This window comes from Vibrio sp. CDRSL-10 TSBA, assembly GCA_039696685.1.
Lineage (GTDB): Bacteria > Pseudomonadota > Gammaproteobacteria > Enterobacterales > Vibrionaceae > Vibrio.
Genome location: CP155566.1, coordinates 173,015 through 288,357 on the forward strand (window position 1 = coordinate 173,015; position 115,343 = coordinate 288,357).

General features: G+C 51.1%; 75 protein-coding genes, 20 tRNA genes, 3 rRNA genes and 24 pseudogenes (2 of these 122 running past the window's edge). 81 read left to right on the forward strand and 41 right to left on the reverse strand.

The genetic code is table 11. The features are described 5' to 3' along the window. The 7 genes in view from ABDK09_08140 to ABDK09_08170 are tightly spaced (at most 53 nt apart) and all read left to right on the forward strand, a layout consistent with a single transcriptional unit that may run on beyond the window. Positions 1 to 544, forward strand: partial view of a flippase gene (locus ABDK09_08140; GenBank protein XAW89655.1) — the 3' end only. The gene continues 779 nt to the left of window position 1, outside the view; only the last 544 of its 1,323 coding nucleotides appear in the window; the start codon falls outside the window, past its left edge; its stop codon occupies positions 542 to 544. 33 nt (positions 545 to 577) lie between these two features. Beyond that, positions 578 to 1,177, forward strand: a complete 600-nt coding sequence (locus tag ABDK09_08145; protein ID XAW89656.1) for a hypothetical protein — start codon at positions 578 to 580, stop codon at positions 1,175 to 1,177. Beyond that, a complete protein-coding gene (locus ABDK09_08150) occupies positions 1,158 to 1,649 on the forward strand; it encodes a nitroreductase family protein (protein ID XAW89657.1) in 492 nt (163 codons plus the stop codon). The genes ABDK09_08145 and ABDK09_08150 overlap by 20 nt, the downstream gene beginning before the upstream one ends. Further along, complete coding sequence (locus ABDK09_08155; protein ID XAW89658.1) at positions 1,650 to 2,807, forward strand: polysaccharide pyruvyl transferase family protein; 1,158 nt, start codon at positions 1,650 to 1,652, stop codon at positions 2,805 to 2,807. After that, positions 2,804 to 3,697 carry a glycosyltransferase gene (locus ABDK09_08160; protein XAW89659.1) on the forward strand — a complete coding sequence of 298 codons (894 nt, stop codon included), beginning with the start codon at positions 2,804 to 2,806 and terminating at the stop codon, positions 3,695 to 3,697. The genes ABDK09_08155 and ABDK09_08160 overlap by 4 nt, the downstream gene beginning before the upstream one ends. Before the next feature lie 12 nt (positions 3,698 to 3,709). Beyond that, entirely contained in the window at positions 3,710 to 4,789 is a 1,080-nt protein-coding gene (locus ABDK09_08165) for a glycosyltransferase family 4 protein (GenBank protein ID XAW89660.1), read from the forward strand. Between the two features lie 53 nt (positions 4,790 to 4,842). Next, positions 4,843 to 6,135 (forward strand): capsular biosynthesis protein, encoded by a 1,293-nt coding sequence (locus tag ABDK09_08170; GenBank protein ID XAW89661.1) that lies wholly within the window; start codon positions 4,843 to 4,845, stop codon positions 6,133 to 6,135. Positions 6,136 to 6,256: 121 nt separating this feature from the next. On the opposite strand, the gene ABDK09_08175 is transcribed toward ABDK09_08170, so the two are convergent. Beyond that, positions 6,257 to 7,489: an exopolysaccharide biosynthesis polyprenyl glycosylphosphotransferase gene (locus tag ABDK09_08175; GenBank protein XAW89662.1), complete on the reverse strand. Its 1,233-nt coding sequence runs from the start codon at positions 7,487 to 7,489 to the stop codon at positions 6,257 to 6,259. 286 nt (positions 7,490 to 7,775) lie between these two features. Here ABDK09_08175 and ABDK09_08180 point away from each other — a divergent pair. Further along, a pseudogene (locus ABDK09_08180) lies at positions 7,776 to 9,096 on the forward strand (MBL fold metallo-hydrolase). 108 nt (positions 9,097 to 9,204) lie between these two features. On the opposite strand, the gene ABDK09_08185 reads toward ABDK09_08180, so the two are convergent. The 9 genes and pseudogenes from ABDK09_08185 to ABDK09_08225 all read right to left on the reverse strand — a co-directional run bounded on the left by ABDK09_08185 (position 9,205) and on the right by ABDK09_08225 (position 16,271). Then, positions 9,205 to 9,993 (reverse strand): ETEC_3214 domain-containing protein, encoded by a 789-nt coding sequence (locus ABDK09_08185; GenBank protein XAW89663.1) that lies wholly within the window; start codon positions 9,991 to 9,993, stop codon positions 9,205 to 9,207. Between the two features lie 2 nt (positions 9,994 to 9,995). Further along, positions 9,996 to 10,166: a hypothetical protein gene (locus ABDK09_08190; GenBank protein ID XAW89664.1), complete on the reverse strand. Its 171-nt coding sequence runs from the start codon at positions 10,164 to 10,166 to the stop codon at positions 9,996 to 9,998. Positions 10,167 to 10,223: 57 nt separating this feature from the next. Continuing rightward, positions 10,224 to 11,747, reverse strand: a complete 1,524-nt coding sequence (locus ABDK09_08195; GenBank protein ID XAW89665.1) for a transglycosylase SLT domain-containing protein — start codon at positions 11,745 to 11,747, stop codon at positions 10,224 to 10,226. 157 nt (positions 11,748 to 11,904) lie between these two features. Then, a pseudogene (locus ABDK09_08200) lies at positions 11,905 to 12,502 on the reverse strand (hypothetical protein). Positions 12,503 to 12,505: 3 nt separating this feature from the next. Next, positions 12,506 to 13,516 carry a hypothetical protein gene (locus tag ABDK09_08205; protein XAW89666.1) on the reverse strand — a complete coding sequence of 337 codons (1,011 nt, stop codon included), beginning with the start codon at positions 13,514 to 13,516 and terminating at the stop codon, positions 12,506 to 12,508. Positions 13,517 to 13,633: 117 nt separating this feature from the next. Continuing rightward, positions 13,634 to 14,218, reverse strand: a complete 585-nt coding sequence (locus ABDK09_08210; GenBank protein ID XAW89667.1) for a hypothetical protein — start codon at positions 14,216 to 14,218, stop codon at positions 13,634 to 13,636. Continuing rightward, positions 14,193 to 14,609, reverse strand: coding sequence for an LPP20 family lipoprotein (locus ABDK09_08215; protein ID XAW89668.1), 417 nt, complete (start codon positions 14,607 to 14,609; stop codon positions 14,193 to 14,195). Before ABDK09_08215 ends, ABDK09_08210 begins: the two co-directional genes overlap by 26 nt. 105 nt (positions 14,610 to 14,714) lie before the next feature. Then, on the reverse strand, positions 14,715 to 15,344 hold the full coding sequence (locus ABDK09_08220) for a uracil-DNA glycosylase family protein (GenBank protein ID XAW89669.1): 630 nt from the start codon (positions 15,342 to 15,344) through the stop codon (positions 14,715 to 14,717). Continuing rightward, positions 15,344 to 16,271 (reverse strand): annotated as a pseudogene (locus tag ABDK09_08225) (D-2-hydroxyacid dehydrogenase). The gene ABDK09_08220 and the pseudogene ABDK09_08225 overlap by 1 nt, the downstream one beginning before the upstream one ends. Before the next feature lie 72 nt (positions 16,272 to 16,343). On the opposite strand from ABDK09_08225, the gene ABDK09_08230 reads away from it, so the two are divergent. Both ABDK09_08230 and ABDK09_08235 read left to right on the forward strand, forming a co-directional pair. Continuing rightward, the gene (locus ABDK09_08230; GenBank protein ID XAW89670.1) at positions 16,344 to 16,949 is read left to right on the forward strand and encodes a DUF416 family protein; all 606 of its coding nucleotides are present in this window, start codon (positions 16,344 to 16,346) and stop codon (positions 16,947 to 16,949) included. A 339-nt stretch (positions 16,950 to 17,288) separates the two neighbouring features. Then, complete coding sequence (locus ABDK09_08235) at positions 17,289 to 18,584, forward strand: mechanosensitive ion channel family protein (protein ID XAW89671.1); 1,296 nt, start codon at positions 17,289 to 17,291, stop codon at positions 18,582 to 18,584. A gap of 114 nt (positions 18,585 to 18,698) precedes the next feature. Here the strand turns inward: ABDK09_08235 and ABDK09_08240 are convergent. Beyond that, positions 18,699 to 19,779: pseudogene (locus tag ABDK09_08240) on the reverse strand (hemolysin family protein). A 328-nt stretch (positions 19,780 to 20,107) separates the two neighbouring features. Between ABDK09_08240 and hupA the strand changes: the two are divergent. Both hupA and ABDK09_08250 read left to right on the forward strand, forming a co-directional pair. After that, positions 20,108 to 20,380: a nucleoid-associated protein HU-alpha gene (gene hupA, locus ABDK09_08245; protein ID XAW89672.1), complete on the forward strand. Its 273-nt coding sequence runs from the start codon at positions 20,108 to 20,110 to the stop codon at positions 20,378 to 20,380. A gap of 42 nt (positions 20,381 to 20,422) precedes the next feature. Further along, positions 20,423 to 21,130: a DUF1481 domain-containing protein gene (locus ABDK09_08250; protein XAW90702.1), complete on the forward strand. Its 708-nt coding sequence runs from the start codon at positions 20,423 to 20,425 to the stop codon at positions 21,128 to 21,130. Positions 21,131 to 21,291: 161 nt separating this feature from the next. Here ABDK09_08250 and purD read toward each other — a convergent pair. The 3 genes and pseudogenes from purD to ABDK09_08265 form a co-directional block, all read right to left on the reverse strand. Next, a pseudogene (purD, locus tag ABDK09_08255) lies at positions 21,292 to 22,585 on the reverse strand (phosphoribosylamine--glycine ligase). A 63-nt stretch (positions 22,586 to 22,648) separates the two neighbouring features. Further along, positions 22,649 to 24,241 carry a bifunctional phosphoribosylaminoimidazolecarboxamide formyltransferase/IMP cyclohydrolase gene (purH, locus tag ABDK09_08260; protein XAW89673.1) on the reverse strand — a complete coding sequence of 531 codons (1,593 nt, stop codon included), beginning with the start codon at positions 24,239 to 24,241 and terminating at the stop codon, positions 22,649 to 22,651. A gap of 143 nt (positions 24,242 to 24,384) precedes the next feature. Beyond that, positions 24,385 to 24,477: pseudogene (locus ABDK09_08265) on the reverse strand (phosphoribosylamine--glycine ligase). 53 nt (positions 24,478 to 24,530) lie between these two features. On the opposite strand from ABDK09_08265, the gene zntR reads away from it, so the two are divergent. Next, positions 24,531 to 24,929 (forward strand): Zn(2+)-responsive transcriptional regulator, encoded by a 399-nt coding sequence (zntR, locus tag ABDK09_08270; protein ID XAW89674.1) that lies wholly within the window; start codon positions 24,531 to 24,533, stop codon positions 24,927 to 24,929. A gap of 134 nt (positions 24,930 to 25,063) precedes the next feature. Here the strand turns inward: zntR and ABDK09_08275 are convergent, their stop codons facing one another. From ABDK09_08275 to ABDK09_08285, 3 genes are all read right to left on the reverse strand, one after another. Beyond that, entirely contained in the window at positions 25,064 to 25,882 is an 819-nt protein-coding gene (locus tag ABDK09_08275; GenBank protein ID XAW89675.1) for a TonB-dependent receptor, read from the reverse strand. Next, positions 25,788 to 27,155, reverse strand: coding sequence for a TonB-dependent receptor (locus tag ABDK09_08280; GenBank protein ID XAW89676.1), 1,368 nt, complete (start codon positions 27,153 to 27,155; stop codon positions 25,788 to 25,790). The genes ABDK09_08275 and ABDK09_08280 overlap by 95 nt, the downstream gene beginning before the upstream one ends. 648 nt (positions 27,156 to 27,803) lie before the next feature. Next, positions 27,804 to 28,967, reverse strand: coding sequence for a 5-methyltetrahydropteroyltriglutamate--homocysteine S-methyltransferase (locus tag ABDK09_08285; protein XAW89677.1), 1,164 nt, complete (start codon positions 28,965 to 28,967; stop codon positions 27,804 to 27,806). Positions 28,968 to 29,245: 278 nt separating this feature from the next. Here ABDK09_08285 and ABDK09_08290 point away from each other — a divergent pair, with 278 nt between their 5' ends. Further along, positions 29,246 to 30,130 carry an AEC family transporter gene (locus tag ABDK09_08290; GenBank protein XAW89678.1) on the forward strand — a complete coding sequence of 295 codons (885 nt, stop codon included), beginning with the start codon at positions 29,246 to 29,248 and terminating at the stop codon, positions 30,128 to 30,130. A 128-nt stretch (positions 30,131 to 30,258) separates the two neighbouring features. Here the strand turns inward: ABDK09_08290 and fis are convergent, their stop codons facing one another. From fis to ABDK09_08335, 9 genes and pseudogenes are all read right to left on the reverse strand, one after another. Then, entirely contained in the window at positions 30,259 to 30,555 is a 297-nt protein-coding gene (gene fis / locus ABDK09_08295) for a DNA-binding transcriptional regulator Fis (GenBank protein ID XAW89679.1), read from the reverse strand. A gap of 23 nt (positions 30,556 to 30,578) precedes the next feature. Continuing rightward, positions 30,579 to 31,547, reverse strand: a complete 969-nt coding sequence (gene dusB, locus ABDK09_08300) for a tRNA dihydrouridine synthase DusB (protein ID XAW89680.1) — start codon at positions 31,545 to 31,547, stop codon at positions 30,579 to 30,581. A gap of 139 nt (positions 31,548 to 31,686) precedes the next feature. After that, positions 31,687 to 32,575: pseudogene (gene prmA / locus ABDK09_08305) on the reverse strand (50S ribosomal protein L11 methyltransferase). A gap of 165 nt (positions 32,576 to 32,740) precedes the next feature. Next, positions 32,741 to 34,085, reverse strand: a pseudogene (gene accC / locus ABDK09_08310) (acetyl-CoA carboxylase biotin carboxylase subunit). Between the two features lie 13 nt (positions 34,086 to 34,098). Then, positions 34,099 to 34,557, reverse strand: coding sequence for an acetyl-CoA carboxylase biotin carboxyl carrier protein (gene accB / locus ABDK09_08315; protein ID XAW89681.1), 459 nt, complete (start codon positions 34,555 to 34,557; stop codon positions 34,099 to 34,101). 61 nt (positions 34,558 to 34,618) lie between these two features. Beyond that, entirely contained in the window at positions 34,619 to 35,068 is a 450-nt protein-coding gene (gene aroQ / locus ABDK09_08320) for a type II 3-dehydroquinate dehydratase (GenBank protein ID XAW89682.1), read from the reverse strand. 307 nt (positions 35,069 to 35,375) lie between these two features. After that, positions 35,376 to 37,327: pseudogene (gene acs, locus ABDK09_08325) on the reverse strand (acetate--CoA ligase). A gap of 213 nt (positions 37,328 to 37,540) precedes the next feature. Next, a complete protein-coding gene (locus tag ABDK09_08330) occupies positions 37,541 to 38,167 on the reverse strand; it encodes a 3'-5' exonuclease (protein XAW89683.1) in 627 nt (208 codons plus the stop codon). Positions 38,168 to 38,180: 13 nt separating this feature from the next. Further along, positions 38,181 to 40,004 carry a DUF294 nucleotidyltransferase-like domain-containing protein gene (locus ABDK09_08335; GenBank protein ID XAW89684.1) on the reverse strand — a complete coding sequence of 608 codons (1,824 nt, stop codon included), beginning with the start codon at positions 40,002 to 40,004 and terminating at the stop codon, positions 38,181 to 38,183. Between the two features lie 287 nt (positions 40,005 to 40,291). Between ABDK09_08335 and ABDK09_08340 the strand changes: the two are divergent. Next, a pseudogene (locus ABDK09_08340) lies at positions 40,292 to 41,459 on the forward strand (3-phenylpropionate MFS transporter). A 150-nt stretch (positions 41,460 to 41,609) separates the two neighbouring features. After that, the gene (locus tag ABDK09_08345) at positions 41,610 to 45,044 is read left to right on the forward strand and encodes a PAS domain-containing hybrid sensor histidine kinase/response regulator (GenBank protein XAW89685.1); all 3,435 of its coding nucleotides are present in this window, start codon (positions 41,610 to 41,612) and stop codon (positions 45,042 to 45,044) included. A 91-nt stretch (positions 45,045 to 45,135) separates the two neighbouring features. On the opposite strand, the gene gppA is transcribed toward ABDK09_08345, so the two are convergent. Beyond that, the gene (gppA, locus tag ABDK09_08350; protein ID XAW89686.1) at positions 45,136 to 46,629 is read right to left on the reverse strand and encodes a guanosine-5'-triphosphate,3'-diphosphate diphosphatase; all 1,494 of its coding nucleotides are present in this window, start codon (positions 46,627 to 46,629) and stop codon (positions 45,136 to 45,138) included. 7 nt (positions 46,630 to 46,636) lie between these two features. Then, a pseudogene (gene rhlB, locus ABDK09_08355) lies at positions 46,637 to 47,954 on the reverse strand (ATP-dependent RNA helicase RhlB). Positions 47,955 to 48,065: 111 nt separating this feature from the next. Between rhlB and trxA the strand changes: the two are divergent. The 13 genes and pseudogenes from trxA to ABDK09_08420 all read left to right on the forward strand — a co-directional run bounded on the left by trxA (position 48,066) and on the right by ABDK09_08420 (position 61,301). Beyond that, positions 48,066 to 48,392: a thioredoxin TrxA gene (gene trxA / locus ABDK09_08360; GenBank protein XAW89687.1), complete on the forward strand. Its 327-nt coding sequence runs from the start codon at positions 48,066 to 48,068 to the stop codon at positions 48,390 to 48,392. Between the two features lie 196 nt (positions 48,393 to 48,588). Then, a pseudogene (gene rho, locus ABDK09_08365) lies at positions 48,589 to 49,849 on the forward strand (transcription termination factor Rho). Positions 49,850 to 49,950: 101 nt separating this feature from the next. Continuing rightward, the gene (locus ABDK09_08370) at positions 49,951 to 50,949 is read left to right on the forward strand and encodes a hypothetical protein (protein ID XAW89688.1); all 999 of its coding nucleotides are present in this window, start codon (positions 49,951 to 49,953) and stop codon (positions 50,947 to 50,949) included. 131 nt (positions 50,950 to 51,080) lie between these two features. Next, positions 51,081 to 52,935 (forward strand): annotated as a pseudogene (ubiD, locus tag ABDK09_08375) (4-hydroxy-3-polyprenylbenzoate decarboxylase). Beyond that, a complete protein-coding gene (locus ABDK09_08380; GenBank protein ID XAW89689.1) occupies positions 52,932 to 53,201 on the forward strand; it encodes a 2Fe-2S iron-sulfur cluster-binding protein in 270 nt (89 codons plus the stop codon). Before ubiD ends, ABDK09_08380 begins: the two are co-directional and overlap by 4 nt. Positions 53,202 to 53,216: 15 nt before the next feature. Next, the gene (gene fre / locus ABDK09_08385; protein ID XAW89690.1) at positions 53,217 to 53,930 is read left to right on the forward strand and encodes an NAD(P)H-flavin reductase; all 714 of its coding nucleotides are present in this window, start codon (positions 53,217 to 53,219) and stop codon (positions 53,928 to 53,930) included. Positions 53,931 to 54,438: 508 nt separating this feature from the next. Beyond that, positions 54,439 to 55,992: ribosomal RNA gene (locus ABDK09_08390) — 16S ribosomal RNA — on the forward strand. Between the two features lie 185 nt (positions 55,993 to 56,177). Beyond that, a tRNA-Glu gene (locus tag ABDK09_08395) sits at positions 56,178 to 56,253 on the forward strand. Between the two features lie 377 nt (positions 56,254 to 56,630). Beyond that, positions 56,631 to 59,520, forward strand: a 23S ribosomal RNA gene (locus ABDK09_08400). 89 nt (positions 59,521 to 59,609) lie between these two features. Then, positions 59,610 to 59,725, forward strand: a 5S ribosomal RNA gene (rrf, locus tag ABDK09_08405). The 16S, 23S and 5S rRNA genes sit together here with 2 tRNA genes alongside, the layout of an rRNA operon. A gap of 84 nt (positions 59,726 to 59,809) precedes the next feature. Beyond that, positions 59,810 to 59,886: transfer RNA gene (locus ABDK09_08410), tRNA-Asp, on the forward strand. 187 nt (positions 59,887 to 60,073) lie between these two features. Then, positions 60,074 to 60,220 (forward strand): annotated as a pseudogene (locus tag ABDK09_08415) (IS630 family transposase). A 53-nt stretch (positions 60,221 to 60,273) separates the two neighbouring features. After that, positions 60,274 to 61,301: pseudogene (locus ABDK09_08420) on the forward strand (IS630 family transposase). 190 nt (positions 61,302 to 61,491) lie between these two features. Here ABDK09_08420 and pssA read toward each other — a convergent pair. Both pssA and ABDK09_08430 read right to left on the reverse strand, forming a co-directional pair. Beyond that, a complete protein-coding gene (gene pssA / locus ABDK09_08425; GenBank protein ID XAW89691.1) occupies positions 61,492 to 62,832 on the reverse strand; it encodes a CDP-diacylglycerol--serine O-phosphatidyltransferase in 1,341 nt (446 codons plus the stop codon). An 89-nt stretch (positions 62,833 to 62,921) separates the two neighbouring features. After that, on the reverse strand, positions 62,922 to 63,356 hold the full coding sequence (locus ABDK09_08430) for a GNAT family N-acetyltransferase (GenBank protein XAW89692.1): 435 nt from the start codon (positions 63,354 to 63,356) through the stop codon (positions 62,922 to 62,924). A 65-nt stretch (positions 63,357 to 63,421) separates the two neighbouring features. Here ABDK09_08430 and murB point away from each other — a divergent pair, with 65 nt between their 5' ends. Both murB and birA read left to right on the forward strand, forming a co-directional pair. Beyond that, on the forward strand, positions 63,422 to 64,462 hold the full coding sequence (murB, locus tag ABDK09_08435; protein ID XAW89693.1) for a UDP-N-acetylmuramate dehydrogenase: 1,041 nt from the start codon (positions 63,422 to 63,424) through the stop codon (positions 64,460 to 64,462). Further along, a complete protein-coding gene (gene birA / locus ABDK09_08440) occupies positions 64,462 to 65,424 on the forward strand; it encodes a bifunctional biotin--[acetyl-CoA-carboxylase] ligase/biotin operon repressor BirA (protein ID XAW89694.1) in 963 nt (320 codons plus the stop codon). Before murB ends, birA begins: the two co-directional genes overlap by 1 nt. Before the next feature lie 134 nt (positions 65,425 to 65,558). Here the strand turns inward: birA and coaA are convergent, their stop codons facing one another. Beyond that, on the reverse strand, positions 65,559 to 66,482 hold the full coding sequence (gene coaA, locus ABDK09_08445; protein ID XAW89695.1) for a type I pantothenate kinase: 924 nt from the start codon (positions 66,480 to 66,482) through the stop codon (positions 65,559 to 65,561). 207 nt (positions 66,483 to 66,689) lie between these two features. Between coaA and ABDK09_08450 the strand changes: the two genes are divergently transcribed. The 13 genes and pseudogenes from ABDK09_08450 to rpoC all read left to right on the forward strand — a co-directional run bounded on the left by ABDK09_08450 (position 66,690) and on the right by rpoC (position 80,645). Further along, positions 66,690 to 66,765, forward strand: a tRNA-Thr gene (locus ABDK09_08450). Positions 66,766 to 66,814: 49 nt separating this feature from the next. Then, a tRNA-Tyr gene (locus ABDK09_08455) sits at positions 66,815 to 66,899 on the forward strand. Positions 66,900 to 66,934: 35 nt separating this feature from the next. Beyond that, positions 66,935 to 67,009, forward strand: a tRNA-Gly gene (locus tag ABDK09_08460). A gap of 13 nt (positions 67,010 to 67,022) precedes the next feature. Then, positions 67,023 to 67,098: transfer RNA gene (locus ABDK09_08465), tRNA-Thr, on the forward strand. Between the two features lie 105 nt (positions 67,099 to 67,203). Beyond that, entirely contained in the window at positions 67,204 to 68,388 is a 1,185-nt protein-coding gene (gene tuf / locus ABDK09_08470; protein XAW89696.1) for an elongation factor Tu, read from the forward strand. Between the two features lie 243 nt (positions 68,389 to 68,631). After that, on the forward strand, positions 68,632 to 69,012 hold the full coding sequence (secE, locus tag ABDK09_08475; protein XAW89697.1) for a preprotein translocase subunit SecE: 381 nt from the start codon (positions 68,632 to 68,634) through the stop codon (positions 69,010 to 69,012). Positions 69,013 to 69,024: 12 nt separating this feature from the next. Then, complete coding sequence (nusG, locus tag ABDK09_08480; GenBank protein ID XAW89698.1) at positions 69,025 to 69,573, forward strand: transcription termination/antitermination protein NusG; 549 nt, start codon at positions 69,025 to 69,027, stop codon at positions 69,571 to 69,573. Between the two features lie 157 nt (positions 69,574 to 69,730). Further along, positions 69,731 to 70,160: pseudogene (rplK, locus tag ABDK09_08485) on the forward strand (50S ribosomal protein L11). 4 nt (positions 70,161 to 70,164) lie between these two features. After that, a complete protein-coding gene (gene rplA / locus ABDK09_08490; GenBank protein XAW89699.1) occupies positions 70,165 to 70,866 on the forward strand; it encodes a 50S ribosomal protein L1 in 702 nt (233 codons plus the stop codon). 290 nt (positions 70,867 to 71,156) lie between these two features. Then, the gene (gene rplJ, locus ABDK09_08495; GenBank protein ID XAW89700.1) at positions 71,157 to 71,651 is read left to right on the forward strand and encodes a 50S ribosomal protein L10; all 495 of its coding nucleotides are present in this window, start codon (positions 71,157 to 71,159) and stop codon (positions 71,649 to 71,651) included. 59 nt (positions 71,652 to 71,710) lie between these two features. Further along, positions 71,711 to 72,079: a 50S ribosomal protein L7/L12 gene (gene rplL, locus ABDK09_08500; protein ID XAW89701.1), complete on the forward strand. Its 369-nt coding sequence runs from the start codon at positions 71,711 to 71,713 to the stop codon at positions 72,077 to 72,079. Positions 72,080 to 72,309: 230 nt separating this feature from the next. Further along, positions 72,310 to 76,339 (forward strand): annotated as a pseudogene (gene rpoB / locus ABDK09_08505) (DNA-directed RNA polymerase subunit beta). A 102-nt stretch (positions 76,340 to 76,441) separates the two neighbouring features. Next, positions 76,442 to 80,645, forward strand: a pseudogene (rpoC, locus tag ABDK09_08510) (DNA-directed RNA polymerase subunit beta'). Between the two features lie 233 nt (positions 80,646 to 80,878). Here the strand turns inward: rpoC and rsd are convergent. Then, positions 80,879 to 81,368: pseudogene (rsd, locus tag ABDK09_08515) on the reverse strand (sigma D regulator). 181 nt (positions 81,369 to 81,549) lie between these two features. Between rsd and nudC the strand changes: the two are divergent. The 4 genes from nudC to ABDK09_08535 all read left to right on the forward strand — a co-directional run bounded on the left by nudC (position 81,550) and on the right by ABDK09_08535 (position 85,521). Continuing rightward, a complete protein-coding gene (nudC, locus tag ABDK09_08520; GenBank protein XAW89702.1) occupies positions 81,550 to 82,335 on the forward strand; it encodes an NAD(+) diphosphatase in 786 nt (261 codons plus the stop codon). A gap of 294 nt (positions 82,336 to 82,629) precedes the next feature. Continuing rightward, complete coding sequence (gene hemE / locus ABDK09_08525) at positions 82,630 to 83,697, forward strand: uroporphyrinogen decarboxylase (protein ID XAW89703.1); 1,068 nt, start codon at positions 82,630 to 82,632, stop codon at positions 83,695 to 83,697. A 138-nt stretch (positions 83,698 to 83,835) separates the two neighbouring features. Continuing rightward, complete coding sequence (locus tag ABDK09_08530; protein XAW89704.1) at positions 83,836 to 84,471, forward strand: TetR/AcrR family transcriptional regulator; 636 nt, start codon at positions 83,836 to 83,838, stop codon at positions 84,469 to 84,471. Between the two features lie 93 nt (positions 84,472 to 84,564). Further along, complete coding sequence (locus ABDK09_08535) at positions 84,565 to 85,521, forward strand: DHH family phosphoesterase (protein XAW89705.1); 957 nt, start codon at positions 84,565 to 84,567, stop codon at positions 85,519 to 85,521. A 144-nt stretch (positions 85,522 to 85,665) separates the two neighbouring features. Here ABDK09_08535 and ABDK09_08540 read toward each other — a convergent pair whose 3' ends face one another. Further along, positions 85,666 to 86,787 (reverse strand): murein hydrolase activator EnvC, encoded by a 1,122-nt coding sequence (locus tag ABDK09_08540; GenBank protein ID XAW89706.1) that lies wholly within the window; start codon positions 86,785 to 86,787, stop codon positions 85,666 to 85,668. A 227-nt stretch (positions 86,788 to 87,014) separates the two neighbouring features. On the opposite strand from ABDK09_08540, the pseudogene ABDK09_08545 reads away from it, so the two are divergent. Beyond that, positions 87,015 to 88,395, forward strand: a pseudogene (locus ABDK09_08545) (IS4 family transposase). A gap of 52 nt (positions 88,396 to 88,447) precedes the next feature. Here ABDK09_08545 and gpmM read toward each other — a convergent pair. The 5 genes and pseudogenes from gpmM to rsgA form a co-directional block, all read right to left on the reverse strand. Next, positions 88,448 to 89,980, reverse strand: coding sequence for a 2,3-bisphosphoglycerate-independent phosphoglycerate mutase (gene gpmM, locus ABDK09_08550; protein ID XAW89707.1), 1,533 nt, complete (start codon positions 89,978 to 89,980; stop codon positions 88,448 to 88,450). Positions 89,981 to 90,198: 218 nt separating this feature from the next. Then, positions 90,199 to 91,083 (reverse strand): DMT family transporter, encoded by an 885-nt coding sequence (locus ABDK09_08555; protein ID XAW89708.1) that lies wholly within the window; start codon positions 91,081 to 91,083, stop codon positions 90,199 to 90,201. A 267-nt stretch (positions 91,084 to 91,350) separates the two neighbouring features. Beyond that, positions 91,351 to 92,767: pseudogene (locus ABDK09_08560) on the reverse strand (SLC13 family permease). A 165-nt stretch (positions 92,768 to 92,932) separates the two neighbouring features. Beyond that, on the reverse strand, positions 92,933 to 93,790 hold the full coding sequence (asd, locus tag ABDK09_08565; protein ID XAW89709.1) for an archaetidylserine decarboxylase: 858 nt from the start codon (positions 93,788 to 93,790) through the stop codon (positions 92,933 to 92,935). A 147-nt stretch (positions 93,791 to 93,937) separates the two neighbouring features. After that, complete coding sequence (gene rsgA, locus ABDK09_08570) at positions 93,938 to 94,999, reverse strand: small ribosomal subunit biogenesis GTPase RsgA (GenBank protein XAW89710.1); 1,062 nt, start codon at positions 94,997 to 94,999, stop codon at positions 93,938 to 93,940. 172 nt (positions 95,000 to 95,171) lie between these two features. On the opposite strand from rsgA, the gene orn reads away from it, so the two are divergent. The 15 genes from orn (at position 95,172) to ABDK09_08645 (ending at position 97,991) form a co-directional block, all read left to right on the forward strand. Further along, the gene (orn, locus tag ABDK09_08575) at positions 95,172 to 95,717 is read left to right on the forward strand and encodes an oligoribonuclease (protein XAW89711.1); all 546 of its coding nucleotides are present in this window, start codon (positions 95,172 to 95,174) and stop codon (positions 95,715 to 95,717) included. 223 nt (positions 95,718 to 95,940) lie between these two features. Continuing rightward, a tRNA-Gly gene (locus tag ABDK09_08580) sits at positions 95,941 to 96,016 on the forward strand. A gap of 56 nt (positions 96,017 to 96,072) precedes the next feature. After that, positions 96,073 to 96,149: transfer RNA gene (locus tag ABDK09_08585), tRNA-Met, on the forward strand. A 33-nt stretch (positions 96,150 to 96,182) separates the two neighbouring features. Next, positions 96,183 to 96,258: transfer RNA gene (locus ABDK09_08590), tRNA-Gly, on the forward strand. 59 nt (positions 96,259 to 96,317) lie between these two features. Continuing rightward, positions 96,318 to 96,394 (forward strand) — tRNA-Met (locus tag ABDK09_08595). A gap of 35 nt (positions 96,395 to 96,429) precedes the next feature. Further along, positions 96,430 to 96,505 (forward strand) — tRNA-Gly (locus ABDK09_08600). Positions 96,506 to 96,688: 183 nt separating this feature from the next. Then, positions 96,689 to 96,765, forward strand: a tRNA-Met gene (locus ABDK09_08605). A 35-nt stretch (positions 96,766 to 96,800) separates the two neighbouring features. Beyond that, positions 96,801 to 96,876: transfer RNA gene (locus tag ABDK09_08610), tRNA-Gly, on the forward strand. A gap of 33 nt (positions 96,877 to 96,909) precedes the next feature. Then, positions 96,910 to 96,985, forward strand: a tRNA-Gly gene (locus tag ABDK09_08615). Positions 96,986 to 97,168: 183 nt separating this feature from the next. Beyond that, a tRNA-Met gene (locus ABDK09_08620) sits at positions 97,169 to 97,245 on the forward strand. Positions 97,246 to 97,278: 33 nt separating this feature from the next. Beyond that, a tRNA-Gly gene (locus tag ABDK09_08625) sits at positions 97,279 to 97,354 on the forward strand. A gap of 49 nt (positions 97,355 to 97,403) precedes the next feature. After that, positions 97,404 to 97,479 (forward strand) — tRNA-Gly (locus ABDK09_08630). Between the two features lie 49 nt (positions 97,480 to 97,528). Beyond that, positions 97,529 to 97,604 (forward strand) — tRNA-Gly (locus ABDK09_08635). Between the two features lie 172 nt (positions 97,605 to 97,776). Further along, positions 97,777 to 97,867: transfer RNA gene (locus tag ABDK09_08640), tRNA-Gly, on the forward strand. A 33-nt stretch (positions 97,868 to 97,900) separates the two neighbouring features. Then, positions 97,901 to 97,991 (forward strand) — tRNA-Gly (locus tag ABDK09_08645). A 643-nt stretch (positions 97,992 to 98,634) separates the two neighbouring features. Here ABDK09_08645 and queG read toward each other — a convergent pair. After that, positions 98,635 to 99,747, reverse strand: a complete 1,113-nt coding sequence (gene queG, locus ABDK09_08650; protein XAW89712.1) for a tRNA epoxyqueuosine(34) reductase QueG — start codon at positions 99,745 to 99,747, stop codon at positions 98,635 to 98,637. A gap of 207 nt (positions 99,748 to 99,954) precedes the next feature. Between queG and tsaE the strand changes: the two genes are divergently transcribed. The 9 genes and pseudogenes from tsaE to ABDK09_08695 all read left to right on the forward strand — a co-directional run bounded on the left by tsaE (position 99,955) and on the right by ABDK09_08695 (position 109,460). Continuing rightward, entirely contained in the window at positions 99,955 to 100,419 is a 465-nt protein-coding gene (gene tsaE, locus ABDK09_08655) for a tRNA (adenosine(37)-N6)-threonylcarbamoyltransferase complex ATPase subunit type 1 TsaE (GenBank protein ID XAW89713.1), read from the forward strand. A gap of 38 nt (positions 100,420 to 100,457) precedes the next feature. After that, complete coding sequence (locus tag ABDK09_08660) at positions 100,458 to 102,131, forward strand: N-acetylmuramoyl-L-alanine amidase (protein ID XAW90703.1); 1,674 nt, start codon at positions 100,458 to 100,460, stop codon at positions 102,129 to 102,131. A gap of 12 nt (positions 102,132 to 102,143) precedes the next feature. Then, positions 102,144 to 104,208 (forward strand): annotated as a pseudogene (gene mutL / locus ABDK09_08665) (DNA mismatch repair endonuclease MutL). Continuing rightward, positions 104,205 to 105,137, forward strand: coding sequence for a tRNA (adenosine(37)-N6)-dimethylallyltransferase MiaA (miaA, locus tag ABDK09_08670; GenBank protein XAW89714.1), 933 nt, complete (start codon positions 104,205 to 104,207; stop codon positions 105,135 to 105,137). Before mutL ends, miaA begins: the two are co-directional and overlap by 4 nt. Positions 105,138 to 105,334: 197 nt before the next feature. Continuing rightward, positions 105,335 to 105,598, forward strand: coding sequence for an RNA chaperone Hfq (gene hfq, locus ABDK09_08675; protein XAW89715.1), 264 nt, complete (start codon positions 105,335 to 105,337; stop codon positions 105,596 to 105,598). Between the two features lie 42 nt (positions 105,599 to 105,640). Beyond that, positions 105,641 to 106,930, forward strand: a complete 1,290-nt coding sequence (gene hflX / locus ABDK09_08680; GenBank protein XAW89716.1) for a ribosome rescue GTPase HflX — start codon at positions 105,641 to 105,643, stop codon at positions 106,928 to 106,930. A gap of 45 nt (positions 106,931 to 106,975) precedes the next feature. Then, positions 106,976 to 108,166: an FtsH protease activity modulator HflK gene (hflK, locus tag ABDK09_08685; protein ID XAW89717.1), complete on the forward strand. Its 1,191-nt coding sequence runs from the start codon at positions 106,976 to 106,978 to the stop codon at positions 108,164 to 108,166. 2 nt (positions 108,167 to 108,168) lie between these two features. Continuing rightward, the gene (hflC, locus tag ABDK09_08690; protein ID XAW89718.1) at positions 108,169 to 109,152 is read left to right on the forward strand and encodes a protease modulator HflC; all 984 of its coding nucleotides are present in this window, start codon (positions 108,169 to 108,171) and stop codon (positions 109,150 to 109,152) included. Between the two features lie 119 nt (positions 109,153 to 109,271). Further along, on the forward strand, positions 109,272 to 109,460 hold the full coding sequence (locus ABDK09_08695; GenBank protein ID XAW89719.1) for a DUF2065 domain-containing protein: 189 nt from the start codon (positions 109,272 to 109,274) through the stop codon (positions 109,458 to 109,460). A 174-nt stretch (positions 109,461 to 109,634) separates the two neighbouring features. Here the strand turns inward: ABDK09_08695 and ABDK09_08700 are convergent, their stop codons facing one another. Together ABDK09_08700 and ABDK09_08705 are read right to left on the reverse strand one after the other, a co-directional pair. Beyond that, positions 109,635 to 109,862: a SlyX family protein gene (locus tag ABDK09_08700; protein ID XAW89720.1), complete on the reverse strand. Its 228-nt coding sequence runs from the start codon at positions 109,860 to 109,862 to the stop codon at positions 109,635 to 109,637. A 2-nt stretch (positions 109,863 to 109,864) separates the two neighbouring features. Further along, positions 109,865 to 110,843 (reverse strand): annotated as a pseudogene (locus ABDK09_08705) (hypothetical protein). A gap of 139 nt (positions 110,844 to 110,982) precedes the next feature. Between ABDK09_08705 and fkpA the strand changes: the two are divergent. The 8 genes and pseudogenes from fkpA to fusA all read left to right on the forward strand — a co-directional run. Then, entirely contained in the window at positions 110,983 to 111,780 is a 798-nt protein-coding gene (gene fkpA / locus ABDK09_08710; GenBank protein XAW89721.1) for an FKBP-type peptidyl-prolyl cis-trans isomerase, read from the forward strand. A gap of 213 nt (positions 111,781 to 111,993) precedes the next feature. Further along, a pseudogene (locus ABDK09_08715) lies at positions 111,994 to 112,675 on the forward strand (transcriptional regulator). Positions 112,676 to 112,686: 11 nt separating this feature from the next. After that, positions 112,687 to 113,124 (forward strand): sulfurtransferase complex subunit TusD, encoded by a 438-nt coding sequence (tusD, locus tag ABDK09_08720; GenBank protein ID XAW90704.1) that lies wholly within the window; start codon positions 112,687 to 112,689, stop codon positions 113,122 to 113,124. Next, complete coding sequence (tusC, locus tag ABDK09_08725; GenBank protein XAW89722.1) at positions 113,121 to 113,477, forward strand: sulfurtransferase complex subunit TusC; 357 nt, start codon at positions 113,121 to 113,123, stop codon at positions 113,475 to 113,477. Before tusD ends, tusC begins: the two co-directional genes overlap by 4 nt. Before the next feature lie 8 nt (positions 113,478 to 113,485). Further along, positions 113,486 to 113,761: a sulfurtransferase complex subunit TusB gene (gene tusB / locus ABDK09_08730; GenBank protein ID XAW89723.1), complete on the forward strand. Its 276-nt coding sequence runs from the start codon at positions 113,486 to 113,488 to the stop codon at positions 113,759 to 113,761. Between the two features lie 183 nt (positions 113,762 to 113,944). Beyond that, the gene (gene rpsL / locus ABDK09_08735; GenBank protein ID XAW89724.1) at positions 113,945 to 114,319 is read left to right on the forward strand and encodes a 30S ribosomal protein S12; all 375 of its coding nucleotides are present in this window, start codon (positions 113,945 to 113,947) and stop codon (positions 114,317 to 114,319) included. Positions 114,320 to 114,437: 118 nt separating this feature from the next. Then, positions 114,438 to 114,908, forward strand: a complete 471-nt coding sequence (rpsG, locus tag ABDK09_08740) for a 30S ribosomal protein S7 (protein XAW89725.1) — start codon at positions 114,438 to 114,440, stop codon at positions 114,906 to 114,908. 75 nt (positions 114,909 to 114,983) lie between these two features. Further along, positions 114,984 to 115,343, forward strand: partial view of an elongation factor G gene (fusA, locus tag ABDK09_08745; protein XAW89726.1) — the 5' portion only. Its footprint extends 1,737 nt past the window's final position; the window shows 360 of its 2,097 coding nt (coding positions 1-360); it begins with the start codon at positions 114,984 to 114,986; its stop codon lies beyond the right edge, outside the window.

Sequence of the window (115,343 nt, forward strand, 5' to 3'; positions counted from 1 at the left end):
AGTCTGGTATTTTTTCCCAGTGGCGTTTGTTTCTTCCTTTTTTCCTAAGTTATTAAAGAACAGAACGGACCAGACTCGTTATCAGAAGAACCTGCAATTGATTTGTGATGGATTGTTCTGGCTTGCCCTGGCTTTGGCGGTATTTATGTCGCTGAGCGCTGACTGGTTGGTTTATACCTTGTATGGTGCTGAATACGCAGCTGCTGCTCAGGTACTGGTGATTCATATTTGGGCCGGTGTGTTTATCTTTATGCGCGCCCTGCTCAGCAAATGGCTGATTGCGGAAAGCCAGCTTAAATTTTCTCTGGTGACGCATGGCCTTGCTGCACTAGTTAATATTGTACTTAATTTATGGTGGATTCCCGTTTACGGAATTGTCGGTGCGGCCTGGGCGACGTTAATTTCATACGCTTGCTCTAGCTACCTGGTACTATGGCTGCATAAAGACACGTTGATCATGGCAAAAATCATGTCGAACACATTAACTTTTCCGGTCAGAGTTTTGAGACAATTATTGTGCCGGAAAAATCACCTATCCCGTTGAATTAACTATTATTTATATCATTAGGCTTTAGTCATGGTACGTTTTTTAAAGAAAATTTTGGGGTATAAAGGCAAACAGGCAGTAAAATCCTGGATTGAAAAAGTGGATTTTTATTTAGCGTCTAAAAGCGCGTGTTCACGTTTCACTTCATCTCTTTATTACCTGTTATTGAATCCTGCCTTTCATCGAGAACACCAGAGTGTCCTTAAAGGCCGAGTGAAATACGCTCAGTCACTGGCAGTGGTTGAAGGCGGCTGTGCATTATTACGCCGGAATACCCATCGTCTGGAGAAGGGATTAATCATGCGCCCGCGGCGTGAGATTTTCGGTACGGCATTTATTGAAGAAACCGTTGAGGCTTACGTTACTGGGGTGAAAAACGGTAACTTAAACCAAGCGGAATATCTGTGGTGTACGGATGTGTTGCAGGAATACTTTATTGTGGTCGGTTCCGAGCCTGCGATTGACCGTGCCCGACGGAATTTTTCCCAGTTAGCGGAGCCTGAGTGCGCTGTGGATGAGCAAAAGTGCGTGCCCTACAAACATCAGGACATTGTGCGAAGTGAGCTGACCCTAAACCAACTGGAGGTTCTGTTCAAACAGCGTCGTTTCTGTGCGCTGGTATCAGGATAAACCAGTTAGTATCGACTTAATTAAACAGGCGGTGGATGTGGCAACTCAGGCTCCTTCGGCCTGTAATCGTCAACCATTTTCGTTCTATACCGTCACCAATAAAGACAAGGCGCTCAAAGTGGCGAACTGTGCGATGGGGACCGCTGGATTTGCGCAAAATTTACCGATGATGATTGCGGTGGTGGGCGATTTGTCGGCCTATCCTGCAGAGCGCGATCGTCATGTAATTTATGTCGATGGTGGTTTGGTGACAATGCAGTTGATGCTGGCGCTCGAGACGTTAGGATTAAGCTCATGCCCGATCAATTGGCCTGATATTGAACGTCGAGAGAGTATGCTTGATAAAGAACTCGGTTTACAAGCACATCAGCGTACTGTCATGCTCTTAGCGGTTGGTCATCCGGACCCTGACGGTGGCATCGCGTATTCACAGAAAAAAGACAGCTCAGTTTTAGTAAAGGTTATCGATTAAATGATCATTGAAATTAAAGGCGTTCAGTTTGTAAATAAAGGTGCAGAGCTGATGCTGTGCGCGATTATGCAACAGCTTCACACGCGCTACAACGATGTCGAGGTTGTCTTGGCGCCGACACGAAACTCACCGTATCTGAGCCGTGCTAAAGTGGGGGCTTACCAAAAGCTGAGCATTCGCAAAAATGTACTCGATTTAAATCGCCTGAGTTATCTGTTGCCGACCAAAGTGCGGCAATACCTGAAAAGCAAGTGGGGTATCGTCACGGAAGCGGATATTGACGTTGTGCTGGATGCGTCAGGTTTTGCGTATGGCGATCAATGGCAAGACATGGGCGTGAGACACTTACACGGTGAGTTAAAGCGCGCGGGTCAGTTTGATAAAACCTACATTTTTATGCCTCAGGCACTTGGTCCATTTTCTAACCCGAAAGATACCAAATACCTCCGGGACTCTTTAGCGGATGCTGCTTTGGTCTGTGCGCGTGAAGAGCAGAGTTATGCTCATGTTCAAGCGATTGGAGCGGAAGATGTTAATTTGAAACTCTACCCAGACTTTACCAATTTGGTCACGGGAGTCGTACCGGATTATTACCAGAATGGCGCGAAAAAAGTCGTGATTATTCCTAACAGTAATATGATTGGTAGCCGCAACCTGAATAAGTCTTGGGCGAGCTCATATGTCGATGTACTGTGTTCTGCAGTTCAAGCTATTCAGGATATGGGATTATCGCCTGTGCTGCTCAATCACGAAGGCAAAGGCGATGGCGATTTATGTCACCAGATTAACCAGCGTTTTGCGGGCAGCCTGGAATTTATTGAAGAACCGGACCCAATCAAAGTGAAAGGGATCATTGGTGCCAGTAAAGCGATTGTGTGTTCTCGTTTTCATGGTTGTGTCAGTGCGCTATCTCAGAAAGTACCTTGTGTCGGGACCAGTTGGAGTCATAAATACGAGCAGTTGTTTGCCGAGTACAGTGCTGGACAACAATTATTGGCGCCGGGCGCGGACTATGACAGGGTGAAACAGACGCTGGAGTTTGCGCTGCAGAATGTGCAGTCAGCTGACTACATTGAACGTGTTGAACGCTATAAACAGCAAAGTACGTCGATGTGGCAAGAGATTCACACGATTCTGGCGGCAAGAAAGGGCGAATGATGTCTGATCGTCAGCCGTTAGTGACTATTTATATTCCAACTCACAATCGAAGCGCGCTTTTGCAGCGCGCTTTGGCTTCCGTTTTGGCGCAAACTTATCCAGCGCTGGAAATCATCGTGGTGAACGATGGTTCTCAGGATGAGACCAATGCGGTGGTTCAGGCATTGATGAGCCAAAACGACAATCTTATTCTGTTGGAAAATGAGTCTCCACGGGGCGCGTGTTATTCGCGTAACCGGGCGATTGACATCGCGCGCGGTGAATTTATCACCGGCCTGGATGATGATGACGAGTTTAAGCCCAATCACATAGAGACTCTGCTTAAACACTTTGACCCAGATCTGCATTCTTTTGTCTCGGTCTCGACGATTGAAGATACCGGTCAAGGTCGCTTTTACCGCGATGACGGGGCGGGTGTTATCGGCCTGGACGCTATTCTGCATACCAATGTGATCGGCAACCAGGTGTTGACCCGCACGCAGTATTTGCAACAGATTGGTGGCTTTGATGTCGAGTTTCCGGCTTCACAAGATTACGATACCTGGGTGCGTCTGATTCAGCATTTTGGGCCAGGCCTCAAGTTACGTGAAGCAACTTATGTCTGGCATACCGGGCATGAAATGAACCGGATCACCAACAGTAATAGCAAGCGGATGAAAGCATTAGACATGTTTTATCATAAGCACTCGCACTTGATGAGCGAGGGGCAAAAGTCGTCGTTTAAAATCTTGCAGTACAAATCCGCTCCAGACAGCTATTCGCTGTTCAAAATGCTTAAATACATCAATCGGTATAATTATAAAAGTGCGCTTTCTTTGTATGTCAATCTGCGTCTTCCCATGATTGGTCGGTTATGGCGTCAACTAAAAATAGCCTTGAACCGTGGGTAGAAGAAACCAAGTATGAGAATTATTTACCTAATCAACGACATTACCATGCCTGGCGGCTTATCGCGGGTGACACTGAATCTGATCAATGAGTTTGGTGGATTACAGGCTGATCTGGAGGTGAAGGCGGTGTCGGCTGCGGCCAAGTTCAGCCAGGTGATGCATGATAAGATTGATTATCTTGATATGCCGCCGCTGCATGGATTAAATCCGCTACAGAAGGTGCAGTGGTACTGGCAGTTAAAGTGCCGGGTTGAAGCCTATATTGATGCTCAAGACTGCGATGTGGTGATTGCTGTCGGTACTGCGATGACGTTGTTTGCCAGTTTCTGTCGTTTTAAGCAGGCTGCGCTGTGGGGAGCTGAACATCTGGCTCACAATCATTACGGTGTGTTAAGAAAAGCGGTCAAACGTTGGCGCTACCCGAAGCTTCATCATTTGATTTGCTTGACCCAAAGCGACAAAGAGCGTTACTACGACAAGTATTTACCCTCGGTAGCGGTGATCCCTAATTACACCAATTTTGCTGACGTGACCGTGAATGCTGAGTCACGACAGGCGAAAAATATTTTGTTTGTCGGCCGCTATAATCAGATGAAAGGTGTGGATTATCTGTTGCAAGTGATTCAGCAGGTGCATCCGCGTTGTCCCGACTGGCACTTTAACCTGTTTGGGGAAGGGGAGCAAAAAGCCTGGCTGACAGCTGAGTTGGCCAAGCTTGGCCTGAGTGAAGTAGTGACTATTCATGATCCGACCTCAGACATCAGTGCCGAGTACCGTAAAGCGCAATTTTATATTCTGACTTCGCGTAATGAAGGTTTTCCAATGGTGTTGCTCGAGGCCCAGGCGCATGGGTTGCCAATCGTCAGCTTTGATTGTGAAACCGGGCCAGCGGAAATCATTTCGCACGAACAAGACGGTTTTCTTATCCCGGCATTCGATGTGGCTGCTTTTGCTGATAAAGTGGCGCAGTTGGCTAGTGACGAGGCGCTGCGGGAGCGTATGTCGCAGAGCGCGCTGAGCAATCGCCGCCGCTTTAGTAAAGAGGCCATCATTCAACTTTGGCTAGCAGAGTTTCACTCTCGGATGAACTAAAGCACAGGTTGGCAAAACTTAAAACCCAGGTTAGCAGAATTGAAAACCCAGTTATGAATATTCTTTCGCTTGATTCACCGTATTCGCCTTTTTTTTCCCTGATTGTGCAGCAGCTGCCAGAGGTGAGCTGTTTTCGGGCTATTTTTTCCAAATCAGGTTACCGTCACTACTTTGCTGGCGATGACTGCGAGTTCCTGGGCCGGATTCTGGCCCGGCATACCACTTATACGCAAGAGGATATGGCGCTCGCCAAGCAGTCGCATAATCACTATTCGGCTTATGTGGGCAAGTTTTCCGGTCGTAAACTTAACCAGGAAGAGTTAGCCAAATTGGCCAGCTTTGCCCATTATTTTCGCCTTTATTTGCAGGAGCACCAGATTGACTTCGTCATGATGCACAATGACTTGCGTTGGCATCATGCGTTGGCGCGTGACATCTGCTTGCAACTGGGGGTGCCCTTTTGTGTCAGTGAATTAGGGCTCTTCCGCCCGTATACCATGACCCTCGATTTTCACGGCGTGAATGCCAATGCCAGTATTGCATCTCTGGATGTGGATTTCGCTCAGTATGCCGACCTGCCTGAGCGGCCGTTCAATGTGCCGGAACCATTTTATGGTCACGAGAGCCTGCGTTCCAAACGGCATTTTTTGCGTTTTCTGCTGTTAAATAAATTGGGTGGGCTGTGTGGTTTAAACTCATCGATTGCTCATAATGCGTTGCGTATTCGGCCTTACTTGCAGCGCTTTTGGCAGCAAACGGTCAAACGCGGCGCTGGCGGCGCACATCAGCAAGATGGGTTACCCGGCGGTGATTATGTGTTTTTCCCGATGCAGTTGGAAAATGATACCCAGTTTTTGATCCACAGTGATTTTTCCTCCAATCAAACGCTGTTGAATGATGTTGAACACGCCTTTTATCAGTCTGACTTGGCGAGCACTCATCAGTTGGTGGTGAAGCTGCACCCGAATGATTTGGGGTCGTATCAGGCGGACAACCGCACTCGGTTTACTCAGGGTAATACCACACAACTGGTGAATCATGCGGCGGCGATTATCTCGGTTAATTCCACGGTTTGCATGGAAGCATTGGAAACCGATAAGCCTTTATTTGTGCTGGGCCGTGCATTTTTTGCCCGAGCAGACATTTGCCAGCCGGTGACGCTCGATATGCTATCAGCAGCGTTGTCACAGCCACAGCCGGTCAGCGTTGCTCATCGTAAAGGCTTTATCCACTATCTAAAATTTCAATACAGTGTGGAAGGGGCTGGGTACAGTTTTCAGCCAGAGGAGCTGCGCAGAGTGGCCCAGCGGATCACCGAGCATGTGCGTCAGTATCGCAAGGCATAAAAAACGAGCAATAAAAAAGTCAGCCTTTCGGCTGACTTTGAGTCTCGGTTAGATGTTCGATACATTGGCGCCGTGACACCTATGCGCTTTCCCTACTGCATTGATAGGCGCGATGTTTGGGCTACTTAGCCCCAAAGCCGGTCAGCATGGTTTTAACTGTTTTGATCACGATGTTCATATCCAGCCAGAATGACAGGTGCTTGATATAGAAAAGATCGTAAGACAGCTTTTTACGGGTTGAGTCGGTGTCGTCAGCGTAGCCGTGTACGGTTTGTGCCCAGCCGGTAATGCCAGGTTTGACCATATGGCGGTAACCGTAGAACGGAATTTCCTGCTCAAATTGTTTTACAAAGCTCTCTTGTTCCGGTCGCGGACCAATCAGTGCCATATCGCCTTTCAGCACGTTAAAAAACTGGGGCAGTTCATCAATTCTCACCTTGCGGATCACTTTGCCGACTTTGGTTACACGGGCTTGCTCTTGCGTAGCAAACTTGTCATCGGCATCATCACTTTTCACCGTCATACTGCGAAACTTGTAAATACGGAAGGTTTTACCACCTTGGCCAACCCGCTCTTGGATAAACATCACTGGTCCTGGACTTTCCAGTTTGATCAGAACCGCAGTGATCAGCATGATGGTCAGAGTGACTGGCAAGGTGATGATGATCAGCATCGACTCCCAGCCTCGCTTGATGTATTGATAAATCGGATTGGGGATCAAGGTACCAATCGCATTTTCCGACAAGTGGCTGGTTTGCACCGTGCCTTCAATCATTTCGCGGATACTTTCCGAATGAAATACCGGAATATTGCTTAGGCTGCAGTCGGCGATGAATTTTTCTTCTTCGGCGGACAACTCGCCATGCAAATCGACCACCAAACCATCTTGTACTTCGGCAATAGACAGCGCATTGCTGAACGGGCTGAGTTCGATGCGACCCCGGTGGGTACACAATGAAGGTACACTGAAATTATTGATCGCTTTCAGGCGTAGCTTGGTGTTGTTCTTTTTCAGTTTTACCATCAGGTACATCCATAAGGTTTGGATGAAAAAGGCATACACCAGAATTTCGCGCGAGTAATCCAGACGCAACAGCAGGATCAGTACGGTGACCGCAGCATACACCGAGGTCAGTACGGGTAGGATGTAGTACTTGCGGTCGACCAGCAAGAAATTGGTAATTTTAGGCACGATAAGCGCGGTACCAATATACGCTGCACTGACCAGCCAGAAACTGTTCACTACAGTAACGGGTAACTGGGGCCGCAAACCGGTAATAAGGTGAATTAGTAATACGGTGCCCACTACGCCAATGCCATGACTGACGATCGAGTTGTTAAAAAGCTTGTTCACAGCAGAAAATCCAAGTCGGTCTTTATGCGGATATCTTAGCATAAGGCCTTTTGGCAAGAGAATGACCTTGTGGGCTGCAAGTATCGCTTTTTGTCTGGTTTCACGCTGAATTTTTCGTGGGAGATTAGTTGGTTTTTCGGTTTAGCTTAAATTTAGGTCATGTGTCAATTTAGTAGGTTGCAGATAATCATGAAATGCTTCCAAGAGTGTTTGCCAGGACGGGTTTTATTATACCGAACCAGGCTATGCTGATGGCGTTGTTCTGACTAGGCAAAGGAAGAGTACAATGCAACTGATACATCATGGTGGAAAACACACGGTGACCGGCTCGTGCCACGAGCTGCAGGTGGATGATTTAGCGGTGCTGATCGACTGCGGCATGTTTCAGGGCCAGGATGTGCAGGAAGCCGAGGCGGAGTTTGATATCGAGCCGATACAGGCGCTGCTGCTGACCCATGCTCATATTGACCACATCGGCCGTTTGCCGTGGCTGATTGCGCTTGGTTTCAACGCGCCGATTTACTGTACGCCGGCCACGGCAGAGCTGATCCCGCTGATGCTGCAAGATGGTATGAAGCTGCAATCGGACTTGTCGGCCAAGCAGCGTGAAGTGGTGCTGGATAAGATTGACCACCTGCTTGAGCCGGTTGAGTACGAGACGCTGTTTCGGATTGAATCGCCGCAGGGGCATATGCTGCAGTGTCAGTTTGTCCCGGCCGGGCATATTCTCGGTTCAGCTTACGTGGAAATTCAGTTGCCTAATCAGGAAGTGATTATCTTCTCTGGCGATTTAGGCCCGAGTAATACGCCGCTGCTGCCGGATCCGGTCGCGCCGATGCATGCCGATTATCTGGTGCTGGAAACCACCTATGGCGGGTCGCAGCATGACGGGGTGGAAGTGCGGGCGCAAAAGCTGAACGAGATTATCAGCCGCTCGCTGGCTGATGGCGGCACGATTTTGATCCCGGCATTCAGTGTCGGGCGTACCCAGGAGCTGCTGTTTGATATTGAGCAGCTGGTGTACCAGCATCAGATCAAGGCTGACCTGCCGATTATTCTCGATTCGCCGATGGCACAGAAAGTTACCGAATCATACCGCCGCTTTAAACAGTTGTGGGGTGAAGAGGCCAAGCAGCGCCTGGATATGCACCGTCATCCGCTCGCGTTTGACCAGTGCGTACTCATAGAAGATCACCGCTCGCATCTGGCGCTGGTCAATCGCCTCGCCTCAACCGGTGAAGCATCGATTGTGGTCGCGGCTTCCGGCATGTGCGAAGGCGGGCGTATTGTCGATTATCTTAAAGCCTTGTTGCCGGATGAGCGCACTGATGTGATTTTTGCCGGTTTTCAGGCCGCGGGTTACGCTGGGCCGCGCGCTGATGCAGGGCGATAAAACCGTGACCATTGATGATGAAGAAATCATGGTGAACGCAAAAATTCATGTGATGTCCGGTTATTCGGCGCATGCCGATCAGGAAGACCTGCTCAATTTCGTCCATGGCCTGGATGATAAGCCGAAAGCGGTGCATTTGATTCACGGTGAACAAAGCGCGCGTGAAGCGTTTGCCGCGCTGCTGCGCAGTGAAGGTTATAACGTGGTGGATTAAAGCTGTCAGTCACTGGGTTCAATCAGCCATTGGGTTAGAACCGTCAGTCATGAAAAAAGCCGCGTCCGGTGATATCGGGCGCGGCTTTTTAGTCTCTGCAGCAATCGCTCAGGGCTGAATCAGGCGAAACTCGGATTTGGTCAGGATCGCATCTTCCAGTGCTGACAGGCCGATGGTGCTGTAACCGTAAAAGTTCGGGGTCAGATTGTGGCGCAGGGTTTGCGCGGCGTCACTGACATCATCGCCGAGCATCATATCGTCAACCAGACGGCCCAGTTGGGCACGTTGCTGCTCACTCAGGCTGGTTTCAAAATCCGAGTAGCCGCTGACCGAGTTATACAAGGTATTGAACTCGCCGCCGGTGTTCTCTTCAATGTAGTAGGTCAGCATGCGCGACAGCGCGGCGCGCAGATCGCTCACGTCTTCCTGATTACCAAAGTGGCTGCGCAGCAGGTCGCTGCCGCCGGCCGATTTGCTGGTATCCGGCATAAAGCCGTTGGCCGGAAACACCAGATAGGCGGCGATCGCCTCATCTTTGATCACGGCCGACAGTACAAAGCGGTCATCCTGATAATATTTAATCACATCACCGGCGCCGGAGCGCTTGATGTAAACCGGTGCGCCCAGTGCTTCATCCAGCACGCTAGCCGAGGCGCGCACGTAGACTTTATCCAGCTTGTCCTGGGAAGGAATGTCGGTGAACTGGGACAGGGAGAAATCGTAGATTTTCTCCAGCGCGTCCATGCTGTCGTTGAAGCTGCCCAGCGCAATCGCGACGATAGAGACCAGGGCGATGATTTTTCCCCACTGCTGTTTCAGTGCACTGCTTTGTTCAGCCTGTGGCTGGTCGGTCTGTGGCTGATCCGTCTGGCCTAGAGTTTGTTCCTGATTTGACATGATTACTCTTTCATCTCTTTCAGTTTATCGACAATGACATCCTCACTTTGACTGACCATTTTTGTCGCTAGGTCTTCGATGTTATCGAGCGAGTCCTGATCCAGCCAGTCACTGAGGGTGTCCTTATATTGCATCCCGATATAGATACCGGTCACGATTAAAATTATCGGCATTAAGCGCAACATCGCCGCTGCTCCTGTTTCGGTTGCTTGGTCATACCTGCCAAAGGCTTAAAGCGCGCTTTGCGGTTGGTAGAGGGCAATACGTGCTGATACCTTTTTCAGATAATTCTTGGTTTCTTCATAAGGCAGATTGGTCATCAACTGCTGGTAAACCTGCTGCGGCGTCAGTTGGTTGATGGTGGTAGCGGCTTTACGAATATTGGTCGAACGATCCGGGTTAAAGGCACGCGCGACGTTGCCAGCCCCTGTGTTATAGGCGGCAATGGTGCAGTACAGGCGGCTCTGTTCATCCTTGATGTTTTTCAGGTACTTGCTGTCGAGAATATGCAGATAGGCGGTACCGGTTTCGACGTTGACCGGTGGCTGATACAGCTCGGCTTCGCGCATTGGTGCATCAATGTTACGCACCTGAAGATTGACATCATGACCTGCGGTGGTCGGGACGATTTGCATCAGACCAAAGGCCGGTACGTGGGATTTTGCCTGCGGGCGGAATGCCGATTCACTGTGCATGATCGCCATGACCAGCGCCGGATTCACCGAGAACTTCTCACTCTCTTGCAGTGCCATCGGCTGATATTGCTGAGCACGTTTGGCCAAACTGTTATTGGGCAGACTGATCTTGTAGCTGATGATTTTTTTCGCGACCGGCTGAGCTTTTGCGCTTGGCTTGGCGTTTTGGGCTGTTTTTGCCGTTAGCGCGCTTGTTTCAGCAGCAGTGGCTTGCTGACCGGGTGCATTTTCCTCAGCGGATTTACTTTTTATAACGGAAGCGCTCTTAGGAACAGAATCGCTCTTAACTACAGATTCGTTTTGAGCAACGGTATTGGTTGTCTCTCTGGCATTGCGCTCAGGTTCAGGAATACCGAGTTCGGCCCGTTTGGCGCTGTACTGTTCACGGATCGTCTGAATACGCAGCCTGGCTTCTTCAATCAGGGCCAGTTTTTTACGATAGGCACGTTGATAGATAAATTGTTCACTGATGCCGATATCAGCCATCACCAGGCGTTCGGCCTGGACATCAAATTCGTTCATCTGGGCGCGGGTCTGGCTGAGGACAAAATCCGTCTCGCGTTTTTCTTCTGCGCCAGAGTATTTCACGCTCTCCTGGTACAAGGTCGCCTGGTTCAGGTCGGCCGTTTCTCCATCCGGCAGTTCGGTTTGTGCCAGCAGCAGTTGCTTGGCCTGCTCATCGCTCAGGCTGGCATCCACCAGTACCGAAACAGTGGCGGTGTTGTCCTGATAATCGACCACTTTTCTTACTGTACTGTCGGTGCTGTATTCCACGTCTGTGGTTGCATCGGAGATTTGCGCGCTGCCCCATTGGTCAATCAATTGTTGGCGCTTGTGGTCGAGATCGCGGGTGTAATTTTCGCGCCACGTTTCGTATTCATTCAGGCGGTTATCCACCCATTCTGCAAATTCGGCAGAGCGATCCTGCGGATTGCGTGCCTGGGCGGTGGCTTGGGTCAGTTCGGCGTCCTGGCTGGTTGTGGTCGCATAGGCGGTAAAACTGCCGGAACAGAGAGCGGAGAGTGAAAGGGCGATAAGTGTTTTTGAAAATAGTCGCATTGGCAGGTCCTAACCAATCGATCAGCGAGCGATACACCAGCAGGAAGAGTCCTTCTCCCTGCTGATATGATTTACCCGTCTGAATACTTCTGTATCAGGGTAAGCCGTGATTTACCATGGTAAACCAGAGTGAAATCATGGCTTATCCGCTTTGGTATCACATGGTTTTCAGTGAATTCAGCGCATTGCTTAGCTCTTGCTCAGCTTTCTCTGAATTGAACTGGCTCCACAGCTGGGACTCTTTGGCCGCCGTATCGACCACCTGGTCTACGTTGGCCTGATAGGTCGCTTTGTCCATACCAACCAGTACGTACAGACCGCCGGTCGGGCTGACCTGGCTGACGATCAGCTTGCTGTTCGACAGGCTGCGGGTTACCACGTTTTTGGTCACGCTTTCAAACGTTTCAACCACGCTTTCGATTGCGCCGGTTTCATTGGTATCGACCGAGCTTTCCACCGCCTGCTTGAACATATTGTTGACGTCGGTCTGGAACTGAGCGGCCAGTTGCACGCGCGCTTCGTTAATCGCGACTTTGCGCATCACGCCCATACCTGCCACGCTCTTTTTGGCGTAACCCATGGCACCGGCTTCCAGATCGGTTGGCATCACATCACAAATCCAGGCTGGTGCTTCGGTGGTCGGTGCGTCCGGGAAGGTACACTGCGCGAACTGCTGCGCTTGTTTCTACGGTCTGGGTGCTGTTACAGGCTGCCAGTGACAGCGCCATCAGGCTCATTAATACCGTTTTTTTCATGGTTTAGAATCCTGCTTGTTTTTTATATAGGTTGGCTTTACATCCGAAGTCGAACGTAGGACACACACTCGGGACGATTTTCGCGGCATCGCCGATATGCAGTTTCAGTGCGGTCTCTTCATCGATGTTGACCCACGAGTATTTCTGTTTGATGCCGTGCTGCGGGTTGTTGACCACTTCGCCTTCGCCGACGTTAAAGGTTTCCTGTTCACCGGCAGCGTTTTTCATGATGGTTGAAAAGGTTACTTCATCATTTGGCTGTACGTTTTTATCCGAGCCAACACCGATTTTCACCATCGAGCCGGTTTCACACTGGCGCAGTTCCATCACTGTGGCCTGAGCAGCCAGCAGCTCTTTGATGTCACCGCTGTATTCCACTGCTTCTGCGGCCGCTTTGGCCGCCAGGCCTTTGTAGCCAGCAGGTGAGATAGGACAGCGAGAGTCACGGGTTTCTGTCGTAGAGGTTTCATCACCGCTGATGTCGATGCGTTTAACCAGCGCCATGTCCGGCAGTGACACCACTTTAACGATCGCGTTCACGTCGACTTCAAAACTACACTTTGACGGCACGCGCTTGGTTTCGCCTTTTTTGTTTTTGTACGTGTAAGATTCACTGAAGCTGGCGGTCAGGTCTGAGCTGGTGATTTCGGTCAGCACCGCGTAATCGGCGATTGGCACACCTTTAGTGTTGTAACGGCCGCTTTGCTCAGCCAGTTTGATTTCACTTTTCAGTTTGTTGGCCAGCTTACGGTCAACAAGCTGAGTACCGGTTTCAATTACCTGGCTTTCCAGAGAGTTACGCACTACTGACTGAATGCGTTTTTGTGCACTGTCTTTGAATTCCATATCGACAGGTAACACGATCACTTTGCGGTCTTCACTGGACTTGGCTGCCACATCGGCTTGTGCAATCGGCACCGCTGTATCCGGGGTACAGATCGCATCTTCCCCCATCAGTTTACAGCCAGAAAGTAGAAGAGACACACCCAGCGCCACTGCGGTTGGTTTGAACATAATAGACAACTCCATATTGTTTTTTTCTTTATTTGTTTTCACCAGGAATGTTGCTCGTTGAATTACGAGTTTTTATTTTTAATTCCTGGGCTTAGCTAATTAATTCCGAAATTTAGCTTATTTAATTCCAAGAGCGGTCCACAGCCCCTGAGCGCTTACGGTGTCTGCGAAATTGCGCTCAGCCCCTTCTTTCGAGAAGGTGTAATTGGTCAGTGAGTTACCGCTGGAAATAATCTCGTTACTCGCGAGTATGTTGCCGTTACGCCCCTGGAGTTTCAGGGTCGTAAACTGCGTAGAAATGTAGGCTTGCCCGACCGTGCTCTGGCGTAACTGTGAAGTTAATTTGAGTACGTGCGTGGTGTTTTTGCTACCGCTAAACGTGGTTTTCAGGCTCTGCCTGGAAAACTGATCGGCCAGCAGCTCTGCGCTTTTTTTGTCTTTGCGGCTGGCGGAGACGCGGATAACAATACCGGATTGCACTTGTGTCAGTGCGGCAGCCAGCTGGTCGACATATTCTGCCTGAGGTATATCGTCCTGATTAAGGGCGCGTAACATTGCCTGGCGCACGGCAACGGCCTGAGCTTGCTCGCTTTGCGCGCGGTTGGCCAGCCACCACAACAGGGCATCCTGATGCTGGCGCTGTTGCAGCACGGCCTGTGCGTTGCGGTTACTCTGCTCAATTTCGGAGCGCAACTGACGCACTACGGTATCGCGGCTGACTTTGGCCTGGACGTAGTAGCCGATATCGTTTCTTAGCTATCTCGGGATAATCGATGCCGGTCAGGGTGATATTGGCGGTTTTACTGTTGATATGGTTATCGACGAGTGAGCTGGCGCTCTCAGACTGATTACGGCTCTGGACGATGTCGCGTGACAAAAAGGAGGAGTTGATTTGGGTCCAGAGCTGGGCATTGATTTGACTCAGTGCCGATTGCTTGGCTTGGGTCAGGTTCAGGCCTTGGCCGACGGCGGTCAGGTACTGCGGATCATTGGTTGGTGGTGCGCTGTACCAGTCCGGCGGCGTGGTCGACTGACAGGCGAACAGCGCCAGGCTGCATAAGCCGAGAATGAGCTTTCTTTTTATGGTTAGCATGTTATCAAATCGGTAGCACTACAAGACGTATTTATGCACCGAATACTATAGGTGTGTGTTTTTGAGATAAATGCATTTATTGGTAGAGTGTCACATTTTTATGAGTCAGATCATATTTTTGACTTTTTTCTGACAATTGAGAATGCCATGTAACTGCTTGACTAAAAAGGGCACAACCTCAGTTTCGAACCAGGGATTCTTCTTCAGCCACAGGGTATTGCGCGGAGACGGATGCGGCAGCGGCACATACTGCGGCGCCCAGCGTTGCCACTGGCGTACGGTCTCGGTCAGAGTGGATGGCTTATCATTCAGATAGAAATTCTGTGCGTACTGGCCGATCAGCAGCGTCAGCTCAATATTGGGCAGTTGCTGCAGCACTTTGGCATGCCACAGCGGCGCGCACTCTTTGCGCGGCGGCAGATCGCCGCTTTTACCGCGTCCCGGATAACACAGCCCCATTGGCATGATGGCTATCTTATGCGGGTCGTAAAACGTATCACGGTCGATGTTGAGCCAGCTGCGCAGCCGGTCACCGCTCGGGTCGTTCCACGGCACCGAGCTTTGATGCACTTTAAGTCCCGGCGCCTGGCCGATGATCAAAATCCTCGCCTCAGCATGGGCCTGAATCACCGGGTTAGCGCCGAGCGGCAGATGAGGTTCGCACGCCCGGCAGTGACGGATGTCGTTCAGCAGCGGCTGCAACGGATCTGTGGTGGCAATGTCTGCGCGGCGCATCAGTAACCTTTAGTGAAATCAATGCGGTGCTGAAGGCGGAAACCGTCGCGCCACAGCGCGTAGTTGGCGGCAAATATTTCCACAACCTGCTCGGGGAAGCTGAGCGCGGCAATGTGCGGCGTGATAGTAATCGCAGCATGGCGCCACAACGGATGATCCGCGGCCAGCGACTCTGCGACAAACACATCGAGAAATGCATGAGCGATCTGGCCGGACTCCAGCGCCGGGATCAGCTCGGCTTCGACCAGGGTTTTACCACGCCCGACATTAAACAACAGCGCCTGATGGCAGTGGGCGAATGTGTCCGCGCCGAGCAGGCCTATGGTGTCCGGCGTATTGGGCAGGGTGTTGACTATGATGTCCGCTTTCGCCAGTGCCGCGCCCAGTTTCGTTGACGTGATAGGTGGTGGTGAACTGGCTCTGTTTGGGCGGAATGCCGGAGCGGTTGACACCAATCACTTCCAGCCCGAAGGCACTGGCGACTTTGGCCAGGTGGCTGCCAATCGAGCCGGTGCCGAGTATGGTCATCGTTTTGCCGCTCAGTGACTGATACAGATGCGGCTGCCACTGTTGCCGGTTTTGCTGCTGCTGATAGCAGGCAAAGTGGCGGTAGTGGCTGATCGCGTAGCCGAGCACGTATTCGGCGATTTGCTGGCCGAAGATGCCTTTGACGTTGGTCAGCTCATAATCCTGGCGCAAACCCGGCGCCATCAGGGCATCGACGCCGGCATAGGCCGACTGCAGCCAGGTGAGACGCGGGAAGTCATTGAGGTACGGCGCGGCCATCGGCGGTGCAGCCAGCAACAGGGTCGCTTCATCCCGGTTGGTGGTAATGGTCAGGTCCGGCAGGTTGAGCGCTTCTATCGCCTGGCGATAGAGCTCATCATGCTCGGTTAAAATATACAGCTGATGCGTAAAATTGTTCATAGATGCGCCTTTTTTCCCCGCTGGTTATCCAGTACACTTCCGCTGTCTTTATCCGCAACGAATTGAGTGACCATGTTACAGACATCAAATGGGTTACAGAACCCTTTGCAACTTCGCCTTGAGAAGTTTGAACCTTGGCAACAGATTACCTTTATGGCGAGCCTGTGTGAACGCATGTACCCAAATTACGCCATGTTCTGTGAACATACCCAATTTGCGGATCCGCGTCGCTACCGTGACATTCTCGATGCTGTGTGGGAACTGATGACGGTGAAAAACGCTAAAATCAACTTCGAGCGTCAGCTGGAAAAGCTGGAAGAGTTGATCCCGACGTCAGAAGAGTTTGATATTTACATGGTGTATCCGGCAATTGATGCCTGTGAAGCACTGGCGACTCTGCTGCACGGCCTGCTGGATCGTGATGGTTTGTATGAATCGATGCAGAAAATCAGCCAGATCTCGGTGCAGACCGTGGCTCAGCTGGAAGAAGCGCAGACCGGTGAGAGCATCACCAACGTGAACCAGAAAGAGAACGAAGCGGTGTGCGGTGAGTGGGATGTGCAGTGGGCGCTGTATCGTCCGCTGCGTGAAGCGACTGAGCGTGATATAGAACTGATTAAAGACCTGCGTTTTGAGCTGCGTGATGAGTGCGTCAGCAACATTGGTATTGAACTTTAATCCTCTCGGTTCGGATGGATGGTGAGAAGCAGGCTTTTGGCCTGCTTTTTTTATGTCCCTGTGTTGCTTGCCTGTTATGTTCTGCAAGTCGTGCCTGTCTGTACTAATCGGGTTTGTTTTTGTAAGCCGTGTTTTTGTAAACCATATCTGTTTGTGTAATTCAGGGAGCAAGGTACGGTAAAGCAGCATGTTCATTTCAGCGTTTTTTCAATGCCAGGTCGGGTTTTTGTTATAAAAGATGACTGACACACAAAACGCCATCTAAATACGGTACGATGCTTAATGCCTGCGCGCAGTCTGGGGCAGGGTTATCCGGCGGCAAAGTAATGAGGAGAGGGTATGTGGCAGTCTGTTGAAAACTGGCTGAGCCAGAACGGCATCGAAATGACGCAGTTAATTCAGATTTCGAAGGCATTAGGGCTGATTGTCCTGATTGCTATCGTGGTGCATTTTATTTTGCAGCGCGGTATTGTCGGTATGCTCAAGCGCCGCGCGGATCAATCGCGTGCGATGTGGCGTCATGCGCTGTTCTCCGGCAAGTTATTCAGCCGAATTTTCCTGGTGATTCAGGGCATGCTGATTGGCATGCAGGCCAATCTGTGGCTGTCGCAGGAAAGTATCATCCGCGAATGGATTGTGACGCTGGTGGCCTTGTGGGTGGTGTTGTTTACCCTGCTGGCGCTGTTTTCGGCGCTGGATGTGGCCGATACCCTGCTGGCGCGCACAGCCTTCGGGCGTAATATGCCGGTACGCGGCATCGTACAGAGCCTGAAAATCGTCTTCTTTGTCATCGCCGCACTGCTGGCGACCTCGATTCTGGTCGATAAGTCGCCGGTGATCCTGCTCAGCGGCCTGGGTGCGATGACCGCGGTCATCATGCTGGTGTTCCGTGACCCGATACTTGGTCTGGTGGCCGGGGTGCAGCTTTCTGCTAACAAAATGCTCAGCGTCGGTGACTGGCTGGAGATGCCTAAATACGGCGCCGACGGCGATGTGATTGATATCAGCCTGACCACGGTTAAGGTTCAGAACTGGGACAAAACCATTACCACCATCCCGACGTATTCGCTGATCTCCGACTCGTTTAAAAACTGGAAAGGGATGCAGGTGTCCGGCGGCCGGCGCATTAAGCGCAGTGTGCTGATTGATGCCACCAGTGTGCATTTTCTGTCGCCGCAGGAAGTGGAGCAACTGACCCGTGCCAAACTGCTCGAACCTTACCTAAAACACAAAGTGGAAGAGATCAGTGCGTTTAATCAGCGTCATAACTATGACGACGGCAGCCTGATTAACGGCCGTCACCTGACCAACCTCGGCAGTTTGCGTGCTTACCTGGAGCGCTACCTGCGTGCCCATCCTGAAATTCATCAGTCGATGACCCTGATGGTGCGCCAGCTGGCGCCGACGCATGAAGGCATTGCGATGGAGCTGTACTGCTTTGCAGCCAATACCGAGTGGGTCGAATACGAACGTATTCAGTCGGATATTTTTGACCACGTTTATGCAGTGCTGCCGCAGTTTGGCCTGCGTGTGGCGCAGGCACCGACCGGCAGTGACTTTCGCCGGTTAAGCCCGGCCGCGCCGCAAGCCTGGATTGAACCTGCGGTCAATGACGAGCGGGTCTCACAGCAATAACTGCCTCAGCGACTTTATAAGTTTCAGCTACCGTATAAAAAATAAAAAGAAAAAAGCGCCGCTCTGTTATCAGGGCGGCGCTTTTTGTGTGTGCTGTCTGGCTAGAGGCCGCGGTTAAAAACCGGTTTTGGTTTGATCTTCCTCATCGTCCCGGCTCTCACGCACGCCGTGATCGGCTTTCCAGCGCTCCCAGCGTTCGGTGGCGAGCTTTTGCATGTCGGTGGTGCGGTCAGCCTCATCAATAATCTCTTCCCCGAGCAGGTGTTCAAAGATGTCTTCCAGAGTCAGCAGGCCCTGCACTGTGCCGTATTCATCCACCACCAGTGCCAGTTGCAGGCGTTTTTGCATCATCTGCTCAAACGCGACCGGCAGCGTCTGGGTATTGAGCAGAACATGGATTGGTCGCATTACCGCGCCAAGCTGCTTGCTGCCCAGTTTGTTCTGCTGCAGACGGAACAGCTCCAGACGGTGGACGAAGCCGATAATGTTATCGGTGGTTTCGGTGTAGATCAGCGGGCGCGAAAACGGCGTATCGCGGTGCTGGGTCAGGAACTCATCGATGGTCAGCTCAGCCGGAACCCGAAACAGCACGGTGCGCGGAGTCATCACCTGAGTGACCAGCACATCACGGATCGCAAGCAGGTTGTGCAGCATTTTCGATTCGCCTTCGGCCAGTTTCGCCGCTTTCATCGGCCAGCATCGCCATCGCCGACAGCTCTTCACGCATGCGCGGCAACTGACTGTTACTGGCTAAACGGCGGGTGATTTGCTGCGAAAACCAGACGAAAGGAGCCAGAATCCACACCATCCAGCGCAAAATGACCGCCGTGAGCGGTGCCAGCTGGCGCCAGTAAGTGGCACCGATAGTCTTCGGCACGATCTCCGACAGGACCAGAATACCGAGCGTGAGGATGGCAGAGAACAGGCCAAGCCACTCGCTGCCGAACACCACCGCAGCCTGAGCACCGGCACTGGCCGCGCCTATGGTATGGGCGATGGTGTTTAAGGTCAGGATAGACGCCAGCGGCCGGTCGATGTCGGCTTTGAGCTGGGCCAGCTTGTCGGAAGAAGGGTGAGCTTGTTGGCGTAATTGAGCCAGATAACTGGGGGTGATACTCAGTAGTACCGCTTCCAGGACAGAACAGATAAACGATACGCCAATCGCAATCGCGACGTAAATCGTAAGCAAAAACATTGAAGTTCCTTAATGGTTCATCCACCTCAGAGGGTGACACGATGTGACGAAAAAACAACAAAAACTGCTGCTTTTTTGTCAGCAGGCACTCAGTCAAACACCTTGATATCACAGGGCTTAACCGGGATTTGCCCGTATGTAATAGGGGTATTTTGCGTCAAAAACAAGTCAGGCGCTCGCGGCATTGGGTAACAAATTGTGAGTTATTACTCATATTATGGTTAAAACTACGTCAGAGAGACACAAGTTACGCGACAAACCTTTGCCAGACGGGGCATTTATGCTTTAGAGTGAACTCAATTCGATAACCTATGAGAAGGGAAACCTAATGAACAAGACCCAATTAATCGACTTTATCGCCGAAAAAGCAGACCTGTCTAAAGCTCAGGCAAAATCTGCTCTGGAAGCTACTCTGGGTGCGGTTGAAGGCGCACTGAAAGAGGGTGACCAGGTTCAACTAATTGGTTTTGGTACATTTAAAGTAAATCACCGTGCTGCACGTACCGGTCGCAACCCTAAGACTGGTGAAGAGATCAAAATCGAAGCAGCTAACGTACCAGCGTTCGTTGCTGGTAAAGCACTGAAAGACTCAGTGAAATAATCTATACTACGCCGAGATTCTTAATCTCGGCGTTTTTTCATGATGAAAGCACTTCTTCTCTCCGCTCTGAGCGCGGCCTTACTGGCCGGATGCGCCACTTCTCTTCCTTATGATCCTCTGCAGCTTCAGCAAGTCAGCCATTACAGTGGTGGTGAAACCGCCGGTGATGCGACCAGCTTTTACTGGACCAGCACGCGCCAGAATCAGGCGATCTCTGCAGCCGATTATGTGGTTTCACAGCGCTTTGGCTGGTATCAGTCCAATTACCGTTGGGATGAAGGCGAACTGCGTGAAGTGGTCCGTGAGGGTATGCAGCCGAAAGAGCGCCAGCTGGTGCCTTACCGGGTGCAGATCCGCTTTGATAAAAACGGCGATGCGATTTATCAGCAGTACCGGGTGGATGGTAAAGTCCTGCCGCTCAATCAGAATCAGCTCGCGCAATATCAGCAGCAGGCTGATGAACTCGTTGCCAAAACTCAGCAGCAGGACAGTCAGGGCCTGACGCTTATCCAGGGCATCTGGGACGGTGAGGTGTTTGAAAGCTGCTCCGGCCCGGAGTACAGCCATGTGGAATTTAATCAGACGCTGCCGGATTTTGTGGTCAGCCGGTTATCCTCCATCGACAGTTATGTGGCTTTCCTGGGTTCGGCTGATAAATCGACCGTGCGTATAGAAAAAATCCTTACCCTGGATGATGACAGCCACGACTGTGTGAAACGCCCGGCTCTGATCGCTGAGCAGGACGGATAAGCTAATGGCTAAGGTTTGACTGCCCTGAGGCAGGCCCGAAAAGAATAAAAGAAAGGCGCTCAATGAGCGCCTTTCGTCTGTCTGAGCCTGAGTCACTGGCAGTGTTGCTGTGCGCAGTGAAGGGCTTAACTGAGGAGCGAAGCTGTCACTCCTCCGCCAGATTATTTTTCAGCTTGCTCGCGCGCAATCGCACGGTAGCCGATGTCGTTGCGGTGGAACATACCGTCCCAGCTGATCTGTTTCGCCAGCTGGTAAGCGCGTTGCTGCGCTTCCAATACCGTGTTGCCCAGTGCGGTTGCACACAGTACGCGGCCGCCGTTAGTCACGACCTGACCATCTTTGTCTGTGGTACCGGCATGGAACACTTTCTCGCCTTCCACTTCTGTGGTTGGCAGGCCGGAAATCACGTCACCCTTAGCGTAATCGCCAGGGTAGCCACCTGCGGCCAGTACGATACCGATTGAGGCACGTGGATCCCAGTTTGACTCAACCTGGTCCAGTTTTTCGTCGATAGCGGCCAGACACAGTTCAACCAGATCAGACTGCATACGCATCATGATTGGCTGAGTTTCCGGATCGCCGAAGCGGCAGTTGAATTCGATTACTTTTGGCGCGCCAGATGCGTCGATCATCAGGCCTGCGTACAGGAAGCCAGTGTATGGGTGACCTTCAGAAGCCATGCCGTTCACGGTCGGGTAAATCACTTCCTGCATAATGCGGTCGTGGATTTCCTGAGTGACAACCGGCGCCGGAGAGTAAGCACCCATGCCGCCTGTGTTCGGGCCAGTGTCTTTGTCGCCAACACGTTTGTGGTCCTGGCTGGTGGCCATCGGCAGAACGTTTTTGCCGTCAACCATCACGATGAAGCTTGCTTCTTCGCCGTCCAGGAAACTCTTCAATCACTACGCGGCTGCCTGCATCGCCAAACGCGTTGCCAGCCAGCATGTCTTTGATTGCATCTTCAGCTTCTTGCAGCGTCATCGCAACGATAACGCCTTTACCTGCTGCCAGGCCGTCTGCTTTCACTACGATTGGTGCACCTTGCTCACGCACGTAAGCCAGAGCCGGTTCAATTTCAGTGAAATTAGCGTAAGCCGCAGTCGGGATGTTGTGGCGAGCGAGGAAATCTTTGGTGAACGCTTTTGAACCTTCCAGCTGCGCAGCCGCTTCGGTAGGACCAAAGATTGGCAGGCCTGCTGCACGGAATGCATCCACCACACCGATAACCAGCGGCGCTTCCGGACCGACGATAGTCAGTTCAATCGCGTTGTCTTTGGCAAAGGCCACTAAGCCTTGCACGTCTTCAACGCCGATGTTGACGTTTTGCAGTTTCGCTTCCAGCGCAGTACCGGCGTTACCCGGTGCAATGAATACGGTCTCAACCGCAGGGTTTTGCGCGACTTTCCAGCCCAGTGCGTGCTCACGACCACCAGAACCGATAATTAAAACTTGCATAATCTATCCTAACGAAAAGAATAAATGCCCAGGGCTAATTAGCCCCGGGACCTAATAAATAAATCAGTGACGGAAGTGACGCATACCAGTGAAGATCATCGCCATGCCGTGCTCGTCTGCTGCTGCGATAACTTCGTCATCACGCATCGAGCCGCCTGGCTGAATCACACACTTGATGCCTGCTTCCGCTGCTGCATCGATACCGTCACGGAACGGGAAGAACGCATCCGATGCCATTACTGAACCGGCTACTTCCAGGTTTTCATCAGCGGCTTTGATACCAGCGATTTTCGCTGAGTATACGCGGCTCATCTGGCCTGCGCCGACACCGATAGTCATGTCACCTTTTGCGTAGACGATAGCGTTTGATTTAACGTATTTTGCCACTTTCCAGCAGAACAGCGCATCTTTCAGCTCTTCTTCGGTTGGCTGGCGCTTAGACACTACTTTCAGGTCATCCAGAGTCACCATACCCTGGTCACGATCCTGCACCAGCAGACCACCGTTAACACGTTTCAGATCGAAACCTGTGGTCTTGGTTGACCATTCGCCACACTCCAGCAGACGGACGTTTTTCTTCGCAGCAACCACTTCAACCGCTTCGGCAGACACTTTCGGTGCGATGATCACTTCAACGAACTGACGCTCAACGATAGCTGATGCAGTTTTAGCATCCAGCTCTTGGTTGAAGGCGATGATGCCGCCGAACGCAGAAGTAGGGTCAGTCTGGTAGGCGCGGTTGTACGCTTCCAGAATGTCGCTGCCCAGCGCCACACCACAAGGGTTGGCGTGCTTAACGATCACACACGCTGGTTCTGCGAACTCTTTGACGCATTCCAGTGCTGCATCAGTGTCAGCGATGTTGTTGTAAGACAGAGCTTTACCCTGGATTTGACGCGCAGTAGAGACTGACGCTTCTTCCGGGTTCGCTTCAACGTAGAAAGCCGCGTTCTGGTGGCTGTTTTCGCCGTAACGCATGTCTTGTTTCTTGATGAACTGTTGGTTGAAGGTGCGCGGGAACTGAGATTCTTCGTCGCCTTCTTTGTTCTCGCCGTAGCTTGCTACCATGGTACCGAAGTAGTTCGCGATCATACCGTCGTAGGCTGCAGTGTGCTCGAATGCTGCAATAGCCAGGTCGAAACGAGTATCCAGAGTCAGAGACTTGTCGTTAGCATCCATTTCTGCGATGACGCGATCGTAGTCAGATGCATTCACGATGATGGTCACGTCTTTGTGGTTTTTCGCTGCAGATCGAACCATAGTCGGGCCACCGATATCGATATTTTCTACCGCATCTTCCAGTGAACAGCCTTCTTTCGCGACGGTTTCTGCGAATGGGTACAGGTTAACCACTACCATGTCGATTGGGTTAATGGCGTGAGTCGCCATTACGTCATCATCCTGACCGCGACGGCCCAGGATGCCACCATGAACTTTCGGGTGCAGCGTTTTTACGCGCCCATCCATCATTTCCGGGAAACCGGTGTAATCGGAGACTTCAGTCACAGCGATACCTTTTTCAGCCAGCAGACGAGCCGTACCGCCAGTAGACAGGATATCAACACCGCGCTCAGCGAGCGCTTGTGCGAACTCAACAATGCCAGTTTTATCTGATACGCTGATCAGTGCACGGCGAATAGGACGAGCGTTATTCATGCTTCCAATTTCCTTTAATTCATGGAGTTAATGACGAAAGATGTTTGCCAAAAGTGTTCATTGGTGACGCAGAGGGGAATTTTTTATCCGTTCTGATCACTGCTTGGCCAGTTTTGGTAAAGACCTTTTTTCCAGGCTTTCAGGATGGCGCGTATTCTAACCAATTTATTACAAAAGATCTCGCGCAATCGTTTGGCATGGGAAAAATAATAGCTAAAAACTGGTTTTTCAAGCAAAAAAATTAACCAATCAGTCAATGGTCGAGACTATATTTCCAATGGGAGAGACTATGTTTCAAATCGGAGAATTAGCCAAACGGTGCCAAGTTTCCACCGATACGCTGCGTTTTTACGAGAAAAATGCGCTGATCGCACCGGCCGGGCGCAGTGAGTCCGGTTACCGTTTGTATGATGAAAATAATTTAAAACAGGTCAGTTTTATTCTCAAAGCCAAAGCGCTCGGTCTGAGCCTGGAGGAGATCCGCGAATTACTCGAGATTCGTTTGGATGCCAGCGAACACAGTTGCGCTGAAGCGAAAGCGATTACCAGCGCCAAGCTGCAGGTGATTGATGACAAGATTGCCGAGCTGACCCGGATTCGTGCTGCGCTGCAGAAAATCAATGATGCCTGCTGCGGGGATATCGATGATGATGCGACCCATTGCTCGATTCTGGCCGCGCTGGAATAGCCGCGTCGCGTGATGATGGTGTGTGTCCGGCGCTGAAAAAAACAGAGCCAACCCGAAGGCTGGCTCTGTCATTGCTCAGATTGCTTTGAGTCTCCCGAAGGTTACCTGCAACCTTGTTAGAATGTCATGCTGACTTAGAAGTCGTAGTTGACCGATACCCAGTAGTTACGGCCAGGGTTGACGTAACCTGAAGTCGAACGAGAGGTATCGAAGTAATCACCCGCGTATTCACCGCCAATCACGTCCAGATCGGTGAAGTCTTTATCCAGCAGGTTGTACACCGCGCCGTTCAGTTTCAGATCTTTGGTAATTGCGTAAGTGGCACCCATGTTGACCACCGTCCAGGCTTTCAGGTTGCCTTTCTGATCCATGATCGATTTTTGTGTGCTGCTCAGGTTTTCATAGTTGCTGGTGTAACGCGGTGTTTTACCGTGGTATTCCGCACCCAGCCACGCGTCCAGTGACTCGCTGGCAATCCAGCGCACTTTAGCGTTGGCCATGTGTTTGGCCGTGTTACCAAATGGTGCGCCGTCGTCGTCACCGCCTACCTGCTCGCTGTGAGTGTAGGTGTAGTTCAGGTTCATCGACAGATCATCGCGGAACAGCGGGAAGGATGAACCGACCTCGACCCCTTCAATTTTCGCTTTACCGACGTTTTCGTATGATGAAGTCGTGTCATCAATGTCGTAAGACTGGATGGCATTCTTATAGTGGTTCACGAATACGGTCACGTTGGCTTTGAAGTTGTTGTCACCTTCGTAGTAAACGCCGGTTTCGTAACTGGTGCTCTCTTCCGGATCCAGATCCGGGTTACCTATGACGTTAACGGCGCCACGGCCGGAGATGCCGCTGATACCATCATGCAGTTGCGCCAGGCTCGGCGTGCGGTAACCGGTGCTGACGCCGCCTTTGACGGTCCAGTTTCTGGTTAGCGTTCCATACCAGGTAGGCACGCGGACTGACGTGACCGCCGAATGAATCGTGGTGCTCGTAACGCGCACCCAGAGTCAGGATCAGTGGATCGGCGATGTACCAGTCATCTTCAGCAAACAGGGCGAAGGTGTCCTGCTTAAAGGTTTCACCGGTTTTTTCCAGTACCACGCCATCTTTCATCTCAGCATGCCAGTACTGACCACCGATGGTGACAGAGTGGTCTGAACCGATATCAGTCATCAGTTTGCTGTTGACGATGGTGTTGCTGTTTTCCAGTTTACGATCTTTACCTATGGTTGCGCCGCTGAAGCCAGAGCGTGAAGTCAGCAGGCGACCTTCGTTTTCAGTCACCATGTAAGAGGCATCGGACTGGATGCGACCGAAGTCAAAAGTGGATTCGTGACCGATAATGAGCTGATCTTCGTTGAATTTCAGCTCATCTTCATAACCACCACCGGAAGTACCGACATCGCCCAGCTGACTGTCGCTGTTGTCATAAGTCTGGCGAGCGATATGACCGTCAACAAACACAGTGTGGTCGTCGTTGATGTTGTAGCTGAGCTTACCGCCGATGTTGTAGTTGTCGCTCTCAGTCGGGTAAGGCGTACGTGATGCGCTGTCTTCGCTCAGCGAGGTGATGCTGGAACCTTCACGGTGCTTGATGGTGCCGCGCAGGTTGAGGTTGAGTTTGTCCTCAACTAACGGACCTGAGGTGTTGAAGCTCAGTGATGAGGTATCACCCCATTTGTCGTGCTCTTGCAGGTTGTAACCCGCGCTGACGTTACCGACCCATTCTTTCTGGTTCTTCTTGGTGATGATGTTGACCACACCACCAATCGCGTCAGAACCGTACAGGGTCGACATTGGACCGCGGATCACTTCGATATGGTCGATAGCAGACAGCGGTGGTACGAAGCCATTGCCCATCTCACCAAAGCCGTTTGGCGTGGTGTCTGAACTAGCGGTTTGGCGGATACCATCAATCAGGATCAGAGTATGGCTGCTGCTCATACCGCGGATGCTGATGTTAAGGCCACCGGTTTTACCTGTGCTGCTGCGTACGTCAACGCCTTCCAGGCCACTCAGCGCTTCACCGAGATCCATGTAGTTTTTCTCGGCCAGATCTTGCTGGCTGACTACTGAAATCGATGCCGGAGCATCGGTGATTTTTTTCTCTAAACCTGCGTTGGCTGTTACCACCAGAGTTTCATCGGCGGCGGTTGCAGCAACACTGTTCACAGCATATAAGCTGGACAGAATAGAAATAGCGAGGGCTGAGTAGTGGAACTTCACGATTGTAAATCCTTGAAACAAAACGTTGAGAGGAGCGCATTATATTTATTAATGTGAACAATTATCAATACCATTCGTATTGGTGTTTGTGTCAATAATGGAACGCAGAGTTGGGATATTAAGGCAGATATATTGATAGTGGTGATGATTGACTACTCAAGAACTGCCAGTTTTGGGTAGTGAAAACCGGCTTGATACGCGGTTTGTGTAGCCATTACCTGAACTTATGCGAACAGCGGTTTTGAATGTAAGTTTATGTAAATTATTGTTATTTTAATTATTATTTCTTGTCGTTATCGCGCTTGTCCGGGTTGTGTGTTTTAAACGCCGCAGTAAAGCAGGCAGCAAATCAGGCACTTGTATAGTGGGCTGATAAACAAACAGAACCGGACTTTTCGTACAAGATGTGGGATAAGGTATTCCGTATTTGGAACGAATTATTTTCGCTCAGCAGTGTCTGTGGCGTTTTTAATCCGAGCTGAAGTACGTGTTTGTTGAGGTTCTGGGGCGTGTTTTCGCTGGTGTTTGGCTGGCTTTCCGGCAGGTAAAAAAAGAGCGAACCAGACGGTTCGCTCAAAACGGGGTAAAGGGCTGCGGCATGTCCGGCGCAGCCAATCGTGTCATAGCCTGTTTGCACGAGCCGGGGGTTTAGCCCCACACCTCATCGGCGACTTGTTTCACCAGGGCGATTTTGGCCCATTGCTGCGCTTCACTCAGGGCGTTGCCTTCTTCAGTGGAGGCAAAGCCGCACTGGGTGCTGAGGCACAGATTCTCCAGCGGTACGTACTGAGCCGCTTCTTTAATGCGCGCCACGATGGCCTGCGCCGGTTCAAGCTCACCCTCTTTAGAGGACACCAGTCCCAGTACCACTTGTTTGTTCGGAGCCAGTTTCGCCAGTGGCGCGAAGTCACCGGCGCGGTCGGTATCAAACTCAAGGTAAAACGCTGAGACTGCGGACTCACCCAGCAGCACATCTGCGACCGGTGCATAACCGCCCGTTGCGGCCCAGGTTGAACGGTAGTTGCCGCGACACACGTGGGTGGTCAGAACCAAGTCCTGCGGCGCGCCCAGCAGCGCAGCGTTGTTGACCTGTACCAGTTTGTTGAGCAGCGGCTGGATGCTGCCCTGATGGTCAAAGTTGTGATCGTGACTGTCGCCGCAGCCGCACGCGGCCTCATTTTCTGCGCTCGCCTGAGCGACTTTCGGGTCGGTCAGCATGCCCCAGGTGCAATCGTCGAGTTGCAGGTTGCGACAACCGGCGGCGTACAGCTCGCGGATAAAGGTCTGATAGGCGGCGGCGATGTCGGCCAGCAGCTCGGCTTCATCCGGGTAGATGCTTGCGGTGTGGGCTTTATTACACGGACGCTGCAGTTCTTTGAGAAACTGAGCCGGAGCCGGAATGGTCAGGCGCGGGGTGACGCCTGGCTTAGCCAGCGCCAGCAGAAACTTAAAGTGTTCGATGAACGGGTGATTGTGACCAGAGATTTTGCCGCTCAGACGGGTACTTTCAGCGCGGGTTTCGACCGCCGCAAACTGGTAGCCCTGTTCGATCTGCGCTTTTTCGACGCCATTCAGCCCCCACATGAAATCGAGATGCCACCAACTGCGGCGAAACTCGCCGTCGGTGATGACTTTGAGGCCGGCTTGTTGCTGCTTTTCCACCAGTTCCGTAATGGCGCGATCTTCAACCGCGGTCAGTTGCGTCTGGTCGATAGTACCGCTGGCGAAATCACGACGGGCCTGACGCAGGTATTCCGGGCGAAGGTAACTGCCGACAACGTCAGCACGAAAAGGAGGAAGTACAGTAGACATAGCAAGGCGCCTCTCAGGGAATCATTATTGGGTGTAGGGTTAAATTATCGGATGTCCGGACGGCTGTTAAGGGATGCTTTCTCATACTGATTATGAAATTAATTCACTATGGAGTGAAACGGGCATGCTGCGTCGGCAATGAGATGATTTTTTCACCGTGATTGATTTGTACTTGCCATAAATGCCTTGTAGATTAGGGCTCTGTTTGCCGCTTTGCTGGCATCAACCCTCTGCTGTTCCCGGACTGAACCGGGCCTAACCCGCTGTAAGGACACATCATGCTGGCTGCATTTATCGTTGCGATTCTCCCGGTGCTTATGATTGCGCTGCTGGGCGCTCTGCTGAGTAAAAAGACCGCTTATCTGGATGACCCCAATCTGCCGCGTCTGGTGGTGAATGTCGCCATGCCGTGCCTGCTGCTGCACTCGATGCTGGGCAGTCACATTGATTTTCTCGGTATGAGTAAACTGGTGCTGGGCGCCGTCTGTGCGCTGCTGGCGATGGTGGTGGTGACCTGGTTGGTGCTCAAAGCAACCGGCCAGAGTCCGCGTTTTTACCTGCCGGTGCTGGTGAACCCCAATACCGGTAACCTCGGGATCCCGATTGCTTATTCCCTGCTCGGTGAGCAGGGACTGGCCGGTGCGGTGATCATCTCGTCGATTATTGAAATCAGCCACTTTACTTTGGGGATGGGCATGATGTCCGGAACCTATTCGGCCCGTAAGCTGGTGGTTAACCCGCCGATGCTTGCGCTGCTGGTCAGTGCCGCGCTGCTTGGACTGAATGTGCCGATTCCGGAGTTTCTGCTGCGGGCGTTCGATATGATCGGCAGTATTACCGTGCCGGTCATGTTGCTGATGCTGGGCCGCGCGCTGGCGCACATGAAGGTGCATGAAGCGCCGTGGTTTAAGCTGGCTTTGATGTCGGTCTACCGCCCGCTGATTGGCCTGTTGACCGCCTGGGGCGCTGCTCTGCTGTTTCAGCTGTCGCCATTGCATACCGCGAATCTGATGATCGCCTGCTCGATGCCGGTCGCCGTGCTGAACTATCTGTTCGCGACCCGTTTTAACGGTCCGGTCAATGATGTGGCCGGCCTGACGTTTCTGACTCTGCCGACCGCACTGGTGGCGCTGGTGGTGATTAAGATGTGGGTGATTGTGTGAGTTCGTTTACTTTGCTGTACTAAATCACAAGATGGTTGTGTAATCAGCGGCCGCAGAAACGCCGGACCGAGGATACAAAAAAAGCCAAACCCGCTTGGGTTTGGCTTTGAATGCTTGCACTAATTGGATTAGTTCATGCCGTACTTTTTCAGTTTCTTACGAAGAGTACCACGGTTGATACCCATCATGGTTGCTGCGCGAGTCTGGTTACCGCGAGTGTACTGCATGATGGTGTCTAGTAGTGGTTGTTCAACTTCAGCTAGAACTAATTCGTAAAGTTCTGTGACTTCCTGACCGTTTAATTGAGCCAGGTAGTTTTTAAGAGACGCTTTAACTGAATCACGTAGTGGCTTTTGCGTGATTTGATCTTGTGAAGTTACGGTAGTTACTGTTAAAGCTTCTGAAGTCAGATTTTGTTCGAACATATTCGGTCTAGCTCTTCTCTTAATTATGATGCAACGTTATCAAAATAACCTTCCAATACCTCTAACTGCAGTGGTGCTGCTTCGATGGCATTAAAGGTACGGCGAAACTCACTCGCCTGCTCATGTTCTTTGAGATACCACCCAACGTGCTTGCGCGCGATGCGTGGGCCTAAATACTCACCATAAAACTGATGGAGAGCCTTCACATGACCAAGCAGGATGTCTTTCACTTCCGCATAGGGAAGATCAGGCATCGTGGTGCCGTTTTCCAAATAGTGTTGGATTTCCTGGAAAATCCAAGGACGTCCCTGGGCAGGGCGTCCAATCATTAAAGCGTCCGCGCCGGTGTACTCCAGCACATATTTGGCTTTCTCCGGACAATCGATATCACCGTTAGCGATGACCGGGATTTGAATAGCCGCTTTGACCGCTTTAATGCTGTCGTATTCCGCCTCACCTTTGTACATGCAGGTACGGGTTCGCCCATGAAGCGCCAGTGCCTGAATGCCGCAGTCTTCGGCAAGTTTAGCGATCTGGACACAGTTTTTATTGTCTGTGTCCCAGCCGGTCCGGGTTTTCAGTGTCACAGGGACACTCACTGCATCCACTACCGCCTTCAGAATGTCTTCGATCACATCCGGGTAGCGCAGCAGGGCAGAACCAGCCAGCTTCTTGTTCACTTTCTTTGCCGGGCAGCCCATGTTGATATCGATGATTTGCGCACCGTTCTCAACGCTGAACTGGGCCGCATCGGCCATCAGCTGTGGGTCGCTTCCCGCAATCTGTACAGAGCGAATGCCCGATTCGCCTTCATGCACCATGCGGTTTCTCGACTTGTCTGTTTTCCACAGAGCCGGGTTAGCGGACATCATTTCACTGACGGCCATACCAGCTCCGTAACGGAGGCACAACTCTCGAAACGGTCTGTCGGTGACACCAGCCATAGGTGCGACGATTAGATTGTTCTTAAGTTGATAATTTCCGATTTTCAAAACGTGTTCACAGCTTCATACCAGCAAGGGCGCGCATTTTACGCATTTTTTCGATGCGTGAAAAGACTAATATTTGAGCATTTACAAAATGTTTTGGTAAATGGTCTATTTTTCAGTCAATTAGCGCGCAAAGTCTTATCTAGCCTTGTTTGCGACCGGACACGCGGCACCATTCTTCCTTCTCGGCGATAGGATCCAGTTGCAGTTCATCACGGTAATAATCAGCCACATCTTCGGCCTGAGTGTTAAGCACACCGGACATCGCCAGCAGGCCGCCCGGTTTAATCAGGCTCTTGATTACCGGTGACAGTTCACGCAGCGGGCCGGCCAGAATGTTGGCCACCACGACGTCCGCCACCAGGCCTTGTGGCTGGTCTTGTGGCAGGAAGACTTCAATCTGATCAGCCACGCCGTTACGTTCGGCGTTGTCTTTACTCGCCAGCAGTGCCTGCGGGTCGATGTCGATCCCGATCACGCGTGCTGCGCCGAGTTTAATTGCGGCAATCGCCAGGATGCCGGAGCCGCAGCCGAAGTCGATGACGGTTTTACCGGCCAGATCGAGGGAGTCGAGCCATTGCAGACACAGCGCTGTGGTCGGGTGGGTACCGGTCCCGAACGCCAGCCCCGGATCAAGCAGGACGTTGACTGCGCTTGGATCGGGAATATCGCGCCAGCTCGGGCAAATCCACAGACGTTCGCCGAACTTCATTGGGTGGAAGTTATCCATCCACTCGCGTTCCCAGTCTTTATCTTCGATCTGCTCGACTTTATGGGCAAAATCCTGCGCCAGCAGCTGGCTGTGACGAATCTGTTCCAGTACCCAGGCAGTGTCTGCTTCGGCATCGTAAAGGGCAAGAACGTCGGTATCGCCCCACAAACGGGTTTCACCCGGCAGAGGCTCAAATACAGGGGTATCTTTTGCATCCATGAAGGTGACCGACAGCGCACCGGTTTCTTCCATCAGCATGTCACTGATGGCTTCTGCGTTTCTCGTTGGTCGCATTGAGTTTAATTTGAATCCAAGGCATGGCTCTTGCTCTCTTCAGTTCGTTCAGTTGGCGCAGAGTGTAGCAGATTTAGCGAGCATTTATAGAAGCGGCAGCTGAACTGACAGCGGCGGCTTGTACAATACTGGCAGCGCATAAAAACAAAGATGCCCACCGAGGTGGGCATCTGAGATGAAATCAGCGGGCTTATTGCAGACCCAGCTTCTTCTCCAGATAGTGGATGTTAGTACCACCGTGCTGGAAGTTTTCATCTTTCATGATTTCTTGCTGCAGCGGGATGTTGGTCTTAATGCCTTCCACAATCATCTCTTCCAGTGCATTACGCATACGGGCAATCGCGACATCACGGTTTTCACCGAAGGTGATCAGTTTACCGATCATTGAGTCGTAGTATGCCGGTACTGTGTAACCGGAGTAGATGTGGGATTCCCAGCGTACGCCCATACCACCCGGTGAGTGGAAACGGGTGATCTTGCCCGGACACGGCAGGAAGCGCTCAGGATCTTCTGCGTTGATACGACATTCCATCGCATGGCCGCGGATCTTGATGTCATCCTGAGTGAATGACAGAGGCTGACCGGCCGCGATACGCAGCTGTTCTTTGATCAGGTCAACGCCAGTCACCATTTCAGTCACCGGGTGCTCAACCTGGATACGGGTGTTCATTTCAATGAAGTAGAACTCGCCGTTTTCGTACAGGAACTCAAATGTACCTGCGCCGCGGTAACCGATTTCGATACACGCACGGGTACAACGTTCACCGATGTACTTACGCATCTCTTCAGTGATGCCTGGTGCCGGAGCTTCTTCCACCACTTTCTGGTGACGACGCTGCATTGAACAGTCGCGCTCACCCAGGTGGATAGCGCCGCCCTGACCGTCAGCCAGAACCTGAACTTCAACGTGACGTGGGTTTTCCAGGAATTTCTCCATGTAAACCATGTCGTTGTTGAATGCTGCACGTGCTTCTGCGCGGGTCATGCTGATGGCGTTGATCAGTTCTTTCTCAGAACGAACGACGCGCATACCACGACCACCGCCGCCGCCCGATGCTTTGATGATGACCGGGTAGCCGATGCGTTTCGCGTGCGCTTTGTTCTTCGCTTCGTCGCCGTCCAGCGGACCGTCAGAGCCAGGTACACATGGTACGCCTGCTTTTTTCATCGCGTTGATTGCAGACACTTTGTCGCCCATTAGGCGAATGGTGTCAGCTTTAGGACCAACGAAGATGAAGCCGCTGCGCTCAACTTGTTCAGCGAAGTCAGCGTTCTCAGACAGGAAGCCGTAACCCGGGTGGATAGCAATCGCACCGGTCACTTCTGCCGCAGAGATGATACGCGGAATGTTCAGGTAGCTGTCGATGCCTTTCGCAGGACCGATACAGACAGTTTCATCAGCCAGCAGGACGTGTTTCAGATCACGGTCTGCGGTTGAGTGTACGGCAACAGTTTTGATGCCTAATTCTTTACATGCACGAAGGATACGAAGCGCGATTTCGCCTCGGTTTCGCGATGACTAACTTATCTAGCATAACAGCGCCTCGATTATTCGATGACTACAAGCGGCTGGTCGAATTCTACTGGCTGGCCGTCTTCTACCAGGATCTCAGTCACAACACCAGATTTGTCCGCTTCGATTTGGTTCATCATTTTCATCGCTTCAACGATACACAGAGTATCGCCAACAGAAACTTTCTGACCGACTTCGATGAATGAAGCTGCGTCCGGGCTTGGAGAGCGGTAGAAAGTACCAACCATTGGAGAAAGAACCATGTGACCAGTTTGCACTTTAGCAGCTGGAGCTTCTGCTGGTGCCGCCACTGGTGCTGCTGCAGGAGCTGGAGCCGCAACTGGCGCTGGCGCCGCTGCGTACTGAATCGGTGCTACTGGTGCAACGCCGTTACGACTGATGCGTACCGATTCTTCACCTTCTGAAATTTCCAGCTCAGCAATGCCAGACTCTTCAACCAATTCGATAAGCTTCTTGATTTTACGAATATCCATTGTTTCTTTCTCTTTTATCTTGTGAGTAAGACAGCCCTAAAGGGCTGCAGAGTGTTTGGGGTTACTTTGTTTGCAGCGCACGAATGGCGGCAGACAAAGCGAATTCATAACCTTGTGCACCTAAGCCGCAAATCACGCCCTGTGCTTTATCAGACAGGTACGAGTGATGACGGAACGGTTCACGAGCATGTACATTTGACAAATGCACCTCGATAAAGGGAATCGCTACGCCCAGCAGAGCATCACGCAGCGCTACGCTGCTATGGGTGAATGCGGCCGGATTGATAATGATGAAATCCACTTTACCGTAAGCCTGGTGAATGGCTTCGATAAGCTCATATTCGCGATTCGACTGGAGATGTTCCAACTCAACATCAGCGCTTTCTGCCTGTTGCTGCAGCTTAGCTACAATTTGCTCCAGGGTGTTTGAACCGTAGTGGGCTGGCTCGCGCAAGCCTAATAAATTCAAGTTTGGACCATTTAGTACCAGAATGCGTAATTTTGCTGACATTGTGTTGTTATCTCCGTTTATAATGTTGTAATTACGAATATTCCCATATTATCGCAGATCCGCGAGATTTTTTTTGTCAAAAAAACACGGATTTTATTAAATTGACCAAGATTATAGCTAATTCATAGCAAATGGCAGCAATTTACTGGTCTAATCACCTAGTTAGGCGTCAGCGACTGGGCTCAGGTTAACAGATTGGTAAAAAAGAAGGGCTCAGCCTGCGGCGGGGTAACTGTCTGCCGGGACTGAAAAACAAAACTCCGGGCAGGTTTCCCTGGCCGGAGTTTAACGTACGGATTTGGCTGGTTTAATTCAGCTGCTGATTTTCGGCAATCAGTTTGTCGACCACGCTGGGATCGGCCAGGGTTGAGGTATCACCCAGGTTACTGGTATCACCGGTGGCAATCTTGCGCAGGATACGACGCATGATTTTACCGGAACGGGTTTTTGGCAGTGCATCGGTCCAGTGCAGCACATCCGGAGTAGCAATCGGGCCGATTTCCTTACGTACCCAGTCTTTGACTTCTTTGTGCAGATCCGCGCTCGGGAACACGCCGTCATTGAGAGTGATGTAAGCGTAAATCGCCTGGCCCTTGATATCGTGCGGAACGCCAACCACTGCGGCTTCCGCAATCTTGTCAAATGCCACCAGGGCGGATTCGATCTCTGCGGTACCCATACGGTGACCGGACACGTTAAGGACGTCATCAACCCGGCCGGTAATCCAGAAGTAATCATCTTCATCACGGCGTGCGCCGTCACCGGTAAAGTACATGCCTTTAAAGGTTGAGAAGTAGGTTTGCTCGAAGCGCTCGTGATCGCCGTACACGGTGCGCATCTGGCCCGGCCATGAATCGAGGATTACCAGGTTACCTTCGGCTGCGCCTTCGATGATTTCACCGCTGTTATCAACCAGGGCAGGTTGCACGCCGAAGAAACGGACGGGTTGCAGAGCCCGGTTTCAGTTCGGTTGCGCCCGGCAGCGGCGTAATCAGGATGCCGCCGGTTTCAGTTTGCCACCAGGTATCGACAATCGGTGATTTTTCATTACCAATGGTTTTGTAGTACCACTCCCAGGCTTCCGGGTTAATCGGTTCACCAACCGATCCCATGATGCGCAGGCTGCTGCGGGAAGTGCCTTGTACCGCTTCGTCACCTTTCGCCATCAGCGCACGGATTGCGGTTGGCGCCGTGTAAAGAATGCTGACCTGATGTTTGTCGACCACTTCGCTCATGCGCGCTGTGCTCGGGTAATTTGGCACACCTTCAAACAGAATGGTTTTGGCGCCGTTGGCAAGTGGTCCGTAAATCAGGTAAGTGTGGCCGGTGATCCAGCCCACATCCGCGGTACACCAGAAGGTGTCCCCCGGCTGGTAATCAAACACGTATTTAAAGGTCATGGTCGCATACACCAGGTAACCGCCGGTGGTGTGCAGTACGCCTTTCGGTTTACCGGTTGAGCCTGAGGTGTAGAGGATAAACAGCGGATCTTCGGCCTTCATCTCTTCCGGCGGGCAGACATCAGAAACGCTGGCCACAGCATCATGCCACCACACGTCGCGGTGTTCATGCCAGGCAACATTGCCGCCGGTACGCTGGAATACAATGACTTTGCTGATGGTTTTCACTTCCGGATTGGTCAGCGCTTCATCGACGTTTTTCTTCAGTGGTACGGCACGTCCGCCGCGCACGCCTTCATCGGCAGTGATGACCAGTTTGGCATCGGAGTCGATGATACGACCGGCCAGCGCTTCTGGTGAAAAACCGCCGAAGACCACGGTATGCACCGCACCGATACGGGTACAGGCCAGCATCGCCACGGCCGCTTCCGGTACCATCGGCATGTAGAGACACACCACATCGCCTTTGCGTACGCCCTGAGCTTTCAGTGCGTTGGAAAAACGGCACACTTCGCGGTGCAGCTGATTAAAAGTCAGTGTCTTGTCGTCGGCCGGATCATCGCCTTCCCAGATGATAGCGACTTCGTCTCCGCGCTCAGCCAGATGGCGGTCAATACAGTTGGCCGACACGTTGAGCGTGCCGTCTTCAAACCAGCGGATGTCGACATGGCCGGTATCAAATGAGGTATTTTTGACTTGGGTGAATGGCTTGATCCAATCCACAATTTTGCCGTGTTCACTCCAGAAACCCTTCCGGATCAGAGACAGACTGCTGGTACATCGCCAGGTAGGTATCATTATCTGCGTGGGTATTCGCTTTGATGTTCGCTTTGACCGGATAAATGTGGGCTTCACTCATTGCTTATTCTCCTTGTGAATACAGCCAGTTCCTTTCGCGCCGTGTTTCAAACACGGGGCAAGAAATCGAATCTGCCTATAACTGTTAGCCACAGGCCGGGTTTTCACAATTAGACTTTAGGATGAATGCCGGCTTTTTATTGGAAAAATAGAGAGTTAAATAGTTTTTTGCGAGCTGGGTCAGGCTGTGTGGCACGCCGTCGACCGGCTGCAGTCAGGACGGAGAGGTGAAGGTGGGTAAATCGCCCTTGGTCAGACGCACAAACACCAGCGCAGCGGCAATGGCGTCCTGCAGCGCGTCATGTTTGTCCTGCAGCGGCAGATCGAGATGGCGGCAGATGGCATCCAGGCTGAGGTCAAAATAGGCATTGGGCAGGTGGCGCTCCAGTTTGTCATGGTAGATCTGGCTGACTTCAATCAGGTTATTGGGCAGCGGAAAGCCAAAATGCTTACGGCAGGCAATATCGAGAATCGTCTTGTCGTAGCGAATGTGATAGCCGACCAGAGGATGATTGCCGATAAACTCAATCAGGCGGCTCAGCGCCTCTTTCTCACTCAGGCCGTCGGCCAGATCCTGATGGCGCATGCGATGGATGCGTACTGAACCGGAATCGAGCGACTGCGGGGCGCGCAGCCGTACTTCAAACGGCTGGCTGGTGAGAATGCGGTTATCAATAATTTTGGTCGCGGCTATTGTGACCAGCTCGGCGCGTTTGGGATCCAGGCTGGTGGTTTCGCAGTCGAGCGAGACATAGACCTGACCCTCAGGCTTGGTAAACAGTGCCTGATAAGGGGAGCCTTGCAGCTTGTGATGCCAGTAGCGGCGGGTCAGCCAGTTCATCGGTCGCTGCCTGTCAGTCGCGAATCTGGTAGTGGTAACCGAGCCACTGTTTGAATTTCTTGACCACATGCAGGCTGTGGCGCAGCAGATCGCGTTCCGCGCGGTCGAGCTGTTTCAAATCCAGCGTGTTGGCGCTGTGCTGGTTACTCAGTTGCTGGGCGAGGCGCAGTTTGAAAAACTGTTTCAGCGCCTCACTGAGGTTATCGCCGGTCTCCTGTTCCAGCACTTTACGTTCGACCAGGGCTTCAATGCGGCTGAAGGTATTGTTGACCTCCAGTTTGTATTCCAGACTCAGAGCCCGCACGCCGTGCACAATCGGAAAGATGCCGCCTTGTTTGATATCGAGGCCGGATTTGGCGCTTTTGACATTGCCAAACAGGGTGAGTGGCACTGAAAAGCTCAGCGCAGGACGGGTAAATTCGGTCAGGATCAGCTCCTGATCGGCCATCAGATCGCGCAGATGCTGCTGCACCGGTTCAAGCAGCTGTTTATTGCCGGCCACCGCATGTGCATCGGCCATGATGGCGATGTCCATCACCTGCTCGGGACGGGCGGCTCTGACCCAGCTGCTTAAGGTTTGTTTCCAGGCGCTCTGTGATTTGACCCACTTCGGATTGTTGACCATTACTTTGCCGGGACAGAGCGGATAACCGAGTTGCAGCAGGGTGTGGGTCAGCGTCTGCATGATGCTGTCGCACTGATGCCATTGCAGGCCATCTTTAATGATCAGAGCATTATCCTGATCGGTTTTCAGGATCTGCTCACCGCGCCCCTCAGAGCCGAGTACCAGCAGGCAGACATGGTCGTGCAGCGCTGGCGGCACCACCAGTTCAAACGCTTTTTCAATGATTTGCTCGTTGACCGCCGAAATCAGTTCCATCACAAAGCGGGTGCGTACGCCGCGGCTGCTGAGGCTTTCTACCAGCTGGCGTTGTTTATTCGAAGCCAGTGCCAGCTCTTCGATGCTGGTCGCGCGCGCAATTGCCAGGGTCAGGACATGGGAATGGGTCGAAAAGGCACTCAGGATCTGAATCATATCCAGGATGCCGACCGCCTGATTGCCTTCACATACCATCAGGCGTTTCACCTTGTGGCGGGTCATCATCACCATGGCGTTGAACAGGAACTCGCCCTGATCAACATGCAGCACCGGAAACGTCGCGATGGCACCGACCGGCGCCTCGAGCGCAATATCATCCAGCATGACGGCATGCAGCATATTGGTTCGGGTGACGATGGCATACGGATGCTCACGGCTCTCTGCCAGACGCGGGTCGTCGTCTGCGAGTCTGACCAGCGCCGCATCGACGCCGCTCTCTTTCATCTGCCGGGTGACTTGTTGCAGCGGCTGATCCGGACTGAGCAGCATCGGCGGGGTGAAAATGGAGCGGTCGACCTGAGTCAGAATGAACTCGGCGATATTTTGCTGCTGCTGCGCGGCCTCAATCAGCTCCTGGCGCTTGGCCAGATTGTTATCAAAGTAGGCCGCGAATTCGCCGTTGTCGTTATACAACTCAAGAAACACCGGCTGCGGCAGTAGGTAACTCAGGGTATCTTCCAGGGCGATGTAATGGTGCTTGCTCTGGCCTTCAAACAGGGAACGCACATCGAACATGTCGTCGTTGGCGTAGTGGGCGTAAACCTCGCTGCCGTCTGCCGAGCGCTCTTCGACTGTGCCTTTGATCAGCACAAACAGATGGGAACACTCCTGGCCGCTGTGCAGTATGATCTCGCGTTCACGATAGTAGGCCACGTCGAGCGAAGCGCGCAGATGTTTCTGCTGACTTTCGCTCAGACGATCGAACGGTGGCGAGTGCATGTTAAATTTATCCGGCATGGCGGCTACCCTGGGAGTTTTCTCAGCTTAAGTGTGACAAATTTCTTTCGCCTCTCCAGACGACTTTGGTCTAATGGCTTTGCTTCGTTGCAGGCGGATCACAGCAAAACAAGCCCGATGCAGGGGAAAAGAGGAAACAGTGCGTTGAGTAAACAGCACTTTTTCCGCTCCGGTTGGCGCTGCATAATAACCGGGCTGCCTGGCTGGATTGCCTGAGCAGTGGTTCGGGCTCGTCACATTTGCTGTTCGGCGATGCGCGCGGTTGATTTTTGTTGTTAGGACACATCATGTTTAACCCTTCTCCTTTTGGCTGGGTAGCTCAGTACTTCAGCGGCTTCTTTTTTGCGTACGGGGTCTACCTGCCGTTTCTGGTCAGTGTGGTTTAAAGAGCAGGGCGTCTCAGCCACCGACATTGGTTTACTGGTCGGGATTGGTCTGGTGACGCGCTGTGTTGCTAACCTGCTGATTACCCGGGTTGTGCACCGGGTCGAACACCTGTTGCCGGCGCTGCGCTGGCTCAGTTTTGCCCTGCTGCTGTTTATTCTCTTCCACCTGTTTACCGGCGGTAATTTCTGGATGCTGGCGCTGGCAACGGTACTGGCCAACTTGTGTCTCGGGCCGATCATTCCGCTCTCCGATGCTACTGCCAACCACTATGCCAAACTTAATCTGCTCGATTACGGCAGTGCCCGCTTGTGGGGCTCGGCCGCCTTTGTGGCCGGTACGGTCGCCGTCGGCCAGTTAGTCGCGCGCTACGGCGCGGTGATGATCGTCTATACCGCGATGTTTGGCGCCCTGGTGTGTCTGCTGCTCAGTCTGCGTCATCCGCGCCACAAGCCGGTCACAGAAGCGGACGATCACGGCGCACGCCCTAAGCTGCTGCAGGTGCTGCGCGAATGGCCGGTGGTGAAATTTTTGGCCCTGACCGCGCTGATTCAGGGCAGTCATGCGGCTTATTACGCCTTTAGTGCGGTGTATTGGAAGCAGGCAGGGTACTCGGAAGATATCACCAGTTACTTATGGGGCCTGGCGGTGGTGGCTGAGTTGGTGGTGTTCGCATTCAGTAAGCGTCTGTTTGCCGGCTGGAGCCTGCGTCTGCTATTTGCCGTTGCAGCGGTGGGAGTAATGCTGCGCTGGGGAATCGTGGCGTCAACCACGTCGCTTTCGCTGCTGGTGCTGGTACAACTGCTGCATGGAGTAACTTTTGCCACCGCACATCTGGCAGCGGTGCAGTATATCCAGCGCGCGCCGACCACCAAGATTGTCTCCTTGCAGGCGCTTTATAACGCGGTGGCGCTCGGTGCGTTTACCGCGCTGATGACCATGGTCAGCGGCTGGGTGTATGACTCGGCCGGTGCCGGCACCATGTTCTGGATGATGGCGGTGATGGGGCTGCTGGCACTGCTGATTAAAGTCGAGGCGCCGCAGTCGTCACTCAAAACTCGTGTGGCGTGAAGCAATCGCCACGGTTAACGGCAGAAAGCGGAGCCTGATGCACAGATTTCATGCCGCGTGATTGAGCTGACCCGTTATCCTTTGTTTAATAAAAGCCTTGCCGGAGCGCAGGGCTTTTTTGTGGTTGGATTGCGAAAACAAGGATAACAAATGCAGGGATGGTTGGTGATACCGGTATCGCTTATGTACCTCGGGGTTTTGTTTCTGATTGCCTGGTACGGCGATCGGCAGACAAACTGGCTGGCCAAATGGCGGCCGTGGATCTACAGCCTGTCGATAGCGGTCTATTGTTCGTCCTGGACCTTTTACGGTACGGTCGGTCAGGCCAGTGCCAACCCCTGGTCGTTTTTGCCGATTTACATTGCGCCGATCCTGGTGTTTGCCTTTGGCTGGCGCATTCTGGCCCGCCTGATCCTGATCGCCAAACGTGAGCACATTACCTCGATTGCCGATTTTATCGGTGCCCGTTATGGTAAATCCCAGGGCCTGGCGGTGCTGGTAACCCTGATTGCCGTGGCCGGGATTCTGCCCTACATCGCGTTGCAGCTGCGCGGCATCACCATGGGGCTCAACATTGTCGCGCCGGATCTGCGCACCGAATTTGGTTACCAGGATATCAATGTCTCCTGGTTTGTGGTCCTGGCACTGGCGTTGTTTACCATGTTGTTCGGTACCCGTCATATCGATAACACGGAACATCACCGCGGCATGATGATGGCGATAGCGTTTGAATCCATCGTCAAGCTGGTCGCTTTCCTGGTGGTCGGGCTGTTCATCGTGTTTCTCGCGCTGCGCAGTGACAGTATAAACCTGCTCGAAACCGCGCGCAGTACTTATCAGTCGCCGAACTGGCCGACGCTGCTGGTGCACACGCTGCTGACCATGATGGCCATCATCTGTCTGCCGCGTCAGTTTCATACCATGGTGGTGGAGAATGAGCGCGCCCAGGATCTGCATACCGCGCGCTGGCTGTTTCCGCTTTATCTCATCCTGATGGGTATTTTTGTCCTGCCGATTGCCTGGATTGGCCAGAGCATGCTGAGCGGTACCTCGGCCGATACCTTTGTTATCAGTTTACCGATGTCGGTCGGGGCGGAAGATATTGCTCTGCTGGCGTTTCTCGGCGGCACCTCAGCGGCTTCCGGTATGGTCATCGTCTCGACCATTGCGCTCGCCATTATGGTCTCCAACGATCTGGTGATGCCGTTGCTGCTGCGCCGTATGCGCCTGTCGCAGCGTAATCACCGCCATTTCTCCGGCCTGCTGGTCGTGATCCGGCGCAGCCTGATCTTCGTGCTGCTGATGGGCGCGTGGGGATTCTATCTGGCCCTGGATGCGATTCCGTCCCTGTCGGCGATAGGCTTTCTCTCTTTTTCCGCTATTACCCAGTTCGCGCCGGCGCTGATCGGCGGCATGTACTGGCGTGAAGGCAATCGCAAAGGGGTATATGTCGGTCTGGCGGCCGGTTTTACCCTGTGGCTGGTGACCCTGATGACCGCCACCAATATGCTGGCCGGTGATGAGCAGAGTAACGTGCTGCTGTGGCTGATTACGCCGCCCGAGGTGATTGCCGGTCTCGGGCTGAAAAGTGCTGACTGGGGCATGTTGCTCAGCGTCAGTGTTAATGCGCTGTGTTATGTGCTGGTCTCTATGGTGACCCGCTGCAGCCTGAGCGAACGTCTTCAGTCGGCGGCGTTTGTCGGTACACCGCTGCCGGAAAACGAGAACATGAGCCTGTATCAGAGCCGGGTGACAGTGGCGGAGCTGGAAATGCTGGCTTCGCGCTTTGTCGGCCGCTCACGGGTTCGCTCGGCGTTCAACCAGTACTGGGATCAGCAGCGTGAAACCCTGATGCCTAACCAGCAGGCTCCGTCCACTCTGATTCGTCACACCGAGCGGGTGCTGGCGGGGGTATTCGGCGCGTCGTCGGCCAAGCTGGTGCTGACCTCGGCGCTGCAGGGGCGCAATATGCAGTTGGAAGAGGTGGCCACTATTGTCGATGAAGCCTCCGAGCTGTACGACTTTAGTCGCGGCTTGTTGCAGGGCGCGATTGAGCATATCGGCCAGGGCATTGCGGTGGTGGATAAACAGCTGCGGCTGGTGGCCTGGAACCAGCGTTATCTTGAGTTGTTCGATTTTCCGCTCGGCCTGATTCAGGTCGGGCGACCGATTGCTGATGTGATTCGCCATAATGCCGAGCAGGGTTTATGTGGTCCGGGTGACCCGGAAGATCATGTGCGGCGCCGGGTATATCACCTCGAACAGGGCACCCGTCATACCTCATCGCGGGTTCGTCCTGACGGGCGGGTAATTGAAGTGCAGGGTAACCCGATGCCGGGCGGCGGGTTTGTGATGAGCTTTACCGACATCACGGTATTCCGCGATGCCGAGCAGGCATTGAAAGAAGCCAACGAAACCCTGGAAGAGCGCGTGCTGGAGCGCACCCGTGAGCTGGAAAAACTCAACCAGCAACTGGTCTCGGCTACCCAGCGTTCAGAGCATGAGTCGCGTTCTAAATCGCGCTTCCTGGCTGCGGTCAGCCACGACCTGATGCAACCGCTCAATGCGGCGCGTCTGTTCGCATCTTCTCTGGCGGAAGTGGCTAAAGATGATGAGGCGCGGCGTTTATCCCATCATATCGAAAGTGCGCTCAGCGCAGCCGAAGATCTGATTGGTGACCTGCTCGATATTTCGCGCCTGGAATCCGGCAAGCTGGAAATTCATCCGCAAAGTTTTGCCATTAAAGATGTGCTGGCGAATCTCAATGCCGAGTTCAGTGCACTGGCGCGTCAGCAGGGCGTGACCTTCGCCATGGTGCCATCTTCTTTATATGTCCGCTCCGATCCGAAATTGCTGCGCCGCGTGGTGCAGAACTTCCTCACCAATGCGTTTCGCTATAACCCGCATGGCAAAGTGCTGCTCGGGGTGCGTAATTTGGGTGACCAGGTGCGCATCGATGTATGGGATAACGGCATTGGTATCGAAGAGGATAAACAGCAGGAGATTTTCGAAGAGTTCAACCGTGGCGGGCAGGTGCGCTCCGAGCAGGGGCTGGGATTGGGGCTGGCGATTTCGAAAGGCATTGCTCATGTACTGGGGCATGAAATTTCGATGCGCTCCTGGCCGGGGCGGGGCAGCGTCTTTTCTATTACGCTGGATAAAGCCGCGCCGGTTGAGCAGGTGGCGCCGGTCAGTGCCGCGCCGCAGAGTCAGCCGGAGCTGCTGTCGCTGCGTGTGCTGTGTGTCGATAATGAAGAAGACATTCTGGTCGGGATGCGTGACCTGCTGGAACGCTGGGGCTGTGAAGTGCGCACTGCCACCGATCTGGTGACCAGCCTGCGCGCGCTGGATAACCAGTGGGTGCCGGATGTGGTGCTGTCTGACTACCGGCTCGATCAGGGCCGGACCGGGCTGGAAGTGTTGCAGCAGTGCCGCCTGCGTCTCGGTGACTGCTTTGAGGGCATAGTGATCAGTGCCGACCGTAGTGAGGATATTCTTGACGGAATTAAATCCAACGGCTTTGGTTTTATCGCCAAGCCGGTCAAACCGCTTAAACTGCGGGCTTTACTCAATCGGGTCGCCTGAGTTCGCCATTATCCCGCAGCTGAACGCCAATAAAAAACGCCCTCTTGTGAGGGCGTTTGAGCTTTTGGGGTGCCATGATCTTTTTGCCGCTTTAGCTGGCAAGCAGGGTCAATGGCCAGCCGATATCGGTCTGGCGGTTAGCCTCCAGTTCCAGTTCGGCATACGTCAGCGGGTTAGCCTGCAGCCAGGCATTGCTGATACTCAGGGTCAGTTTGTCGCCTTCTGCACTGAGGGCAAACTCCGGCTCCAGCGCCGGGTTACGGCGATGGCTGAGAATGACCGCGAGACGGAACAGGCGTAACACCCGTTTACTGCTGCTGCTCGATAACGCATGTTGCTCCGGCAGCGAAGTCAGTTGCTCACGGTAGCGGCGCGCCAGCTCACCCAGGTAGTGCTTCTGGGCACGGGTGAAGCCGGGCAAATCAAGATGCTGCAGCAGATAGGCACTGTGCTCGCCGCCTTTTTTAAAGTCGATCGACAAACCGATTTCGTGTAACTGGGCAACACTGCGCAGCAGCATCTCCGCCTGCGGCTCCCCGACCCACTCATCGCCGCCGCACTGCGCCAGCAGTTTACTGGCCAGAGTGGCGACCTGGTCGGCATAAGTGTCATCCAGCTGGTAACGGCTCTGCACACTGGCAATGGTGCGGGCACGGATATCATCCTGGCGCAGACCGGCCACCATCTCGTACACCAGCCCTTCACGCAGCGCGCCGCCGGCCAGGGTCATCGCTTCAATATTCAGCGATTCAAACACCGCAATCAGAATCGACAAGCCGCTTGGGAAAACCAGGGCTCGTTCCAGAGTCAGGCCTTCGATTTCCAGCTCTTCGAGATGGTCCGACAGCATGGCCTGCTTTTGCAGTCGCTTCAGTTTGGCCAGGGTAATGACTTCATCCATCCCCTGTGCCAGCATGATCTCCTGCAGTGCCTGCACGGTACCGCTGGCACCCACACACACATCCCAGCCCAGAGCGGTATACTGCTCCAGGATTGGCTCCAGCATCTGCTTGGCCGCGTGGATGGCGTTATTGAAATTGGTGCTGTTGAGCTGGCGATCTTTAAAGTGTCGCTCCAGCCAGGTGACGCAGCCCATTTTCAAACTGGTCAGTGCCTTTGCCTCAAACCCTTCACCGATAATCAGCTCTGTGCTGGCGCCGCCGATGTCGACGACCAGCCGACGTCCCATGCCTCCGGAGGTATGAGCGACACCTTTATAGATAGTCGCCGCTTCTTCCTCACCCGAAATGACTTCAATCGGGTGGCCGAGAATGGTATTGGCTCTGGCGAGAAACTCATCCACATTGGTCGCGGTACGCAGAGTCGCGGTACCGACAATACGGATATTCTCATCAGGAATATCCTGCAGACGTTCGGCAAACAGGCTCAGGCAATCCCAGCCACGTTGCATCGCTTCTTGGCTCAGCGCATTGTGTTCGTCCAGGCCGGCAGCCAGGCGAACTTTGCGCTTGATTTTGGCCATGGTCTGAACGCTGCCATCAATGTGGCGCACAATCAGCATGTGAAAGCTGTTCGACCCGAGGTCGATAGCCGCATACAGCGGTGAAGAGACGGCTTGACTCATAGACGACTTACGAATCCTTTTTCTGGCGGTTGCGTGGCGGACGCGAACGACGCTGCGATTTACCACGGTTGTTATTGTTGCCTGAGCGAGAGCCGCCGGTGTTGGTACGGCGCTGCTGAGTAGAAACGCATGGTCAGCGGTTTTGGCAGATCAGTCAGCAGAGCTGCAGGATCGTATTCGGAAACCGGGATAGTGTGTTCAATGTACTCTTCAATGCCCGGCAGGTTAATTGCGTACTCTTCACAAGCAAAGCTGAGTGAGTTACCGCTTTCGCCAGCGCGACCGGTACGGCCGATACGGTGTACGTAGTCTTCACAGTCATCCGGCAGATCGTAGTTGAATACGTGGGTTACCTGCGGAATATGCAGACCACGGGCAGCCACGTCGGTAGCAACCAGTACATCCACTTCACCTTTGGTGAACTGAGCCAGAATACGCTCACGTTTTTTCTGCGGTACGTCGCCGGTCAGCAGACCAACACGGTGTCCGTCAGCAGCCAGGTGGCCCCAGATCTGTTCACAGCGGTGCTTGGTATTGGCGAAAATGATGGCGCGATCCGGCCACTCTTCTTCGATAAGTGTCTGCAGCAGCGACATTTTGTGCTCATTCGACGGATAGAACAGCTCTTCTTTAATGCGGTGTCCGGTTTTCTGGGTTGGTTCCACGACCACGTGTTCCGGATTGTGCATGTGTTCGAAGGCCAGCTCCTGCACACGGTAAGAGAGAGTTGCTGAGAACAGCATGTTGAGACGATCTTTGGCTTCCGGCATACGACGGAACAAGAAACGGATGTCTTTAATAAAGCCGAGATCGAACATACGGTCAGCTTCATCCAGCACGACAGCCTGAATCGCGTTCAGGTTAAACACGCGCTGTTTGTAGAAATCGATAATACGGCCGGTGGTGCCGATCAGAATGTCTACACCTTCCTGCAGTTTACCCAGCTGCTTATCGTAGCTTTCGCCGCCGTAGGCCAGACCGGCCTTAATCCCGGTACTTTCGACCAATGACTCAGCGTCGTTGTAAATCTGAATAGCCAGTTCACGCGTTGGCGCCATGATAATGGCACGCGGTTGCGTTGGCTGACGACCTTCAACAGGTGGTGTTTTCAGTAAATGGTGGAATGTAGCAGTAAGAAACGCGAGCGTTTTACCAGTGCCCGTTTGGGCCTGGCCTGCGATGTCTTGGCCGGCGAGCAGTACCGGCAACGCCGAAGCTTGGATCGGGGTGCAGTATTCAAACCCTTTTTTTTCCAATCCTTCAATGACTTGCGGATGTAAACCGAAGTCGGCGAACTTGTGCTCTGTGATATGCGTCTTTTTCATAGCCATAGAATATCAGCTTAGGCTTGCAATACGGAAGTAAATACATTCCAATAGAGCATCTATTTACTGGTTAGTATGCAACCAGTTCAGAAAAACACACTGGAGTGGAAGATGAGTGATAAAATTGTGCAGCTTTCTGACGATAGTTTTGAAGCAGATGTGATCAAAGCTGCAGGCCCTGTTCTTGTTGATTTTTGGGCAGAATGGTGTGGTCCTTGTAAGATGATTGCGCCTATTCTTGATGAAATCGCTGAAGAGTACGAAGGCAAACTCACTATCGGCAAACTGAACATTGACCACAACGCTGGTACACCACCTAAGTTCGGTATTCGTGGCATTCCAACGCTTCTGCTTTTCAAAGACGGCAGCGTTGCAGCAACTAAAGTTGGTGCGCTTTCTAAGACTCAGCTGAAAGAATTCTTAGACGCCAACCTGTAAAAACACGCCCCAAACCGTACATAGCAATATGTGCGGTTTTGTTTTTGGTAAAAAACATTTTCTAGACTAGGCTAATATTTAGTGCTAGTTTATCGCACGTTAATTAAACAAATGTTCACTTCTTGGTCAATCCTGAGACCAAATCCATCTTAACTTAAAAACAGATCCTATTTTGACTAAACAAGTATCCACCACAATGAATCTAACAGAATTGAAGAACAGACCTGTGTCTGATCTTGTGAAACTTGGTGAGAGTCTGGGCCTTGAAAACCTGGCGCGCCTGAGAAAACAAGACATCATTTTCGCCATCCTAAAAGCGCATGCGAAAAGTGGTGAAGATATTTTTGGTGACGGGGTCTTGGAAATTCTTCAAGACGGTTTTGGTTTCTTACGTAGTGCAGACAGCTCATATCTGGCCGGTCCTGACGACATTTATGTGTCACCAAGCCAGATCCGTCGCTTCAACCTGCGTACCGGTGACTCAATAGCTGGCAAAATCCGTCCGCCCAAAGAAGGCGAGCGTTACTTTGCACTGTTGAAAGTGAACACAGTTAACGACGACAAACCGGATAATGCCCGTAACAAGATCCTGTTCGAAAACTTAACGCCGCTGCACGCCAACGAAACGTATGGTGATGGAGCGTGGTAACGGTTCGACTGAAGACATCACCGCGCGCGTACTTGATCTGGCAGCGCCGATTGGTAAAGGTCAGCGTGGTCTGATTGTTGCTCCGCCAAAAGCGGGTAAAACCATGCTGCTGCAAAACATCGCGCAGAGCATTGCCAGCAATCACCCTGAATGTGTGCTGATGGTACTGCTGATTGATGAACGTCCGGAAGAAGTTACCGAGATGCAGCGTCTGGTTAAAGGTGAAGTAATTGCTTCGACCTTTGATGAACCAGCTTCTCGCCACGTACAAGTAGCAGAAATGGTGATTGAAAAAGCCAAGCGCCTGGTTGAACACAAGAAAGACGTGGTTATCCTGCTTGACTCTATCACTCGTCTGGCGCGTGCCTACAACACCGTTGTACCTTCATCAGGCAAAGTGCTGACTGGTGGTGTGGATGCTAACGCACTGCACCGTCCGAAGCGTTTCTTCGGTGCGGCCCGTAATGTTGAAGAGGGCGGCAGTCTGACTATCATCGCGACTGCGCTGGTGGATACTGGTTCGAAGATGGATGAAGTTATCTACGAAGAGTTCAAAGGTACAGGTAACATGGAACTGCACCTGAACCGTAAGATTGCAGAAAAACGTGTTTTCCCTGCTATCGACTTCAACCGTTCAGGTACCCGTCGTGAAGAGCTGCTGACCAAAACGGATGAGCTGCAGAAGATGTGGATCCTGCGTAAGATTGTGCACCCGATGGGTGAAACCGACGCGATGGAATTCCTCATCGACAAACTGGCGATGACCAAGACCAACGATGAATTCTTTGACGCCATGCGTCGTCAATAAGAATCAACAGGTTAAAAAAACACCACCCAATGGGTGGTGTTTTTGTTTGCATTCTGGCCTGTAAGCATTGACAATGGCTCGAATGTTAACAGGAGGTTGATATGCAACAAGGAATGTTGTGCACACTTCTCCTCACTCTTTCACTGATCATGATGCCCGCCCGGGCGGTGGAAATCTCCCCGCAGCAGCGCGAGCAGCTCCTCCAGGACAGCCAGTTACAACAGAAAGTGGCGGAACTGGTCGAAATGGCAGTGAAGGATGATGTCGATGCGCTGAATTTTGCTTTGCAACGGCTGGCTCTACCGCAACAGGAAGCGGTGCGCTATCTGCTCTTGCAGCATCTCGACCAGAGCCAACTGGCATTGACCCCTTATATGGTCAATTTTGTCGAGTCGCAGCGTCAGGCAGCTCCGGTCTATCAGACCATGGAGAAAGGAGAAGGCTACGAATTTTCGGTTCCGGCTTTTGATTACCCGAGTATTGCCAATCGGTTAATCAAGCAGTGGAATCAGGATCAGCGTGTGCTGGATTTGGTGTTTAAGGCCGAGCGCTATGAACTCAATTTACAGCAGTGGCTGTCCGGGCACGAGCATCTGATCCAGGCCAGAGAAGCGCTGCTGATGCGCGAACTGGGCAACTTATCTCCGCCCGCGGTCAAAGCTCTGACGGATCAGCTGACCCAGGCGGCTGTCACCAGCTGGTTACCCTCTTCCTCTCTTATGGTACGTCTGGCACAGGTCAGCGAAGATCCCCAGGTTTATAAACTGTTATGGTTGATGCGTTCAGATTTCTACATTGAGCAGGAACTGGAACGTCTCGCCCGTCTTGCCCGTCAGGGCGATGAGTTTGCCATCGGACAACTCATGGCGGCGGAAGGTAATCCACGCCTCAAATCCATCGCGCTGCAGGAGCTCGCGCGCCTGAATCCGATGAGTGATGACGTGAAAGCGTTTCTGGTGTCGCGTCTCGGCCGATCCGATGATGCACCGATAGTTGCGCAGGCTCTGGCCGAGCAGGGTTATCAATCGTGGCTTAAAGATCTGCTGGCCAATAACCGTGAGGTCAAGCGGCACGCTATCTTACAGGTCCTTTCCCAGTAACGAACGTGGCTAACTTGGGGCTACGGCGTACATCATGACGATGTTTATCATTATCCGTAACAGGAAAAGAGGGAGCGCAACTCCCTCTTTTTGTTATACTGCCTGCAGATTAACCAGCCATCAGAAGACCTATGAGTTTTAAGGATTTACGCGAATTTCTCGATCATCTCGAGCAGCATGGTCAGCTAAAACGTATTACTCACCCGATTGATCCCCACTATGAAATGACAGAGATCAGTGACCGCACGCTGCGTGCTGGCGGCCCGGCGCTGTTGTTTGAAAACCCGATTGGCAGCGATATTCCGGTTCTGACCAACCTGTTCGGCACACCGGAAAGGGTGGCGATTGGAATGGGACGCAGCCAGGCGAAAGAGCTGCGTGAAGTGGGTAAATTACTCGCCTATCTTAAAGAGCCGGAACCACCGCGTGGTTTTAAAGATGCTCTGGATAAGCTGCCGGTATTTAAGCAGGTACTCAATATGCCGGCCAAGCGTCTGCGTCAGGCGGCTTGTCAGCAGATTGTCTGGCAGGGGGATGAGGTTGATCTGGATAAGATTCCGGTCATGAGTTGCTGGGCTGATGATGTTGCGCCTTTGCTGACCTGGGGGCTTACGGTCACCCGTGGCCCGCACAAAAAGCGTCAGAACCTAGGTATCTATCGTCAGCAAAAAATTGCTAAGAACAAAATCATCATGCGCTGGCTGGCCCACCGTGGAGGTGCGCTTGATCTGCGTGACTGGATGGAAACCAACCCTGGTGAACCTTTCCCGGTTTCGGTAGCTTTTGGTGCCGACCCGGCCACGATTCTGGGCGCGGTTACACCTGTGCCGGATACCCTGTCTGAATATGCCTTTGCCGGTTTACTGCGTGGCAGTAAAACGGAAGTCGTCAAATCGGTCAGTAACGACCTGGAAGTTCCGGCCAGTGCTGAAATCGTGCTGGAAGGTTACATCGATCCGAACGAGTTTGCCGATGAAGGTCCGTATGGCGATCATACCGGTTACTATAATGAGGTCGAGCGTCACCGCGTGTTTACCGTCACCCATGTCACTATGCGCGAAAAGCCGATTTACCACAGTACCTACACCGGACGTCCGCCGGATGAGCCTGCAGTGCTGGGTGTGGCACTCAATGAAGTATTTGTGCCGATTCTGCAAAAGCAGTTTCCCGGAAATAGAGGACTTCTATCTGCCGCCGGAAGGATGTTCCTACCGTATGGCGGTCGTGACCATGAAGAAGCAGTATCCGGGTCATGCCAAACGGGTAATGATGGGAGTGTGGTCTTTCCTGCGTCAGTTTATGTATACCAAATATGTGATTGTGTGTGATGAGTCGGTCAATGCCCGTGATTGGGGGGAAGTGATTGCTGCCATGACTACCCATATGGATCCGGTGCGCGATACCCTGATGATTGAGCATACGCCAATCGATTCACTCGATTTCGCCTCACCTGTGGTCGGACTGGGTTCGAAAATGGGGATGGATGCAACGATTAAATGGGATGCTGAACTGGCGATGTCTCCATCCGTGACCGCGGCAGATAAAAGTGACATTCCGGCGGATGCATTACAGGTATTTAAACAGCAGCATCCACAAGTCATCGATATTCATCTTCCCGCCTCAGCGGATAATCGTTTCGTGCTGGTCTCTATGTATAAAGAGATGGCGGGGCAGTCCAGAGCGGTATTAGATGCGCTGCAAGCCTTTGTTGCTGATTATGTTGATGCCAAGTTTGTTGTACTGTGTGATGAAGACGTCAATATCCATGACTGGCATGACATTATCTGGGCCATTACTACCCGGATGGATCCGGCGCGTGATACGTTACGGATTCCGGCCTGGGACCAGCAGAGTTCGAAACTGTGCCTGGATGCCACCAACAAATATCCCGGTGAGGTTGAACGCGAGTGGGGGACGCCAATTAAAAAGGATCCTAAACTAGTAGCAAAAATCGACCAAATCTGGGACAAATTAGATATCCTATGACCTACACTGTACGTTTGCTTCCGAGTAATATTCAGTTTGAGGTAGAAAAAGGCCAGACGGTGTTGGACGCTGCACTCAACCAGCATATTTCGTTTCCGCACCGTTGCCAGGTAGGCGCCTGTGCAGCCTGCCTGTGCCGTAAAGTAGAAGGTGAGGTAAGTTACCATCTGGAGCCGATGCTGACCGAAAGGGAGCAAGCCGAAGGATGGGTATTTCCCTGTCAGGCCTTCGCTGAAAGTCATTTAGTACTTACTTTCGAGGAGTAGGTAAGAAGGAAGCTCATGACCATTAAATGTAAAGTAAAGTCTATCCAGCCATTAGCCAGCAACACTTTCCAAATCCTGCTGCACCCGGAAGCGCCGGTTGAGTTTAAAGCCGGCCAGTACCTGATGGTAGTAATGGGCGAGAAAGACAAGCGCCCGTTTTCGATTGCCAGCAGCCCGTGCCGCCATGAAGGTGAACTGGAACTGCATATCGGCGCGGCAGAACATAATGCCTACGCGCAGGATGTGGTGAACGCGATGCGTCAGGCGCTGGAAGAAAATAGTGACATCACAATTGATGCGCCGCACGGTGATGCTTGGGTAAAAGAAGACAGCGAGCGTCCTCTGCTGCTGATTGCCGGCGGTACCGGCTTTAGCTATGTTCGTTCTATTCTTGATCATTGTGTTGCCCAGAAGAAGACCAATTCTATCTATCTGTACTGGGGCGGCCGTGATGCGAGCCAGCTGTATGCTAAAGATGAACTGGCCCAAATTGCCGCTCAATATGACAATGTGCATTTTATTCCGGTAGTGGAACAAGCAGAAGCTAACTGGCAGGGCAAAGTGGGTAATGTGCTTCAGGCCATCAGTCAGGATTTCGAATCACTGGCTGATTACGATATCTATATCGCCGGTCGATTTGAGATGGCGGGCGCGGCAAGAGAGATGTTTACGCAGAACAAACAGGCGCTGAGTGAACGTATGTTTGCTGATGCGTACGCATTTATCTAACGGTTACTGCACATCAGATACAGAAAAGAGGGCTAAAATGCCCTCTTTTTCATCACTTCGATGCTTTATTCAGCGAATGGCCGTTTTTTTAAAGTTTTTTGCAAAAACCCCTTGCGCCATTTTAAAACCTCCCTATAATGCCGCCTCACTGACACGGCAGACGCCACAAGGCTTCAGCGCTGGTCAGCGAGGTAAAAAGCTTCTGAGAAATAAATTTGAAAAAGTGTTTGACTCTTCAAATTAACTCGCTAGAATGCACCTCCGCTTTGAGAGAAAAGCTTCTCGAAAAGCACGCTCTTTAACAATATAAACCTATCAATCTGTGTGGGCACTCGTTGATGATAATCGAAGATGATTCTAAAGAATCAACTTAGGTATCAATGAACTGAGTGACCAATCGATACTTCGGTATCGGCACAGTCAATTCATTATCGTTCTGTTGGAACGATAATAGCTTTGAATTACTAAGGTAATTTGAAGTCAGTATTCATTGAGCCGACAAAATCTTAAATTGAAGAGTTTGATCATGGCTCAGATTGAACGCTGGCGGCAGGCCTAACACATGCAAGTCGAGCGGCAGCGACTTAACTGAACCTTCGGGGAACGTTAAGGGCGGCGAGCGGCGGACGGGTGAGTAATGCCTGGGAAATTGCCCTGATGTGGGGGATAACCATTGGAAACGATGGCTAATACCGCATAATAGCTTCGGCTCAAAGAGGGGGACCTTTTAGGCCTCTCGCGTCAGGATATGCCCAGGTGGGATTAGCTAGTTGGTGAGGTAAGGGCTCACCAAGGCGACGATCCCTAGCTGGTCTGAGAGGATGATCAGCCACACTGGAACTGAGACACGGTCCAGACTCCTACGGGAGGCAGCAGTGGGGAATATTGCACAATGGGCGCAAGCCTGATGCAGCCATGCCGCGTGTATGAAGAAGGCCTTCGGGTTGTAAAGTACTTTCAGCAGTGAGGAAGGCGGGTGTGTTAATAGCGCATTCGTTTGACGTTAGCTGCAGAAGAAGCACCGGCTAACTCCGTGCCAGCAGCCGCGGTAATACGGAGGGTGCGAGCGTTAATCGGAATTACTGGGCGTAAAGCGCATGCAGGTGGTTTGTTAAGTCAGATGTGAAAGCCCGGGGCTCAACCTCGGAATTGCATTTGAAACTGGCAGGCTAGAGTACTGTAGAGGGGGGTAGAATTTCAGGTGTAGCGGTGAAATGCGTAGAGATCTGAAGGAATACCGGTGGCGAAGGCGGCCCCCTGGACAGATACTGACACTCAGATGCGAAAGCGTGGGGAGCAAACAGGATTAGATACCCTGGTAGTCCACGCCGTCAACGATGTCTACTTGGAGGTTGTGGCCTTGAGCCGTGGCTTTCGGAGCTAACGCGTTAAGTAGACCGCCTGGGGAGTACGGTCGCAAGATTAAAACTCAAATGAATTGACGGGGGCCCGCACAAGCGGTGGAGCATGTGGTTTAATTCGATGCAACGCGAAGAACCTTACCTACTCTTGACATCCTCAGAAGAGACTGGAGACAGTCTTGTGCCTTCGGGAACTGAGAGACAGGTGCTGCATGGCTGTCGTCAGCTCGTGTTGTGAAATGTTGGGTTAAGTCCCGCAACGAGCGCAACCCTTATCCTTGTTTGCCAGCGAGTAATGTCGGGAACTCCAGGGAGACTGCCGGTGATAAACCGGAGGAAGGTGGGGACGACGTCAAGTCATCATGGCCCTTACGAGTAGGGCTACACACGTGCTACAATGGCGCATACAGAGGGCGGCCAACTTGCGAAAGTGAGCGAATCCCAAAAAGTGCGTCGTAGTCCGGATTGGAGTCTGCAACTCGACTCCATGAAGTCGGAATCGCTAGTAATCGTGGATCAGAATGCCACGGTGAATACGTTCCCGGGCCTTGTACACACCGCCCGTCACACCATGGGAGTGGGCTGCAAAAGAAGCAGGTAGTTTAACCTTCGGGAGGACGCTTGCCACTTTGTGGTTCATGACTGGGGTGAAGTCGTAACAAGGTAGCGCTAGGGGAACCTGGCGCTGGATCACCTCCTTATACGAATGATTATTGCGATGAGTGTTCACACAGATTGATGGTTTATAAAAAAGAGATGATAACGAAGAGATTTTTGTTTAAATCGAGGCGCACAACTGGCGAGTGAAGGCGCATACATAAGTATGTAACTGAGCGAGAACAGGCAGTGCAACGAAGAGTTAAGCAAAAAGATCAAGTTAGACTGTGTCCCGTTCGTCTAGAGGCCTAGGACACCGCCCTTTCACGGCGGTAACAGGGGTTCGACTCCCCTACGGGATACCACTTTCGCTTTATACTGCGTTAAATTGTTCGTCGTGTATGATTATACACGTCCTCTCAATTTGCCTTGTCTAAAACGAAAGTCATCATCAAAGCGTTTTTATTAAGAACTCTTGAATGATGTTTATTCAACATCTGCTCTTTAACAATTTGGAAAGCTGACAAAACAAACTTTATTCCTTGTGAATAAGATTTGTTTGTAAAGTTCTCAATGTATTCCTTAGTGGAATACACCAACAACACATTCAAGTGTGCTTGGTAGAAACTTGTTTAACAAGTTTCAAAATTGAGTCCGGCAAAATCAAGTCTGCATCATGTTTAAATAATTGCAGACAAACTTGGTGACTTGTTCATCAACTCGAAACTCCTTCGGGTTGTATGGTTAAGTGACTAAGCGTACACGGTGGATGCCTTGGCAGTCAGAGGCGATGAAGGACGTACTAACTTGCGATAAGCCCAGATGAGACAGTAAGAGTCATTTGAGTCTGGGATTTCCGAATGGGGAAACCCACATGCATAAGCATGTATCATTAACTGAATACATAGGTTAATGAAGCGAACCGGGGGAACTGAAACATCTAAGTACCCCGAGGAAAAGAAATCAATTGAGATTCCGAAAGTAGCGGCGAGCGAAATTGGATTAGCCCTTAAGCTTTATATGCGTCAGGTGAAGGTTCTGGAAAGGACCGCGAAACAGGGTGATAGCCCCGTAACCGGCAGCGTATGTTCAGTGAAATCGAGTAGGGCGGGACACGTGTTATCCTGTCTGAACATGGGGGGACCATCCTCCAAGGCTAAATACTCCTGACTGACCGATAGTGAACCAGTACCGTGAGGGAAAGGCGAAAAGAACCCCTGTGAGGGGAGTGAAATAGAACCTGAAACCGTGTACGTACAAGCAGTAGGAGCACCTTCGTGGTGTGACTGCGTACCTTTTGTATAATGGGTCAGCGACTTATATTCAGTGGCAAGGTTAACCATTTAGGGGAGCCGTAGGGAAACCGAGTCTTAACTGGGCGTTCAGTCTCTGGATATAGACCCGAAACCGGGTGATCTAGCCATGGGCAGGTTGAAGATTGAGTAACATCAATTGGAGGACCGAACCGACTAATGTTGAAAAATTAGCGGATGACTTGTGGCTAGGGGTGAAAGGCCAATCAAACTCGGAGATAGCTGGTTCTCCCCGAAAGCTATTTAGGTAGCGCCTCGGACGAATACTACTGGGGGTAGAGCACTGTTAAGGCTAGGGGGTCATCCCGACTTACCAACCCTTTGCAAACTCCGAATACCAGTAAGTACTATCCGGGAGACACACGGCGGGTGCTAACGTCCGTCGTGGAGAGGGAAACAACCCAGACCGCCAGCTAAGGTCCCAAATTACAGCTAAGTGGGAAACGATGTGGGAAGGCTCAGACAGCTAGGATGTTGGCTTAGAAGCAGCCATCATTTAAAGAAAGCGTAATAGCTCACTAGTCGAGTCGGCCTGCGCGGAAGATGTAACGGGGCTAAGCTGTAAACCGAAGCTGCGGCAATGCGATTTATCGTATTGGGTAGGGGAGCGTTCTGTAAGCCGTTGAAGGTGAACTGTAAGGTTTGCTGGAGGTATCAGAAGTGCGAATGCTGACATGAGTAACGATAAAGGGGGTGAAAAACCTCCTCGCCGGAAGACCAAGGGTTCCTGTCCAACGTTAATCGGGGCAGGGTAAGTCGACCCCTAAGGCGAGGCCGAAAGGCGTAGTCGATGGGAAACGGGTTAATATTCCCGTACTTCTTACAATTGCGATGGGGGGACGGAGAAGGCTAGGTGGGCCTGGCGACGGTTGTCCAGGTTCAAGTGCGTAGGCTTGAGAGTTAGGTAAATCCGGCTCTCTTTAAGGCTGAGACACGATGTCGAGCCGCTACGGCGGTGAAGTCATTGATGCCATGCTTCCAGGAAAAGCCTCTAAGCTTCAGATTGTAAGGAATCGTACCCCAAACCGACACAGGTGGTCGGGTAGAGAATACCAAGGCGCTTGAGAGAACTCGGGTGAAGGAACTAGGCAAAATGGTACCGTAACTTCGGGAGAAGGTACGCTCTTGACGGTGAAGTCCCTCGCGGATGGAGCTATTGAGAGTCGCAGATACCAGGTGGCTGCAACTGTTTATTAAAAACACAGCACTGTGCAAAATCGTAAGATGACGTATACGGTGTGACGCCTGCCCGGTGCCGGAAGGTTAATTGATGGGGTTAGACTTCGGTCGAAGCTCTTGATCGAAGCCCCGGTAAACGGCGGCCGTAACTATAACGGTCCTAAGGTAGCGAAATTCCTTGTCGGGTAAGTTCCGACCTGCACGAATGGCGTAATGATGGCCACGCTGTCTCCACCCGAGACTCAGTGAAATTGAAATCGCTGTGAAGATGCAGTGTACCCGCGGCTAGACGGAAAGACCCCGTGAACCTTTACTACAGCTTGGCACTGAACATTGAACCTACATGTGTAGGATAGGTGGGAGGCTTTGAAGACGTGACGCCAGTTGCGTTGGAGCCGTCCTTGAAATACCACCCTTGTATGTTTGATGTTCTAACTCTGGACCGTTATCCGGTTCGAGGACAGTGCCTGGTGGGTAGTTTGACTGGGGCGGTCTCCTCCCAAAGAGTAACGGAGGAGCACGAAGGTGGGCTAATCACGGTTGGACATCGTGAGGTTAGTGCAATGGCATAAGCCCGCTTGACTGCGAGAATGACAATTCGAGCAGGTGCGAAAGCAGGTCATAGTGATCCGGTGGTTCTGAATGGAAGGGCCATCGCTCAACGGATAAAAGGTACTCCGGGGATAACAGGCTGATACCGCCCAAGAGTTCATATCGACGGCGGTGTTTGGCACCTCGATGTCGGCTCATCACATCCTGGGGCTGAAGTCGGTCCCAAGGGTATGGCTGTTCGCCATTTAAAGTGGTACGCGAGCTGGGTTTAGAACGTCGTGAGACAGTTCGGTCCCTATCTGCCGTGGGCGTTGGAAGATTGAAGGGGGCTGCTCCTAGTACGAGAGGACCGGAGTGGACGAACCTCTGGTGTTCGGGTTGTGTCGCCAGACGCATTGCCCGGTAGCTAAGTTCGGAATCGATAACCGCTGAAAGCATCTAAGCGGGAAGCGAGCCCTGAGATGAGTCTTCCCTGATACTTTAAGTGTCCTAAAGGGTTGTTCGAGACTAGAACGTTGATAGGCAGGGTGTGTAAGCGTTGTGAGGCGTTGAGCTAACCTGTACTAATTGCCCGTGAGGCTTAACCATACAACACCCAAGGGGTTTTGATTGGACTCAATGCAAGTACATTGAATGTGTATGAGAACTTAAACAGCTTTCCAGATTTTAAAATTTTGCTTGGCGACCATAGCGTTTTGGACCCACCTGATTCCATTCCGAACTCAGAAGTGAAACGAAACAGCGTCGATGGTAGTGTGGGGCTTCCCCATGTGAGAGTAGAACATCGCCAGGCTTTAATTTCTTGCTTCAGATTGGCCACTTTTAAGGAATAACCTGAAAGCAAAAACGAGAAAAGACTTGATAGTCTGACCAATGCGGAGCGGTAGTTCAGTTGGTTAGAATACCGGCCTGTCACGCCGGGGGTCGCGGGTTCGAGTCCCGTCCGCTCCGCCACTTATTTACAAAAACCCAGTCTTACGACTGGGTTTTTTGTTTTCTGGGGTAGGCAGTTTTTCGCCCTTCGGCCGAACGAGTCCCGGACGTGCGCGTCTCCGATGGGGCGCCAGCCCGGCCGTCCGCCACTTCCTTATACCAATCGCACTAATTTTATGATCTAATATCAGCTTCAATAGGAGCTGATATGACGACCCCTGACTTCCCAAAACTTATTCGTGAAACATCCGATGCTAGGATGCGTACGAGACTTCTTGCTATATCTCATTTCGTGGATGGAAAAAGCCGCACTCAGATCGCCAAATATTTAAAAGCCAGCCGTACCAGTATCAATAATACCAATCGTACTAATTTTATGATCTAATATCAGCTTCAATAGGAGCTGATATGACGACCCCTGACTTCCCAAAACTTATTCGTGAAACATCCGATGCTAGGATGCGTACGAGACTTCTTGCTATATCTCATTTCGTGGATGGAAAAAGCCGCACTCAGATCGCCAAATATTTAAAAGCCAGCCGTACCAGTATCAATAACTGGGTTGCGGCTTATTTAAAGAATGGTGTTGAAGGCTTGGTAGAAAAGCAGCATACAGGCCGTCCTCCACGACTGACTGAAGACCAGCTATCTCAGTTAAAGCTGTACATCACTTCCAATGCGATTAAGCCTGAAGGTGGAAGACTACAGGGGACAGATATTATTGAATTCATCCATGAGGAATTTGGCCTATCGTACAGCTTATCAGGCATCTATAAGATATTGAGAAAACTTGATTTAGTTTGGATAACAACGCGTTCAAAGCACCCAAAGCAATCTGCAGAAGCGCAAGAAGCTTTTAAAAAAATTCCCAATAGAAACGATCCTTAAGATCCCAGGACATGTTGCTTTAAAAGACGTTCAAATCTGGTTTCAAGATGAAGCCAGATTTGGCCAGCGCAACACAACAACCCGAATATGGGCAGAAAAAGGGACTCGTCCCAGAGCGGTACAACAACAGCAATTTGAGTATGCGTACCTATTTGGAGCGGTGTGCATTAATACCGGAGAAACTGAAGCTATTGTTGTTCCGATGAGCAACATGGAAGCAATGAAAGAGCAACTCAGGCTCATTTCTCAATCAACACCCGCAGACAAACATGCTGTCGTCATCATGGATCAAGCCAGTTGGCATCAAAGTTATCTTGCTGATTCATTCAAGAAACCTGACTGTCATTCATATACCGCCCTATTCACCGGAACTCAACCCAATAGAGCAGGTATGGAGTTGGTTACGTCAGAACGAAATAGCCAATAGGTGTTTTGAATGTTACGACGATATTGTCGACAAGCTGTGTAGTGCTTGGAATCGTTTTTGTGCAGACAAAAGCAGAGTCATTTCGCTCTGCTTTAGAGATTGGACTATATTGACCAGTTAATTAGTGTGATTGGTATTATCTATATCAGTCAATATCGAGACCAGAATATCTTGTATATTCTCAGGTTATTGATTTTAAGTTCTAGACCCTAGACCCTAGACCCTAGACCCTAGACCCTAGACCCTAGACCCTTACAAAAAAGCCCCGGCACTAGGCCAGGGCTGTTTATTACGTGATATGCAGGTGCAGGTTAGAGAATCTGCTTCAGTACCCGGTCTGCTTTGAGGCGCATAATCTTACGGATCAGGCGTTGGACCGGCTCTGGGTAGTTTTCCATCTTCTCGATCTGCTTATAGGTACACACCAGCTGAGTATGTTGCAGGATGTTTTCAATCTCCTGCTCAAAGCGCTCATTCAGGTGATGGTGATCATCGGTGATCAGCAGAGCGTTCTCCAGATCCAGCTTCCACGCACGTGGATTGAGGTTATTCCCGGTCAGCAGCATATAACGTTTATCGATCCAGATCCCTTTGAGGTGGAAGCTGTTATCACCGTCTTTCCACAGGTGAATCGACAGGTTACGGCTGGCGATATTGGCCTCGTTCAGCTTGGCAAAGCGGCGCAGGTTAAGTTCATACAGATAAGGCAGACCACCGATGGTCTTGAACCCTTGCTCTGGCGGAATGTAAAAGTCATTCGCGGTTTTATCACCCACCACGATATGTACCTTCACGCCACGACGAATCGCTTTACGTACCTCTTTCGCCACTCCGCGCGGGAAATTGAAGTAAGGGGTACAAATGAAGATTTCTTCTTTCGCCTGAGCGATGAGCTGCACTATGTACTGATTCAGGCGGTTGCGGCGTTTACCGATACCAACCAGTGGCGTTACGCCAATCTGCTGTTCTGAGACTGTTTCCGGCTCAAATTCGTAGCTTGCCTGGGTTAGCGAAGCACGGAACTGACGAATATCGGTTTTAATCTCTTTGGTGCTTGGTTTACTGTTGCATGCCAAATCATTGACTGCAGGGTGTTCCAACATCTGTTGCTGGATAAACTTCACCATGCTGTCAGCCAGGGTTTTGTTTTCGAACGTATGGTAGCGGTCAAAACGATAACGCTCTTTCTTGTTCAGATAGACGTTATTCAGGCTGGCACCACTGTAGATCACCTCATCATCAATGATGAAGCCCTTGAGGTGCAGAACACCGAACACTTCTCTGCCCCGCACCGGAATACCGTAGACCGGGATACAGTGGTCATATTGCTGTTTGAAAGACTTGTACATCGCCGCATTACCTTCTGAGGTCGCGGCACCTATCAGGCCACGTTGGGCGCGATGCCAGTCTACACAAATACTGATTTGCAACCCGGGGTTGCGCTGCTTCGCTTCATACAGCTCAGTGAGAATTTCACGTCCAGCCTCGTCGTCCTCAAGGTAGAGAGCCACGATATAAATGCGTTTGCTCGCCTGACGAATCGACTCAATCAGATGAGTACGAAATTCCTCGGCTGAGAACAAAATACCAAACTTATCCGGATCTTGCGCAATAGTGGGTAGCTGTTCGAATGGATTTCTACGAGCAATCATAGGGATGCTTTACCTTACGTATGTGCAAAATTGCGATCAGAGCATATTACCAAAAGTGAATGAACAATGGCTAGGAAAGAGGACAATTCTTACCTGAACTCTGGAATGAATTGCATTGGAATGAGATCTTTACCACTCGCACTGTAACGCTGGAACAGACCGAGCAGCGCGGCCGGCAACTGGCTGGAATCAATGGTTTTAAACGCGGCTTGCTGATAGAAACGCTCAAGATGTGAGTATGCAAAACAGTAATCCTTGTCCTGTAGTACGTTCTGCTGACAATAACTCAGCAGCTGAGAGCCTATCTTGTCACCGCGCAGGCTGCTGTCTACGACCATGCCGGTCAGCAAACGGTACTGGGCAACCTGACGAAAGCGTACGATGGCTTTCATGCCCTGTTCAGTGTAGCCGCCGATCATCAGTTCATCGCTTTTTGGCTTGGTGCCCGGGTAGTGCTGTTTGTAAAAACGCTTTACCAGAGGCAACTTTATCGGGTCTATGTGTTCAAAGTGCAGAGTCGGCATTTGTATCTGTCTTAAAAGTGCATCTGTTGTAGAATGACCCAAGTTTAGTTTATCCAAAGAATCCCATGCAATTACATCTCGACGCGAATTTAAAGCCGTACCATACCTTCGCCATCGATCAGTCTTGTCGATCTCTGGCTGTGATTGAGTCGGTTCAGGACCTGATTTCCATTTATCAAACCGAGCAGTGGCAACACACGCCAAAACTGATGCTGGGTAAGGGGAGTAATATTCTGTTTACTGCGCCTTATCAGGGCCTGGTAATGGTGAACCAGTTATCCGGCATCGACCACACTCAGGATGCTGAGTTTCATTACCTGCATGTCCATGGCGGTGAAGACTGGCCGCAATTGGTGGCCTGGTGTATGGAGCAGGGGGTGTACGGACTGGAAAATCTGGCTTTGATTCCGGGCTGTGCCGGTTCGGCGCCGATTCAGAATATTGGCGCTTATGGGGTCGAATTTAAGGATGTGTGTGATTACGTCGATTACTTATGTCTGGATACCCTGACGGTACAACGTCTGACCGCTGAACAGTGTCAGTTCGGTTATCGTGACTCTATTTTCAAGCACGGTTTATATAACAAGGCGATTGTGGTGGCTGTCGGACTTAAGCTGGCCAAGAATTGGCAGCCGGTCTCTTCCTATGGTCCGCTGAGAGCGCTGGCGCAGCCCTGCAGTGCTGAAGCGATATACCAGTGTGTGTGTCAGACCCGGCTCGATAAACTGCCGGACCCACGTGAAGTCGGTAATGCTGGCAGCTTTTTCAAAAACCCGGTGATAAGCCAGGCACAATATGAGCAGTTGGTGGCTGAATTTCCCCACATGGTGGCTTATCCGGTCAGTGACGGCATGAAAATCGCGGCCGGTTGGCTTATCGACAGTGCCGGCCTCAAAGGCACTCGTGTCGGTGGTGCTCAGGTACACAGTAAACAGGCTTTGGTGCTGATTAATGCGGATAAAGCCACTGCGCGGGATGTGATTGAACTGGCGGCATTGGTTCGTCAGAGTGTACAGGACAAATATGGCATTACCCTGGAGCATGAAGTGCGCTTTATCGGCGTACAAGGGGAGACCAACCTAACTGAAATACTGGAGCAAGCGTAGTGAAAGAGCATAGTGTAAAGCTGACGTTATTGAAGACCCTGTCAGATGGCGCTTTTCATTCCGGCGAATCATTGGGTGAGCAGCTTGGTATGAGCCGTGCGGCCATCAGTAAACATATCCAGGGGATCCAGGAGTGGGGCGTGGATGTCTTCCGGGTGCAGGGCAAAGGCTATCAGCTGGCCCAGCCGCTGATGATGCTGGAAGAAGCGGCTATTCAGGCGCAGGTCAGTAATCCGGTTGAGTTGCATCCTATCATCGGATCAACCAATCAGCATTTGATCGATAATCTCGACAATATCGCCTCCGGTACTGTGTGTCTGGCAGAGTATCAGGCCAGCGGTCGTGGTCGTCGCGGACGGCAGTGGATTTCTCCGTTTGGCTCTAACCTCTACTTTTCCATGTACTGGCGTCTGGAAGCCGGTATGGCCGCCGCAATGGGGCTGAGCCTGGTGGTCGGCGTGGCCGTAGTCGAAGCACTGGAAAACATGGGCTTTGATGGGGTGAAGCTCAAGTGGCCGAATGATTTGTACTATCAGGATCGTAAACTGGCCGGAATTCTGGTTGAGATGTCCGGACAGGCCGGCGGTGCCGCCCATCTGGTTATCGGTATGGGTATGAATCTGATTATGCAGGATCGTGAATCGGCTATCGATCAGCCCTGGGTCAGTTTAGCTGAGGTGATCGGTCAGGATCGTATTGATCGCAACCAATTAGCGATCGCTTTTATTCAGGCATTGGATAAGGCGCTGCGTGAATATGAGCTGCATGGTATGCAGGACTTCGTTGAACGCTGGAACCGCCTGGATAACTTCATCGGCCGTAAAGTGAAGCTGATTATGGGTAATAATGAGATCTGCGGTATTGAACGCGGCATCGATGTACACGGTGGTGTGCTGCTGGAAACCGAACAAGGTCTGAAAAGTTATGTCGGTGGTGAAATATCACTGCGTAAAGGTGAGTAGTCCCGCTTGGTCATAAGCGCGTGGTCTGGCGAGTATAAACCGGACAAGTTAAAAAAAAAAGAGGCATCAGCCTCTTTTTTGTTTATCCGGCGTAAGCAGACTCCGTTTGCTCACCTGGCTTTACTTACCGGGCATTACTTACGCAGCAGTACCCGTTCGACGGTGTGGTCGATACTTTTACGCAGGATGAGCTGGGCGCGCTCTTTGGTTGGCAGAATGTTTTCTTGCAGGTTTTTACCGTTGATGCTGTGCCAAATCTCTTTCGCCTTGCTGATCGCTTCCTCTTCACTCAACTGGGTGTAGTGACTGAAATAAGAGCCGGGCTTGGTAAAGGCACCCTGGCGGAACTTCATAAAGCGCTCGATGTACCATTTTTCAATCATGCTGCTGTCAGCATCGACATAGATTGAAAAGTCGAGAAAATCAGAGATAAAGACCCGATGCGGATCATGCGGGTAATCCATACCGCTTTGCAGCACGTTCAACCCTTCAATCAACAGCACATCAGGGCGGTCAACCACCTTTTGTTCATCGGTGATGTCATAGGTCAGATGGGAATAGACCGGAGCTGCCACATGCGGTGTGCCGGCTTTGACATCGGAAACAAACTGCACCAGGCGGCGCATATCATAAGACTCGGGAAACCCTTTCTTATGCATGATACCGCGGTCTTTGAGAACCTGGTTCGGGTACAGGAAGCCATCAGTGGTGATCAGTTCGACCTTGGCGTGATTGTCCCAGCGTGACAGCAGCGCTTTCAGCAGACGGGCGGTAGTACTTTTGCCTACCGCGACACTGCCGGCGATGCCGATGACAAAAGGAGGTGCTTTCTCGGTATTGCTTAAAAACTGATTCAGCACTGAGTTGCGGCTTTGCCTGGCGGCGACATACAGGTTTAACAGCCTCGCCAGCGGGAGGTAGATCTCGACCGCTTCTTGAATCGTGAGGCTTTCGTTAATGCCTTGCAGCTCTTGCAGGTCCGCTTCCGACAACGTCATAGGTACAGAATTACGTAACTCTGCCCACTGATGACGAGCAAAAGATAAGTACGGGCTCATAAAATGCTCAATCGTATAATTAGAATAAGAGAGGGGAACATACAATATGGTGCTGATAAAGCAAATGAGAAAGATGGCATAATTAGCGATTGGCCGGAATTTTGAATGAAAAACCATCGAATAAACAAAAACGTGGCAATTTTTGATTTTTTTTGAGTTTAAGGGTTGCAAGGTGAGAAATCATTCAATAGAATGCGCCCCACTTATGCCGACTTAGCTCAGTAGGTAGAGCAACTGACTTGTAATCAGTAGGTCACCAGTTCGATTCCGGTAGTCGGCACCATTTTCTCCTCAAGCCAGGCTTGATGGTAGTGAAAATGGCGAAAAAATTTGGAGGGGTTCCCGAGTGGCCAAAGGGAGCAGACTGTAAATCTGCCGGCTCCGCCTTCGATGGTTCGAATCCGTCCCCCTCCACCATATTCTTAAGGAAATAGCTCTCAGAGTTACGTGTTGCGGGCATCGTATAATGGCTATTACCTCAGCCTTCCAAGCTGATGATGCGGGTTCGATTCCCGCTGCCCGCTCCACTCATTTAAGAGTGCTGATATAGCTCAGTCGGTAGAGCGCATCCTTGGTAAGGATGAGGTCGGCAGTTCGATTCTGCCTATCAGCACCAGCTCTAAGCAAAACTTTCCTTTTGATATATACTTTACTACCGGTAATTTTTGGTTGCGTGGTCATTAATTAAAGCCACCTATATCCGTACCTAGAGGGACAACTCATGTCTAAAGAAAAATTTGAACGTACGAAACCGCACGTAAACGTTGGTACTATCGGCCACGTTGACCACGGTAAAACAACTCTAACAGCAGCTATCTGTACTACACTGGCGAAAGTGTACGGCGGTGCAGCTCGTGACTTCGCGTCAATCGACAACGCTCCAGAAGAGCGTGAGCGTGGTATCACAATCTCTACTTCACACGTAGAGTACGACACTCCAACTCGTCACTACGCACACGTAGACTGCCCAGGACACGCTGACTATGTTAAAAACATGATCACCGGTGCTGCACAGATGGACGGTGGTATCCTAGTTGTTGCTGCGACAGATGGTCCAATGCCACAAACTCGTGAGCACATCCTGCTAGGCCGTCAGGTTGGTATCCCTTACATCATCGTATTCATGAACAAATGTGACATGGTTGATGATGAAGAGCTGCTAGAACTAGTAGAAATGGAAGTTCGTGAACTTCTTTCTGAATACGATTTCCCAGGTGATGACCTACCAGTTATCCAAGGTTCTGCACTAGGCGCACTAAACGGCGAAGAGCAGTGGGAAGCGAAAATCGTTGAACTGGCAGAAGCACTGGACAGCTACATCCCAGAGCCAGAGCGTGCAGTAGACATGCCGTTCCTGATGCCAATCGAAGACGTATTCTCAATCCAAGGTCGTGGTACAGTAGTAACTGGCCGTATCGAGCGCGGTATCCTGAAAGTAGGTGATGAAGTTGCAATCGTTGGTATCCACGACACAACAACTACTACTTGTACAGGTGTTGAAATGTTCCGTAAACTGCTAGACGAAGGTCGTGCAGGTGAGAACGTTGGTGCACTTCTACGTGGTACTAAGCGTGATGAAGTAGAACGTGGTCAAGTACTAGCTAAACCAGGTTCAATCACTCCACACACTAAGTTCGAATCAGAAGTATACGTACTGTCTAAAGATGAAGGTGGTCGTCACACTCCATTCTTCAAAGGCTACCGTCCACAGTTCTACTTCCGTACAACTGACGTAACTGGTAACATCGAGCTACCAGAAGGCGTAGAAATGGTAATGCCAGGCGACAACATCCAGATGACTGTTGATCTGATCGCTCCAATCGCGATGGACGAAGGTCTGCGTTTCGCGATTCGTGAAGGCGGCCGTACAGTAGGTGCTGGTGTTGTAGCGAAAATCTTTGCTTAATCTTTCGATTAGTGAAGAATGATTTGACTACACAGTAGTAAAGAGGGCATCATTTGATGCCCTTTTTCTGCGCTGTAACTTTTTGTGTCGATTTATTAGTCGATCACGAGCAAGGAATTCTGGGACTGAGACTATGTGCTTGGTCTGAGCGCTCAATCAACACGTGATGTGTTTTTTGAATGGATTTGCCCTGCAACAGCGGGGCGGTTGTCGTCTATAGTAAGACTTGTGACAGGTTGGTTTATGAAAGCAAACAATGCTGAGACTCCTGATAGCTCAAGTGCTGCAGATACGTTTAAGTGGCTAGTCACTTTTGTTCTGCTGGCCGCTGCTGTTGTGGGTAATTACCTGTATGGTGAATTGTCTGTAGTGATTCGCGCTGCAGGTGTGATTGTGCTGATTGCAGCTGCGCTTGGCGTAGCAGCGACCACCGCAAAAGGTAAAGCTGCGATTATTTTTGCACGCGAATCGCGTATGGAAGTTCGTAAGGTTGTCTGGCCAACGCGTCAGGAATCGATGCAAACCACGTTGATCGTGTTAGCTGTAAGTATTGTAATGGCTCTGGTGCTTTGGGGCATTGACGGCATTATGGTTCGTCTTGTTGCCTTTGCAACCGGAGTATAGAGGGTTTAATACATGAGTGAAGCTCCAAAAAAACGCTGGTATGTAGTTCAAGCCTTCTCAGGGTTTGAAGGTCGTGTCGCTCAGTCGCTACGCGAACATATCAAAATGCATAGCATGGAAGAGCTGTTCGGCGAAGTTCTGGTTCCAACTGAAGAAGTTGTTGAGATGCGCGCGGGTCAACGCCGCAAGAGCGAGCGTAAATTCTTCCCTGGCTATGTGCTGGTGCAAATGATCATGAATGATGAATCATGGCACCTGGTTCGTAGTGTTCCTCGTGTTATGGGCTTCATTGGTGGTACCTCTGATCGTCCAGCACCTATCACTGATAAAGAAGCGGATGCGATTCTGAACCGTCTTGAGAAAGCGAGCGAAGCGCCGCGTCCTAAGACTATGTTCGAAGCCGGTGAAGTGGTACGTGTTAACGAAGGTCCATTTGCTGACTTCAACGGTACTGTTGAAGAAGTGGATTACGAGAAGAGCCGCCTGAAAGTGTCTGTATCGATCTTCGGTCGTGCAACACCAGTTGAGCTTGAATTTGGTCAAGTTGAAAAACTTGATTAAAAAAACACCTTTTTAGGCTTGTTTAAGGCGCGAAATCTGACTATAATTTCGCGCCTTTTTATTGGTCTTTAACTGTTTTAAAGGCCAGTAGAATTAAGACAGTAAACGGGGAGCTGATCGATTGGTTAGCGTTTGAACCCATAATTTAGGAAATATCATGGCTAAGAAAGTTGAAGCTTATATCAAGCTGCAAGTTGCAGCGGGTATGGCTAACCCAAGTCCACCAGTTGGTCCTGCTCTAGGTCAACGTGGTGTGAACATCATGGAATTCTGTAAAGCGTTCAACGCAAAAACAGAATCTGTTGAGAAAGGTCTACCAATCCCAGTTGTTATCACTGTATACAGCGACCGTTTCTTTCACGTTCGAAACTAAGACTCCACCTGCAGCAGTTCTTCTGAAGAAAGCAGCAGGCATCAAGTCTGGTTCTGGTCGTCCAAACACTGAAAAAGTGGGTACCATCACTGACGCTCAAATCCAAGAAATCGCAGAAACTAAAGCTGCTGACATGACTGGTGCTGATGTTGAAGCAATGAAGCGTTCTATCGCGGGTACTGCTCGTTCAATGGGCCTAGTGGTAGAGGGTTAATATAATGGCAAAACTAACTAAGCGCATGCGTACTATCCGCGAAAAAGTGGATGTAACTAAAGAGTACGAAATCAACGAAGCAGTTGCTCTTCTGAAAGAACTGGCTACTGCAAAATTCGTAGAATCTGTTGACGTTGCTGTTAACCTGGGCATCGACGCTCGTAAATCTGACCAAAACGTTCGCGGTGCAACTGTACTGCCACACGGTACTGGTCGTGAAGTACGTGTTGCTGTATTTACTCAAGGTGCAAACGCTGAAGCTGCTAAAGAAGCTGGCGCTGACCTGGTAGGTATGGAAGAGCTTGCTGACCAAGTTAAGAAAGGCGAGATGAACTTCGACGTAGTTATCGCATCTCCAGATGCAATGCGCGTTGTAGGTCAACTGGGTACTATCCTTGGTCCACGCGGCCTGATGCCAAACCCTAAAGTTGGTACTGTAACTCCTAACGTTGCTGAAGCGGTTAAGAACGCTAAAGCAGGTCAGGTTCGTTACCGTAACGACAAGAACGGCATCATCCACACCACTATCGGTAAGGTGTCTTTCGACGCAGAACAACTGAAAGAGAACCTAGAAGCTCTGCTAGTTGCTCTGAAGAAAGCAAAACCTTCTTCAGCGAAAGGTACTTTCCTGAAGAAAGTAAGCATCTCTACTACTATGGGTGCTGGTGTTGCAGTTGATCAGGCTACCCTGAACGCTCAAGCATAATGCATTTGCTTAGGTGCGAAATTAGTGTATAATTTCGCGCCTAATATTTGTGGTTGGGGCTGAACTTTGGTTCTTTGAATTCTTCGGAATTCAGTGTGAATTAAGACCCAGTCTCCGTCCAAGACCGTAGGCGTTATCCCCGGATAACTTAATGCAACCTACGTAGATGGTGCCCGAACTGACAGAAAGCTCTAATTTTATTAGTTACCTTTCTTCTGGGAATGCACCTATTAAGCTCTCACTGTTGTGATAATAGTGAGTGGTGTAACAACAACCAGGAGTAATCCAAGATGGCTTTAAATCTTCAAGACAAAAAAGCAATTGTCGCTGAAGTCAACGAAGCGGCCAGTGGTGCACTTTCTGCAGTTGTAGCTGACTCTCGTGGTGTACAAGTTGCTGCGATGACAACTCTGCGTAAACAAGCTCGTGAAGCTGGTGTTTACCTGAAAGTTGTTCGTAACACACTTGCACGTCGTGCAGTAGAAGGCACAGCTTACGAATGTCTTCAAGACGTATTCGTAGGTCCTACTTTGATCGGTTTCTCTAACGAGCACCCAGGTGCTGCAGCGCGTCTTTTCAAAGACTTCGCTAAAGAGAACAAAGAATTCGAGATCAAAGCGGCTGCATATGAAGGCGCAGTTACTGACGTTGAAGTACTAGCGACGCTACCAACTTACGACGAAGCAATTGCACGTCTGATGATGTGCATGAAAGAAGCTTCTGCTGGCAAGCTGGTTCGCACTATCGCTGCTGTCCGCGACCAAAAAGAAGCAGAAGCGGCTTAATAGCCTTGCTTTTTACTGGTTGCTAAATAAACTTATTGTTGACTTAAAAGAGAATTGTTATGTCTATTACTAACGAGCAAATCCTAGACGCAGTTGCAGAAATGTCTGTAATGCAAGTTGTTGAACTGATCACTGCAATGGAAGAAAAATTCGGTGTTACTGCTGCTGCTGCTGTTGTAGCTGGCGGTGCTGCTGCAGGCGAAGCTGCTGCTGAGCAAACTGAATTCGACGTTGTTCTGACTGCTGCTGGCGCAAACAAAGTTGCTGTTATCAAAGCAGTACGTGGCGCAACTGGCCTAGGTCTGAAAGAAGCTAAAGCTCTAGTTGACGGTGCTCCAGCACCTCTGAAAGAAGCAGTTTCTAAAGACGAAGCTGAAGCACTGAAGAAAGAGCTTGAAGAAGCTGGTGCAACTGTTGAAGTTAAGTAATAATTACTTAATTTCTTAGCCGTAAGGCTAATGGCTGGTGGTTTATTGACCACCGGCCTTTTTGCGCTGTAGGGTATGAGCGAATTTTCCCGCTGTTTAAGCGTTTCATATCCATGCAAAAAACGCCTCATTCTTTCGTAATGAGACGTCACTACAGTAAACAGCTATCTAGTCACTGTCTTCTTTGATGCAGACAGTTTGGGTCACTTATCAGCGAGCTGAGGAACCCCATGGTTTACTCTTATACCGAGAAAAAGCGCATCCGTAAGGACTTTGGTACTCGTCCACAAGTTTTGGACATTCCATACCTGCTATCGATCCAGCTCGATTCGTTCGAAAAATTTATCGAACAGGATCCTGAAGGACAATACGGACTTGAAGCCGCTTTTCGTTCTGTATTTCCTATCCAGAGCTATAACGGCAATTCAGAGCTGCAATACGTTAGCTACCGTCTTGGTGAGCCAGTTTTTGACGTTAAAGAATGTCAAATCCGTGGTGTAACTTATTCAAAACCACTGCGCGTAAAACTGCGCCTGGTGATTTTTGATAAAGACGCGCCAGCAGGTACTGTCAAAGATATTAAAGAACAAGAAGTCTACATGGGTGAAATTCCACTCATGACAGAAAATGGTACCTTCGTAATCAATGGTACCGAGAGGGTTATCGTATCCCAGCTGCACCGAAGCCCAGGCGTGTTCTTCGACAGCGATAAGGGTAAGACCCACTCTTCTGGTAAAGTTCTATACAACGCGCGTGTAATTCCTTACCGCGGTTCATGGTTGGATTTCGAGTTCGATCCGAAGGACAACCTGTACGTACGTATTGACCGTCGTCGTAAACTGCCAGCCTCGATCATTCTGCGTGCGCTGGGTAAGACGTCAGAAGAAATCCTAGACCTATTCTTTGAGAAAATTAACTTCGAAGTTCAGGATCAGACTCTGAAAATGGAGCTGGTTCCAGAGCGTCTGCGCGGTGAAACTGCGTCGTTCGACATCGAAGCTGATGGCAAAGTGTATGTGGAAAAAGGCCGCCGCGTAACGGCTCGTCATATCCGTCAACTTGAAAAAGATGGCGTGACCTTTATCGAAGTACCGGTTGAGTACATCGTAGGTAAAGTGTCTTCGAAAGAGTACATCAACGAAGCCACTGGCGAAGTTATCGTGACTGCGAACCAGGAAATCAGCCTGGAGTCGCTGGCGAACCTGTCACAAGCCGGTTACAAAAAGCTAGAAGTTCTGTTTACGAACGATCTAGACCACGGTCCGTTCATGTCTGAAACGCTACGTATCGACAGCACAACTGACCGTATTTCGGCGCTGGTAGAAATCTACCGCATGATGCGCCCTGGCGAGCCGCCAACGAAAGAAGCGGCTGAAGCCCTGTTTGAAAGCCTATTCTTCTCTGAAGAAACGCTACGACCTGTCTACTGTAGGCCGTATGAAGTTCAACAGCTCTATCGAGCGTGCAGACGCCGGTGAGCAAGGCACTCTTGATGAAACAGACATCATCGAAGTGATGAAGAAGCTGATCGCGATCCGTAACGGCAAAGGCGAAGTGGACGATATCGACCACCTTGGCAACCGTCGTATCCGCTCAGTGGGCGAAATGGCAGAGAACCAGTTCCGTGTTGGTCTTGTACGTGTAGAACGCGCAGTGAAAGAACGCCTGAGCCTGGGCGATCTGGACAACGTGATGCCACAAGATCTGATCAACGCGAAACCTATTTCTGCTGCTGTTAAAGAATTCTTTGGTTCTTCACAGCTGTCTCAGTTTATGGATCAGAACAACCCGCTGTCAGAAGTTACGCACAAACGTCGTATTTCTGCCCTGGGTCCTGGTGGTCTGACTCGTGAGCGTGCTGGCTTTGAAGTTCGAGACGTACACGTGACCCACTACGGTCGTCTGTGTCCTATCGAAACGCCTGAAGGTCCAAACATCGGTCTGATCAACTCGCTGTCTGCGTTCGCACGCTGCAACGAGTACGGTTTCCTGGAAACCCCATACCGTCGTGTGGTTGACGGCATCGTAACGGATGAAGTGGATTACCTGTCTGCTATCGAAGAAGGTCAATTCGTTATCGCTCAGGCGAACGCGAAACTGACTGAAGAATCTAGCTTTGCTGATGAGCTGATCACTGCTCGTCAGAAAGGTGAATCTGGTCTTCACCCACGCGAACACATCAACTACATGGACGTTGCAACTAACCAGGTTGTATCGATCGCGGCATCGCTGATTCCATTCCTGGAACACGATGATGCGAACCGTGCATTGATGGGTGCGAACATGCAACGTCAGGCAGTACCGACTCTGAAAGCTGAAAAGCCTCTGGTAGGTACCGGTATTGAACGTAACGTAGCGGTAGACTCAGGTGTAACTGCAGTCGCTAAACGTGGCGGTATGATCCAGTCTGTTGATGCTTCTCGTATCGTGGTTAAAGTGAACGAAGAAGAGTTGATCCCTGGCGAAGCGGGTATCGATATCTACAATCTGACTAAGTACACCCGTTCGAACCAGAACACTTGTATCAACCAGCGTCCGTGTGTGATGCCGGGTGAACCTGTGGCTCGCGGCGACGTACTGGCAGACGGTCCTTCAACTGACCTTGGCGAACTGGCACTAGGCCAGAACATGCGTATCGCATTCATGCCTTGGAACGGTTACAACTTTGAGGACTCGATCCTGGTATCTGAGCGTGTTGTTCAAGACGACCGCTTTACCACAATCCACATTCAAGAGCTGTCTTGTGTGGCGCGTGATACCAAGCTGGGTGCTGAAGAAATCACTGCGGATATTCCAAACGTAGGTGAAGCAGCGCTGTCTAAGCTGGATGAGTCAGGTATCGTTTACATCGGTGCTGAAGTTAAGGGTGGCGACATCCTGGTTGGTAAAGTAACACCAAAAGGTGAAACTCAGCTGACCCCTGAAGAGAAACTGCTGCGTGCAATCTTCGGTGAAAAAGCGTCTGACGTTAAAGATACTTCTCTGCGTGTACCTAACTCGGTTGCAGGTACGGTTATCGACGTACAAGTCTTCACTCGCGATGGCGTAGAGAAAGACAAGCGTGCGCTTGAAATCGAACAGATGCAGCTGAAAGAAGCGAAGAAAGACCTGACCGAAGAATTCCAGATCCTGGAAGGCGGTCTGCTGGCTCGTGTTCGTTCACTGCTGCTGGCCGGCGGTTACAGCGAAGCGAAGCTGGATTCTATCGAGCGCAAACAGTGGCTGGAACAGACACTGGAAAACGATGAACTGCAAACTCAGCTGGAACAGCTGGCTGAACAGTACGACGAGCTGAAAGCTGACTTCGACAAGAAATTCGAAACCAAGCGTCGCAAGATCACCCAAGGTGATGACCTTGCACCTGGCGTTCTGAAGATCGTTAAAGTGTACCTGGCAGTGAAACGCCGCATCCAACCGGGTGATAAGATGGCGGGTCGTCACGGTAACAAAGGTGTAATCTCTAAGATTAACCCTGTTGAAGACATGCCATACGATGAAAAAGGTCAGCCTGTTGACATCGTACTGAACCCGCTGGGTGTACCATCGCGTATGAACATCGGTCAGATCCTGGAAGTTCACTTAGGTCTGGCTGCGAAAGGTATCGGTGACAAGATCAACCAGATGCTGAAGGAACAACAAGAGCTGGCTAAACAGCGTGAGTTCCTGCAGAAGGTTTACGATCTGGGTAATACCCGTCAGGTTGTCGATATTGCTGCGCTGTCTGATGACGAAGTGCGTACGCTGGTGAACAACCTGCGTAGTGGTCTGCCAATTGCGACTCCAGTTTTCGACGGTGCGAACGAAGCATCGATCAAAGAACTGCTGAAACTGGGTGATCTGCCAGAATCTGGTCAGCTGACTCTGTTTGATGGTCGTACTGGTGATGCGTTTGAGCGTCCTGTAACTGTTGGTTACATGTACATGCTGAAACTGAACCACCTTGTTGATGACAAGATGCACGCTCGTTCAACCGGTTCTTACAGCCTGGTTACTCAGCAACCGCTGGGTGGTAAAGCTCAGTTCGGTGGTCAGCGTTTCGGTGAGATGGAAGTATGGGCACTGGAAGCATACGGTGCGGCTTACACCCTGCAAGAAATGCTAACCGTTAAGTCGGATGACGTTAACGGCCGTACGAAGATGTATAAGAACATCGTCGACGGAAACCACTCGATGGAACCTGGTATGCCAGAATCGTTCAACGTACTGTTGAAAGAGATTCGCTCGCTGGGTATCAACATCGAGCTAGAAGACGAAGAGTAAACCTTAAGGTTCCCCGCATGGGGAACCTAACCGGTTTTCTGGTAGGAAGGTGCTCGCTAGTTCACGCGGCGAGCTCCTTTTAACTCCTTACAGGAGCTGATTGTGAAAGACTTATTAAACTTTCTGAAAGCACAGCATAAGACCGAAGAATTTGATGCAATCAAAATCGGTCTGTCTTCACCGGACATGATTCGTTCATGGTCTTTTGGTGAAGTAAAGAAACCTGAGACCATCAACTATCGTACGTTCAAACCTGAGCGCGATGGTCTGTTCTGTGCGCGTATCTTTGGTCCGGTAAAAGACTACGAATGTCTTTGTGGTAAATATAAACGCCTGAAACACCGCGGAGTTATCTGTGAGAAGTGTGGCGTTGAAGTTACTCAGACTAAAGTTCGTCGTGACCGTATGGGCCACATTGAACTGGCGTCACCAGTAGCTCACATCTGGTTCCTGAAATCACTGCCATCTCGCATCGGTTTGCTGATGGACATGCCACTACGTGATATCGAGCGCGTACTGTACTTTGAAATGTACGTAGTGACAGAACCAGGTATGACTGACCTGGAACGTGGTCAGATGCTGACAGAAGAAGAGTACCTGGATCGCCTGGAAGAGTGGGGCGACGAGTTCTCTGCGAAAATGGGTGCGGAAGCGATCAAAGATCTGCTGACCTCTATGGATCTGCAAGCGGAAGCTGAGCAGATGCGCGAAGAGCTGGATACCACTAACTCTGAAACTAAACGCAAGAAAGTTACCAAGCGTCTGAAGCTGGTTGAAGCGTTCGTCTCATCAGGTAACAAACCTGAGTGGATGATCCTGACTGTGCTTCCGGTACTTCCGCCGGATCTACGTCCGCTGGTACCGCTGGATGGCGGTCGCTTTGCGACTTCAGATCTGAACGATCTATACCGTCGTGTGATCAACCGTAACAACCGTTTGAAGCGTCTGCTAGAGCTTGCTGCTCCGGACATCATCGTACGTAACGAAAAACGTATGCTGCAAGAGTCTGTTGATGCGCTGCTGGACAACGGTCGTCGTGGTCGTGCGATCACAGGTTCGAACAAACGTCCTCTGAAATCTCTTGCTGATATGATCAAGGGTAAACAGGGTCGTTTCCGTCAGAACCTGCTAGGTAAACGTGTAGACTACTCAGGCCGTTCTGTAATCACAGTAGGTCCTTACCTGCGTCTGCACCAGTGTGGTCTTCCTAAGAAGATGGCACTAGAGCTGTTTAAACCATTCATCTACAGCAAGCTGGAAACTCGTGGCCTGGCGACGACTATCAAAGCAGCTAAGAAGATGGTAGAGCGTGAAGAAGCGGTAGTATGGGATATCCTGGATGAAGTTATCCGTGAACACCCAGTACTGCTGAACCGTGCACCAACACTGCACCGTCTGGGTATCCAGGCGTTCGAACCTGTGCTGATCGAAGGTAAAGCGATTCAGCTGCACCCACTGGTGTGTGCGGCATATAACGCGGACTTCGATGGTGACCAGATGGCGGTACACGTACCTCTGACTCTGGAAGCTCAGCTGGAAGCTCGTACTCTGATGATGTCGACTAACAACATTCTGTCGCCAGCATCAGGTGATCCGATCATCGTACCTTCTCAGGACGTTGTATTGGGTCTGTACTACATGACCCGTGAAAAAGTGAACGCACTGGGTGAAGGCATGTACCTGGCTGGCCCGAAAGAGGCTGAGAAGGCATACCGCACTAAGACTGCTGCACTGCACGCACGCGTAAAAGTACGTATTACTGAAACAGTTGTTGACGAAGACGGTAACAGCACGACAGAAACCAAGATGGTTGATACCACTGTGGGTCGTGCAATGTTGTGGCAAATCGTACCGAAAGGTCTGCCATTCAGCATCGTTAACCAAAAGCTGGGCAAGAAGCAGATTTCTAGCCTGCTGAACGAGGCGTACCGTAAACTGGGTCTGAAAGACACCGTAATCTTCGCTGACCAAATCATGTATACCGGTTTTGCATACGCGGCACTGTCAGGTGTTTCTGTAGGTATCGACGATATGGTTGTACCACCTGCGAAATACACTGAGATCGCAGAAGCAGAAGAAGAAGTACGTGAGATTCAGGAACAGTTCCAGTCTGGTCTGGTAACAGCCGGCGAACGCTACAACAAAGTGATCGATATCTGGGCATCGACCAACGATCGCGTTGCGAAAGCGATGATGGAAAACCTGTCTTCTGAACTGGTTTCTGAACCGTGATGGCGAAGAAGAGAAACAAGAGTCGTTCAACAGCATCTATATGATGGCCGACTCAGGTGCTCGTGGTTCTGCAGCGCAGATTCGTCAGCTGGCTGGTATGCGTGGTCTGATGGCTCGTCCGGATGGCTCAATCATCGAAACGCCAATCACTGCGAACTTTAAAGAAGGTCTGAACGTACTTCAGTACTTTATCTCAACGCACGGTGCTCGTAAGGGTCTTGCGGATACGGCACTGAAAACAGCGAACTCGGGTTACCTGACTCGTCGTCTGGTAGACGTTGCACAAGACGTTGTGGTTACTGAACACGACTGTGGCACCGTTGAAGGCGTTGAAATGATGCCTCACATCGAAGGTGGTGACGTTAAAGTTGCCCTGACTGAGCTGGCTCTGGGTCGTGTGGTTGCAGAAGACATTCTGAAACCAGGTACTGAAGAAGTACTGATCCCGCGTAACACGCTGATCGACGAAAAATGGTGTCAAATCATGGAAGAGAATTCCGTGGACAACATTAAAGTACGTTCAGTAGTAACTTGTGATTCAGACTTCGGTTGTTGTTCACTATGTTACGGTCGTGACCTGGCTCGTGGTCACCTGGTTAACCAAGGCGAAGCGGTTGGTGTTATCGCGGCTCAGTCAATCGGTGAACCTGGTACACAGCTGACGATGCGTACGTTCCACATCGGTGGTGCGGCATCGACAGCAGCAGCTGAGAACAGCATCCAGGCGAAGAACAAAGGTTCGGTTAAACTGCATAACGCGAAATTCGTTATCAACAAAGACAGCAAGCTGGTGATCACTTCGCGTGCATCTGAGCTGACTATCATTGACGAATTTGGCCGTACCAAAGAGAAACACAAACTGCCATACGGCTCGCTGCTGAGCAAAGCAGACGGCGATGCGGTAGATACCGGCGAAACCGTTGCTAACTGGGAAGCGCACACACTGCCAATCATCACTGAAGTGGCAGGTCGTATCCAGTTCGTTGACATGATCGACGGTGTGACTGTTTCTCGTCAGACTGATGATCTGACTGGTCTGTCTTCAAGTGAAGTTACTGATCCAGCAGCTCGTCCGTCAGCAGGTAAAGATATGCGTCCGGCTATCAAACTGGTTGATGCTAACGGCAATGACGTTATGATCCCAGGTACAGATATGCCAGCGCAGTACTTCCTGCCAGGTAAAGCGATCGTTAACATTGACGATGGTGCAGAAGTAAGCGTCGGTGACACACTGGCTCGTATCCCGCAGAAATCTGGCGGTAACCGAGACATCACCGGTGGTCTGCCTCGCGTAGCTGACCTGTTCGAAGCCCGTAAGCCGAAAGAGCCTGCGATCCTGGCTGAACATACAGGTACGGTATCGTACGGTAAAGAGACCAAAGGTAAGCGTCGTCTGATCATCACTCGCGACAGCGGTGAGACTTACGAAGAGATGATTCCTAAGCATCGTCAGCTGAACGTGTTCGAAGGTGAGCGCGTTGAACGTGGTGACGTTATCGCGGATGGTCCAGAGTCTCCACATGACATTCTGCGCCTACGTGGTATCCACGCAGTAACGACTTACATCGCCAACGAAGTTCAGGAAGTATACCGTCTGCAAGGCGTTAAGATTAACGATAAGCACATTGAGACTATCGTTCGTCAGATGCTACGTAAGTGTACTATTACTCATGCAGGTGACTCTGAGTTCCTGCCAGGTGAGCAAGTAGAATACGCACAAGTTAAGATTGCTAACCGTAATCTTGAAGCAGAAGGTAAAGAACCTGCACGTATCGAACGCGAACTGCTGGGTATTACCAAAGCGTCTCTGGCAACAGAATCGTTCATCTCAGCCGCATCGTTCCAGGAAACGACGCGCGTACTGACTGAAGCAGCGGTATCTGGTAAGCGTGATGATCTGCGCGGCCTGAAAGAGAACGTGATCGTGGGTCGTCTGATCCCTGCGGGTACTGGTTTTGCGTATCACCAAGAGCGTCAGTCTCAGCGTGATGCACAAAAAGAAGGTCCTTCAGCTGAACAAGCGACTGACAATCTGGCCGCTCTGCTGAACGCAGGCTTCTCTGCTGACGAATAATCGTATATCAGTATGAAAAAAGGCACCTTCGGGTGCCTTTTTTATTGCTTGGAATTACGGTGCTAATTTGTGATGACTGAATCAACTTATGCTGCCTCAGCAGCGCGTAGCTAAGTTGTCTGTTTCTCTTTATTAACGCTATCTATACGCCTTTATAGCCGCAACCGCCACGCTGGTGGTTGGTATCGGATCTGGTGCCTCGGCACCCGGATGGCTGTTAGCGCCCGCGAAGGCTAAGCTCCAGGCGGGATCGACAGACTGTCTGCAATCAATTGGATCAATTGGTCTTCGGTTTCAAAGCGTGATTCTAAAAGTTCTCCCACTTCAGACAAATCATCATCCAGGGTTTCCATATCATCATCTTCACTGACGTCAGCGTAGCGATCATTGAAGTTGAGCAGGGGATCGGTGGTTTCGACGATTTCAGCATAAGTCTGGTTGATTTCGTCGGTAGCGTGAAAGCCGGTGGCCTGCCACTTGTTCATCACCATGTCGTAGATTTTGAAATGGCCTTCAGAAATGTAATCGACGAGCTCTTCGCAGAAAAACTTCAGTTCGTCGGGAGAGGGGAGTTCAGTGACAGCAGCTTTTGTTGCGCAGGGTTGCAGCGCTGCCAGTTTGCAGTATTCCACGATCAGTTGCTGCCTCTTATTGAGCCAGTGATCGATGACGTCACTTGAGCCGCCCCACTGTTTCTTGCGTTGTTTTGAATTTTTTTAGCATGACCATGCCCTCATGATCGGATCATTAACGATGATCTATCCTTTGCCTATTTGTTATTGCGGTACAGTACAACTTATCATCCCTAAGAGGTTGAATAGATTTAAAATCAAATCCGTACAAACTCTGGTATGAAGTTAGATTGCCAGTAAAATGTACAGACTGCAAGCAAACAGGAGTGAGCATGTTAAAAAACAGTGACGCGAAAAACGCTTATTGGTGCGTTGTTTCAGGGAGTGAGATCTGGACCGTGGACGGGACCCTGCCTTTTGGTTCGGCCGATCAGTGGGATCTGCCAACTCAGGGTGCGATCGAGATCGATCGTTATCAGGATGCGCCGGTCTACTGGCTCAATGCCGCGGATCTGGACCGGGATCTTGAGTTGGTATCACTGCGTGACATGCTGCAACTGCCGGAGGCGATTTTCCTGCTGGCCAGCAAAGCGATTCAGTATGGCCATATGAGCCAAAGTATGCGCTTTTGCCCGCAGTGCGGCGGGCGTAATTATCTCAATCATCGTGATATGGCAATGCAGTGTCATGACTGCCGTACGTTGCACTATCCGCGTATTTTCCCGTGTATTATCGTTGCGGTACGTCGTGAGCAGCACATCCTGCTGGCTCAGCATGCCCGTCACCGCTCAGGCATGTACACTGTGATTGCCGGGTTTCTCGAAGTGGGTGAGACACTTGAGCAGTGCGTGGCGCGGGAAATCAAAGAAGAAACCGGGATTGATGTGCACAATATCCGTTATTTCGGCAGCCAGCCATGGGCTTTCCCATCCAGTATGATGATGGGTTTTGTGGCCGACTATAAAGCGGGAGAGGTGAAACCGGACTACACCGAGCTGTGTGACGCCAAATGGTTTACTCCGCAGACAATGCCGCCGGTCGCGCCGAAGGGCACGATCGCCCGTGAACTGATAGAGCACACCCTGAGTGAAATCAAGCGTGATTACCCGGATGCTTAAAGCGTGGGCCGTGAACGGACAGCTAAAAAAAACCCTCCGTTTCGGGAGGGGGTAAGTAAGATGTCGTTATGAGATGCTGAGTATCAAATACCCAGTTATAGTTGTAGTTTTCGCTAGCGAACAAATTTGTAACATTGAATAACATCGTACGCAAATTAAGCAATGATTTAATACTTAATAACATGATCCAGGTTGCAAAGCTCCTCGTTACCTGGTGGCAATCAATGTTAGAATACGCCTCATTGCGATGATGTAACCATCAAACCATAAGCCTAAATAGAAGTGGAATACGGAATGACAGAATTAAAAAACGACCGCTATCTGCGCGCACTGCTCAAGCAGCCAGTTGATTGCACCCCGGTATGGATGATGCGCCAGGCTGGACGCTATCTGCCAGAATACCGCGCAACACGTGCGCAAGCGGGCGACTTTATGGCACTGTGCCGTAATGCCGAGTTGGCTTCAGAAGTGACTCTGCAGCCATTGCGTCGCTTCCCGCTCGATGCCGCCATTCTGTTTTCAGATATTCTGACTATTCCGGATGCAATGGGCCTTGGCCTGCGTTTTGCGGCCGGAGAAGGTCCGGTATTTGATCGCCCGATTACCTGTAAAGCCGATGTCGATAAAATTGGTCTGCCGGATCCGGAAGGCGAGCTGCAGTATGTGATGAATGCGGTCCGTCAGATCCGTAAAGACCTGCAGGGTGAAGTACCGCTGATCGGCTTCTCCGGCAGCCCGTGGACGCTGGCGACTTACATGGTTGAAGGCGGCAGCTCAAAAGCTTTCACCAAGATTAAGAAAATGATGTATGCCGAGCCGGCCACCCTGCACCTGTTGCTGGATAAACTGGCGGACAGCGTGATCGAGTACCTGAATGCGCAAATCAAAGCCGGTGCGCAGTCGGTGATGGTATTTGATACCTGGGGCGGCGTACTGACTCCGCGTGATTACAACCTGTTCTCACTGCAGTACATGCACAAGATTGTCGATGGTCTGATCCGTGAAAACGACGGCCGCCGCGTGCCGGTGACTCTGTTCACTAAAAACGGTGGTATGTGGCTGGAACAGATCGCTGCGACCGGTTGTGATGCGGTGGGTCTCGACTGGACCATCAATATTGCTGACGCTAAAGCGCGCATTGGCGATAAAGTGGCTCTGCAGGGCAATATGGATCCGTCGATGCTGTACGCTCAGCCGGAGCGAATTCGTGAAGAGGTCGCGTCAATTCTGCAAGGCTTTGGCGAGGGTGGTACCGGCCACGTCTTCAACCTTGGCCACGGTATCCACCTGGACGTGCCGCCTGAGAATGCGGGTGTGTTTGTTGAAGCGGTCCACGAACTGTCGAAGCCGTATCACAAGTAACTTTGTAGTTTATGAATATAAGCGCTCGAATCAGGGCGCTTTTTTTTGCTCTGTTCCGGCTCTGCGTGTGTGTGATCATGCCGCAGAGCATGACTTGGGTATATACTTCACTTAATAAGGAAGGAGTGTGACCGCCAGATGAAAACAAGAGACAGAATTGTCCATGCCGCACTGGAGCTGTTCAATGAGCATGGCGAACGCCCGATGACCACTAATCATATTGCTGCGCACATAGAGATAAGCCCGGGTAATCTCTACTACCATTTTCGCAATAAGCAGGAGATCGTGCGGGAGATTTTTGCCCTCTACTCGACCGAGTTATTAGAGCGCTTTAAACCTTTGCAGGGGCAGTACGAAACCTTGACTCTGCTTAAGCATTATCTCGATTCGATTTTCACCCTGATGTGGAAATACCGTTTTTTCTACGCCAATTTGCCGGAAATTCTCCAGCGTGACGAAGAGTTGCATCAGGATTACATCCGGGTACAGGAAAAGTTGCAGGCTAACCTGGTTAACATCATGCAGGCCTTTGTTGACATGCAGCTCCTTGACCTCAACAAGGAAGAGATGAAACAGCTGGTTACGACCCTGCACCTGATTGCCTGCAGCTGGCTGGCTTATCAGGCAGCCATGTCACCTAAAACCGACATCACCGAGCAGATTATCCATCAGGGCATGCTGCAGATTATCTCGGTGATGAAACCGAACGCGACCGAGCAGGGCGTGGAGCAGTTGCAATTACTGGCCGATGGCGTCAGGGCAATGCATGCCTAAAAGGGATGACATATAACCTTTCATTCTTAGGCTGGTGGCGCGGATACTGATAATTTCCCATGTTAATACAAGGAATTAAAAGTAACCTTCATTATGCATTATGACGTGTTCAATGGTGATGCCGACGGCATCATCGCTCTGCTTCAGTTACGCCTCGCGACCCCGCTCGACAGCCAGTTGGTGACCGGGGTCAAACGCGATATTCAACTGCTCGCTAAAGTGCCTTTCCAGGCCGGCGACAGTCTGACGGTGCTGGATGTATCGATGGCAAAAAACAGCGCCGCGTTACAACAGGCACTCGCTGCCGGTGTGCGTGTGTTTTACGCCGATCACCACCAGGCCGGTGATATCCCTCAGCATGATAATCTGCAAGCGCATATCAATCTGGATGCTAACATGTGCACGGCTTTGATAGTCGATGAGCTGCTGCAGGGCCGGTACCACGACTGGGCGATCACGGCGGCTTACGGCGATAATTTGCTTAAGGTGGCTGATGGGCTGGCGGCTAAAGCCGGGCTGAGTGCGCCTCAGGCTGAGCAGCTTAAAGAGCTCGGCACCCTGATTAACTATAACGGATATGGCAAAACCACCGCTGATCTGCACTACCATCCGGCTGATTTGTTGCGCGCCCTGAGTGGATATTCTTCACCATTTGAGGTGATTGCCGATCCGGACTCGGCCTATCATGTTCTGAAAGCCGCTTACGAGCGCGATATTGCCCACGCTCTGTCGTTGGAGGCTGTGCATCAAAGCCCGCTGCTGCGTGTGTTTGAACTGCCGGATGAGTCCGCCTCCCATCGTGTCAGCGGAGTGTACGGTAATCTGCTGGCCAATCAGCAGCCTGAGCAGGCCCATCTGGTGCTGACCGAAGCCGATCAACACCATTTCACCGTGTCACTGCGTGCGCCGCTCAGCAACAAGCAGGGCGCGGGGACACTGTGTGCACAGTTTGAGACCGGTGGCGGGCGTGAAGCGGCGGCCGGGATTAATCTGCTGCCGAAGCAGGACCTGACGCGCTTGATTGAAACTGTCGAAGCTTATTATGGTTGAGCTGTGCATGGTTAAGGTATCGATGGTTATTAAGCTATAGCTAATCAGCACCACAGCGCGATGAAACAACAAAGGCCACTTATGAAGTGGCCTTTGAACTATATAGCGGATAGTCAACAGGAGTGGCGTTAACGACTCAGCCAGTTACGCGGGTTTCTCAGCTTTACTGTTGCGGCGGATCTCAAAATAGAGCGCCGGACGGCTTTGACCACCGGTATCGCCGGCCAGAGCCAGGGTTTCGCCGGCCGTGACTTTGTCGCCCTCTTTTTTCATCAGTGACTGGTTGAATCCATACAACGTCATATCTCCTTTGCCGTGATCGAGCAGTACCACCAGGCCGTAACCCCGCAGGTACTCGGCAAAGACCACGGTGCCCGGATAAACCGCTTTGACCGCCTGACCATAATTGGCATCGATCACCATGCCTTTCCAATCAATTTGTCCGGTCTGGCGCTCTCCAAAATTATGCAGTACTTGTCCTTTCAGCGGCCACGGAAGCTTGCCGCGCTGCTGGCTGATCCCATTCATAGGTACCGCATTGCGTTTGGCGGCTTTGGCGATCTCGGCTTTCAGGCGGGTTTCATTACGCTGCAGCTCCGCCAGGTACACTTTATCACCGGAAATACTCTGTTGAATTTTGCCCAGGGTTTTACGGCGGTCAGTCTGGGTGTTGGCCAGCTGGTCACGTTTACGGGTTTGCTCTTCCAGCAGAGATTCGATTTGATCCCGTTCCAGTGTCAGCTGGTGGTCGCTGTCATCCAGTGCCTTGCGAGTCTGCTGTAATTCTTCAATCGTTTCACTGCGCGCTTTGGCCAGGTGCTGATAATACTGGCTGATGCGATCTTGCTGCGCGCTGTTGTTAAAGACATCACCCGCTGAACTGGCACGCTGAGTGACATAATAGGTTTCAAGCAGTTCGGCCAGCTTGTCGGCCTGCTGCTTACGCTGGGTTTCCAGCCGGGCAATTTTTTCCTGCAGGCGGGCAATATTCGCATTGGCTTGCGCAAGCTGGTTTTTACTGGACTTGATCTGATTCTCCAGCGTGGAAATATCCAGTTCCTGCTGTTTCAATGACTTTTGCAGCTGATCGAGCTCTTTCTGCCGCGTCGACAGGGATTGTTGCTGGCGGGAAATCTCGTTCTTTACCCCTTTCAGCTCCTGTTGCGATGCGGCCTGCGTCGCAAGCGGCAGACTGCCGGCACCGATGACCAGCAGCCACAGACCGAAGCGGGCGCGGGAAGCCATTTTGCAAGTGAATAACGTCATGTTTTTACAATAATCGTAATGGGCCTTGAAGCTGCCAGTATACCTAATGGTGCGTATGGCAGGTAAAAAGTTTGTCATTGTTCGGCGGCGGGCACAAAAAGGCGAAAAAAAACCCCGATAAATCCTGTCTTTCCTACACAAATCCCTCGATGAAAGTTGAGGGATTTTTTTTTGAATTTTTGTCGATTTTTATGATCTCAACAAAAAACAAAGTGTTGAGGTAAAGTATGGTGTTTTTAACAGATGCAGAGCAATGGGCGACTGAGACTTTTTCACAAGCTAATCTCGGAGATCTTAGACGAACCAAACGTTTAGTTAAACTCACCGCATCTCTTGCTAATCACGTAGGGCAGTCTATTGTGCAATCTTTAAAATCTCCTTCTGACATTGAAGCCGCTTACCGTTTTACCCGCAATCACGCTATTGACTCTCAATCGATTGCAGAAGCAGGCTTTGCCGCAACGGCCGAAACTGGCTCAATCTTATGACTGTCTACTGGCTTTGGAAGATACAACCTCACTGGACTTTACCCATCGAACCGTCAGGGATGAAATGGGATATACCACCTCTAGGAAAAGCGCCAAAGGCATGCATGCTCACTCCGTGTTGCTGTTTGCTCCCGAGGAGAAGCAGGTTGTGGGGTTGATTGAGCAGGAGCGCTGGATAAGGGACATGAGCTTATATGGAAAGAAAGCTCAGCGAGGTAACCGAGCCTATGAAGAGAAGGAAAGCTTTAAATGGGAACGTGCGTCGAGAGCCATGGAAAAACGTCTCGGCTCAGTGATAGACAAGGTTATCTCCGTCTGTGACAGAGAAGCCGACATCATTGAATACCTGACCTATAAAATGACCAACCGACAACGCTTTGTCGTCCGATCGATGCAAAGCCGGTGCATCGAAGAGAGTACAGACAAGCTGTACTCATTTAGTGATGCCTTACAGCCCGCAGATGAAAGAAAAGTTCAGGTTAAGCAACGAGGAGGACGTAAAGCTCGAGAGGCTATCTGCGAAGTTCGATATGCCCCAATCACCATCAAAATGCCAGCAAACAAACGAGGTGAACCCGTCTCATTGTACTATGTGGGCTGTCAGGAAACGAATCACGAGCAGGCCCTTTGCTGGCATATTCTCACGTCAGAGCCAGTGTTGAGTAAAGAGGATGCTAAGCGTATCTTGGATTACTATGAAAAACGCTGGTTGATTGAGGAGTTCCACAAAGCCTGGAAAAGCGGAGGAACACAGGTTGAGGAGCTCCGTATGCAAAATAAAGAGAATTTAGAAAAGATGGTCGTCATCCTAGCGTTCATAGCCGTTCGTGTTCATCAACTGCGTTATCTTGGTCTGAACAAAAAAGAAGCGGAAAAACAGAGTTGTGAAACGCTCTTGAGTCCGGTTGCTTGGAAGCTACTTTGGTCAAAACAGGAAAAGACGCGCCCCCCTAAAAGAGCACCAAGTGTGTACTGGGCATACATCAATCTCGGCAAGCTCGCGGGATGGTATGACTCGAAACGTAATGGTCGTGTGGGTTGGGAGCGGTTATGGGAAGGATGGTTCTTATTACAAACCATCCTTGAAGGTTATCTGTTAGCCAAGTCTCTTGACCTATGAGATGTGATCAAGAGACAGGATAAATCGGGGTTTGATAACGGGTAAGTCAGGCTTACGAGAACAGAACTTCGCCAGACATTTCAGCCGGGATTTCCTGATCAGTCAGTGCCAGCATGGTTGGCGCCAGGTCAGACAGTTTACCGCCTTCTTTCAGGGTAATGTCTTTGTTACCGACGTAGATCAGTGGTACTGGCAGGTTGGTGTGCGCAGTGTGCACGCCGCCGGTTTCCGGGTTGATCATCATCTCAGCGTTACCGTGGTCGGCAGTGATCAGCAGTTGACCGTCTGCTTCTTTGATCGCTTCCACGACACGGCCGATACATTCATCAACCGCTTCACATGCTTTAACCGCTGCATCGTATACGCCGGTATGGCCGACCATGTCGCCGTTCGGGTAGTTACAGATGATCGCGTCGTATTGACCAGACTTGATCGCTGCAACCAGTTTGTCTGTCAGCTCTTTTGAGCTCATTTCAGGCTGCAGATCGTAGGTTGCCACTTTTGGTGATGCAACCAGCTGACGCTCTTCACCGTCAAACTCGTTTTCCACGCCGCCGTTGAAGAAGAAAGTCACGTGCGCGTATTTCTCAGTTTCTGAGATACGCAGCTGGGTTTTGCCGCTTTTCGCCAGCCACTCACCATAAGTGTTTTCCAGTGACGCTGGTGGGAATGCACATAGCAGCGGAATATCTGCCGCGTATTGGGTCAGCATCACGAAGTCGATCGCCGGGAAGACTTTACGCTCGAAACCTGCAAAGTCAGTCACGAAAGTGCGGGTGATCTGACGTGCACGGTCAGCACGGTAGTTCATGAAGATAACCGCGTCGCCGTCTTGCATGGCAGCAGATTCCTGACCTTCAGCACGGATTTCAGACGCTTTAACGAATTCGTCGTTCTCTTCACGCGCGTAAGCCGCTTGCAGTGCTTCCGGCGCAGAATCAAAGGTGAATTCGCCTTGTGCTGCCGTCATGACATCGTAAGCTTTTTCAACGCGATCCCAGTTGTTATCACGGTCCATCGCGTAGTAACGACCAACTACCGATGCGATACGGCCTTTGCCCAGTTTAGCGAACAGCTCATCAAAGCGTTTTAGTGACGCTTCTGCGCTGCGTGGTGGCGTATCACGGCCGTCCAGGAAGCAGTGCAGGTAGATTTTCTCTGCGCCACGTGCTGCCGCCATTTCAACGGCTGCATAGATGTGATCTTCGTGTGAGTGAACGCCACCCGGAGACATCAGACCCATCAGGTGAACGGCTTTACCTGCGGCAACGGCTTTGTCGATCGCAGCAACCAGGACTTCATTCTGCTGGAATTCACCGTCGGCAATCGATTTGGTGATGCGAGTCAGATCCTGATACACGATGCGGCCTGCACCAATATTAGTGTGGCCCACCTCAGAGTTACCCATTTGACCGTCTGGCAGGCCAACGTCCATACCTGAAGCAGAAATTAGGGTATTCGGATTGTTTGCCATCAGACCATCAAGAACAGGCGTGTTTGCATTGTTGATCGCGTTGCTTGAGTTGTCTTCACGGTAACCCCATCCATCCAGGATCACCAGAGCCATAGGCTTCTTAGCTGACATAGTAATGACCTCGTCAAATTCATAGTAACTAGAAATTAGCGTAATTTTACTACACTTTGCTGTGTTTGCAGTAGGGTAAGATCAATGAATTTCCCTATCAATGCAATAAAACGTTGCCTATTGATCAAATTCAGCAGCCCCTTAACCTCAGTGGTTTTAGGGCTGTAGGCCCGGTTGTCTGAGGTGTCAGTTGCCTGAGATGTCAGTCGTCACATATCTCAGTACACCAGGATACTGGTACCTATCACCGCCACGGCGGCTCCCAGCCAGGCAAAGCGGTTCGGACGTTGCCGGGTATAGACCCAAAGTATAGGCAAAAGCATGATAGGTGTGGTGGAAGAGAGCAGGGCAACCATACCGACATTCCCTTCGCGCAGCGCATACAGAATCAGGGTCATGCCAACCGCCATGGCGAGAAAACCGTTCACGGCGGTAATCACAAAAATACGGCCAGTGAGCGGATGCAGCGCCCGGCTGACCTTAGCGCCGGTTGCGCGCAGCACACAGTGAGCACAGAAGGCGGTCATCATTCGGATGGCCGATGCGGCGACAGGGTCGATGCTGGTTTGCATCACCGGTTTGGCAATAATACCGCCCAGCGCCTGGCACAGTGCGGCAGTCAGACCAAGGGCGACCCCGGCCCAGACGCTGCCGTTCAGCGTTTCCAGACTGTGGTTTTGTCCGCGCCGGCCAAAAAAGATCGCAGTCAGTACGCCACTGAACACTAACGCTGAGCCGAGTAACTCTAGGTTGCTCATGCTCTCCTGAAACAGGAAATAGCCCATGATGGCGGAAAACACCGCATGGCAGGAGAACAGCAAGCCGGACTGGCGGGGGCCCATCCGGTTCAGGCAGGCAAACAGTGCGGTATCGCCGATAAAAATACCAATCAGGCCGGATAACATCATCGGGGTGACGTCAGCCATAGCAACACTGGACCAGCCTCCGGTCAGCATGGCGATACTGGCCAGAATGACTGAGGTACAGCCCATGCGCCAGCGACTATAGGCAAATGTACCCAGATGTCGGGCAGGAGCCACTGATAACAGGCTGGCTACGGCCCACAAAAAGGCCGCAGCCAGCGCCAGCCACTCAAATCCCATACCGGTTGTCCTTATCAGAAAGGGGAAAGAAAAGAGCACTCAATATGCCATTAACAACATGGAAAACAAAGTGAATTGACAGCAGGGCGCATTGGCAGCGCCAATGGTTAAAGTAGCGGCTTATTGGTCACTGACCGCCCGTCGCCCAGTGCGATGTAAGGTTAAGCGCACTATAAAACGCTGGGGGCCATACGCTGTGGCGCCGGCCCTGTACAGGACTATCCTGTTTCGTTCAGCACTATTCTGTTGCGAGCAGCGCTATGCTGTTCAAACCAGGATAGCCACAGCGAGGTAAACAACCAGCAGTCCGATAAGGCCGAGTGCCAGGCCGGTCTTAGCCATATCTTTGCTTTCAATCAGGCCGGTCGAGTAGGCCAGCGAGTTTGGCGGTGTTGAGACCGGTAATATCATCCCGAGCGAAGCGGAGAATGCCACCACCACTAACAGCCCCTGCAGGCCTCCGGCTTCGGCCAGGCTCGGCATGCTGGTACCAATGGCCGCGGCGATTGGCATTAACAGGTTAGCGGTGGCGGTATTGGACATAAAGTTAGCCATCAGCCAGCACACCAGAGACAAGGCGATGACGACGGCCATTGGTGACAGGGCTTCATAATGAATCGCATGCGCCAGTGCATGGGCAAGTCCGGTCTGTTCCAGACCGATACCAATCGCAATCCCGCCGGCAACCAGCCACAACACATCCCAGTTGATCTGTTTCAGCTCTTCTTTGCCCATAATTCCGGTCAGAGTAAACACTGCCAGCGGAATGATGGCGACCACGTAAGTGTTCATGCCGTGCAGCGCAGTGGTCATCCACAGCACTATGGTAAGGGCAAAGGTGATATACACCACCATCGCCTGCCAGCTGCGCTGGAAACGACCATCCAGTTTCAGGCTCATACTGGCCTGGGAAGACGGAAACAGTTTTTGCAGTAAAAACCAGGCCAGCGTGAGCTGGATCAGCACAAACGGCAGCCCCATCATCATCCAGGATAAAAAGCTGATGCTGTTACTACCGGTCAGATACTGCAGGGCGATGGCATTCGGTGGTGTCCCTATCGGCGTGGCGATGCCGCCGGTATTGGCGGCAATCGGAATACACAGTACCAGAGCTTTAATCCCGAGGTCGCCTTTGGGCGCGGAGGCAACGATCGGTCCCAGTAGCGCCAGCATCATTACAGTGGTTGCGGTGTTGGACATGAACATCGAGAAACACGGACGTGATCAGCATCAGCCCGAGCATAATGAATTTAGGCTGACTGCCAAACGGCTTGAGCAGGACCCGCGCCAGGTTGTTGTCCAGTTCATATTTTGATGCGGCAATAGCCAGGGCAAAGCCACCCATAAACAAGATGATGATCGGTGAGGAAAAGGCGGAAAAAATATCGGTGTACGCCAGCATTTGCCCCAGATCGTGACCTTCAGCCGGTGCCCGGAAAGCGTGCAGGCCTTTGTTGGAGATCATGATCAGCTCGAGTGCAATGATTAGAATGGAGGTAGCGAATACCGGTACTGGTTCGAGTACCCACAGCAAAGCTGCAAGCAGAAAAATCGCCAGTAACCGGTGTTGCACCAGAGTCAGGTCGGCAATCGGAATGGCATCGATTGGCATCATCAGCACCAGTACCGGCAATCCGAAACAAATAATAAGCCGCAATATAAGGCTGGTGTTGAGTGTCTGCATCGCGTTTCCCTTATCAAATGGAAATAACTACAGACAGAGTAAGGTTTTAACCGTGACAGGTCTTAGAGGAGTGGCAAAGTTTTACATATTCAGAGTCATGCACATCAGGAAGTGTGCGGGGAGTCAAACGTCACCCCCGCGGAAAGCGAGGGTGACGCTCAGCGCCTAGGCTTTATGTGCGTACGCAGCACCTAACATAGTCGGGGTATTGTTCTGCATCGTCACGTCAAAACGAATCGCATCTTGAGCAAACAGGTTAATCACAGTTGAGCCCAGTTTGAAACGGCCCATCTCCTGACCTTTTTTCAGGACGATCGCTTTATCACCATCTGCAGGATAGTTCCAGCGGTATACGGTGTTGCCGCGCGGCGGGGTGACGGTACCGGCCCAGATAAGCTCGATACTGCCAACGATCGTTGCACCAACCAGAACCTGGGCCATCGGGCCAAATTCAGTATCAAAGATACACACCACACGCTCGTTACGTGCAAACAGGTTTGGCACATTTTCAGCGGTCAGCGGGTTCACCGAAAACAGGTCACCTGGTACATAAATCATCTGACGCAGTGTGCCGTCACACGGCATGTGAACCCGGTGATAATCACTTGGCGACAGATACAGGGTGGCAAAGTCACCATCACGGAATTCTTCTGCCAGTTTGGCATCGCCACCCAGCAGTTCCTGGGCTGAGAAGTCATGACCTTTGGCCTGAATAAGTTTGCCATCGGTAATTGGGCCGAATTGGCTCACGCAGGCATCTGCCGGGTGAGTGATCACGTCATCTCCGGCGGCAATCGGGCGCGCGCCAGCTTTCAGTTCACGCACGAAAAACTCGTTGAAGGTTTTAAAATGCTTTGGATCTGAATGCAGTGCTTCGTCCATATTGACGTTGTACTGTTTGATAAACCAGCGAATGACGGCTGTGGTCAGACCGCCAGCCTTGGCTGAAGCCAGTTTACCCATCAGGCGGGTCAGGCCATGTTGGGGAATCCAGTATTGCAGTCCGACTTTAATCTTATCCATTGTTTACAATTCCAATGTGTTTAACTTTTGGGCGCAGAATGTTACTGAAAATAATGACGCATGTCAGCAGTTATCCCAGCATACGTCATTGCATCTCTGCTTTTTTGTCACTGTCGACGTTTTTGCGCAAAATCGCGACCTGACTGCTTACAAGTCGGCTTTTTTACTGCGTGAATACTGACGGTTAGCTTTGTTTTCACCCATGCTTTCGATAATGCGATGATAGTTTTCAAAGCGTGCGGCACTGATGTCGCCCTTTTCGACGGCTTCACGCAGCATGCAGCCCGGATCGTCACCATGCTTACAGTCACGGAATTTGCAGCCACCGAGGAACGGGCGGAATTCGACAAACGCTTTGGTCACTTCTTCAGCGCTCAGGTGCCACAGGCCGAATTCACGCACCCCAGGGGAGTCGATAAGGTCGCCACCGGAAGGAATGTGATACAAGCGGGCGGCTGTTGTTGTGTGCTGACCAAGACCTGATGTTTCGGAAATTTCACCTTCTTCCACCCAGTCTTCCAAATCAGGCATCAGGGCATTCACCAAACTGGATTTACCCACACCGGACTGACCGACAAAAATATTGGTGTGTTCACCCAGCTTAGCTTCCAGCGCCGCAATACCTTCACCGCTCTTTTTACTGACGTAGAGCACTTCGTAACCGATGCGTTGATATTCACCCAACAAGGTCTGATAGTGTTCACGCTTAGCGTCGTCCAGCAGATCGACTTTATTAAGTACCAGCAATGGTGAAATCGCCAGGGTTTCGGCCGCTATCAGATAACGGTCGATGATATTGAGCGATAAGTCGGGCAGAACAGAAGAGACGATCACCATCTGATCGACGTTGGCCGCTACTGGTTTCAAGCCATCGTAATAATCCGGGCGGGTCAGCACGGATTTGCGTGGCTCTACGGCTTCGACCACACCGGAGATACCGGCCAGTTTTTCCACTCCCGGGCGCCAGATAACTTTGTCGCCTGAGACCAGAGTTTCGATCCCTCTGCGCAGGTTGCAGCGATGAATCTCACCGCTTTCCGGATCCTCGACATCGGCATGTTGACCAAAACGGGTAATCACCAGACCCGTTTTGGCACTGTGCAGCATGGACTCATCCCATTCGATGGTTTTTTCCTGTTTCAGTTTACGGTGCTGGTTATTCCGAACGCGTCGTACCTGACCCTTAGTCAGCTTTTTTTTCTTTGCCACTCTGCTCTACTTTCGTGTTGCTGGATGGTCTGGATATCTGAGGCAATGGTGCTGCAGAGTACCGCAAATCATCGGGTTGAAATTTTCGTTATCAGCCTGGGCTGACAATTTGAATTATGTACACTTGGGTATATAGTACCTGCTTTATCGATAAACCTATAGGTACCCGTCTATGTCTTTTAGCGATCAAAACCTGATTTGGGTCGATCTGGAGATGACAGGCTTAGAGCCTGAAACTCATAAAATTATTGAAATTGCGACTATTGTAACCGACTCTCAGCTGAATATTCTGGCTGAAGGGCCAGTATTAGCAATTCATCAACCAGAGTCAGAATTGCAGAAAATGGATGACTGGTGTACCAATACACATACCGCCAGCGGGCTGGTGGAGCGTGTGCGCAATAGTACCATCAGCGAAGATGAAGCGGTGGAACAGACCATTGCCTTTTTGCGTCAGTGGGTGCCGGAAGGAAAATCACCGATCTGTGGTAATAGCATTGGCCAGGATCGTCGTTTCCTATACCAGCATATGCCACGTCTGGAAGCGTACTTTCATTATCGTTATCTTGATGTCAGCACCCTGAAAGAGTTGACTCGCCGCTGGAAGCCGGAAGTTCTGGATGGTTTTTCTAAACAGGGTAGTCACTTGGCACTGGATGATATCCGTGAGTCGATTGCTGAGCTTAAGTACTACCGTTCGACCATATTTTCTATCTGATTTCAGGCACGAATCTGTTTTGGGGCTGCTTTAACAGGCTGTGACAGGCTATGGTGGGTTGTTTGTTGCTGCGATTGTCGTCACTAAACATATAAAATGTGGAGTTTTCTGCATGTTTTTTCGGCAATCAAAAAAAAGTTCTGTTTTTTTAGCGAGAAGATCTTGCATCGCAAAAAAATGCTCTTATAATTCGCAGCCCTAAACGACGGAAATCGTTGTTGATGCGACACTAGCTCAGTTGGTAGAGCGCAACCTTGCCAAGGTTGAGGTCACGAGTTCGAACCTCGTGTGTCGCTCCACTTTCTTGATTAAAGAAAGTCAGCTTTCATCGAGCTTATCGGTGACACAATACGGACGCGGGGTGGAGCAGCTTGGTAGCTCGTCGGGCTCATAACCCGAAGGTCGTCGGTTCAAATCCGGCCCCCGCAACCAAATTCAGATTAAGTGCGTTAGCGTTTAATCCTTGCGACACTAGCTCAGTTGGTAGAGCGCAACCTTGCCAAGGTTGAGGTCACGAGTTCGAACCTCGTGTGTCGCTCCAAATTCTTTCTTTACAGAAAGTACAAGCCTTCATCGTGCTCAACGGTGACACAATACGGACGCGGGGTGGAGCAGCTTGGTAGCTCGTCGGGCTCATAACCCGAAGGTCGTCGGTTCAAATCCGGCCCCCGCAACCAAATTCAAACAATTCGTTTAATGACGAGTTGTTGATGCGACACTAGCTCAGTTGGTAGAGCGCAACCTTGCCAAGGTTGAGGTCACGAGTTCGAACCTCGTGTGTCGCTCCAGTTTCAGATTAAGTGCATTAGCGTTTAATCCTTGCGACACTCGCTCAGTTATTAGAGGGCAAACTTGCCAAGGTTGAGGTCACGCCTTTTTGCTAAAGGTAAGGGAACCTCGTGTGTCGCTCCAAATTCTTTCTTAACAGAAAGTACAAGCCTTCACCGTGCTCAACGGTGACACAATACGGACGCGGGGTGGAGCAGCTTGGTAGCTCGTCGGGCTCATAACCCGAAGGTCGTCGGTTCAAATCCGGCCCCCGCAACCAAATTCAAACAATTCGTTTAATGACGAGTTGTTGATGCGACACTAGCTCAGTTGGTAGAGCGCAACCTTGCCAAGGTTGAGGTCACGAGTTCGAACCTCGTGTGTCGCTCCAGTTTCAGATTAAGTGCATTAGCATTTAATCCTTGCGACACTAGCTCAGTTGGTAGAGCGCAACCTTGCCAAGGTTGAGGTCACGAGTTCGAACCTCGTGTGTCGCTCCAGTTTCAGATTAAGTGCATTAGCGTTTAATCCTTGCGACACTCGCTCAGTTATTAGAGGGCAAACTTGCCAAGGTTGAGGTCACGCCTTTTTGCTAAAGGTAAGGGAACCTCGTGTGTCGCTCCAAATTCTTTCTTAACAGAAAGTACAAGCCTTCACCGTGCTCAACGGTGACACAATACGGACGCGGGGTGGAGCAGCTTGGTAGCTCGTCGGGCTCATAACCCGAAGGTCGTCGGTTCAAATCCGGCCCCCGCAACCAAATTCAGATTAAGTGCATTAGCGTTTAATCCTTGCGACACTAGCTCAGTTGGTAGAGCGCAACCTTGCCAAGGTTGAGGTCACGAGTTCGAACCTCGTGTGTCGCTCCAAATTCTTTAGTAAAGAAAATCAGATTAATTGTTAATACGATTAGTCTTTGCGACACTAGCTCAGTTGGTAGAGCGCAACCTTGCCAAGGTTGAGGTCACGAGTTCGAACCTCGTGTGTCGCTCCAAATTCTTTAGTAAAGAAAATCAGATTAATTGTTAATACGATTAGTCTTTGCGACACTAGCTCAGTTGGTAGAGCGCAACCTTGCCAAGGTTGAGGTCACGAGTTCGAACCTCGTGTGTCGCTCCAAATTCTTTAATAAAGAAAATCAGATTAATTGTTAAGACGATTAATCCTTGCGACACTAGCTCAGTTAATAGAGCGCAACCTTGCCGGGTTGAGGTCACGCCTTTCTGTTAAAAGTAAGGGAACCTCGTGTGTCGCTCCAAATTCAGATTAAGCTCATTAGCGTTTAATCCTTGCGACACTCGCTCAGTTATTAGAGCGCAACCTTACCAAGGTTGAGGTCACGCCTTTTTGTTAAAGGTAAGGGAACCTCGTGTGTCGCTCCAAATTCAGATTAAGTGCATTAGTATTTAATCCTTGCGACACTCGCTCAGTTATTAGAGCGCAACCTTGCCAAGGTTGAGGTCACGCCTTTTTGTTAAAGGTAAGGGAACCTCGTGTGTCGCTCCAGTTTCTTTTAGAAAGAAATTCAGATAGTCTGAACTCTGATAACGGTTAGACCATCGAACAAGCTTAAGAAGTGAAAAGACACTGCGACTGGTTCGCAGATTTTTTTGCTCTGAAAACAGCTAATCTGGCTCATTGCCAACGCTCTTTCTCTAATGCTGTGAAGCATAAACCCCCCGTTTAAAAACAACACGCTGCTGTCTGGCAGGGTGGTTTTTTTTACCTCAAAAAAGTTGTAGTCAGCAAGTTTTCGTTGCTCCTTCCCAGAGAGTACACGGATTTTGTACCGTTCATTAACAGACTTATCCACAGAAAAGAATTGTGGATAACTTGGTGTATAAAGTGTTTTTCAGTAGCTGGAATGGACACTTGCGGCAGGATCTTTACTCATTTATCTACTTTCAGATTAAATTGAGTATATGTTTAACTTGTTGATTTATAATGTAATGTTTGGTTTTTTGGTGTCTTGATTCTGTATGGGAAACGATCATTAACTAAATTTTCATTGATCCTAATCATTTCCTGCTAGTGTGACTAACTTTTCTGAAATTTAGAAAATGATGTGAACTTGAAATTTTTTCCACATTAGGTAGATTTGAGAACCATATCAAAGTATGTGCGTAGTCATTGTGTCATTGCCTGCGACTTATGCATCTCTTGGCAATCCCTTTTGAATAATTCTGATTAAGCGCTGATGCTTATTATTGCCCTGTGGCAGTTGCTGATATTGTTGCGTAAGTGCCCATTCGATGTGTACATCCAACAGCTCAGAACGACCTCTGCTGCTTTCCAGTGTTTCAGTAATTCGATTTGAATATGGGGCGTTCCCCATCGCCACAATCAAATTGCGTTGCCACTGCTCATGACCAATGCGTCGAATAGCTGAACCTTGCATATTGCGCAGGAAGGTTTCTTCATCCCATGCAAATAGCGTGACCAGATCCGGGTCGTTAAAAATATCCCGCCGATGAAAATCCGTCTGTTCGGTCACATCGGAAAAGCGGTTCCACGGACACACCAGCTGACAATCATCACAGCCATAAATTCGGTTACCCATCGCTTGGCGAAACTCGAGAGGTATCACACCGGCGAACTCAATCGTCAGATACGAAATGCAGCGTCTGGCATCAACGACACCTTCTTCTGTAATCGCACCGGTCGGGCAGGATGTCATGCAGGCCTGGCATTTTCCGCACTCATTACTGGCCGGTGTATCAACGGGTAACGGAATATCAACCAGCAGTTCACCGAGAAAGAACCATGAACCTGCGTCTTTATCCAGTATCAGTGAGTGCTTGCCGCTCCAGCCCAGTCCGGCTTTTTGTGCCAGCGGGCGCTCCAGAATAGGCGCCGAGTCGACAAATGGTCGGTAACCTAACTGTCCCACGGCCTGCTCAATTTTTTCACCCAGCTTTTTTAACTGGTTACGGACCAGCTTGTGATAGTCACGCCCTAGCGCATAGCGGCTGATATAGGCCTGGCTCGGGTTATCGAGATTACTGGCAAACTGGGCTTGTGGTGGCAGATAATTCATTCGGGCGCTGATGACCCGAATCGTGCCTGGCAGCAGCTCATCTGGCCGTGCTCTTAGCATGCCATGCCGTGCCATCCAGTCCATATCACCATGGTAGCCGGCATCCAGCCAGCGCTGCAGCTCCGCCTCGTGTTCACTTAGATCGACATCGCAGATCCCAACCTTGTCAAAACCGAGTTCTTTGGCCCACAGTTTGATTTGATCGGCAAGTTGATGGTAATCCATAGTCTAACGCTCGCTGCAACGGGGGCGGGATCTTAGCGGATCTCAGTCTGTGGATCCAGCCGGATCCCGAGCTTTTACTTCTTATCCACCAAAGATTTTTCGGTATGCTTACAGAACAGAGCTTGTCTCTTAAATCCAACCCAGTTTACTATTCTGTTTCTTTTGATTTTTATATAGTCGATGTTCGACGCATTAGAGATATTATTCATGAGCACCAAGACTTTCACTCTTAAAGATGAGCAAGAGACGGTAAAACTCGGCACGGCGCTGGCAAATCTGTGCTCGCAACAAACCACCATCTATCTGCACGGTGATTTAGGTGCCGGTAAAACCACGTTCAGCCGCGGTTTCATTCGTGCCCTCGGCCATCCGGGTAATGTTAAAAGCCCGACTTACACCTTGGTGGAACCGTATCAGTTAGCCGATTGGCAGGTTTATCATTTTGATCTTTATCGTCTGGCGGATCCGGAAGAGTTAGAATTCATGGGCATCCGTGATTACTTTACCGATGATGCTATTTGTCTGGTGGAATGGCCTGAGAAAGGCTACGGCATGCTGCCGACCTCCGACCTGGATATTGAAATGCGTTACGATGGGCAGCAACGTCAGGCGGTGTTGACGGCCAATAATGACTATGGGCGAACTTTACTGAGTCAGTTGGAGTTATGTTGATTGTTAAACTTTCCCGTTTTTGCAGCGCCCTGATTGTCATGGCGCTGGCATTTGTTTCTGCGGTTGCGAATGCCAATGTTCTCGAGGGGGTGCGGGTCTGGCCCTCACCCGATGAAACTCGTGTCGTGATCGACGTTAAGTCTGAGGTCACCTTCAGTTACTTTACCTTAAGTGGTCCTGACCGCCTGGTGGTTGACCTGCAGCAAACCTCATCAGGTACTAAACTGCCGGTTTCGGTCAGCGACAGCGCAATTCTTACCAAAATCCGCGCCAGCTCTCCTCCTGAGAAATCGACCTACCGTCTGGTGCTGGAATTGAAAAAAAGCACCACGCCGCAGCTCTTCAAGCTGGCTCCGACTCCGGGAGGCCAGTATGGCCATCGTCTGGTCATTGATCTCCCTCATGGTGATACATCTTCGACGACCTCCTCCGCCAGCGCCAGCGACAGTAAAGTCAGTCGTGATGCTTCTCAGCTGTATGGCACCGAAGACATTGTGGTGGCAATCGACGCCGGACATGGTGGCGAAGACCCGGGCTCAATTGGTCCGTCCCGTCGCTATGAAAAGGACATCACGCTGAGTGTGGCCAAGAAACTGGCTGCACAGATAAATGCGGTTCCGGGTATGAAGGCGGTCCTGACTCGTCGTGGCGACTATTTCGTTAATCTCAACAAACGTTCAGAAATCGCCCGTAAGAACAAAGCGCACTTATTGGTGTCGGTACACGCAGACGCGTTCCGTTCGCCGCAGCCGCGTGGCGCATCGGTGTTTGTTCTTAACACCCGTCGTGCCAATACCGAAATTGCCCGCTGGGTTGAAAACCACGAACAGCAATCAGAATTGCTGGGTGGTGCCGGGGAAGTGTTGTCGAAGAACAATGCCGACCGCAACGTCAGCCAAACCTTGCTTGATCTGCAGTTCAGCCATTCGCAGAAAGAGGGCTACAAAGTCGCCTCCAACATTTTGCGGGAAATGGGCAAAGTGGCACACTTACATAAGAAAGACCCGGTCAACGCCAGCCTGGCAGTTTTGAAATCACCGGATATTCCTTCGGTGTTAGTCGAGACCGGTTTTATCTCCAACCCAACGGAAGAGAAGTTGCTGTTCCAGCGCAGCCATCAGGACAAGCTGGCCCGGGCAATGACTCAAGCTGTGGTGCAATATTTCGAGGATAATCCGCCGGAAGGCACCTTGTTCGCTAACCGGGGTAAAAAGCAGCAGCATAAAGTGGCGCGTGGCGAATCGCTGTCGGTAATTGCCAGTAAGTACGGCACCAGCGTAGATACCCTGATGCAGGTCAACAAGCTGAAAAGCAGCAGTATTGCGGTGGGGCAGGTACTGACTATTCCGGGAGGGCAGCGCTCTCCGGTCCAGGTTCCTGTGCTGAATAATCCGGTTGAGACCGAGACTATTACCCATGAGGTAAAATCCGGTGATTACCTTGGTAAGCTTGCCGCGACTTATAAAGTATCGGTTGAGGCGATTAAGCGTGAGAATAATCTTAAGTCCGACACTCTGCGTCTGGGGCAGAAGCTGAAAATTACCGTCAGCCTGAAAGATAAGCCACTGCGCAAACATAAGGTGGCGCGTGGCGAGTTCCTCGGTAAAATTGCCTCACAATACAGTATCAGTGTGCAGAGTATTCGCGATGCCAACAAGCTGCGTTCTGATCAGCTGGCGGTGGGACAGGTGCTGATTATTCCCAATAAATAACACGGGGCGTGTATGACGATTCGTATTTTGCCGGCACGTCTGGCAAACCAGATTGCGGCCGGGGAAGTGGTGGAAAGACCGGCTTCCGTGGTCAAAGAACTGGTTGAGAACAGCCTTGATTCCGGTGCCACCCGCATCGACATCGATATCGAAAAAGGGGGCGCCAAGCTGATCCGCATCCGGGATAACGGCTGCGGGATAGATAAAGATGAATTAGGGCTGGCATTGAGTCGTCACGCGACCTCTAAAATCCATACTCTGGACGATCTCGAAGCCATCATCAGTCTCGGCTTTCGTGGTGAAGCGCTGGCCAGTATCAGTTCGGTGTCACGTCTGACCATGACTTCTCGCCCGGCGACACAGGAAGAAGCCTGGTCTGCCTACAGTGAAGGCCGGGATATGGAAGTGAAGCTGCAACCGGCAGCCCACCCGATCGGAACCAGTGTGGAAGTGCTGGATCTGTTTTTCAATACTCCGGCGCGGCGCAAGTTTCCTGCGTACCGAAAAGACCGAATTTACCCATATCGACGAGTTGCTCAAGCGTATTGCTCTGAGTCGTTTTGATGTCACCTTCAATCTGCGCCATAACGGCAAAATGATTCGTCAGTACCGTGCTGCCAAAACGGAAATTCAGTTGGAAAAGCGCATTGCTGCGGTCTGCGGAGCCCCCTTTGTGCGTAACATGCTGAAAATTGAGCTCGAACATCAGGGACTCAAACTGCATGGCTGGATAACCACCCCAGAGGGCGCTCGTACCCAAAGTGACTTGCAGTACTGCTATGTCAACGGACGTATGATGCGTGACAAACTCATCAATCACGCCATCCGCCAGAGTTATGAAACCAGCCTGCGTCCCGATCAGTTCGCAACGTATGTGCTGTTTATCGAAATCGATCCGCATCAGGTGGATGTCAATGTCCATCCCGCCAAGCACGAGGTGCGTTTCCATCAGGCCCGTCTGGTGCATGATTTTATTTATCAGGCGCTGAGCAGCGCGTTAGCACAAAGCCAGCATATTGATGCTCCGGGCCACAGTGACGCCGCATTCCATCAGCCTCAGCCATCTCCGTCAGCGCAGTCAACTGACCAGACGGTGATGTCAGAACAGGCCGCAATGCCAGAACAGACTGCAGAAGAGGGCCACCGGATGGCGCAGCCAGTGATGGCTGAAGCCGATTCATCGCCGGTGCCGCAGCATGTTTATCGTGCGGTGGAAAATACCCCGTCCTATCCGGGACGTTCTGACTACGCCTCCGACCGCTCTTCATCTGGCGGCGAGCGCAGTCAGGTGCGTGAATCGGCGCTGCGTTCTGAGTGGCGTGAGGCATCGTCTTTATCGGGCCGGGCGGCATCCGAGCGCGGTCCTAAACCTTCTCCCAGTACGGCAGAGGTCAGAGCCTATCAGCGTTTAATGCAAACCCCGGATTTACCATCTGCGGCGTCAGAAGGCGAACAACCAGCTCAGCACTCACAACCGGCTCGTCATTCTGAAGCGCCGCCGCTCAGCCTCGAACAGCTTGGTAAAGCGGTTGATGTGGTGGAAGGCGGGTATCTGCTGATGACGTCTTTGCAGGGGTGTGTATTGTTGTCACTGGCCAAAGCGGCCTGGCTGCGCAGCCGTGGTCAGCTTGAACCTCAGCAAGAGTCACTCAAGAGTCAGCCGCTGCTGGTACCACTGGCACTGAAAATCTCCCCGCAGGAAGCGGCGGCGCTGCCGCATTATCAGCCTCTGTTAAGCCGGTTTGGGATTGAGCTCAAAGCGCGCAACAGCACTTCTTTGATGGTGATGGGAGTGCCGCAACCATTAAGGCAGCAAAATCTGCAAAACTTACTGCCAGATCTGTTATCTTACGTCACCCAAATTTATGAGCAGGCAGCGGATGAGTTAACCCTCGGCGCTCTGGCGGATTGGTTGGCTGATTATGTGGCAGACCGCAAAGCGGACTACACTTTGTCGCAGGCCATCCAATTGATAGCAGAGATTGAGCAGTTGTGGCAGGGAAACCTTCCCTTACACGACAGGCAGTTTGTCCGGCCTGTGGATTTTTCCGCGACCATTGCAGCATTGAATTCATGAGTGAACAATTACCTTTAGCCCTGTTTTTAATGGGGCCGACCGCCTCCGGTAAAACGGATCTGGCGATTCGTCTGCGCCAGAAATTCCCGGTAGAGATCATCAGTGTCGATTCCGCTTTGATTTATAAAGGCATGGATATCGGCACCGCCAAGCCGGATCAGTCTGAGCTGGCACTGGCGCCGCATCGTCTGATCGATATTCTCGATCCGAGTGAGGCTTACTCAGCGGCTGATTTTCGTCGCGATGCCCTGCGTGAAATGCAGGCGATTGCTGATCAGGGTAAAATCCCGCTGCTGGTGGGCGGTACTATGCTGTATTACAAGGCATTACTGGAAGGTTTGTCGCCTCTGCCGGCGGCCGATCCTGATATTCGTCAGCAGATCGATGACGAGGCCAAACAGTTTGGCTGGGCTCATCTGCATCAGCAGTTGCAAGACATTGATCCCGTTTCTGCGCAGCGAATTCACCCAAATGATCCACAAAGATTGTCTCGGGCATTGGAAGTTTACCGGATTTCAGGTAAAACTCTTACTGAACTGACTCAAACCAAAGGTGAGGCATTGCCTTTCCGGGTTAAGCAGTTCGCTATAGCTCCCAAGGAAAGGGCTGAACTCCATCGTCGAATTGAACTCCGATTTGAAAAGATGGTCGAAGCCGGGTTTGAACAAGAAGTCACAGCGCTGTATCAGCGTGATGATCTTCACCCGGATCTGCCATCCATTCGTTGTGTCGGTTATCGACAGATGTGGGATTACTTAGACGGGAACGGTACTCTGGATGAAGCGATCTTTCGCGGAATCTGCGCCACTCGTCAATTGGCCAAGCGTCAGATCACCTGGTTACGCAGCTGGAATGATTTAACTTGGTTAGATAGCGAAAACGTTGAACAAGCATTGGAAACTCTCTCAAATGCCATAGCATCTGATTGAATTAGCTGTGTATAATGTGATCGCTTTTGCGTAGATGTACCCTGTAAAGGATCCGTTACTTGTTTTTGGCGCATCTGCCCCAATCATAGGTAACAACGGGGTGATTTTATTCGTTTAGCTCAGATGCGAAGGCCGCACAGAAGTCCGTGCACCGCTAGCTAAATAACTACAACAAAATACAAAATAAGGAAAATAAAATGGCTAAGGGGCAATCTCTACAAGACCCATTCTTGAATGCACTACGTCGCGAGCGTATCCCAGTGTCAATTTACCTGGTGAACGGCATTAAACTGCAAGGCCAGATTGAATCATTTGATCAGTTTGTGATCCTATTGAAAAACACAGTAAACCAAATGGTTTACAAGCACGCGATTTCAACAGTAGTACCAGCTCGTCCTGTGAGCCATCACAGCGGTGAACGTCCTGCTAATGAGCGTGGTGCTGATAAGTCAGAAGACTAATTCTTCTGCGCGTATATTACTATCGATTAAGGAGTTGGTAGCTTGTTTGACCGTTATGAAGCCGGTGAGCGAGCCGTACTTGTTCATATCAACTTCACGCAAGAGGGTGAGTGGGAAGATCTCAACGAATGCCAGATGCTGGTCTCTTCTGCTGGAGTATCGACGTTGCAGGTTGTGACCGGCAGCCGACAATCTCCTCACCCTAAATATTATGTCGGTGAGGGCAAAGCCCAGGAAATCGCACAAGCCGTTCAGATGACCGGCGCTGATGTGGTGATTTTCAACCATGCCCTTTCTCCTGCCCAAGAACGTAACCTCGAACATCTCTGCCAGTGTCGGGTGATTGACCGTACCGGTCTGATCCTGGATATCTTTGCACAGCGTGCCCGTACCCATGAAGGTAAATTACAAGTTGAACTGGCGCAGCTGCGTCATATCTCAACGCGCCTGATTCGTGGCTGGACGCACCTGGAGCGGCAGAAAGGGGGGATCGGTTTACGTGGGCCGGGTGAAACTCAGCTGGAAACCGACCGTCGTTTATTGCGTGAACGTATCAAAGCGATTCTGCGCCGTTTAGACCGAGTGGCTAAACAGCGTGAACAAGGTCGACGGGCTCGTAACCGGGCAGAAATTCCGACTGTTTCTCTGGTCGGCTATACAAACGCAGGAAAATCGACACTGTTTAACCGCATTACCGCGGCAGATGTCTACGCCGCAGACCAGTTGTTTGCGACGCTGGATCCTACCCTGCGTAAAATTGACCTGGCGGATGTCGGACCGGCGATTCTGGCTGACACGGTAGGTTTTATTCGTCACTTACCCCACGATTTAGTGGCGGCATTTAAAGCAACGTTACAAGAAACTCAGGAAGCTGACATTTTGTTACATGTTGTCGATGCCAGTGACGACCGTTTTCGTGAGAATATCCAAGCTGTTGATATTGTACTGACAGAGATTGAGGCGAATGAAATCCCGACTCTGCTGGTAATGAACAAAATAGATAATCTGGATGGACAGCAACCTCGTATAGAGAGGGATGACGAAGGCGTACCGAGAACGGTATGGCTCTCGGCGATGGAAGGTCAGGGGCTGGATCTGCTATTTGCAGCACTGACCGAGCGTCTGGCCAGTCAGATAGTCGAGCACCGCCTGTGTATTCCGCCGCAACATCAGGGCAGAATCCGTAGTACATTCTTCCAAATGAAGTGTATACAGGACGAAGAGTATGATCAGGAAGGCAATTTACTGATCACAGTTCGTATGCAGCAGGTGGATTGGTCTAGACTAGAGAAAAGAGAAGAGGCAGTTTTACGTGACTTTATAGTTACTTAAAGGACTGCTAAAGTATAACGTCATATCAAATGATGGAGCTTTCTAATGGCGTGGAATGAGCCCGGTAATAACAACGGCAACAACGGCCGCGATAATGACCCTTGGGGTAACAATAATCGCGGCGGTAAAGGTGGCCGTGAACAAGGTCCGCCAGATTTAGACGAAGTCTTTAACAAGCTGAGTCAGAAACTGGGGGGCAAGTTTGGTAAGCGAGGCGGAGGGAAAGGACCGTCTTTCTCTGGTGGTAGCGCAATTGGCTTTGGTGTCATTGCTGTTATAGCGATCGCTATCTGGTTCTTTGCTGGCTTCTACACAATTGGTGAAGCTGAGCGTGGCGTGGTGTTACGTCTGGGTAAATACGATCGTATCGTTGAGCCTGGCCTGAACTGGCGCCCGCGTTTTATCGATGAAGTGACCCCGGTTAACGTGCAGGCGATCCGTTCACTGCGTGCATCAGGTCTTATGCTGACCAAAGATGAAAACGTGGTGACGGTTTCGATGGACGTTCAGTACCGTATCGCTGACCCGTACAAGTACCTGTACAAGGTGACTAATGCGGATGACAGCCTGCGTCAGGCCACCGACTCTGCACTGCGTGCGGTAATCGGTGACTCGCTGATGGACAGCATCCTGACCAGTGGTCGTCAACAGATTCGTCAGTACACTCAGGAAACGCTGAATCAAATCATTGATAACTACGACATGGGCCTGATTCTGGTCGACGTCAACTTCCAGTCTGCCCGTCCGCCGGAGCAGGTAAAAGATGCGTTTGATGACGCGATTGCCGCGCGAGAAGATGAAGAGCGTTTCATCCGTGAAGCAGAAGCGTACAAAAACGAAATTTTGCCTAAAGCAACCGGTCGTGCTGAGCGTCTGAAGAAAGAAGCACAAGGTTACAATGAGCGCATCGTTAATGAAGCTCTGGGTCAGGTAGCACAGTTCGAGAAACTGTTACCGGAATACCAGGCAGCGCCGCAAGTTACCCGTGATCGTCTCTACCTGGATGCGATGCAGGAAGTGTACAGCAATACGTCTAAAGTGCTGGTGGATTCAGACTCAAGCGGCAACCTGCTTTACCTGCCAATTGATAAGCTGGCAGGTCAGGAAGGCGCGGCAACTAAGCGTCAGACCAAATCTTCGTCGGCTTACGACAAGATCGAACTGGAATCACAGCGCACTGAAACGCCAAGTGAAGACCAATCTCGTTCAACCAGCACACGTCAAGGGAGATACTAAGAATGCGTAAGTTGATGATCCCTGTCGTTGTCGTTGTTCTGGCACTGCTGCTGATGGCGATGTTCGTGATCCCTGAAGGGGAGCGCGGTATCGTAATCCGCTTTGGTCGTGTCCTGAAAGACAACAACGAAATCGCCCGTATTTACGAGCCGGGTCTGCATTTCAAGATGCCACTGTTTGACCGTGTGAAGACTCTTGATGCACGTATCCAGACCATGGACGGCCGTTCTGACCGTTTTGTGACCTCGGAGAAAAAAGACGTCATCATCGATTCATACGTGAAATGGCGTATTGATGACTTTGGTCAGTACTACCTGGCAACTGGTGGTGGTAACGCTCTGACGGCAGAAGCGCTGCTGGAACGTAAAGTAACGGATGTGCTGCGTTCAGAAATCGGTGCCCGTGAAATCAAACAAATCGTTTCCGGTCCGCGTAACAGCGACGTACTGCCAGACAGTCCGGATGCCGAGGTGGTCACCACTGAAGCGGCCAAGCAGGCTCTGGAAATCGATGGTCAGCGTGACCAAATCATGGAAAACGTGCTGGCGGATACCCGTACCAGTGCGATGAAAGATTTGGGTGTGCGTGTGGTTGACTTCCGTATGAAGAAAATCAACCTGCCGGATGAAATCAGTGAGTCGATTTACCGTCGTATGCGTGCTGAACGTGAGTCGGTTGCTCGTAAGCACCGTTCGCAAGGCCGTGAAAAAGCAGAAGTGATTCGCGCTCAGGCTGAGCTGGAAGTGGCAACGATTCTGGCCGAAGCGGATAAAACCGCGCGCGTGACCCGTGGTGACGCGGATGCGAATGCAGCCAAAATCTATGCGGATGCTTACAACAAAGATCCTGAGTTCTTCGGCTTCCTGCGTTCACTGCAGGCGTATGAGAAATCATTCAGTAACAAGAGCGACATTCTGGTTCTGGATCCGAAGAGCGATTTCTTCAAATACATGAACAATGCGAAAGGCGCAGCTTCGGCTAACTAATCGTATGCATGAATAACAAAGGCTCCGTTACGGGGCCTTTTTTTCGTCTGTACCGAACTGGTATCGGATGGTTGGGACAGACAGAATATTGAGCGGATAGCGCTCGGGAGAGAAAGAAGATGCCGGATTCACTCTGGATTGCCTTTGGCCTGGTATTGATTGCCGAAGGGCTTGGGCCGTTAATTGCGCCTGATGGCTGGCGGCAGATGGTCGCTCAGCTTAGTGAGCAGCCGAATAACCAGCTGCGCCGGATAGGAGGTTGTCTGGTGGTCACCGGTGCGGTGATTGCCTACTGGTTTATTCGCTGAGCTGCGGCGAATTAAGCGAAGGAATTGATGAGCTATGGGACTGGCCGATATGAACCCGGAGCCGGCAACGCCATTGCTGGTGCCGACTCAGATTCAGGCGCCCTGAGCAGTATGCAGACTGGCTGAGAGCGACAAGATAAAACGGACGAGATAAAAACGGATGACGGACCGGATTCAGTAATGCGGTGGCGGCGTTTCCTGCGCCGGGTCGGCCAGGTTGGATGTATCCATATTCTTAACTTTACCCACCACGTATTTCATTTGATCCTGCATCTTGGTGATCAGCAGTTGTTGCTGGCTTAGGGCTTCGTTGAGTTCGTCAATGGTCTGCTCCTGAAACGCTAATTTACATTCTAGGTCATCAATACGCTGTAGCAGCTGTTGCGTGGTGTTGTCTTGCATGATTAATCGAGTTTCCAGGCTTGGGCTATCCCAGCGGACGTGGCCGATATGACCCGCTGCTGAGCATCAAAAGCCGCATCATACACTACTGCGCGTGGCGGGCGGGCATCTTTTCGTGGTTCTGCTTCGAAGGTGTCGGACTTTTTGCCACTCTCTGTATCCCACACTTCGATGCGGCTGGACGGGGTGCCGGTCACCAGTTTTGAGCCGTCATCGGAAAAGCGTGCGCTGGAAAAAATCAGCTGACGCGAGAAACTGCGCAGCGCCGAGCGCTTTGCACCACTTTCCAGATCCCAGATGAAAGACTGATTGCCGCCGTCTGAGGTAAAGGCCAGCTTCCCGTCACGCTGCAGCGCGACCCGATTGACTCTTTGTTCATGTTCAAACTTACGCACAATCTGCCCGCTCTGGGTATCCCACAGGTAAGCAGCGTAATCGTTGCCACCAGTCAGGGCATAGCGTCCGTTAGGGGCCAGAGCGACAGAATTGACTTTTTCTTGGTGGGCAAGGAACTCCAGCCGGCGTCCGCTGACTAAATCGACGTAAATGGCTTTACCGTTTGATAACCCGAGCAGCACCTGTTCGCCGTTACTGGCGATATCCACTGCGCGGATTTGACCATCAGAGATGGACCAGAGACCTTCGGCTTGTGTCCAGCCAAGGTCCCAAACGGCGAAATTATCCTGGGTAGCGGTGATCGCAAAGCGGCCGTTATCTGAGATGCGGATCAGCGATACTGTGCTGGCTTGCGGGTCCTGAGCCCCGAGTTTCTGCCAGTTGCTTACGCTCAGTGAGATCCCAGAACACCAATTGGTGTTGTTTGGAGTAGACGAGGGCGAAACGACCATCTCTGCTGAGCCCGAAACTGGTGGATCCTTCCGGCTCCAGCTCCCAGCGTTCGGCTTCCTGGTTAGAGAAAAAGCAGCCATTTAACATCGCTATGACAACAAGCAGCAGGATGGAATGAGAAATTATTCGCATCAAATCTAATTATCCGTCTAGTGTGTAAAGACAATCTGAATACATAAAGCTATATTGGTACAACTCTGTGTTGTGCACCAGCTTGAAACCAAGTTTTGTGCACAATAACAAAAGGTTTGCCTCGAAATTGGAGAATTCAATGAAATCACTTTTGAAAGTGTCGCTACTTGCCGCAACCGTTATGCTGGCCGTGGGTTGTCAGGAAGATGCACCGAAAACGGAAGGTGCTGCACCCGCCGCTGAACAGTCAGCCGCCGCGAAAACGGTGAACCTGCAGTCAGAAGACGATAAAGCAGCGTACGCAATCGGTGTTTCGTTTGCTAACTACCTGAGCAACAGTATTGAAAAACCGGCTGAAATCGGAATCAACCTCAATAAGGATCTGGTTCTGGAAGGTATTCAGCACGTATTTGCCGGTAAAGCAGAAATGACAGAAGAAGAAACACGTGCCGCGCTGGAAAGTCTGGACAAACGTGTCGCTGAGAAAATGAAAGCTCAGGCTGAAGAGAAAGCCGCCACCAACAAGAAGGCCGGTGATGACTTCCGTGCTGACTTTGAAAAACAGGATGGCGTGAAGAAGACTGATTCGGGTCTGCTGTACCAGGTGATGACTCCGGGTGAAGGCGAAACGCCAAAAGAAACGGACACCGTACAAGTGCACTACAAAGGCACACTGATCGACGGTACTCAGTTCGACAGCTCTTACGATCGTGGTGAACCGGCAACATTCCCGCTGAACCGTGTGATCCCGGGCTGGACTGAAGGCGTGCAACTGATGAAAGTGGGCGCCAAGTACAAGTTCGTTATCCCGCCAGAACTGGCGTACGGTGAGCAGGACACGCCAACTATCCCGGCTAACTCAACGTTGGTGTTTGAAGTTGAGCTGCTGAAGATCGATAACGGCGATGCCGACGCAAAAGCGAAAAGCGCGCAGTAAGCCGCACTGAGTAAGTAATCGGAGGGCCTGACTTGTTCAGGCCCTTTTTTTGTACGCCGGGTACATAAGTTGTTCTAAATCACTTGTTGGCAAGATAGCTGAGTATTCGGTTAAAATTTTCTGATAAACTTACATCAATTTGTTGATTTTTCGTTCTAGGGTCAAAGTACAGTGACAACGACAGAAAACCTTAATGCCGATATGTTACTTGAAATGGAATCCGTGCATGTCAAACCATTTACGGACCATGACAAAGTCATTCTGCGCTCATATGAAGCGGTCGTGGATGGGATAGCCAGCCTGATTGGGCCATTTTGTGAAATCGTTCTGCATTCGCTGGAAGATCTGAATACCTCGGCGGTCAAAATTGCCAATGGTGAAAACACCGGCCGTCAGGTCGGCTCACCGATCACCGATCTGGCGCTGAAAATGCTGCGCGACATCGAGGGCTCGGAGCGTAATTTTTCCCGTTCTTACTTCACTCGCGCCAAAGGCGGCGTGCTGATGAAGTCGATCACGATTGCGATCCGCAATGACGAAAACCGCGTTATTGGTCTGTTGTGTATCAACGTCAACCTCGATGCACCGTTTTCGCAGGTGCTGCACTCGTTTATGCCGACCCAGGAAGCGGAAGCGGCCGCTTCATCGGTCAACTTCGCCAGTGACGTTGAGGAGCTGGTGGATCAGACCGTAGAGCGCACCATTGAAGAGATCAATGCTGACAAATCAGTGTCGAACAACACCAAGAAACCGTCAGATTGTGATGGCGCTGTTTGATAAAGGTATTTTTGATATTAAAGATGCGATTAACCGCGTCGCTGATCGCCTCAACATCTCTAAGCACACCGTCTATCTCTATATCCGTCAGCGCAAGACTGAGGACGACGAGAAGTGAATAGCGCAGACATGAATCGTGGAGAAGTGAACGGTGGAGAAGTGAACAGCGACACTCAGCCGCGCTCGTTCACTCTGCTGGTCAATGGCTCGGTGTACGGTACCCAGTCGGCGCGCAACGCTTACCTGTTTGCCAGCCGGGTGATTGCCAAGGGCCACACCCTGCGCAGCGTATTCTTCTATCAGGACGGAGTGCAGAATGGTTCGGCACTGACCGCACCGGCTAACGATGAATTTGATCTGGTCGCCGCCTGGCAGCGCCTGGCGGCAGAGCATAATGTACGCCTTGAGACTTGCGTTGCAGCCGCGCTGCGCCGCGGCGTGCTCAGTCCGGCTGAAGCCGAGCAGCACCAGTTACCGGCCTCGAACTTGGCCGCACCGTTCGAACAGACCGGACTCGGTAGTCTGGCAGAAGCATTATTGGCCCAAGACAGGGTGGTACAGTTTTGAATAAAGTCGCCTTTGTATTTCATTCTGCACCGCATGCCGTTAGTGCCGGGCGCGAAGGGCTGGATGCCCTGTTGGCAGCATCGGCCTACAGCGAAGATCTGGCGGTGTTCTTTATTGGTGAAGGGGTGTTGCAACTGGTCGTCGGTCAGGAGCCGGGCGCGGTATTAAGCCGTGATTACATCAGTGCATTCAAATTGCTCGATCTGTATGACATCGAACAGCGCTATACCTGCGCGCACAGCCTCGCTGAATGGGGCCTGCACAGCGACGATCTGGTGGTCGGGACCAAGCCGCTGCAACCGCAGGAAATTGCGACTCTGTGGCAACACTTTGATCAGATTGTGACGTTTTAGGAAATCGTATGCTGCATATTGTAAAAACGCCTCAGCAACTGGCGCTGGTAAGCCGTTACCTGCTTAGCCAGGATGCACTGCTGCTGGTGGAGAATGCCGTGTACGCGGCGAGCCAGGCCAGCCCGTTTTATTCCCATCTTCCGACGGCTGTTCCTGTGTATGCACTGCAAGAGGATCTGCAGGCGCGCGGATGGCTCGCACACTGCCCCCCATCGGTTGAGGTCATCGATATGGATGGCTGGGTAGATGTAACAGTAAAATACGGTAAATCAATCACTTGGTAACAAGTGCTCCGGGGTGTACGTTCGGGTGTCCACCCCACCTGCGCCAACCGGCAAAAAAGATCTGTATATTTCTTGACACACTTCCCACTGCTGCATAGAATTTTGCGTCCCTAATTGCGCTAAGTGCAACAGGGATAGATTTTTCACAAAGCTTACTTTTTAGTAAATTTCAGGAGCTAGCTAATGGCAACTATTAACCAGTTGGTACGCAAGCCACGTGTAAAGCAAGTTGCGAAAAACAACGTGCCTGCACTAGAAGCGTGCCCACAAAAACGTGGTGTATGTACTCGCGTATACACTACTACACCTAAAAAACCTAACTCAGCACTACGTAAAGTATGTCGTGTTCGCCTGACTAACGGTTTTGAAGTGACTTCATACATCGGTGGTGAAGGCCACAACCTGCAAGAGCACAGCGTTGTTCTGATCCGTGGCGGTCGTGTTAAAGACCTTCCGGGTGTTCGTTACCACACTGTACGTGGTGCGCTTGACTGTTCAGGCGTTAACGATCGTAAACAAGCTCGTTCTAAGTACGGTGTGAAACGTCCTAAGTCTTAATGCGTCTTTTTTATAAAGAAAGCGTTAAGTAAGGCCAAACACTTATTTTCAATTTTAAATTTTTGAAAAAACTGAAAAGTTTTGGATAAAACCTGAAGAAGACAACGGAGAATATTCCATGCCACGTCGTCGCGTTATTGGTCAGCGTAAGATCCTTCCAGATCCAAAGTTCAAATCTGAACTGCTGGCAAAATTCGTTAACATCCTTATGGTTGACGGTAAAAAATCTACTGCAGAGAAAATTGTTTACACTGCACTAGACTCAATGGCTGAGAAATCTGGTAAAGATCACTTAGCTGTATTTGAAGAAGCTCTTGAAAACGTTCGCCCAGCGGTAGAGGTTAAATCTCGCCGTGTTGGTGGTTCAACTTACCAGGTTCCTGTAGAAGTACGTCCGGTTCGCCGTAACGCACTTGCTATGCGTTGGTTGGTTGAAGCTGCGCGTAAGCGTGGTGAAAAATCTATGGCTGCACGCCTAGCTGCTGAAATGCTAGATGCGTCAGAAAACAAAGGTACTGCTGTTAAGAAACGTGAAGACGTTCACCGTATGGCAGAAGCGAACAAAGCGTTTGCTCATTACCGCTGGTAATACCTTCTGTGCTGCGAGGTTCTCTCGCAGCACATTTCTAAATTCTAAGGTTAACCTTAGTAAGAGGATACAATCGTGGCTCGTAAAACTCCTATTGAGCGCTACCGCAATATCGGTATCTGTGCTCACGTAGATGCAGGAAAAACTACCACTACTGAGCGTATTCTGTTCTACACTGGCCTTTCTCACAAAATCGGCGAAGTTCACGATGGTGCTGCCACCATGGACTGGATGGAGCAAGAGCAAGAGCGTGGTATCACAATCACCTCCGCTGCGACTACCACCTTCTGGCGTGGTATGGAAGCTCAATTCGACGATCATCGCATCAACATCATTGACACCCCGGGACACGTTGACTTCACAATCGAAGTAGAGCGTTCTCTTCGTGTGCTTGACGGTGCTGTCGTTGTGTTCTGTGGCTCCTCAGGTGTTGAA

Excerpts from the sequence above, each read along its gene's own strand:
- nudC (XAW89702.1), top strand. The coding sequence starts at position 81,550 with ATGTTAAAAAACAGTGACGCGAAAAACGCTTATTGGTGCGTTGTTTCA.
- ABDK09_08185 (XAW89663.1), bottom strand. The coding sequence starts at position 9,993 with ATGTCAAATCAGGAACAAACTCTAGGCCAGACGGATCAGCCACAGACC.
- tusB (XAW89723.1), top strand. The coding sequence starts at position 113,486 with ATGCTGCATATTGTAAAAACGCCTCAGCAACTGGCGCTGGTAAGCCGT.
- hfq (XAW89715.1), top strand. The coding sequence starts at position 105,335 with ATGGCTAAGGGGCAATCTCTACAAGACCCATTCTTGAATGCACTACGT.
- rpsG (XAW89725.1), top strand. The coding sequence starts at position 114,438 with ATGCCACGTCGTCGCGTTATTGGTCAGCGTAAGATCCTTCCAGATCCA.
- ABDK09_08170 (XAW89661.1), top strand. The coding sequence starts at position 4,843 with ATGAATATTCTTTCGCTTGATTCACCGTATTCGCCTTTTTTTTCCCTG.
- nusG (XAW89698.1), top strand. The coding sequence starts at position 69,025 with ATGAGTGAAGCTCCAAAAAAACGCTGGTATGTAGTTCAAGCCTTCTCA.
- ABDK09_08230 (XAW89670.1), top strand. The coding sequence starts at position 16,344 with ATGTTACAGACATCAAATGGGTTACAGAACCCTTTGCAACTTCGCCTT.
- aroQ (XAW89682.1), bottom strand. The coding sequence starts at position 35,068 with ATGTCAGCAAAATTACGCATTCTGGTACTAAATGGTCCAAACTTGAAT.
- ABDK09_08160 (XAW89659.1), top strand. The coding sequence starts at position 2,804 with ATGATGTCTGATCGTCAGCCGTTAGTGACTATTTATATTCCAACTCAC.
- murB (XAW89693.1), top strand. The coding sequence starts at position 63,422 with ATGCAATTACATCTCGACGCGAATTTAAAGCCGTACCATACCTTCGCC.
- ABDK09_08215 (XAW89668.1), bottom strand. The coding sequence starts at position 14,609 with ATGCTAACCATAAAAAGAAAGCTCATTCTCGGCTTATGCAGCCTGGCG.
- zntR (XAW89674.1), top strand. The coding sequence starts at position 24,531 with ATGTTTCAAATCGGAGAATTAGCCAAACGGTGCCAAGTTTCCACCGAT.
- accB (XAW89681.1), bottom strand. The coding sequence starts at position 34,557 with ATGGATATTCGTAAAATCAAGAAGCTTATCGAATTGGTTGAAGAGTCT.
- ABDK09_08530 (XAW89704.1), top strand. The coding sequence starts at position 83,836 with ATGAAAACAAGAGACAGAATTGTCCATGCCGCACTGGAGCTGTTCAAT.
- ABDK09_08220 (XAW89669.1), bottom strand. The coding sequence starts at position 15,344 with ATGCGCCGCGCAGACATTGCCACCACAGATCCGTTGCAGCCGCTGCTG.
- fis (XAW89679.1), bottom strand. The coding sequence starts at position 30,555 with ATGTTCGAACAAAATCTGACTTCAGAAGCTTTAACAGTAACTACCGTA.
- ABDK09_08165 (XAW89660.1), top strand. The coding sequence starts at position 3,710 with ATGAGAATTATTTACCTAATCAACGACATTACCATGCCTGGCGGCTTA.
- hemE (XAW89703.1), top strand. The coding sequence starts at position 82,630 with ATGACAGAATTAAAAAACGACCGCTATCTGCGCGCACTGCTCAAGCAG.
- ABDK09_08195 (XAW89665.1), bottom strand. The coding sequence starts at position 11,747 with ATGCGACTATTTTCAAAAACACTTATCGCCCTTTCACTCTCCGCTCTC.
- pssA (XAW89691.1), bottom strand. The coding sequence starts at position 62,832 with ATGATTGCTCGTAGAAATCCATTCGAACAGCTACCCACTATTGCGCAA.
- tusD (XAW90704.1), top strand. The coding sequence starts at position 112,687 with ATGAATCGTGGAGAAGTGAACGGTGGAGAAGTGAACAGCGACACTCAG.
- ABDK09_08335 (XAW89684.1), bottom strand. The coding sequence starts at position 40,004 with ATGCCGGATAAATTTAACATGCACTCGCCACCGTTCGATCGTCTGAGC.
- ABDK09_08285 (XAW89677.1), bottom strand. The coding sequence starts at position 28,967 with ATGTCTACTGTACTTCCTCCTTTTCGTGCTGACGTTGTCGGCAGTTAC.
- rpsL (XAW89724.1), top strand. The coding sequence starts at position 113,945 with ATGGCAACTATTAACCAGTTGGTACGCAAGCCACGTGTAAAGCAAGTT.
- tuf (XAW89696.1), top strand. The coding sequence starts at position 67,204 with ATGTCTAAAGAAAAATTTGAACGTACGAAACCGCACGTAAACGTTGGT.
- ABDK09_08330 (XAW89683.1), bottom strand. The coding sequence starts at position 38,167 with ATGAACTGGCTGACCCGCCGCTACTGGCATCACAAGCTGCAAGGCTCC.
- ABDK09_08155 (XAW89658.1), top strand. The coding sequence starts at position 1,650 with ATGATCATTGAAATTAAAGGCGTTCAGTTTGTAAATAAAGGTGCAGAG.
- trxA (XAW89687.1), top strand. The coding sequence starts at position 48,066 with ATGAGTGATAAAATTGTGCAGCTTTCTGACGATAGTTTTGAAGCAGAT.
- fre (XAW89690.1), top strand. The coding sequence starts at position 53,217 with ATGACCATTAAATGTAAAGTAAAGTCTATCCAGCCATTAGCCAGCAAC.
- ABDK09_08205 (XAW89666.1), bottom strand. The coding sequence starts at position 13,516 with ATGTTCAAACCAACCGCAGTGGCGCTGGGTGTGTCTCTTCTACTTTCT.
- ABDK09_08190 (XAW89664.1), bottom strand. The coding sequence starts at position 10,166 with ATGCCGATAATTTTAATCGTGACCGGTATCTATATCGGGATGCAATAT.
- orn (XAW89711.1), top strand. The coding sequence starts at position 95,172 with ATGTCTTTTAGCGATCAAAACCTGATTTGGGTCGATCTGGAGATGACA.
- hflC (XAW89718.1), top strand. The coding sequence starts at position 108,169 with ATGCGTAAGTTGATGATCCCTGTCGTTGTCGTTGTTCTGGCACTGCTG.
- ABDK09_08370 (XAW89688.1), top strand. The coding sequence starts at position 49,951 with ATGCAACAAGGAATGTTGTGCACACTTCTCCTCACTCTTTCACTGATC.
- rplJ (XAW89700.1), top strand. The coding sequence starts at position 71,157 with ATGGCTTTAAATCTTCAAGACAAAAAAGCAATTGTCGCTGAAGTCAAC.
- ABDK09_08660 (XAW90703.1), top strand. The coding sequence starts at position 100,458 with ATGGCGCTGGCATTTGTTTCTGCGGTTGCGAATGCCAATGTTCTCGAG.
- ABDK09_08235 (XAW89671.1), top strand. The coding sequence starts at position 17,289 with ATGTGGCAGTCTGTTGAAAACTGGCTGAGCCAGAACGGCATCGAAATG.
- ABDK09_08250 (XAW90702.1), top strand. The coding sequence starts at position 20,423 with ATGAAAGCACTTCTTCTCTCCGCTCTGAGCGCGGCCTTACTGGCCGGA.
- asd (XAW89709.1), bottom strand. The coding sequence starts at position 93,790 with ATGGATAAGATTAAAGTCGGACTGCAATACTGGATTCCCCAACATGGC.
- fkpA (XAW89721.1), top strand. The coding sequence starts at position 110,983 with ATGAAATCACTTTTGAAAGTGTCGCTACTTGCCGCAACCGTTATGCTG.
- purH (XAW89673.1), bottom strand. The coding sequence starts at position 24,241 with ATGAATAACGCTCGTCCTATTCGCCGTGCACTGATCAGCGTATCAGAT.
- ABDK09_08290 (XAW89678.1), top strand. The coding sequence starts at position 29,246 with ATGCTGGCTGCATTTATCGTTGCGATTCTCCCGGTGCTTATGATTGCG.
- rplL (XAW89701.1), top strand. The coding sequence starts at position 71,711 with ATGTCTATTACTAACGAGCAAATCCTAGACGCAGTTGCAGAAATGTCT.
- ABDK09_08380 (XAW89689.1), top strand. The coding sequence starts at position 52,932 with ATGACCTACACTGTACGTTTGCTTCCGAGTAATATTCAGTTTGAGGTA.
- gppA (XAW89686.1), bottom strand. The coding sequence starts at position 46,629 with ATGAGTCAAGCCGTCTCTTCACCGCTGTATGCGGCTATCGACCTCGGG.
- ABDK09_08535 (XAW89705.1), top strand. The coding sequence starts at position 84,565 with ATGCATTATGACGTGTTCAATGGTGATGCCGACGGCATCATCGCTCTG.
- rplA (XAW89699.1), top strand. The coding sequence starts at position 70,165 with ATGGCAAAACTAACTAAGCGCATGCGTACTATCCGCGAAAAAGTGGAT.
- ABDK09_08695 (XAW89719.1), top strand. The coding sequence starts at position 109,272 with ATGCCGGATTCACTCTGGATTGCCTTTGGCCTGGTATTGATTGCCGAA.
- coaA (XAW89695.1), bottom strand. The coding sequence starts at position 66,482 with ATGAGCCCGTACTTATCTTTTGCTCGTCATCAGTGGGCAGAGTTACGT.
- ABDK09_08540 (XAW89706.1), bottom strand. The coding sequence starts at position 86,787 with ATGACGTTATTCACTTGCAAAATGGCTTCCCGCGCCCGCTTCGGTCTG.
- hflK (XAW89717.1), top strand. The coding sequence starts at position 106,976 with ATGGCGTGGAATGAGCCCGGTAATAACAACGGCAACAACGGCCGCGAT.
- ABDK09_08145 (XAW89656.1), top strand. The coding sequence starts at position 578 with ATGGTACGTTTTTTAAAGAAAATTTTGGGGTATAAAGGCAAACAGGCA.
- ABDK09_08700 (XAW89720.1), bottom strand. The coding sequence starts at position 109,862 with ATGCAAGACAACACCACGCAACAGCTGCTACAGCGTATTGATGACCTA.
- tsaE (XAW89713.1), top strand. The coding sequence starts at position 99,955 with ATGAGCACCAAGACTTTCACTCTTAAAGATGAGCAAGAGACGGTAAAA.
- ABDK09_08345 (XAW89685.1), top strand. The coding sequence starts at position 41,610 with ATGCAGGGATGGTTGGTGATACCGGTATCGCTTATGTACCTCGGGGTT.
- gpmM (XAW89707.1), bottom strand. The coding sequence starts at position 89,980 with ATGTCAGCTAAGAAGCCTATGGCTCTGGTGATCCTGGATGGATGGGGT.
- hupA (XAW89672.1), top strand. The coding sequence starts at position 20,108 with ATGAACAAGACCCAATTAATCGACTTTATCGCCGAAAAAGCAGACCTG.
- queG (XAW89712.1), bottom strand. The coding sequence starts at position 99,747 with ATGGATTACCATCAACTTGCCGATCAAATCAAACTGTGGGCCAAAGAA.
- miaA (XAW89714.1), top strand. The coding sequence starts at position 104,205 with ATGAGTGAACAATTACCTTTAGCCCTGTTTTTAATGGGGCCGACCGCC.
- secE (XAW89697.1), top strand. The coding sequence starts at position 68,632 with ATGAAAGCAAACAATGCTGAGACTCCTGATAGCTCAAGTGCTGCAGAT.
- ABDK09_08555 (XAW89708.1), bottom strand. The coding sequence starts at position 91,083 with ATGGGATTTGAGTGGCTGGCGCTGGCTGCGGCCTTTTTGTGGGCCGTA.
- ABDK09_08430 (XAW89692.1), bottom strand. The coding sequence starts at position 63,356 with ATGCCGACTCTGCACTTTGAACACATAGACCCGATAAAGTTGCCTCTG.